Here is a 115343-nt window from a genome sequence, read left to right as displayed (position 1 = left end):
GTTGGAAACCATATTTCTCACAATTCTCTTTGAAGAGACTGATACTTTCTTCTGTTAGCGGTTTACTTACCCATTGACGTTGATTCTTGGTGAATAACGCAAAAGCATTTGCTCCTATTTCATGCGCATTAATGGGTGCGAACTCTACGCCACCAGAGGCGCTAACGTGTGCTCCGATATATTTCATTGTTCTTTCTTAATTTATTTTACTCTGCAAATATAACGTTTTTAAAGGAGTATATGTTTGTAGAGAGAACTCTTCTTGGTTGCAATTCATAGGATCATGTACTTTATACTCTGTTCTTTATCTTTTATTCTCTATAAAAAATATCCCGCTATTCAATTTATAGAAGATTGAATAACGGGACAGTTTTTGGGGGGGAGAGATTAAATCTCAAAATCCGGTAAATAGTCTGTCAGGACTTTATTAACCTGTTTCCCTTTTACCTGATCTGTTACCGTCGTTGCACCTTCCTTTTTACCGGCATCGTAGTTTAAGTAAACTTTCTCCACTTTATTACTAACGTGGATAGCAGCTTTTCCTTTTTCCGTAAGGTTGCAAGTGATAGTCCAGTCACCTACTTGAATGATATTGCCTTTGCGAACTACCTGCATATCCGGACGGTTGTCTCCATGTGTATCCATCACAGTCAGGAAACGGGCGGTTTTGCAAGGAACAGTTGTAGAAGAGAAATGCCAGTGATTAGGATATTTCACTGCTTTTCCTTGTGCATTCGTCACATTTTTCCAGTTGGTCGGAGCACAGAAGAAAGTATCTACCATTGCCTGTTCCGTTTTTGCCGAACTGAAAAGATGGGCAACAGAGATACCGCCAGCTTTATTCCTTCCGGTTACTTTCACCTCATCGGTCAGTTCCTGTATTTCCATCGGTAATTCTACAGTATGTAAAAGGTAACCCCATGTAACAGCCTCCTTTCCTTCCAGTTCATCATAAATCACGAAAACTCCGGTACTTCCCAGTTGGATGATATGACGGCGGAACATATTCAGTTTGTTCTCATCCCATCCTTTTTCAGGCGTATATTGCGTACCGGATAGTTCTCCACGTTTCAGCCATAGGGGAGAAGTCACTTTACCATAAGCATTGGAAGCATCTCCTACCATATAAGCGATTTTTTCTCCTTCATACCAACGCGGAATCCAGCCATATCCTTCCGTTCCAATCTTTTGAGTCATTCCATTTACCAAAATGCTGTTGTGTGCACGGGTGTTACGGTAAGAATACATACAATGATCGTCCGTAAAACCTGTACGATGTCCGCTGCTGTAAAAAATGGCTTTACCTCCATAGAATGTATTAAAAGCATTCTGATTGGCCAGTGCATGGGAAGTGGAACCATAAGAACTGGAGCGGAACGATAACATGGCATTCTTATCTATATCTCCCAAAGAGGTATTCATCGTACCGATTCCCGTTTCATTGAATACTTTCGCCATGGGTAGTTCGGCAAGAGTATGTCCTTCTTTGGGGAGAGCTTTTTTGGTTGTACAACGATACCAGGTCAAGTCTCCAGATTTTCCGAGGAAAGTTTTTTCCATGATATCCGGTTCCTTTTGCAGAATGGTACGTACATAAGCAGCCGCCCACGGATTATTACATTCACGTGCCAAGGCATCCGCATAACCTACTCGTGTACCGTTCGGCTTCATTTTGCTTTCATGTGAATTGCCTTGTCCGGCTGATTTTGAGAATGGAGGCTGCTGGTAGATGACGTAAAATGCATTGTTGTTATACCACGGATCAGCGAAGAAATCGAATCCGCTGATACGGGAGTAGAAAGCGGGAACTTCAATCAATGTGCGGAGATTGACCTGGAAATAAGAATCACCATTGTGCCATCCTCCATCCGCGTTGAGGCCCGGCAGACGGGATACCCATTCATTGTAGCAATAATCCACCCAGGTGGAAGCCATCGGGAGTTCGCCATACGTAGCAAATGCGGCCATATTCAAGATACGGAAAGTCATTTGCCAGACATGATTATCAGCAATGCGGTTTTCCAAGTGATTGACATATTCATGATAGAACTTCTTTCCATTGTCACGAATCGTTCTTAGGAGTAGTTTTCTCTCATTCGGAGTCAACAGATTGTACCATGCATCATACGCTGAAGTGCTCATGGACAGAATAGTAGAACGATTGAAATCTCCAGCAAAGTACTTACTTTTTTTCCAGGAAAGAATTTCGGAAAGACGCTTAATGCCTTCTTTGTAGTATACCTCATCTTTCGTTAGCAGGTAAGCGCGTACCATGGCTTCGATATTTGCTTCTTCACGGTCTACAATCTTACGACTTTCCCGAATCAGGGCAGAACGATATTGAACAATATTTGTCAACTTGACAACCTGGGTTGTATCAATTTCTTCTTCCAGATGTTTCAGCGGGTGGTTCAGGCATTTATCGGCTTTTCGGATATAAGCCTGTGCCTCCGGATTGTTTTTATTCCGTTCGATGATATTATCCCAATCTTCGGCATCAAGCAAGATGCGGGGATGAGTCTTGGGCAATTTGGTTAATACTTCCTGTAGAGAAGGAGGGTTGAATGTACGTATGTGTTCGTCTATATAAAAATGATAAACAGGTGACCATTCTTCTTTTCCTTCTTTGTTAACGTAGGCATGTTGCCAATACCATTTCCCTTTTTCAAAGAGTTTGAATGGGTTGAAAAATGCCCATTTTCTTTCGGCGGTAATCACTTCCGATTTAAATTCGGGGTCGCGTGCAATACGGATGCGGTAGGTTACTTCGGGTTTGTAGTCCTCTTCTTCAACTCCGTCCAATACAGCACCGAGGTGCGGGAACTTATCCGGCCACATAAAACGTGGGGGATTGACAGTAATATGCTGTCCGTCCAGAGGCGAAGGCGTTTCGCGGACTTCATGCATCAAGGTCTGTTGAGTCAGACGCATGATTCCTTTTTGTGCATATCCATTGGCGAATAGCAGAAGGGTGAACAAGAGAAAAATAGATATTCGTTGTTTCATCATATAACTTTGCTTTTATTATTCATCGCTTTGTTATTCAGCGTTGTTTGAACAAATCTTTCAGACGAACAGTCTTGTTATTAATCAGTGGACATGCCCAGAAACCGATAAAGGTGATATATCCTACAAAAACAAGGATAAAGAGCATACCCGTACGGAGTGATGTTGCATCTGCCAGTGTACTTACAATCATCGGACCACCGGCACCACCTACAATTGCCGAGCATAGTATACCTGCGAATGAACCGTGGTGCTGTGACGCAGAGTTCAGCGCCAATGAGAATACGATGGAATACATCATGGAGATGCTGAATCCAACAGCAGGGAAAGCAAGCATGGATACTTCCTTACTTCCGAATAATGCCGATAATAATAGGATGATCGTCAGAATTCCGGAAATTTGCAACAATCGTTTACTGTCAATTAACTTGAGCAGAATCATACCTACCAGACAACCGGCTGTCATCAATCCCCAGAAATAGCTTACGGCCTGTGCACCGTCTGTTTGTGGGTTAACTCCATGATATTGTTCCAAGAAGGTACTCATGAAGATTGAAGTTCCCTGTTCCGTACTTACATAGCAGAAAATTCCCAGGAAAAACAGCCATACATATTTCTGTTTGAATAAAGCCAGATATGAATCTTTAGACCCGCTTTTCTCGTCTTCTTTCAACTCGATCTTGGGAAAACGGGATACACCGACAGCTATCAGCATGACCAATAGCAGGATTGTAAATACCCAATAAAGAGATACCCACGGCATTTCCCGTGGAGTGACATCGGCCAACAGGTCGATAAAGAAACTCTTACCTGCTGTATATGTTGCCGGATCAAGTTCACGAATCAGATAAGTATATACCAGAGGACTTAGGAAAGAAGCAATGCCAAACATGAACTGTGCCAGTTCGGCGATAAATGCATAGTTTTCTTCTCCTCCTACGGTACGTTGGAGTGGATTCAATACCGTTTGTAACATGGCCATTCCCAGTCCGATGATGAAAGAAGAAGCCAATAACATCGGATACGTGTGCATGCAGGCAAATAGGATGGTGCCGATAAACGGCATCAGAAATCCACCGAATAATATCGGCTTTTCACCGAAACGGTCGATGAGCAATCCGGCAGGGATAGACATGATGGCATAGGCCAGGAAGAAAGAAGTCGGGATAAATCCCGCCATTGCCAGGTCACTTAGATTGAAGTTGTGGATAATATCCGGAATGAGTGGGCCTAGAATATTGGTGATAAACGAGATGGTAAACCAGAACGCCATAATCAGCGCCAGCATCCCTAAATTTTTTCTCATAATCTTAAATAGTTGATAGTTGATAAATGATAACTGATAGATGGAAGTTGATAATTAATTGATGATTGAGTATTTGTATGTTGGGATAACTTTCATTTACTAACTATCATTTATCAGCTATCAACTATCATTTATTTTTGTTTTCATTTGAAAAAGAGTGAAGCGGCTCCAATACTTCCGGCCTTGTTTCCAAGAGCGGCAGCTATGATTTGAGTATTCACGGCACAGTCGGGGATGGCGTAACTGCGGGCTTTTTCGCTTACTTTCTGAATATAAAAGTCTCCGGCTTCGGAAAGTCCTCCACCGATCACAATCTTTTGAGGGCTGAAGATATTAATGAATCCTGCAATTCCATGTCCCAGAAAATCACAGTGTTCTTCCAGCGATAGTTGTGCAATCTTATCTCCTTGTTTGTAAAGGCGGACGATCAGTTCTCCATTAATCTCCTCATTCGGGTAGGAGATACCTGCGTCTATTATCCGTTGACTGAAACGGTGTACCAAGGCGGAAGTGGAAGCATAATGTTCCAGACAGCCGACGGAACCACAGGCACAAGGTTCGCCATTGGCAATGAGAGGCACGTGCCCCAGTTCTGTCCCCCGGTTGGCATAACCGTTGAACAATTTGCCATCGATGACTACTGCACCGCCAATGCCTGTTCCTACTGTTAGGAAAACAACATGAGTGGCTCCCTGTCCGGCTCCATACATTGTTTCTCCTAATCCCATCAGATTGGCATCATTTCCTAATAAAGCCGGGAATCCGGTTTCCTTTTCAATGCGGTCCGCCAGATGTATGTTTTCCCAACCGTTGATGTTTTCCGCACCTCCCAGAACTATGCGGTTTGTAGAATCTACGATGCCCGGTGTACCGATTCCTATACCATTGATTTTGTAGCCTTGTTCCTGTGCAAAGGCTTTCACTTCATTGATAGCAGTAACCAACTGTCCGATGACAGCTTCTGCTGATACATCGGCTTTCGACGGTAACTTCCCTTGAAAGTAAAATACGCCTTCATTATCAATTAGGGCGTATTTTACAGAAGTTCCGCCAAGGTCAATTCCTATAGCGTATTCTTTTTCCATATCACCAAGTAATACTTAATACTTAAAAAAATCACACTCTTTCTGCCCAAATCGGTGAACTCCAAGCCCATTGTCCGTCACGTTGGCGAACGCGTACATAGTAGTAGTCCGTATCACGTTGCGGCTCTTTATCTTCCATGTAGTGTTCCAAAGTGAAACAGCTTTCCGGCATAGCACGATTGAAAAGGATCGCCTCGCTCAACCAACCGATCATGAAGTGTGAACGTGAACCTTTGAGCAACTCGCCCAACGTATGTTCAAACTTCTTGCCATTGAATTCGGCAATGATCTTACCGTCTTTGGGCATTTCCACATCCAGAATGACGGCTTGCATGGCTGCTGTAGTCGTATTCGGATTTTTGCTGCTATACATATCCAGTTCGGTTTCCTTGTTGCCAACGGATACGATACGGTTGACATGCGTGTGGAATTCAGTTTCACCTTCTTGCGGAGAAGTGAACGCTGCGCCACGGAAACAAGGAGTTACACTATGGATCTGTCCTTTGTCCACGGACAGTTTACCCTGCCAATGTACGTATTTCTCTTCACGATTCCAACCAAAATCAACTTTAACTTTGCAACGTACCGTATCACCTTCCGGGGCAATCGGAGTCAGCGGGCCATTCATGCGAGCTAAAATCTGTCCGTTCTTGACAATATCTACATAGTCGATACAGCTTTCACCTGTAACGTTCAGATAGATACGGCGGCTGTTACCGCGAACCACGTCACCCATGAAAGCGTCGTTGAGGCGGAAGTCGATAATAATTTTATCACCGGTTGCGGCACATACATGGCGGGTGCGGAGAGCTTCCCAAATAGCGTCGCGAGTCAATGACGGAGCCATGACACCGATACGACCGTCGCCATAGCTTCCCGGATAACCGGAATGTTGATCGGTAGAAGCCATGATACCGAATTTGTTGCCTAATTCAAGACCATATTGAATGGTTCCTTCCCATTGGCGCGGACCCATATCGTGTAGATAAGGATAATCTCCCTGATCGCTTTCTGCCAGACCATGACGGGAATACATTTCTACGAATGGGGTAATATCTCCTTCGGTAAAGCATTTCCAGTTGTAACCGCGATAGCCGCCCTGGTAACCCATGTGATGTGGAGTAATAAATACTTTGTGTCCTTTTGCCTTCTGTTTCCAGTCTTCGATAGAAGTACATTCCACAAGCGGTGCGTCGAGATCATAATTCAATGCAACATGGTCACCATGTTCCATGCTGTGGGCCTCGTATCCGACAAAAGTAAGGAATTCACCTTCTTTATTATATTCATTCGTCATTTTTACGTACTTCTCATAACCGCCTTCACGCAAACGTTTGAAAGCTCCTGTGTGATAATCAATCACCCATTTCAGGCGGGGATCATCTGCTCCGGGAATATCCGGCCACATAGCATGAGGAGTGACACTGACAAAATCCAATTGTCCTTTCGCTGCTTCAAAAGCGTCGCGCATGTCGCCGTGTCCGTATGTGATGTTGCAATGGTTATGTAAGTCGCCCCAGTACATTTTGAGGTTACTGGCTGACGGCATAATCTTTTTTGCTTCTTTGCTTCCAGCTGCGCAAGAACCCAGCAAACTGCCTGAAGCTGCCAATCCGAGGAAAGACCAGCCTGTGTTTTTTAAAAACTTTCTTCTATCCATGGTTTTATCTAATTTATTCGGTAAACTAATAATGAAGCATATTAATTCTTATTTATATGTCCTCCTCTTAGCGGTTTTGCATTTGTCGGCGATCACCTTTAAAGAGGACTTTTTCCTTTTCATCCGGGTCAGTATCTTTGTACTGTTTTTGAGTGTCCTGAAGTAGCTCCATCAGCTCTTTTTGTACTTTAGCATACTCCGGTTTGCCGAAGACGTTGTTCATCTCTCTCGGATCAGCTTTCATGTCATACATTTCCCATTCGTCAATATCGTTGTAGAAATGAATCAGTTTGAAATCTTGTGTACGGATACCATAGTGACGTTTTACAGAGTGTTCTGCAGGGTACTCGTAATAATGGTAATAAGCAGCTTTACGCCAGTCGGCCGGGGTTTTGCCTTCGTTGACCAATATCGGTTTCAAAGAAGCTCCTTGAATATCTGACGGGATATCTACTCCGGCAAAGTCGAGGAAGGTAGGAGCAAAGTCTACATTCATGCTGATTGCATTACTGGTACTTCCTGCTTTGATTGCTTTCGGGTAACGGATGATAAGAGGCATGCGCTGACATTCTTCATACATGAAGCGTTTGTCAAACCAGCCATGTTCTCCAAGGAAGAAACCCTGGTCGGAGGTGTAGACAATGATTGTATTGTCCAGTTCACCAATCTTTTCGAGATAATTCAGTAGTCGGCCGATATTTTCGTCTACTGCCAGAACCGTAGCCAGATAATCGCGCATATATTGTTGATATTTCCAGCTGATTAAAGATTTGCCTTTCAAGTCACCTTTGCGGTATTCGGCAATGCGCCCGGCGTATACAGAATCCCATTTATCCTGAACTTCAATAGGCATACGTTTATATACACTATAAAGACGGTTGGTTGTATCTTTCAGCATCTCTTCACGAGTCATCAATTTGAGATCCCAGTCGTTTGTCAACGTGTGCTCGATAGACATATCCTGCTCGCGAGCAGCTCTTCCACGACCTTCGTAGTCGTCGAACAGATTAGCCGGTTCCGGGAAAGTTGTATTATTGAATATGCCTAAATGACGGGGAGCGGGCATCCAGTTACGGTGTGGGGCTTTCTGGTGATACATCATGCAGAACGGTTTGTTCTTGTCCCGTCCTTCAAGGAATTTAATTGCTTTGTCGGTAATAATATCCGTAGCATATCCTTTTTCTACGATATGTTTTCCGTCTTCCCAGAAATCAGGATCGTAATAGTCACCTTGCTCATGTTGGCCGCTAAGGATACTCCAATGGTCGAAACCTTGCGGTTCGCTGATGAGGTGCCATTTGCCGATCATGGCAGTCTGGTATCCGGCTTGCTGAAGAAGTTTGGGGAATGTCTGTTGATCGCCGTTGAATGTACTTGCATTATCGGTAAAACCATTCTCGTGACTGAACTTGCCGGTGAGGATGCAAGCACGTGAAGGTCCCGAAAGAGCATTGACAGCGTAACAATTATCAAAGCGAATACCTTCATTGGCAATCCGATCCATATTAGGAGTTTGGATCAGATTGCCTCCATAACAGGACATTGCTTGAGTGGTGTGATCATCCGTCATCATGAAGATGATGTTCGGCTGTCTGACTTCTTCTTTCTTTTGGCTGTTGCAAGAAACGAGGCTTAGTGCTGCCAATGGGAAGAGTAGGGTAGAGGAGGTGTAATAGTTTTCCATAATGATAAGAAGCCTCTCCCAAGAAAAGGGGCAGGGAGAGGCTTTGAGGCTTTTTATAGTTTGTATTTTAATGACTGTTTCTTTCCGTTTACTTTCACTTCTACTTCCAGACCGTTTTCATCGAACGCTTTGTTCTTGAATTTAGCGTCAAATTTAGGGGCATCTGCGCTTTTCTTAACCGGGTAGATAACAGTGATGTAACGTACAGCTTCTTCGCCGTCTTTTCTCACGTTGAACGATACATTCATACGTTTGTAGCGTTTGCGATAAGCAGTTGAACACCATCCTAGTTCTTTCTTCATACTCATGCCAGCAGGGCCGAAGCATTGCAGTTTCATGTTGCTTCCATCCTCAAACTGTGTCAGGAACGTCATGTCTTCGCGGCTGTTGGCAATTTCTCCTTTCGGCATCTGATAGTGGAGATTGATAGAACCTTTACCGCTACCTGCCATTTCATCTACAATGACAAAGTAAGTGTTATCAACGAAGAAAACAGAACGACGGTGTTTCAGATTCTTGTAACTCGGATTTTCAGTCACTAAAGTCTGGATAGCACCTTCCGGTTGCCACAACTTAGTAACAGATTCTGTTGTATCGAGATTCTTGTTGTCCAGGGTTACTGTGTTGTGAACACAAGTCTGACGGTGCCAGTTGCGTTGTTCCATTACTTCGCCTTCACCGGCGTATACATACGAACCAGAATCCGGGAACAAATTCTTGCCGTTGAACCAAAGTTCAAATGTACCATTATCCGGCTGACAGTGCCAGAAAGCTTTCGGACCTGCCTTTACTACCATTTGGGTAGCATCCATTCCCCATGAATTACGGAATACAAAGAAGCCTGATTTCAGGAAACCTTTAGACATATAATCCGGCAATGCACCTTCTTTTCCTTCTGTAGCAAAGTATTTGATTGCCTGGTTCTTCGGGAACAGTTTACTCCATGACTTGTAGTTTTTCACCATTTCTTTCTTTGTTGTCAACTTGGCGTCGCTGAAACATGGATTGGTGTAATCAGGGAAAGAAATGTTTGCATAGAACATAATCATGTTTTCAATGGTATCCAAATAATCTTGAGGGAATTCCTTACGGAATCCGTTAGTATCTGCGATACCTAAGGCTTTACAGAAAATGTTAATAGCTGCCAGATGATAATGTGGGTCAAGTTCGAACTGTCCGCCATCTTCGTATACCTGTACGTGAATTTCACGGTTCAGAATGTCGATACCACTTTTTCTCCAAGCCGGAGCATCTTTGAATTCAGGGAAAAAGGCACCTGCATAAATCATGCGTTGAGCTTCAAACAGTAAGTGGTTGCCTTGATCCGAGTAATTAGCAAGGATATGTACAGCATGTTTGTAATAGTTCACTAGGAATTCTGTCAGGAAGTCCGGAGTGAAAGAAGGGGAGGGAAGGAATAACTGGAACTGTGAAGTCTGGTCTTGCAGACGATTACTCACTTCCAGAGGACGCCATGCAAAACGTACGTTTTCTACTTCACCTTTGATTTTTCCATCACTTACCAGCTCATATTCTTTCTTGTCCATCTTCACCAATGGATTCTTTTTAATCCAGTCGATATACTGGTGTGCCCATTCTTTAGCATATTTTTCATCACCGGATATACGGTAAGCTTTACCCATTGGAGTGAACCATTTGTGACGGTGCAACTGCCAGCGGAGCTCATTATCTTTCACCGGCCAGTATTGCCAGTTGATATCTTCTCCATAATTGTAAGAAGGTTGATAACCTTTATGTACGAAGAATGTATGTTTCAATCCGTCATCCGCCCATTGCTGTTCTTCTTTGCTGATAGTCACCTTGTTCAGATTGATATCCGGAGTTTTTACGTTGGTACGTGCACGGTAATAGTCCAGCAATGCTTTGGCAGCATCCTCATCTTTACCCTCCTGATGCAAAGCTTTTACTTTCTCCAGTCCCGGATAGTCTAGGTTAAGAAGAGAAAAGACTTCGCTTTTCAGTTCTTGGGCATAACCCTTGCTTACGAAACATGCGATTGCAAGCAGAACGATGTACTTTAAAGTTTTATTCATGATATAATAGGTGTTATAATTTTATGTATTAGATATCTTTGTAGTTGATACCTTTCAGATCCATGAATCTCTTCAATGCTTCCAGATAATAGTAGTCAGCATAGTTCAGTGGAGTGTCGATTTCAGAACCATTGGGCAGTGAACCTACGGAATGCATCAAAATGAATCCTTGATTGTCACCCACTTTTGCAAGATATGCATCACTTGACAGACTCTTCAGAATTTTTTCCGCATAATCCAGATATTTCTGTCCATCGGGAACCATTGTGCTTAGTTCGATCATTGCAGAAGCAGTGACAGAAGCAGCAGATACATCGCGTGGAGTTTCTTTGGTTACAGGAGCATCATAATCCCAATAAGGAATAGCGTCGTCTGTTTTTACGCGATCCATAATCATATCAGCTATATCCTTTGCAAAGTTCAGGAAGATACTATCATTTGTTTCGCGGAAACAAGCGGTATATCCGTACACAGCCCATGCCTGTCCGCGTGCCCATGAAGAATCATCGTTCTTGCCTTGGTGGGTTTGTTTTCGTTCTACTGTACCATCGCTGTTATAGCTTACTACATGCCAGCAAGTATAATCCGGGCGGAAGTGATTATGCATCGTTGTCATGGCATGTTTGATAGCGATGTCTTTATATCTATTGTCGCCTGTTGCTTTTGCTACATTGAACAGAAGATCAAGGTTCATCATATTGTCGATGATAACCGGGAAGTTCCATGTTCCGAAATCCCATGAACGGATAGCACCGATAGAATCATTGAAACGACCGCAAAGGTTATCGGCAGTTTCTCTCATCACAGCAGCGATGGTATCGTTAGGTGAAAGACGTTCTGCATTGCCGTAGCTACAGTTGACCATAAATCCCAAATCATGTGTACCTTTATAATAGCGTACCGGATTCAGAAGATTGGTATATTCGATTGCTTGAGTTTTCAGTGTATCGTTTCCTGTCAGTTCGTATGCATACCATAATGAACCGGGGAAGAAACCGCTCGTCCAGTCATAAACGTTGCAGAGGCGACGTTTGCCTAATTGCTCGGCAGTAGGTTGTGCACGTAGGGAATCTTTAAATGTTAATGAATCTCTTTCCAACTGACGGCAAAGGAAATCCATGTCATAGCCGGTACGGATGGAGCGTGGCAACATCCCTGTACCACTAACCTCTTCAGCAGAAAGTTGTAATTGGGCAGAAGCTACATCCAGTCCTTTTTTTATCCAACTGTAGTCTTCCTTTGGGGTTGTCTGGCACGACGCGAGTGCAATACTAACCGAAGCAAAGAGAACAAGTTTCTTTTTCATGTTATTCATTTTAAGTGATTGTTTTTAGAAGTTTTGTAACTGATGCAAAAGTAGGCGAAAGACCTAATTTTGTGTTACAGGATTGTCGAAAAGGCGTTTAAATAGAGCTTTTCAAGTTTTGATTTTGTTGAAAAAGGTTTTAAATATCTCCAATATGCCCTATTTAAGGCATATTGGAGAGAAGTTATAGAGATTTTGTTACCAACCAGGGTTTTGTTTGAACTGAATACACAAGTCCTTTTCACGTTGTGGAATAGGCAGTAATTCATGTTTGTTTTTCTCTGTATATTTATATAACAAATATCTGTAATTATCTGCAGAATCCCACCAGTTTGCTAAAGCAGCATTCGTTTTTTGTATAGTTTCATAATAGATGCCCCAGCGAACTAAATCCATACGACGATGACCTTCAAATGCTAATTCATACGCACGTTCTTTTCTGACTGCTTCACGGAAAGTTTCTTCATTTAAGTTTGAAAGGTCGCAGCTTCCTGTATTGCTAGGATATCCATATCCACGACGACGAACTTCGTTAATTGCAGCATAAGCTTCTGTGGTAGGACCATGTTTCCATTCATTCAGCGCTTCGGCATAGATGAGTAATACATCTGCATAACGTAAGAAATACCAGTTTGCGTTAGATTTATCGTTATTGATAACCCCACCTGTCTTTTGGTATTTTATAAGATCCCATTTGGCTGGTGTATAGTTTTGTTTTTCTTTTTGAGCTTGAGTGGGATCTTGGTCTTTTAATTTTGCAGATTCTTCCGTGTCACTTTTACCTTTAGCCCATAATACGTAATCGTCATCATACTTATAGTTTGCTACTGATAGATCGCGACGTTTGTCATTTGCATTTTTGCCGTCTCTCCAATCGAGCACGAATGTATGGACTACTTTCATATTTCCTGCACAACTACCTCGTACACCGGCGATAGCTGTTGTTTTTACTCCATTCCATTTGCCGATACGCCCTACAGGATCTCCAGAACCAGATACGGTAGGAGAATAGAATGAAATCTCGATTAAGCTTTCTGTTGGATCCCATACACTGCTACAAGTATTTTCCCATAACTTTTCATAATTGCGCAGTAATGAATGTTTGCCGGATTCGATGAGGATACGTGCTGTTTTGGCAGCATCTTCCCATTTTGCTGTATTTTGTACAGGATATCCTGCCCATGTAGCATACACTTTTGCCAAGAGCCCAAGTGCTGCCCCTTTACTAAAACGATATGATGTGTTCTCACGAAGCTGATCGTCGATTGCATATGGTAGGACTTCACTAGCATAAAGAAGATCGTCTTCAATAAATTCATATACTTTATCAGGAGTAGCCTGTGTAAAAGTAGTAGGAGCTTGATAAGACATCTCTGTACTGGTAATCAAAGGAATATTTCCATAACGACGAACTAACTCGAAATAGAACATGGCTCTTAACGCTCTGGCTTCGGCTATATAAAGAGTTGCGATTTTTTTATCAGTAGTATTATAAGTCTCTATTTTTCCACTAATACGTTCCAGGAAGTCGTTTGCTCTGTAGATACCTTTATAAAGAACTTGCCATGTTTGTTGAATTTCTACTTGGGTAGTAGGAAAAGCGTTATTGACAATGATACGATAATTCGTTATATCGGAACCTTCTCCTTGAGATATATCTGTTCCCATGTTGAACAAGAAAGATAGATGATACCCGTATGCAGCATCTTCAACAGTTGTACGATATACTCCTAATAGAACATCTTGTGCTTCTTTAGCATTAGTCATGTAATTCTTCTTTTCCATTTCGCTTCTTGCCTCTTCATCTAATGAGCATGAATAAGGTAAAATGCACAGAATGGACATTGCTATGTAATATATTAATTTCTTCATATTATTTTCTCATATTAGAACTGTAAATCAATACCAAATGTAAATACTCTACTCTTAGGATAAGCACCCCAATCCAGTCCGGGAGTCATAGGACTTTTGCTGGCTGTACTTACTTCCGGATCATATCCGCTATAGTTGTTAAGGCAGAAGAGATTTTGTCCGGTAGCATATACGCGAAGTTTGGATACATGGAAACTACGAGTCCATTTATGAGGCAGTGTATATCCTAGTGTTATATTCTTTAAACGTAGGAAAGAACCATCTTCTACAAATCGTGAATACACATCGTTTACTACGTATCCATTGTAGCGAGGTACCTTGTTTGAAGCGTTTGTCGGACTCCAACGGTCTGCTACTTCTGCTAATTGGTTTCTACGTTGTGTATTGGTTTGAGTTGCATACAAACGGGTTGCATTATAAATGTCATTGCCGTAATTGAATTGCAACATAAAGCTAAAATCAATACCTTTATAGTTGAATGTGTTAGTGATACCACCATACCATTTAGGCAAAGCATTACCGATAACAGTACGGTCTTTAGTTGTTATTACTCCATCACCATCTTGATCTTTATATTTAACTGCTCCCGGAGACAATCTGTTTCCAAGACTTGGATTGCTTGTTACGCCTTCCTTTAATATTAAAGTGCTGGAACCCGGAACTGAATAAAAATCTGAATATTGATAAATACCATCAAATTCATATCCGTAAATCAGACCAAGCGATTGTCCGACAATAGCCATATAATCATATGAAGTGAAATTGCTATCAAAGCCAGAACGTGCTTGCATGTAGTTTACTCCTGACGCCAGTGACTTCAATGTATTCCTGATGAATGATATATTAAAGTTGGTTTGCCAAGTAAAATTCCGAGTTTGAATATTGGTGCTGTTTAAACTTAATTCAATACCCTTATTTTGAATTTTTCCTACGTTTTGCATTTGTGAGTCAAATCCTGTAATATGTGCCAGTGATTGTGACAATAGCAAGTCTTTTGTATTCTTGATAAAGAATTCAGCGGTTAAATTTAGGCGGTTGTCAAAGAAACCTAAGTCAATACCTAAGTTAGTAGTGTTTGATCCTTCCCATTTCAAATTCTTATTTCTAAGTTGTTTAGGATTTAAAACAGTAACACTACTATTGCCTATGCCATATTTATTTGCTTCATATAGGTCCAGAGATAGATAGTTAGGTATATTGTCATTTCCTACTGTACCCCAACCTAAACGAATTTTGAAATTTGAAATCCATTTAATATCTTTCATGAATGCTTCTTCTGATACACGCCACGCTGCAGAGAAAGAAGGGAAGAATCCCCATTTCTTATTTGATGAGAATACCGTAGAACCATCGGCACGTACTGTTGCTGTAAATAGATAACGATTGTCGTAATTATAGTTAGCACGTGCATAAAATGATAATAACGTTTTATCATAGTAAGTACTTTCAACCTTACTTGGAGTTGCACCTAGCCCCATGTTGTCATTTTCCATTTGATCGAAAGGGAATCCCATTGCTTCACCTAACAAATATTCTGTACTTTTGTAGGATACTTCGTGTCCTAGCATGACATCATAATTATGTTTCTTTACCTTTTGTTTCCAGGTTAAAGTATTAAAGTTGGTCCAGCGTACATCGCGTTGCATGGTTGTACGTCCATAAGGTTGTTCACCATTACGATATGCTTCCTTAGAGCCATTTTTATAAAAAATGTCAGTGCGGCTATTGGTTGTATTATATGTCCCGGCACTCTTAAAAGTAAGTCCTTGTATGATCTGCCAGCTTACAGATGCATTTCCAGACCACATTTCGCCACGTTTATTGTTAGTTACAGATTGAGTTTGCATAACAGGATTAACCTGTGCTAGGCTTTCGCCTGTTTCTAGCATTTCCGGGTCAATGGCCGAATGCAATAATTCTTCGTCGGTTAGCTTATTTCCACCTGTGGGACGTGCGCTAAGTATCTGAGCTAACATATTGAAGCGTCCGGAATCAGCTGTTGTTCCTACACCTTTACGATTAGTTAAAGCATAGTTAATAGTTGCATTGAACGATATATTTTTATTAATCTTTTGATCTATACGAAACTTAGCTGTTGTTTTGTCAAAACCGCTGTTGTTGAAGATACCGTTTTCTACATAGCGAGAAAAAGCCGCATTATATTGTGTATCATTGCTACCACCTCTAAGAGAGAAATTATGATCTTGAGACCAAGTCGGGTTGAAAGTCTCTTCTTGCCAATCTACTCCTTTTACGCCTACATAATCTTCTAATGAATGGTATCTAATTGGTTTTCCGGCATCATCAAATTCTTTGTCAGAAATGTAACTGCTCAAGAGATCATTATTAACTTCACCCTGTAATTTCACAAATTCGTAGGGAGATAATACATCCAATGTTTTAGAGATTTTACGATAACTTGCAGAACCATTATAGCTAATTTGTGGTTTCCCGCTTTTTCCTGATTTTGTTGTAATCATCACAACACCATTTGCTGCACGTGCACCATAAATGGCAGAAGATGAAGCGTCTTTAAGTACTTCAATAGATTCAATATCTGAATTTGATAAATAATCAATGTCGTCTACCTGAAAACCGTCTACAATGTAGAGCGGGCTTGAATCACCTGTCAGACTTCCTACACCACGAATGTTGATGTTGAACCCTGCACCAGGAGTACCATCTGTAGATGTGATTTGCACTCCGGCTATTTGTCCACCTAATGCACCTGCTACAGAACTTGTTTGAAATCCTTCAATATCTTTGGCAGCAACAGAAGCAACAGAACCTGTCAAATCGCTACGTTTCATCGCGCCATATCCAACTACTACTACCTCATCTAGTGCCTGGTTATCTGGAACCATTTTTATATTAATGGATCTTTGACCATTGAATTTTAGTTCTTGTGTTTTATAACCAATGTAAGAGATAGAAATTGTAGCTCCTTTTTTTGCTTTTAGAGTAAATTTTCCATCAAAATCTGTGATAGCTCCTGTCGAGGTGCCTTTAGCTTGTATAGTTGCTCCAATAAGAGGTGTGTCTGTTTCGTCTACAATAACACCTTTTAAAGTTAATTCTTGAGCATATACGCTGATTGTGACTATCAGTGCTAAGAGGGTGAAATACCCTCTTATGCTTATTGATTTAATTAGATTGTTTATGTTATACATAATTTCTATTTTTAACGTATTAGTATTTAGAAGTTAGGATCGAACCAGATGATTAGCGGGAACACCTGACTACCTTTTTGAGGATCTGCTCCAGTTTTATCGAAAGTCATCTGACCTGTGAATATACCATTAGGATACTCTCCGTCTAAAACCCATTTATTAGGATTCAATTTGAGGGCAAGCCCGTTAGTAGGATCAACATATCCTATAGCATAACTTAAAGTGTTTTTATTTTTCTCTATATTGGCATAATAGGAAATAGCATTCCTGGAACCTGTGTTAACCCCTCTACCAGAGTCTTCTCCGAATTTAGTCCAGAGAGTGTTCAGGAAGTTAGAAGTTTTAGGATCGCCATTGGTAAATGTACCGCTAATTGCCGTATAGTTAAATGAACGTCTGTAGTCTAAAGTGAACAATGATAAAGCTTCCGCATCTATACCTTTAATAATTGGTTTTTCAGAATAAGTACTATTACCAATTGTTTTTGGATTAACTTGGAATACAAATGGATTATATAATACATGAACACCAGCTATAACCAAGTCATAATGTATAAAGACAGGTACTTCCAGTGAGAATTCAGAATCTTTGTCTTCACCAACAGTGGCTGTAACAAAGAAGAATCCTGAACCATTTGTGGCTACTGGATCTGTTGCATCTAATCCTGGCCATATAGCATTTGCAAATGAAATCTTACCATTTTCATCTATTTCCAACTTATCACAGTTCTTTCCGTTTCTGATACTCCATCGTACATTTTTTCCTGTGATATCTGTAGTAGGAGCTTCTATTGTGAATTTACTTAGAATCGTAGCAGCATCGGCTGCTTTATCTACTGTGATTCTAAATTGATTGGCATTGCTTATTGCATCTACCCCAATGTTATTTCCGTAGCGTATGAAGCTAAATTTATTCGGATTATTCTTAACCTTTAAGTTGAATGACGCTTCTTTTGAATTTTTAGTATTAGATGCAGTCACTGTAATGGTATAGTCTCCGTTTGGTATGGTGTGGCCTTTCTTTGCAGATACTACTCCATTTTTGTCAATAGACAACTGTTTATTTAGATCATCCTTTAATGTGAACGTAATCCCATCTCCTTCAAGTCCTTCATCAGGAGTTACTTTTAATGGTGATGATTCATATATTTCTACATTCACAGGATAGCTAAAGTTTGCTACAGGTACAATTCTGTTTACTACTTTAAGAGTATATACATTGTTAAATGATACTCCATCTGTAGCATATTTATTTGCTACTTTTACAGATATTACATATTCCTGACCTATTTCAAAGCCGTGATGTTTGTCGACAGAGAGTACACCTGTTGTCGGATCAATTTTAATTTTATCCGTTGATGGTTCGATGCTTTTAATAGAATAGGCTATATTTTCCAAAGAGCCTTTTAGCATTGGAGCTTCACTTTTGAAAGTGGTTTCGGGTCCTTCCGCTGTTTCAGCTTCTATCAATCCTTCGTTAGGTTCATAAGTTAATCCTAAAGGTTTAGATGTGACATTGATAGTCAATGCATTCTCAAAGATTCCTTCATCTTCAGACGATGCGCCGGTAGTGAGTTTTAATGAAAGAGTATGTATTCCAGGTGCAATATCGCTTCCTCTTACAATTGTAATTTCTCCTGTTTGGGAGATATTGAAGAATGAAGAAATGTCACTTTTTGCTATTTCATATTTGGTAATAGATACATGATTACCATCAGTCTTAACTTGTGCTGTAGGTAATTCTTCCGTGCTTTCTGCATCTGAAACAATGCTGTATTCTATTTGAATTTCATTAGGTTCTACAGTGATGCCATCCGGTACAGGTTTCATCATGTTTACTTCTACAATATCCTTGTACTCATGATACGAACCACCAGCCATACATGAAATGGAAATTTTATATAAGCCTATCGGTGTGTCTTTTGCACTATTGATTTCAATAGCACCGGTTTCTTTATTGATAATAAAATCACTACCCATATAAGGTTCACCGTTTAATGTGATGCTTGTGATTGTAAAATCGGAAGGAACGCTCCCTTTGTAAGAAGGCTCTGAAATGATCCCGCTCATAGATGGACCTATATCGGTCATGCCTAAATAATAAAGTGCGAAACCAGTAGTGTCAGTGGTATCCTCATCTGAACAAGATGTATAGGTCATGACTAATACAACTGCCATCAAGACACCTAAAAAATGAGAAATGTCTTTTAGTAATTTAGATTTCATATTATATGATTATTAGATTTATTTTGAAGAAAGATCGTACACTGTACCTTTGACTGTGACTTGAATAGATACCCCTTCTGAATGGAACGTTCCAGCCGTTCCATCTTCATTATCAGTAAATTTGGCATCAACTTTCAGCTCCTCCCGTTCTGTATCGTTTTCAAATGGGCAGAGAATTGTTATATAGCGGGTTGCGCTGATTTCAATAGGCGTAATTTTAGGCTGACGAAGAGTGATTTGGTAGCCTAGACGTATAGGACCATCTTCTTTGTCTGTGTTTGTAGATACTACATTGGTCACATCTGTTGTAGATAATGCTTTGGCTGTTAGATCTTGACTCGTTTCTGTAAATGTGCCAGCAAAAATATTATTACTAGCAAAATTAGTGTATGCCTGATAATACTTATTATTGTTTACAGATGTTTGCAGATTTTTGTCAAATACAGAAGGAGTATCTTTATCACTAAGCAGATGGAAATTTATATTTGTCTTAGTACCAAGCGTAGATGCGCCATAACCTTCGTCTACAATCACAAAGAATTTCTGATTAACAAAGAATACAGTTCTACGGTGGGTGATGTCATCTGATTGTTGGTTTTCCGTAACTAAAATGTCTACATTATTTTTAGTTTCTAATTTGATCATTTTTCCTTCCATTACGCCACCTTGGCCGGTTGGCTTAGCAACTCCAATGGTTTTACTCATAATAGTCATTGTATTATGATTAACAGTTGAAGCGTATTTAGTACGAGCAGCTCCAGTATTGTAGGTAAATACACCTGCATCAGGGAAGAAGTTACGATCTTTGCGGTATAAACCGAAGGTTCCATTGTCAGGTTGGCAGTGCCATTGATTGGTAGGATTGTAGTTGTTCTTTAGAATCATCATGGTTGCATCTTTATCCCAACCGCTGCGTAACATATAATAACCAGAGGTGCTATAAGCTTTAGTTGTGTATGAAGGTTTACTTCCGTTCTTTCCTTCTGTTGCTACCCATAATAGCTCATTATTGTCAGGATACATAGCAGAATATTCCTTTAGCCTATTCAACAAAGTGCTTTTAGAATATGAAGCTGAACGGGTATCATTGAAATTGTCTATAGTATAATTAGGGTAAATCATATCCATAACAAATTCTGTTGCTTTCTTTAGTTTGCTGATGTAGCTGGGAGACAATAAATTAGTTTTGTTGTTAGCTTGAGCTATAAGATATATTTCTCGGAAGTCACTAATGGCAGCAGTATGATAGCTAAAATCTAACTCATATTCCACTCCATCATCATTAAATTGTGTGTCTAATGATTCGTTTAATCCTTGTGTTCCTTCTGTAGCCCATGTTGATGCATTCTTAAATTCCGGCATTAGCATGCCAGCAGTGGCTACGGCTTGATATTGAGAAATTAAGATATTGCCACTTTGATAATAATTCAATCGAATACACTCTACCTCTTTTTCAAATGCAACCAAGAAAGTAGAAAGCCATTCCGGAGTGAAATTTGTGGAATGAATAAAATAGGGCATAATGTCTACTTGGGAAAGAACTCTTTCTGCTACTTGTAGGCCTTTCCATTGATAGTCTACATCATTTTCGGAACCGCCAGCTGGTGGGAATATGGTTCCGGGAGTATATGGGAATGTTTCGATCCAACTGCCATATGCTTCAATCCATGATTGGATATATTTTTCATCTTTACTAATACGGTATGCTTTTGCTTGGGGAAGCATCCATTGATGGCGATGAAGTTGGTATCTGAATTCTTGCTCTTTTTTCTGTTTATCTTCGTTGGCATTCCAATCTATTTTCTTTGCAGATGCATCATAGAAAGAATAATATGTTTCTAGTTTAGTTACTTCATCTACACTTTCGGCGAATCCTTTTACATAGAAACGATGTTCAAGTGCTTGATCGGCAATGCGTTGATCTTTCTCGGAAATTGTTGGGTTAATCAAGTTGACATTAGGGTTGTTTACGTCTACTCTTGTTCTATAATACTCTAGTAATTCGTTAGCTGCATAATAGTATTCTCCATTTTCATAGAATTTTTTCACTTTCTCTAATCCTGGGTAATCGAGGTTAATGATCTCAAATAACTTTGAGTCTACAACTTCATTAGGTTTGTTTTCAGGAAGTATTTCTACTCCTGGACTAACTTCACCTGTTAATAAGTCATCATCATCATCTACGCATCCGGTAAAAGCAACGGTTGCGAACATACAAATAAAGAAGATGTTCTTCATACTTTATTAGGTTTTAATTATTAAAAGTTATATTTTACTGTTTGCAAAATTAGCTTATTAAATTATAGACTACAGTCTGGCTTGTTCACACTTTGTTCAAAAATGATTTTTTTGATATTAAATTTGTTGAATCATATATTACTTCTGTCTAAAAAGCCTGTTACGGATCTGATAGCAGGCTTTTTATGTATCATAATGTAATCTAATCTACCAGTGTTTACAAGGTTGGTTTTGTACATTTTTACCTCCTCTGGTGAATGATTTTTAATCCATAATGATTTTTAGAAGTATGAGGAATCGGAGAAATGATAAAATCTGGCTTTTCTCCTTGGGGGGAAATGAAGACCTCTTCTCCTTTCTTTAAATCAATTTGGAAGGTGTTGTTTGGGAATGATTGTATAGTGAAGTTTCTTTTTCCTTCAAAAATAGGGTTAACTATATCAGTCGTTACAATGCAAGGCTCTCCTGCCAGACTTTTAATATGGATAAATTGTGTCTTTCCTTGCTTTCTACTGGCAGATACTTTAAATGCCCCTTCCGTGCGCAGACCTGAATAAGCAATGTCTTTCCATGTAGCGGGGATAGCTGGGAAAATGCGAATCTTTCCCCCCCAACTCTGTAATAACATATCGTGAATGCTTTGGGCGGCAGATAAAGGTGTCTCAATAACTGGCCCACTTTCTTTATACATAGTCGTCGAACTAAGAAATTTACCAAATAATTTATTTAGATAGGCTAGTGCATCGTCTCCCTTTCCGATAGCAGAGGAAATGGAAGATGCTCCTGTGCATGAGTAACCTAGGAGAGCTGTGGGCTTGCTTTGCCAAAAAGACAATGATTTCTCAATCATTTCAATATCATTCGGTTGTTCTTTATTAATTAAGTATAGAGGATAAATAGCAAGTAAATGTGAATAATGTCTGTGTGAGAAAGCATACGGCATATCTTTTCCGATAAGTAATCCATTCTCGTCTGTGGGGTAAGGAGTCAGTTTAAGAAGCACATTTTTCCATGTCTCAATCAATGAATCTTGGATATTCAGACGATGGGCTGATTCTAGTAGTGTTTGGCATCCCCAACGTAGCAGAGCGAGGTCGAAATTGCAATCTTCCACGGTGTCATATTCGGGGGAGTAAGTTGCTGGGAGATGAAGTTTTCCATCGTCTCCTTCTTTCAGGAAATGCAAATAGTAGTTGATTGATTCTTTTAATAAAGGAAATAATTTATTTCGTAAAATATCATCATCCATTTTATGTCGGTAGATAAGCCATAGGTTGTGACAGGCCCATGGAAGTAGTCCTACTTGAGCTTTGCCTTTTCCTGGAATTCCTACTTCTGTAGTCATACATTCCAAATTGGAAGCAACCCCTATTCCTAATGAGTTATGGCGGTAAGCTTTGGGAATGTTGAGGCGTAACTGATCTATATGATTGTAGAGGGCATTTTCTAAAGAAGCTGCCAGATCTAGATGGTCGGAAGTATTCAGTGCCCAATAGGTAAGTTGAACATTGAGATTCCACCAGACATTCGGCCATGGGGTTTCGGTTAGCCACGGGCCTGTGTTATCTATTAGAGCACGATCACCACGTGTTGCAGAGGCTAATTTATACATCTGTATCCAGTAGAAGTTTTCTTTTTGTGCTTCCGGCAGTGTTATGAAACTACTAGGATAGAAAGTATTCCACCATTTACGATGTGTTTTTTGCATGGGGTGATAACCTTTACGTATAGCTTTTCGGATTTCAGCTTTGCATATTTCACTCGAATTGTTTTGAGGATATGTATGTGTTAGGTTTATCCATAAGGTGCGTTCTGTTTCGGGGTTATGTGTTTCTTGCCATCCAATGCTCGTTTCTCCTCCTGCCAATAATTTCTGGACAGATAGATTGACTTCTTTCTCATTACTGATTTTTGCTGTCGGATTAAGTTCGTAATCTTTTGGTATTTTATTGGCTTTTCCTTGTCTTTTGAAAATCAAATAACGAGGACTATTAGCTTCAGCTGCTATCCATTCCCATTGGAAGTCATGTTCGTCTCCTTCTGTTGTTGCTTTTACTATTATCATCATTTCATCCGCATGGACAAAACTTCGCAAGTGGATGACTCCTTTAGTTGTCGTAATATCTGTTGAAACTTCAGCATTCCAAAGGTCAAGATGCATCGTTCCATTGATTATTTTGCCCTTAGGATGTAGGGCAAAATGTCCGGTAAGTAGTCTAGGGATTCCGAATACATCTCTTTTAGTGCGGTGATCATGTACATCGCAGTTGCCTGTTTCTAAGCGCAAGTAGTTCTTTCCAGGTTCTTTATAAATCATTAGCCCAAGCTTTCCGTTACCTAAAAAGGCGGAATCATACCAATATTCGGGTAACTTTTCCCATATCATATCTTGTTGACTCATAAATTGGGGCCAGTCAATATCTTGTTTTATAGTTGCCGGGTGAGCATTCACAAAAAGAATGCTGATTAATGATAAAAGTAGGTAAGAATACAGTTTGTTTAAATAATTCATAGTATGCTTTTTCATCTATTAATTAATAATGCTCTCTCTGCAAATATATAGAGTATGACAATTTTACGACTATTGGTATTGTTGAATAGTCTTTCATTTTTGTCTAATGTTTTTGTTTGTATGGGGTAAAGAATGTATTTCTTCTTTAAAGGTTGAAGATTTTCGGGAATTAGCTTTCAGTATTCGTTATGTAGAATATTACTCCTTTTAGATACAATAATGATCTTATTGGCTACTTTTAAGTAATAGCTTCCCTATTGATATTTATTTCATTGCCTAATGAGTTTTCGTTTGACTTAAGTCGAACGATAGTTTAACTAAAGTCAAGCTTTCGTTCAACAACTGTCAAACGAAAGCTCGCTTGGTAATAAGATAAATAATGCTAATAAGAGAATAAATTGAAAGCTGCATAGTAATGTATTATTATCAGTAATAGCATTTTATGTTCTTTTCCGAACCGAAATGAACATAAATCTCAAGCCGGCAGATTCATATTCGGAATTCACTGATTTATCCTTTTATTTTCTTAATATACTCCGTGGGTAAACATCCGAAATACTTCTTGAAACTCGTAGCAAAATAAGACGGTGTATTGAATCCTACCATTGTACTGACTTCTGCTATTGTATAGCGGCCATCCTTGAGTAACTTTGCTGCTTCGTTGAAACGGATCTTTCGTATAAAATCGATAGTCGATTCGCCTGTGATAGCTTTCAATTTAAGATGCAGGTTAGAACGACTCATATTCATTTCTCTGGCAAATTCGTCAGTAGAGAATTCAATATTATCCATGTTTTTTTCTACAATAGCTACGGCACGTTTCAGTAAAGCTTCATCCATGGCGTTAAACGTAATCTTTTCCGGTTCCACTTCCAGGGATTTGGAATACCGTTCAAGCATACGTCTACGGGTACGCATCATATTCTGTATCTTCGTAGTCAGGATAGCAAGTGAGAATGGTTTCGGGATGTAATCATCCGCACCCATTTGCAGACCTTCCATCTGGTCTTTGACTTCGCTTTTAGCAGACAGGATAATCACGGGAATATGACAGGTACGGATATTTTGCTTCACATTCTTACACAGTTTGATACCATCCATCACAGGCATCATGACATCAGTTACAATGATGTCAACTTCATTGTCTTTCAGTTTTTCCAAGGCTTCTTCACCATTCCCGGCTTCCAGCGTATTGAAGAGTTCTGCAAGTCCGCTGCTAAGATAATGGCGGATTTCATTATTGTCTTCTACAATAAGAATAGTGCCACGCTTCTTGTCACCGGCTTCGATCGTTTCGTTTTCGACCTTTTCCGTATCAATGAAATACATTTCTTTCGAGTTGGTGGAATATACCTGACCTTCCTCATTCAGAGTGTCATTAGAAGCCAACTCGGAGGATTTATAGGTATTTATGTCTTGTGGCAGATAGACAGAGAAAGTACTGCCTTTACCCTCTTCACTATCCAGTTCGATACGACCATGGTGCAATTCTACCAGACGTTGTACCAGTGAAAGACCGATACCACTTCCTACATGCTCACTCTCTATCTGATAAAAACGTTCGAATATTTTTCCCTGTTTGTTGATAGGAATGCCAATACCGGTATCACTAACTTGCAGTACCAGCCAATTATTTTCCTCTTTTAATGTCACAGTGATACTTTGACCACTTTCCGTATATTTGAAAGCATTTGAAAGCAGGTTATTAACAATCAGTTCCAGATAATTAGGATCAAAAAGTTCCTCTTTATCTTCCAATTCGGAATGGAGAGTATAAGTAATCTTTTTGTGGTGCGCCAGTTTATCATAGAACAAGAAATTATCTTGTATGAGTTGATGTGCATTCTCTTTCTTTACTTTTAACTCGAAAACTCCCAATTCGGCGCGGCGATAATCCATCAATTGATTGACAAGATGTAGTAGGCGATTAGCGTTGCGTTGGATATATTCCAGTTGATTACGAGTCCAGCGGTCACTGATCTTATTGATTATTTCTTGTAGAGGAGCTAAGATAAGAGTCAACGGCGTGCGAAGCTCATGGGAAATATTGATGAAGAAACGCATCTTCATCTGGTTGATTTCTTCTTGATGTTCCTTATCCCTGCGTTCAATCTCCAACTCTGCCTCCATGCTTTTACGCATCCAGAAGAAGCGGAAGACGAAAGTGATAAAGCCGATAAAAATAGCGAGGAAAAGCACGATTGCCCACCAGGTCTTGTACCATATAGGGAGAACAATGATTTCTAACATCGTAGGTACAGTGTTCCATTTCCCGTCACTATTAGCAGCTTTTACCAGAAAATGATAAGTGCCTTGCGGCAAGTTGGAATAGGAGACAGCACGTTTGTCTGTCAGATAATACCACTCTTTATCATATCCTTCCAATTTATAAGCGAAAGTATTGTGTTGACCTGAAATATAGTTGGATACCACAAATTCAAGTGTAAAAGCCGTTTGCCATGATTTTAGCGTGATACTTTCTGTTTCATTGATATTCTTAGTCAAGATACCGGTTTCATCATCCGGACGGACTGTTTTGTTAAACAGTTGAAGTTTAGTGATAACTACCGGAGGAGTGTAAGGGTTGTCCAGTAGGAGTTCCGGGCGGAAAGTTGTGATACCGTTGATACCTCCGAAGTACATTTGTCCGTTAGAGGTGCGGCAGAATGAAGAAGTATTAAACTGATTACTTTGCAACCCGTCGGATTCCGTAAAATTGCGGAACTTCTCTGTCTCCGGATTGAAACAGGAGATACCACGGTTGGTGCTTACCCAGAGACGCCCGAAAGTATCTTCCAGGATACCGTAGACCACATTATTGGGTAAACCGTTAGCTGTTGTATATCGTTTGATTTTCTTCTCTTTTTCATTAAAACAGTAGAAACCTTCACGCGTACCTACCCAAATGATGCCATTGGCAGCTTCATAAATGCAATTGGTAAACATCTTTGTTACAGAGGATTCCGGAAGGATAGGAGCTTTTTCTATTTCGATCCCTTCCTGCTGAAAGACTGATATACCTTCTTCACCACCGATCCAAAGACGTTTACGAGAATCTCTGAACAGGATTGTGATTCGTTGTGAAGTAAATGGCGTACCGTCTTTTTCTTTATCTATGGTGGTGAAGCTCCGTTTCTCCGGATTAAAACTAACCAGTGCACTTAAAGTTCCTAATAAGATACTACCTTCTTTGTCAGGAAGAATGGCATACACATTTTCATTGACCAACTGGCTATTCAGCTGATTGAAACTTTCCATTTGTCCACTGTTGCGGTGGAGAACAGTCAGACCACCGGCATGTGTTCCTATATATACAAGTGATTTTTGTTCGTCTACATATACGGCTTTGATATTGTTGGAACCAATACCGATTTCCCGTTCGTCTTCCTGCAGGATATAGTGTGTAAACTGTTGTGTCTTTGGATTATATAGATTCAATCCACCATCATTTGTTCCTATCCATAAGTTCTTATTCTTATCTTCGGTAATGCAACTGACTACATTGTCACTTAGAGAATTCTTATATGGAATACGTTGGATATTCTTGAATCTGTTGCGGATCGGATGATAATAGTTTAGTCCTCCGAAATAGGTTCCAAGCCACATTCCGCCCTGCGAATCCATAAAGATACTGCGGACCGAACGCTGTGACAGACTGCCGCTTTCTACCGGACTACTGCTGTAAGAAACGAAAGAATCGTTTCCTTCATGATAAATGTTTAGATCATTGAATGTTCCTATCCATAGGCGATTTTGCGAATCCAATGCCAGAGAACGGATATAATTGGAACTGATACTTTTAGGATTGGAAGAAGAATGATGATAAGCTTTGACTTCTTGTGTTTTCGGGTTAAATAGAAGTAGACCGGCTCCTTCGGTAGCTATCCAGATGCGGGTAGGAGATTGTTGCAAAATGGCTTGAATCTGTTTAGTGCCCGTTATCGGAGTAATTCTTTCCAGTTTCTTTTGAGGAATGGAGTAGCTGTAAAGCCCGTCAACCGGGGTGCCGATATAGATAATATCGCCTTGCCTGTAAAGAGCAGAAGCCACTATCTTATGCATAGCCGTACTAAAAGAATCATCAACGAATCGTGATTCTTTAATATCGAACATAGTCAGACCTTCCTGTGTACTTATGAGCAGTTGTTCCGGTGAGATCTCCGCAATACCGTTGATTTGCAGCTTCTTCCCCTTCTTTTCGTAGAAGAAATTTCTGAACTTATCCTTCTCCTCATCATAATATGACAAACCATCCCGCGTGCCGATCCAAACCCGTCCCTGACTGTCAGTCTTTACGATTCGCGAAATGTCATTAGCGATGCTGTTCGGATCATCTTCATTGTGCTGATAAACTGTAAATGAATACCCATCGTACTTGTTAACTCCGTCATAAGTTGCGAACCACATATTGCCTCGTTGGTCCTGATCGATAGAGAATACAGTACTTTGTGACAATCCTTCATTAATAGAGATATAGGAGAAGTTGATTTGCTCCGGAATATCAGAAAAAGCATAATTAACCCCTGCGCATAGAAAAAGTAGACAGATTGCTATTTTGTTAAGGCTGCTCATTATTAGTTCATAAGATTAATAATGGCATCAAAGATAGTGAAATCTTTGATATACCCCATGAATTGGCTGGAAAACTATACAATCTTTCCGCCCCGCGTCAAATGTCTTTTTTCATAATGAGGTGATTCTCATTGTCGATACGTTGGTAAGATATTTCGTTCATAATGCTTCGTATGAGGAATATTCCCAGACCTCCGATTGGACGTTCCTCCAAAGAAAGTGTAACATCTACTTCATCTACTTGTGTCGGATCAAAAGAGGCTCCCTTGTCCGTTAATAGGAAAACAAGTTGTTTTTCGCTGTAAGTTACTCTTAATAGGATGGTGTGTTGCTCTTGAGTTGGATAGGCGTACATAATAATATTGGCTACGGCCTCTTCCAATGCCAGATTGATATTCATTGTCGTTTCAAATGACAAAGAAAGTTCCTCTCCCAGTTCTTCGATGAAACTGGCTAAAACTGAAATTTCATTTAAATCGTTTGAGATCTTTATTTCTCTTTCCATAATGATATGTGCTTAATTGTTTGTTGTCCCGGGTTCATATTGAATAAGTAAAATAGTCAAGTCATCGCTGGCTTCGGCTTCCTTGACATGCTCTGCTATAGAGTCCACTATACCATTTACAGTGGTACGTACGTCAGACGTGGTATTATCAGACAATGTTTCCAATAATTTCTCGTCTCCATATAGCTCTTTCTCTGTATTTTCAGCTTCTGTCACTCCATCGGTGTAAAGGAACAGTTTACTTCCTTTTTCCAATGTCGTTTCATCTTCGGTATAGGCAAATTCTTCAATGACGCCAACAAATATCTGGGTCTTGAATTCCAAGAAAGAAACCTGTCCGTCCGGACGAATCAGTATGGGAGGATTATGTCCGGCATTACACAGTTTCAGTTTTCCCGTTTCCAAATCAAGGATGCCAACGATAAGCGTGACAAACATATTGGAATCGTTATTATCAGATATTGAATTGTTCATATCTGTCACAATCTTGGCCGGTGAAAGCACCTGCTGAGATAAAGTGCGGAACAGACTGCGGGTGATTGCCATAAACAGAGAAGCGGGTACGCCTTTTCCTGATACATCGCCGATTAGGAAGTAGAGGCGGTTACCATCCATATAGAAGTCATAAAGATCTCCGCCTACTTCTTTCGCAGGGTGAAGTATGGCGTGCAAATCTACATCACTGCGTTCGGGGTAGGGAGGGAATATCTTGGGAAGCATTCCCATTTGTATTTCCCGGGCTATAGAAAGCTCACTTTCAATCCGTTCTTTGCTGGCAGTCGTGTCTTTTAGTTCAACTACGTAAGTAGATAAAGAGTGCTGCATGAAGATAAGCGAATCATACAGATCCCTGATTTCATCGTTGGAATGCACTTCTGGTATGGTAACATCAAATCGTCCGGTCGCAATTTCGCGGGCTGACTCGGAGAATTTCTCCAGTGGGCGGACAAGGCGTCGGATGATGCTGTACACAATCAGGAATAAGGCTATCATCCCCACTATAAAAGTATAGATGATTGTTCGGGATGTACTGTCTAGTTCCTGAAGAATTATCTGGCTTGGACAAACGGTGCATACTGACCATCCAATCTGGGGAATAGTTGTATAAAATGCATACGAATCTACTCCTTTGTTATCGAAACGCATGGTTCCGGTATGTCCTGCCAGCATTTCATGTCCGATCTGTTCCTGTGCAAGATTCTCTTTGGCAAAAGCTTCAGAGAATATCGTTTCGTTCATGATCTTATTCCTGTCCATGTGGGTCAGGAAACTTCCGTTGCGACTGATTAAATAGGTGTAGCTGGAAGGATATGGCTTCAGCAAGCTAATTGTATCAGTGAATTGCGTCAGAGATATATTGGCTGTAAAGACTGCGACTAATTTCCCATCACTGTCAAACAGCGGTTTGGCATAAGTACTCATGATGAAATTTCCCCCTCCGTCATCATAATAAGGTTCGCTCCAGTAAGGTTGTTTAAGCAGTTGGGGAATGAGATACCAGTCCATGCATGGATAGTCATAATTCTGGCTACCCAATACCTGGTAAGTGATTTCGCCGTTTATTTCATCTTTGAAGGAAGCATAAGGCATGAAATATTTCCCTTTTTCTTTGTAATAATCGGGAACGAAAGCGATGCCACTTCCTACAATGAACTGATTGTTTCTAACAACAGATTCAATAATATTATGTAAAGAATCCGGGTGGTCTATGTTTTTTTCCAATACCCAAACGGACTGCTCTATGGTAGTCTCTACCGACAATAGCTGACCGCTGATTTCAGTTGCAATGTTACTTAATAGTCCATGAGTACGTTCAATGGCAAAGTCCGTTACTTTCTGGTGACTATAATAATAAAATAGCGCCATAATAGTAGCAAAGATAATCAACGTAAAGGAAAGTACGTAGATACTTAGCCGGGTTGCAAAGGAACGGGAAAAAGTGTGTTTCATGAATGAATGTGATTATTTTACGAAATTTTCATAACGAATGTCGCTGGTGTTTTTGATTTGATCTGGCAACAAAATACTAGTTGCCAGATCAAATACTTCTCGGCTTAGCCGATAGGGACGTTGCCCGCTCTTCTTGTTTGTTTGTAGCCGTAAGATCTCATCCAACATTTTACGCTGGTGATATCTGTTGGTTCCTATGTTGTGTTGATGCACTTGTTCCATTATAATGTCCAATGTTTGTTCGCGGTGTTCGTTTGCCCATTCCCACCCACGTATGCTGGCACGGGCCAATTTCTGTACAGCTTGGGGATATTTCTGATAGAATTCTCTGCTAACATAAAGTCCGTCCTCCGGCAGGTTATATCCATAATCCGAGAAATGCATGATATGAATTGAATCAGTCTTTACACCGGCTTCAATCAGTTGTAGAAACTCATTGTAACTTCCTACGAGACAAATATCCACAGCTTTCGATAGGAAAATGTTGACTCCTCCATTGAAACGTATCCATTCCACCTGGAGTTGATATTTGTTGGCTATTTGATCCAGTAGTTCTTGACTAAGATGATTCCATACCCCTATTTTCTTATGTTGCAAAGATGAAATACCCTTAAGTGGCGAACGACTGACAAGCATCAGACTGTTTTCCTGTGAGGTTTGCAAGATATTGACTACCTGTGCACCTGCAAAATATTCAGTCAAGGCATACGATAGGTTCATAACTACCGCTTGCGAATACCCTTTCTGCAGAAAAGAAAAAGAGCTTGCCGAAAGCGAAGGATGTACCACATGTACGTCAAGTCCCTCTTCCTTGTAGAATCCCAGTTTGTCGGCTACGTAATAGCCTGCAAATTGTGCTTGTGCCGTCCATTTGGGTGTGAGATTAATGGATTGTGCATTCACCGGTTCTGTCAGAAAGAACAGAGATAGCAAGATACTGCAAATAATAGATGCTTTTCTCATTATAAATGGAATTAACGAATGATAAAAAGGCCGGAACAGCCTGTCATATCGAATATTTTCCGTATTTCCGCACGCATAGCTTCCAAAACAAGTTGTCCATTATGTTGTTTTACGCTTTTCTGGAGTGTAATTAGACTTCTCAGACCGGAACTACTAATATATAACAATCCTTCACAATTGATTATAATATTAGGATTTTGAACGTTTAATAGAGGTAGGATGAGAGCGTTGAATTCATTAGTATTGGCAGTATCCAGTCGTCCTTCAACAGTGAGTATGATTACTTCCTCTATTTTACATAAATTCGTTTTAAGAGTTGCTTCCGGTTTGAAATCCATTTCTATTTTTTTAGTCAGGATTAGTTCGTTTTGGCTGTCCGTCGAATGATATTCTACTTTATCCATTGTTCGGCGAATCAAGAAGAGTCCCAAACCTTGTGTCAGTTGCTGTTCCAGAGATAGTGCATTTCCTGATGCTTCATTTTCAGATTTTGTGGGATCGAATGAAATACCATCGTCAATAATCTGGGCAATCAGTAGGCCGGGGGCCACGGAAGTTTTCAATGTAATTTCACCTTTTTGATTTTGAGGATAACCGTGATGGATAATATTGCTTATTGCTTCTTCAATAGCCAGATTGAGACTCATTGTTATGCCGGAAGGTAAATGTAATGACATGCCTAATTCTTCGATGAATTGGGCAATTATTGAGATTTCTTCTACCTGATTTTCGATGGTGATTTCTTTTTCCATATTCTTTAAGTAGCGCGTCATATTATAATTGTTCTTGTTAGGGGTAAATGCTGGTACAAAAGTATTAGTAAAGGTGAAAAGTCTGAAATATATTACCCCCAAATGGTTCCCATTTTAGCAAATCTCCCTATATTGGGACGCTTTTTGCGAGTGGGATGCTCTCGTTCTTTTCGCGAAAAGACTACTTTTGTCGCTCAAAACAAAAAAAACATGGTAAACGTAATTGTTCTCTGCATTGAATTATTGTTGGATATTGTGGGCTTGGTATTGGGAATACTTGTTTATTCACGTTCTTCAGATAATAATGGACTTACAAAAGCATGGGGAGTATTGGCTATCACTCTGTCCTTTCTTCTTTTGTGTGATAATCTGGAATGGATGTGGATTTTCAGTAGAGGAGGTGAGGAGACGATTCCGCGTTTTACTGAAGTTCCGATGAATCATCTTTCGATATGGCATATTGTCCGGGTGATTGTCTTTTTTCAGTTCTTTTCTATTTTTCCTATAGCTTCATTGAAGCCGGGATGGATGACTTTTTCAAGAGTCGTCAGTTTATGTATCCCTATTTTGCTGATTACATGTATAGCTTGTTGCTATGAGTTTTTCAACGGTCACTATACTACTCTAAAATCTTTTGCCTCCATTCGGGAGAATATTGGTGAACAGGATGTACGGGTAAGGCTGATGCTGTTTGTAATCAGTGTAATTACTCCTTCCGTAAATTTCCTTTTTCCATATATGAGACGATGGATTCCCGTCCGGCGTAAACAGAGCCAGGCAATGTCGATTTATATGATGTGTTTTGCTATCATCATGTCCGGCTATATTTGGCTGATGCTGGGCACTAGTGGATTATGTTTTAACGTATTCGGCTATATTGTAATCCTTCCCGTCCTTTTTTTGAATATACTATATTTGCGTAATGAGAATCCGCTTTCTTTACCTCCCCAGCCTGTAGAAGAGCTGGAGATGGAAGAAATAGAAGCCATCCGGGAAATTGCGGTTTCGCCTGTCGTTCTTGAACTATCCAACCAGATGCAAAGTCTCATGAAACATAGTAAATCGTTTACTAATCCTCAATATTCCTTGCAGGAATTTCTGAATGATTTGAATACGAATGAAAACAGGCTCAATAAGGCTCTTCATTATGATGGCTTTTCCGGTTTTAGAGATTATACTAATTTCCATCGTCTGCAATACTTTAAAGAACAGGCACGTTTGCAAAAGAATCTCACTGTAAAAGAATTAATGTTTTTGAGCGGCTTTACCTCCCGCTCCAGTTTTTACCGTTATTTTGCGAGTGTGGAAAAAATGTCTCCCAGTGAATATATGGAGATGCTCAATAGAGAAAATTAATAAGGGGTGTGGGAAAAGAATCACCACAGATCATAAAATTAGCACGGATTTGATTGTAATTCAAAGATTATCAATGCAGAATCGATGTTTCTTTTATGTAATCTGTGGTGAAACTTGAAACTAACAGGTTATTTATTTAGCTAAATCTCCTATTTCGTCTAAATTCTTCTGAATATCATCATCAGTCAATGAATAGTTTACCAAGTCACCGGCCAAATACTTATCATAAGAAGTCATATCAATCAGTCCATGTCCGGAAAGGTTGAACAGAATCACTTTTTCTTCTCCTGTCTCCTTGCATTTGTTAGCTTCGCGGATAGCTGCTGCAATAGCGTGGCTGGATTCAGGAGCCGGAATAATGCCTTCAGACTGTGCAAACAGACAACCTGCTTCGAAAGATTCCAATTGCTGTATATCTACTGCTTCCATCAGATTATCCTTGAGCAACTGTGAAACGATGACACCTGCACCATGATAGCGAAGACCGCCGGCATGGATATGGGCCGGAGCAAAATTGTGTCCTAAAGTAAACATCGGTAGCAACGGAGTATATCCAGCTTCATCACCGAAGTCATACTGGAACTTACCACGTGTCAGTTTCGGACAAGATGCAGGTTCGGCAGCAACGAAACGAGTCTTTTTTCCTTCCTGTATCGTGTGACGCATGAATGGGAAAGAGATACCTCCGAAGTTGGAACCACCTCCAAAACAACCGATTACGATATCCGGGTATTCGCCTGCCATTTCCATCTGTTTTTCGGCTTCCAGTCCGATAATAGTCTGGTGAAGAGTAACATGGCTAAGTACAGAACCAAGCGTATATTTACAGTTGGGAGTCATTTGTGCCAGTTCAATAGCTTCAGAAATGGCTGTTCCCAATGAACCCTGGTAAGTAGGGTGTTTAGTCAGAATATCCTTACCGGCACGGGTAGACATGGATGGAGAAGGGGTTACCTGTGCTCCAAAAGTCTGCATGATGCTGCGGCGGTATGGCTTTTGTTCATAACTGATTTTTACCTGATAAACAGCAGCTTCCAAACCGAAAACCTTAGCTGCATAAGAAAGAGCGGCTCCCCATTGTCCAGCACCGGTTTCAGTGGTGATGTTGGTAACTCCTTCTTCTTTGCAATAATAAGCCTGTGCCAATGCAGAGTTCAACTTATGTGAACCGATAGGACTGACACTTTCATTCTTAAAATAGATATGAGCCGGAGTACCGAGTGCTTTTTCCAATCCATAAGCACGAACCAGCGGAGTACTGCGATAGTACTTATACATTTCGCGCACTTCTTCCGGTATTTCGATCCATGCATCGGTCTGATTCAGTTCCTGATGACACAGTTCCTTAGCGAAAATCGGATACAAGTCTTCCGCTTTCAGTGGTTGTTTGGTTCCCGGATGTAACGGAGGCATAGGTTTGTTTACCATATCAGCCTGAATGTTGTACCAGTAGTGTGGAATTTCTTCTTCGGGTAAAATATACCGTTTTCTTTTTTCACTCATAATATTGTAGTTTTTTAGTTTCTTGTTGCCAAAAGTACTCAATTTTTTAATATTCAGAAAATTTTGTCAACAAAGAATCGGTTCTAATTGTTATTTTACTTAAGTTTGCACGACCCTGTTAAAAAAGATGATATGAAGATTTATCATAAGTTTTTATTGTATCAAAATAAACTGCTAAAACCCTATGTACGTATCCTGTTAGGACTGGTAGAAGCACTCACCTATCTGGCATCTCTGTTGTTGATTGTCGGAGTAGTATATGAACACGGTTTTCCCTTATCCATAGATGAAGTGGCTAATTTGCAGACATTGTATAAAACAGTCTGGATTATCTTTCTGATTGATGTTACTTTACATATTTCACTGGAATACCGGAATACTAAAAAACAATACCGGCGATTAGCCTGGATATTAAGCGGGTTATTATATCTTACTCTAGTACCCGTCATTTTTCACCGTCCGGAAGAAGAAGGAGCTATTTTGCAGATTTGGGAATTCCTGCATGGGAAGTTTTATCATCTCCTGTTATTACTAGTCCTTTCTTTCCTCAACTTGTCCAATGGGCTGGTGCGCCTGTTGGGACGGCGTACCAATCCTTCTTTGATATTGGCAGTCAGTTTTATGGCTATTATCCTGATTGGAGCAGGTTTGCTGATGCTTCCGCGCTGCACGGTGAATGGTATTACCTGGGTAGACTCTTTATTTACGGCTACCAGTGCCGTATGCGTTACAGGTTTGGTTCCGGTAGATGTATCCACTACATTCACCACTTCCGGATTAGTTGTCATTATTCTATTGATTCAGATTGGAGGATTAGGAGTGATGACATTAACCAGTTTCTTTGCCATGTTCTTCATGGGAAACACCTCCATTTACAATCAGCTTGTTGTACGTGATATGGTTAGTTCCAATTCGTTAGGTTCATTACTGTCCACCTTATTATATATATTGGGCTTTACCTTAGTCATTGAAGGGATTGGCATGGTTTCGATTTGGTTTAGTATTCACGGTACGCTGGGAATGACTTTGGAAGGCGAGTTAGGTTTTGCTGCTTTCCATGCTATATCAGCTTTTTGTAATGCGGGTTTTTCTACACTTTCCGGTAATTTAGGGAATCCGATGGTGATGACCAATCATAATGGACTGTTTATTTCTGTTTCTTTGCTGATAATCTTCGGTGGTATCGGCTTCCCCATTCTTGTCAATTTCAAGGATATTGTATTATATCACCTGCGTCGTTTCTGGAAATTGGTCCGTACACGCAAACTGGATCGTCACAAAATGCAGCATCTTTATAACCTGAATACGAAGATTGTGTTAATCATGACTTTCCTGCTTTTATTAATCGGTACATTAGCTATTGCTGCTTTTGAGTGGAATGCTTCTTTTGCCGGTATGCCTTTGGCAGACAAATGGACTCAAGCCTTCTTTAACGCCACTTGTCCGCGAACAGCCGGTTTCAGTAGTGTTGATCTGGCATCGTTGAGCGTGCAGACTTTATTGGTTTATCTATTCTTGATGTGGATTGGTGGTGGTTCACAGTCTACGGCAGGTGGTGTGAAAGTGAATGCTTTTGCGGTCGTGGTTCTGAATCTTGTAGCCGTATTGCGTGGTACTGAACGGGTAGAAGTGTTCGGCAGAGAATTGTCTTACGATTCAATCCGGCGTTCCAATGCAACAGTAGTCATGTCATTGGGAGTGCTATTCATTTTTATTTTCACATTGAGCATACTCGAACCGGGTGTTTCCATCATGGCATTGACTTTCGAATGTGTCTCTGCACTTAGTACTGTGGGATCCAGTTTGAATCTGACTCCTCATTTGTGTGATGCCAGTAAGTTGTTGGTATCCTTGTTGATGTTTATCGGACGTGTGGGATTGATAACATTGATGTTGGGAATTGTCAAACAGAAAAAGAATACAAAATACCGTTATCCGAGTGATAACATTATAATAAACTAAAGATATGAAGTATATTATTATCGGTTTAGGAAATTACGGTCATGTGCTGGCCGAGGAATTGTCTGCGTTAGGACACGAGATTATTGGTGCGGATATTAGTGAAAGTCGTGTAGATTCAATCAAAGATAAGGTTGCTACGGCTTTTATCATTGATGCCACTGACGAACAATCATTATCAGTGTTGCCATTAAATAGTGTGGATATAGTAATTGTAGCGATTGGTGAGAATTTTGGTGCATCGATACGTGTTGTTGCTTTGTTGAAGCAGAAAAAGGTTCCCCGCATCTTTGCCCGTGCTATTGATGCCGTGCATAAAGCGGTGCTTGAGGCCTTTGATCTTGAAAGAATCCTGACTCCGGAAGAAGACGCAGCCCGTAGCCTGGTGCAACTGCTCGACTTCGGCACAAACATGGAAGGGTTCCGCATCGATCAGGATTATTATGTTGTGAAGTTCACGGTTCCGAAGAAATTTGTAGGGTATTTTGTGAATGAGTTAAATCTGGATGAAGAGTTTCATTTAAAAATGATAGGCTTGAAACGGGCAAATAAGATAACCAATTGCCTGGGTATTTCTCTAACTGAACTTCATGTGAAGAATGAATTACCGGGGAATGAGAAAGTGGAAGAAGGAGATGAACTGGTTTGTTACGGCAGATACCGAGATTTCCAAACTTTCTGGAAAGCTATTTAAAATGTAACAGTTGAATTTAAAACTAAATAAAATGCGATTAACCAAATTACTATTGATAACACTTTTACTACTGGTCTCTGTTTGTGCAAGAAGCCAGAAAGGCAATGAATTTACAGTATTGCAATGGAATGTATGGCAGGAGGGAACAATGATACCGGGAGGCTATGATGCCATTGTCAATGAGATTATTCGTTTGAAACCAGATTTTGTAACTTTCAGTGAAGTGAGAAATTATAATCACACTAACTTCACTGCCCGTGTCTGTGCTTCACTTCAGGAAAAGGGACTTCAATATTACTCTTTTTACAGCTATGATACCGGTTTGCTAAGTAAATATCCTATCACAGATTCTTTGACAGTTTTCCCGGAAAATGGGGACCATGGAAGTATCTACCGATTAACTAGCTCTGTGAATGGACGTAAAGTAGCAGTTTATACAGCGCATCTGGATTATCTGGATTGTGCATATTACAATGCTCGTGGATATGATGGCTCCACTTGGAAAGAAATCCCTTTGCCCACTTCAGTGGAAGAAATTCTCAAAATCAATGTCGCTTCTCAACGGGACGACGCAATTCGTCTGTTTATCATCCAGGCAGAGAAAGACCTGGCTAATGGTTATGCAGTAATTGTTGGCGGAGATTTTAATGAACCCTCTCATCGTGACTGGATAGAAAAAAATAAGAACTTATATGACCATAACGGCTTTGTCGTACCTTGGACGGTGACAACCTTGCTCGAAGAAGCAGGATTTGTAGATAGTTATCGTAAGATTTATCCCAACCCTTTGACGCATCCCGGTTTTACTTATCCATCGGATAATCCGGCAAAAACTCCGGAGAAAATAACATGGGCTCCAAAAGCCGACGAGCGTGACCGGATTGATTTTGTTTTCTATAAAGGAGATGGTCTGGATGCAAAGAAGGCAATCATATTCGGTCCGAAAGGGTCTATCGTACGCGCGCAGCGTGTGCAGGAAACATCTAAGGATAAGTTCTTGTTACCGCTTGATGTATGGCCTACGGATCATAAAGGATTGTTGGTGACTTTTGGAAGTAAATAATCCGATTTCAGCAGAAGAATGCATACCGGATTTATTGCATTTCCGGTTTGCATTGATGGATCGTTACAGGATGCACTTTAACTTTGCATGTCGTAGATGTGAAATCAAGCTGCACAATCTGGCTTTGTGATGTTTCCGGTTTTCGTTGGTCGAATACAAAGTTGCCCAGACTATAAAAGATGGGCTTACCATTGAAATATTCCTCTTTCTGAATGACGTGCGGATGATGTCCGATGATAGCATCCGCACCTGCACGAACGAGTCGGTGTGCTCCCTTTCTTTGGTTTAGAGTAGGAGAGGATTGGTACTCGATTCCCCAATGGAGAATAACGACCACATAACTTTCGGGATTCTCTTGCTTGAAGTCCTTGATTTCCTCTTCTATTTCTTCCGTGGTTTGCTGGCAAATACCGGGATCATTTTCTAAATATACCCAATTCTCCAAAGGAAGTGTAACTGAATTGAAGAGTGCTACTTTAATTTTTCCTTTCTTTATCACTACGGGTTGGCAACTCTCGGAAGAAGTATTACCATATCCTATCGGAGTGATTCCTGCCGATAAGAGATGCTGATAAGTATCTGTCAATCCGCTTCGTCCCTGATCCATAGTATGATTATTCGCTAAAGCCGCATGACTGATGCCGGCTTTAACCAATTCTTCCATCCATCTCGGTTCCGCGCGAAAGATATATTTCTTGTGTAGCGGCGAACGAACCGAAGTGACGGGACATTCCAGGTTGATTACCGTAGCGTCCATTTGATGAAAGAGAGGAGCTACCGACGCAAATAAATCTTCGACACCTCCCCGTTGAATCTGTTGGCGTACCCCTCTGTCCAGAAGAACATCTCCGGTGAAAGCGATAGAGAGACATTCTTCTGACGGGTGCTGGCAGGCAGTAAGCAATAACAGACCTATACTACCTATAATCCGGTTAATTTGGGAAAAGGATATTAGCATCCTGAACTATAAAAAACTCTGTCATCTACTTTAGGTTCTTTCTCCAGTAGGATATTTTTCATCCATTCCGGGACGGCAGGTGCTTTCTTTTCTTCCAGCATTTTCTGCCACTCTTCGTCCGTGAGCCGGGTATCCAGTGGCTGGACAAACTCGTAGTAACTAAATGTGGCACCACGGGTAAGATAGAGATTACCCTCTATTTCTACTACCACATAGATATTGTTGGCATTTCCTGTTGCCACATGCAGTACTCCATTTTTATCACATCCCCTCACGTTGCGGGTATAAATATCAGCCACTACAGCTATCGACTTGTCCGGACCTTGCACTAATGACCAGTTATCCAGATGTAAATCAGGATCGAGCACAGACAGAGTGAAATATTCTATACTACTTCCCATATACTCAAGAGTGCGATATTCCTGTTCGGTCAGTTTTTCTCCCCGCAGTTCCTTTTCTGTTACTTGAATCAGAAAGCTGACATAGTCCTGCAACTGCTCTGTTTTTCCTTTCAAGTCATCCGTCAGGCAATTGCTTTGTTGCAGAACCAGTTGGGTGGCTTGCAGAATCCCTGACATTTTCTTCCAGAAAGGAAGATTCGGTTCTACATATCCCACTACGATCGGATCAGGAGGTCCGGCACCTCCACATTCTGCAGCCATGGGCTGTTCTCCGTAAAGGATCGCGTCATGCTTCAATTCAGCCCAAGATGCCAGAGCTGTATTCAGGTTCTTGTATCCCCATTCGGGTGTTTGCATAAATCCCGGCTGGTTCTTATCCGTTTTCTGCATGGTGAACAGACTTTTCATCCATAATTCGTAGACAGATACTTGTGCAGGCTGGGAAGCTTTGAATTTATCTTTCAGTTTTTGTAATTCTCCGGTATACTGGTTCCAGTTGCCCGCTTCTTTGTAAAAATCAGTCAGTAAAGTCTCGGCGGAGTTTACTCCGAAAGCGGCAAAGACATCCAATCCTTTCGGATAAGCACGTTTGCTGTTTGGGGTGACATCTACCAATTCCTGAAGTACTTCATTATCTGCCAGATATCTTTGTGGCATAAAGTTGATTTTGTCCCGGCAGGAGATTTCTATTTTAGGTTTGATCCTGTTCTTGCTTTTTGCCAGTTCAATGAGCGCTTGATTCACCTTTTCTATTTGAACCGGAGTCAATGCATCTTCAGTATATTCTGCTTTATTTTTCTTCAGAATCTGTGCAATATCGAGAAGAGAAAGATTATCAGTCTCACCCATCAGGAAAGTAAGTGGTGTATAGACGCGTTGGTATAGTTCCATTAGTGGTGTCCTGGTCATATCCTTATAAGTAGATAGTACGGTAGCCTGAAAGATTGCTTGTTTGAGTTGTTCTTGTTGTTCTCTGCAAAAACAGGCAGTTTGAAGCCACATCATAGCCTGAAAGTATGCCTGTAATTGGGGTTCACGGGTATAATGTCCGCGTGGTTTGAAAAGACTGTATGGGAAGTATGCATCTTTGTATGAAAGAAACTCCGAGAAATCATCTTCTTGTGCATTAATATGTTCTATTTCCTGTTGATATGCTTTTTGATACTTAGCAGGGAGATTGGGTGTTTCCTTTGTCAGCAAATAATAAGGGATAGCATAAAAAGTAGCGGCATATTCTGCTATATCTTTCAGAGATTCGTCTTCTGTCTGGCGGGAGATGCTTATGCAAGTTGCGTTGAGTGATAGACATAGTCTTTCCAAAGTAGGAATGATGTGTTGTTTCTCCAGACTTTTCAGTACATAAGAGAAATACATGTGAAATGCCTGTAAATATAAGTCAGTGGTGATGAAATTGGGCACTTGGCGATAATCATTTTCTTCGTAAGCATGAAACAACTGTAAGTTACTTCCTTCTGTAATGGCAAAGTTGTTCTGTTGCAACTTGGCTAGTAATGCCTCGTCTATATCTTTGAATTGGAACAGGTTGACTATATTATTTGCATTTCCTAAATAATAAGAGTCTCGTTGAGTAAACTGTTGCTGACGCATTTCTGCCATGCGAGCATCGATGCGTTCTACGAATGCCTTCTCTTCAGCCGTCAGTTTGACTTCATCATAGTTTTCCGGAAATTTATTCTCTCCGTCTGCCTCCGATTCATCCCATAACTTCCAGACAAGATCATTATACCATTTCGTATTGGCCGAGAAGAAAGCATTGATGTCCGCTTCCATAAAATGATAACCATGTATAGCGTATGGATAACTACGTAATAAACGTAACTCCTGAAAAGAGAAACGACTGATATCCTGCTTCAAATCAATAGATTGAGGTAGAACAGTATCGGTCAATAATGAGGTGGTAGTCATAACAGTATCTTGTGCCGATGCCGTTGAGGTGTTTTTGTTCTTGTTCTTGCATCCGCAGAGAATAAGAATTAGTGTACAGGACAGTAATAATAGTCGTCTCATGTTTTTCATTATTCTATAAATTACTATATATAAATGATAGTATCTAACGTTAACGTTCAAGAATGCGTTTGGCCTCCTTTTCTTCTATCTCGCGTTTCAGATATCCCTTAAAATCCAGACCAAAACCTCTCCATGCATATTCCGTTATCAGAAATTTTCCACTTCGTTCCCGTTCCATGGTGCGTATCAATACAGGAGTATGTTCACGAATCACTCTAAAATCTTCCAAAGGTTGTGCTACCCTCGAACCTAACCAAAGTGGGCGGATATACGCTTCATCTGCAATCCGGTAAATGAATAACCGCTTATCAGGTTTGGGATCGAATCGGGTAGGCTTGATAACCCCCACAATAATTTCCGGCATCCCGTCTCCTGTAACATCTCCATAATCAAATTGATAGACAGGGTAAGGCAATTTCCAAACAGAGTGGGAGGGTTGGTCTGTATTCAAATGAATGACATAGAGCGAATCAGATTCTTTGTTCAGAGATACTTCCATGTGTCTTTGATTTACTTGCCATTCAAACCTGTTTTCTTTCCGGCATGAACAGAACATCAGTAAAAGACCTGTAAAAATAAGGAAGTGAATCCTGTGCGACATATCTGTAACGTTTTCTTTGGCAAAGATAGATATTAACCTGTATTTACCTGCTTCTTTTCTCGTAAAAGTGAAAAGTCCAGTATATTATATATGAAAACCACCGGACTTCTCTTTAGTTAAGAAATCCGGTGGCTTATCAGATTTTATAAAGCGTATGCCTTATTTCGTTTGAATACGAATATTTCCGGCTTTCACTCCATTTGCTTTGGCTGTAAATACAATTTCTCCGGCAGTTTCACCAGCTTGTATGATAGCTGTCAACATTCCGTTGAAAGCATGCATCTTTGGAAGATGGAATTGTTCCAGGTTCGTCGGATCGCCATTGGCAGCAGCACGATATTTACCGGCTCCCTTTGCAGAGAAGTTTATCTGACGATTATCAGTAGGGCATAGGTTACCATCTTTGTCTACAACTTTCACAGTCACATACGCTAAGTCTTTTCCGTCTGCAGTCAATTCGTTACGGTTGCTGACCAATTCGATGTGATGAGGTTTTCCGGCAGTGCGAACCACTTTTTCCGCTACAGCTTTTCCATCTTTGTTATAGGCTACTACTTTTACTTCTCCCGGTTCATATACAGCATCCATCCACATCAGACGATAGCGGTTCTTCAACGAACTATTATTCTTGCTTTGTTTACCATAACTTTTACCGTTGATAAACAGTTCGGCTGTAGGATAGTTGGTATATACAAATATAGGAGTCACTTCGCCTTCACGTTCCGGCCATGTCCAGTGAGGCAGAATATGCAAGGTTTCCGCATCCTTGTTCCATACACTGCGATACAAGTAATAGCGGTCTTTAGGCAGACTGGCAAGGTCGATAATACCAAACATGGAACTGTGATTGGGCCATGCATCCGTATCATAAGGTGATGGTTCACCCAGATAGTCAAATCCTGTCCATACAAATTGTCCGATTGTCCAATGGTTATCGTCGGCCAGTGCAAAGTCCTCATCCGGAATATTTGACCATGAACAGGCTTCTACATCATAAGAGGAACATTGATGGTCTTCATATTTGGTACTTTTCTTATCCTCTACCGGGAATTTGTATACCCCACGTGAACTGACAGTAGAAGCAGTCTCACTACCCAGAATCAGATTCTGCGGGAGTTGGTCATAAGATTCTTTATAGCGTTGGGTACGGTAATTAAGTCCCGGAATGTCAATCATGGCTGCAAATCCGTTCGCAAGTACACAAGTAACCTGATCCATTCCGCAGGTGACAGGACGTGTCGGATCTTCTCGGTGGCAAATGTCTTGTAGGAATTTAGCCACTTTATAGCCGACAGGGCTACATTGGGTTGGCACTTCATTACCGATACTCCACATAATCACACACGGGTTATTCCGATAATTATGGAGCATATTTACCATATCACGTTCCGCCCATTCATTGAAATAACGGTGATAACCGTTTTCACACTTGGCAATGTCCCATTCATCGAACGGTTCAATCATCATCATAAATCCCATTTCGTCACACAACGCTACGAGTTCGGGAGTCGGCATATTATGAGAAGTACGGATAGCGTCACATCCCATATCTTTCAGCAATGTAAGTTGATGGCGAAGCGCTGCCACATTAATAGCGGCACCCAGCGGACCTAAATCATGGTGATTACATACCCCTTGGAATTTGCGATGTTTTCCGTTCAGATAGAAACCCTTATCAGCGATATATTCAATGCTGCGGATACCGAAACGTGTCGTGTAAGTATCCACCAGTTTATCATCTGCGTAAATTTTGGAAACAGCCTTGTAGAGTGACGGACTTTCCGGTGACCAGAGTTCGGGCGCATTTACAATAAAGTTTTGTTCGAATGGTTGTCCGTGATTAATGCGGCTCGTATTCTCTTTGCTGGTAACCACTTTTCCGTCCGGAGAAAGAATCTCTGTCTCTATACGGATTTGTGTTTTCTCACCGGCATTATCAATCTTCGTTTGAAGACGTACGGCTGCAAAGTCCTTGCTGACATGAGGAGTTGTGATTTGTGTTCCCCATACAGGCACGTGCACTTTATCAGTCACGATCAGATGCACATTACGATACAAACCTGCTCCCGGATACCAACGCGAGGACTGCGGACGATTTTCCAAACGTACGGCCAGCGTATTATTCTTTCCGTCTTTGTTTAATAAAGACGTCACGTTACAGTGGAAAGAGTTGTAGCCGAAAGGCCAGAAACAAGCTTCTTTTCCATTTACATAGACACGTGCTTCGCTCATAGCGCCATCAAAGAGCAGCGTCACCTCCTTATCGGCAGGAGCATCAAAACTGGTTCGATACCATCCGGTGCCTACATAAGGGAGCCCACCGGTACGTCCTGTTTTCAAGGAAGCCTTTTTCTCGAAGTTCTGTGTTACAGCTACATTCTGCAGGTCATTATTCATATCGAATGGACCGAAAATCGCCCAATCGTGCGGAATAACGACCGACTCCCATTTAGTGTCATTAAACTCCGGCTGGCTAGCCTCTTTAAAATCTCCTTTACTGAATTTCCAGTTTTTCTCGAGCAGCGTCTCACTGCGTTGCGCTTGCAATGTGCAAGCGGCACCCATCAAAAGTACAGCTAATAACTGTTTTTGGTGTTTCATGTTAATTTTTGCTTTTCAGGTATAAAATATTTTGGATTCGGGGTAAAGTTATAAAAAATGATTCAATAATCTTATCTCTTGAAAGCATTAAATGCGTTAGTCGGTTTACCACTATCGTCAAACATGCCCTTTCCATAGTTCTTCCAACCACCATAACTCTGCGGTTCCCAGGAGAATACACCAAGACATTGTTCCACTTGTTTGGCTTTCGTCATAAAGTCTGTGAAAAAGTCTTCAGCTTCGGAATAGTCCCAGGGAATACCAATTTCGCACATCATCACCGGAGTGTTGTATTTGGCAATCAGATTTTTCATATTGGCAATACATTTGTTGTTCATATCTTCCCAATCATCGGCTACTCCCTCTGTCGGGTACATATCCGGATAAAGAGACATGCCGATGACGTCCCATTTGGCATTGTTGTCATGCAAATAACCGAAAATCCGGTTGTATAGATTGGCATCATTTCCCTGGTCGAGGTGTACAATCACTTTCGCATTCGGATAAATCTCTTTAACAGCATTGTAGCCGGAGTTAATGAATTTCGCAAAGTTTTTAATACCGTCACTACTCGTTGTTTGTCCAGTGGGGAATAGCATGCCCTGATGAGTTTCATTGCCCACTTGCACCCATTCCACATCAATACCCATCTCTTTGATTGCACCGAGTACATCTTTGGTATGGTCGGCAATCGCCTGCTCCAGTTCTTCTACCGTATAATTTTCCCAGGCTTTGGGTTTGGCTTGTTGAACAGGATCGGCCCATCTGTCACTGTAATGGAAGTCGATCATCAGGCGATAGCCCAAATTATGCGCTCTCCATGCTTTGAGCAATACGTCACCCTTATTGCACCAGCCTTTTACATCTTCCGTGTCATTTTCTGGGTTCACCCATACACGTAGACGAATTGCATTTATACCCAGGTCACGAAGCAGAGACATACATTCCTGTTCTTTTCCATCGGAGGTATAGAATTTATATCCGGAACTTTCCATTTCCGACAGCCAACTGACATCAGCTCCCCGGGCGAAGCCGGACATATCATAAGTGGTTTCCGTCTTTTCCGGGAAATTCGGAGTATCATTATCATCATCACAAGCGGTGAAGATGCTTCCGCAAAGTAGTGCGGAAGCTATCATTATATATTTTCGTATCATAGTGATTCTGTTGAAATTAATAATCATGTTGTTGAACTTAGAATGTTATTCAGTGATTTCAGTCATTGTAAACTCCATCTTGTTGAGATCCAGCGTAATGCGATATTTACCCTCCTTGGCGGGTTTAATGTTATCACCATTCTGATCACTTAGATAGAGCCCACTTTCAGAAGTATAGTACAATCTCCAGTCCCAGTTAATCTGATCGGGATCCGTATTCATGAGGAAGTAGAATCCGTCACCGATGGTGGTGATATCGCATTCTGCGCTCCATATTCCGGTTTCCTCATCATATATCATCAGGTCTTTAGCTGTTGACCAGCCATTGAAAGTTCCATATACATTGATTTGTTTGATTTCAGTAGGCTTCCAGGTCAAGTTGACGTAATCTACTTCGATTGTATAACTTTTCTTGCCGGAACCATCGAACCAGATGTTGTAATGCTCTCCTGTTGTAAGAGCAAGGCTATAAAGATTGTTGGGATCAGAGCCATACCATGTGTCTGTTGATGGGTCTACTATCTGGAAGTTTTCATTGCTGACGGTTTGGAATACAGTGCGATAAGTTCCCGCAGTTTTACCGGGTTCAAGTTTGCGGTATAACTTTCCCCACCATGAGTCGGCACCTTGCATTTCCAGATAAGAGGGATAAGTCGGTTCCACACTTCCTCCTTCCGTCACTTCCACTTTCCATGCTTGCGGGTCGTTCAGGTCAATAATCAATGTACATTCTCCGGCTGCTGGTACGTTTACTGTAATATTTCCGGCAGAAACATTTGTTCCGGTATTGAATGTCAATTCATTAGCAGAACCATTAAAGGCGAAAGGAGTATCTTTGGCTTTCGTATCATCAATGCTGTTATCAGCTCCACTGACACTGGTGTTATCATATAGTTTACCTGTTCCATTCATCTGAATATTGATAGTGCCGGCTCCTGTAGCAGTAAATATACCCTGCCATTGATTCTTGTCACGTTTGTATTCCATTGTAATACCTCCGTCGATGCCACTTACATTGAGTGTTGGCATCCATAAAGCAGTCCATAGTTTTTTGGTGGTATTGACATTCGTATAGTAACAGCCTGATTGACCGGGGAACCACAAATCCCACGTTCCTTCAGCAGCATCAGTTGTCAGGAAGAACGGAGTAGCCGTACTGCCTGATTTGGCTGTGTGCCAAACAGTACCATCGGCTTCCTGTAGATAGAAACCCTCCCAAGAAGTGGCTCCCATAAAGCCGATATAGTTGCCATCCGCATTGGCTGCATACAGATCTTTTCCTGAATCCTTGCCGTCTCCCTTATTGATAATATTGGCAAATCGCATATCAATTTCATAAGGAGTAACCATGACTTTTACCACATTACTGTATACAGGAGCGATGTTACTTCCGTTTCTTCCGGCAAGCCGGAAATAGAGCGGTGCTTCTTCTTCGGGAGTAGCTTTCAACTGATAAGCGACGATATTTAAGGCGGAGACAGAGTACGTCTTTGATACTCCACTTTCGGTCGTTTCCAGAATCTGCCCGGAGAAATCTTCCGTGCGTGAAACCTGTACGGAAGTTTGTACACCGCTGGTAGGCTGGTATCTTGAATCGCTCACTTGCAGCGTCTGGTCAGTCCAGGCAAGCGACAAAGCATAAAACTTAGCTGTCTCCTTTGTCAGTACGACAGAACTGGCAGAAGCTATCAATTCGTTCTCTTCCGGGCTGGAGAGAAAATAGGTATCCCCATCTTTCTCGCAAGCACCTAGTAATAGGAGAGCGGAAAGTAAAGTGAATAGATTATTTAGTTTTTTCATATCGTTGTTCCGTATTAATATGATTAATAGTTTTCATTGTATAAGTTTGGATTGGCCGTCAGTTCGGTAGCAGGTATCGGATAGATATTGTATTTGCTCTCTACTGCCTTACCGTCTTTTACGCCACCTTTCCATTGCCATACATAGCTGTTGGTTGTAAATTGATTGAAGCGGATCAAGTCCGTGCGGCGATACCCCTCCCAATACAGTTCACGGGCACGTTCGTTGATGATAAACAGTTCGTTGATTTCAGACTCGCTTTTGTTATGAGTGTTGTCGCCGAAAGCACGTTCCTGTAGCTCATTGATATAAGGCAGTACATTTGCCAGAGTTGCTTCCGTTCCTCCACGTACCACAGCTTCTGCCATCATTAAATATACATCGGCCAGACGGAATAGGGGATAATCAGTATTTACACCACCGTCTGCGGTGTTGGAAGCAGTCTGTCCGGCATCAGTCAGGTTAGTCCATTTTTCTACGAAATAGCCATTGCTTTGGTCATCTATCTTTTCCAGGTCCCGGGTTTGTCCGTCGGTAAAGAACATATATCGCTGGTCGGCTTCTTCGTTACCTGAGAAAAGTTGAGGAATTTCTCCGCGTACACGGAACATACCCCATCCTGATTTTACACCGTAATCTTCCGGTATCTGTTTTTCGGACGTGTTGCTCACTGCGCCACAAACAATGTAAGTGGATGATCCCCATGACACGAGATTGGTTGCGTCTACCGGGAGGGTGAAGATTATTTCGTTCGTACGTTTGTCATTGTCGGCATTAAACAGCTTGTAATAATCGCTTTCCAGTTGATAACCTTGTTCGATAACCTTTTTACAGGCTTTGATACATTCGTTGTATTTGGAAGTCTGGGTATAAACTTCCGCATTCAGATATAATTTGGCAAGTAATGTATATGCAGCTCCTTGGGAAGCGCGTCCGTAAGGACAGTTCGCTTTATTTAGCATTTCATCTTTAATGGCATTCAGTTCACTTTCAATATAATCGAAAATCTGCTGGGCTGTATAGCGGGGAGGCAGATATCCGACTAGCGGGTCATTTTCCGTCACAAACGGGATATTGCGGAACAGATCGAGTGCGTGATAGTAGAATAAGGCACGCATGAAACGGGCTTCGGCACGATAAATGCGAATTTCAGTCTGCTCCTGGTCCGTGAACTGTGCTATCTTTTCATCGGTGGCATTGCGGAGAAACTCATTACATAAAGCAATGTTGTAATAGATACGGTAATACATATCCGATACCCAAGGGTCGTTAGCGTCCCAACTCAAATACGTCAGTCCCGTCACGTTGTCACCGGACAGCCAGGTAGAAGCCACTTCATCCGTTCCACATTCCTGCAAGTTGAAGAAACAGCGCATATAATCCTGTCCGCTGTTACTACTCAAATCGTTGTCACCATTCTTTTCCTGTCCGGTGGTCACCATGGTTGCATAGATTTTTCCCAGAACGGCTTTATAGTTTGCAGCACTGGTATATATGGTAGAAGATGTTTCTTCTTCGTGTGGATATTGGTCCAAGTCGCCTATGCAGGAACTCATCAGGAGTGCGCTGCAAAAATAAAGGGCTGTATAAAATATCTTTTTCATAATCGATGCTTTTAGTAATTAGAAGTTAATACCTATGTTGAGAGAGAAAGTACGTGGGCGTGGATAAAACGAATTGTCCACACCGTTGGGAACTTCCGGGTCAACGCCGCTGTATTTGGTGATACAGAATACATTTTGCACCATGGCACTCACATTCAGACTGCATCCTTTATAAATAGTGCCGAAGTTGTAACCCAATGAGAGATTATCCATTTTCAGGAAAGAAGCATTCTCTACATAGTAGTCAGAGAGGTATTGACGTGTCTGGAATCCTGTTTTCAGGTAGGTTGATGACAGGTTGTTCAGCTGGTAAGAGTTGTAGCTGACAGTTTCCCAGGCACCGCTGTTCATAGCCATCGCGTTATAGACATAGTTTCCGATATTGGCACGCAGGCTGGTGCTCAATGTCCACTTCTTGTAACGCAATGAGGTACTGAAACCGAGGATATAGTCGGGAGCTGGAGAGTGGTAGCGGTACAAGTCGTTCGAGTTGATTTGTCCGTCCCCGTCGAGGTCTACGTAAGCTCCCTCTACCGGTTTGCCGGTTTTTTCATCATACAGTTGGTGGTAAACGTAGAACATATAAGGAGCATATCCCTCGCTCAATGTCTGTACCTGATAACTGTCGATATATGGACCTACGGAAGTATTGGTGGCAGGCGTACCGGCTGTCAGTGATAAGTTTTTCACTTTCATCTTCTGCCATGTCATGTTGAAACTCAAATCCCAGTTCCAGTCCTTGGTCTGTATGGGCGTTGCGTTCAGACTGAATTCCACACCCTGACTGTCTACATTTCCGACATTGGTCGTGATGTTACGATCGAATGTAGTACCGGCAGCAGCAGGTACGGTGGCAATCAGGTCTTTGGTCTGACGGGTGTAGTAGTCGAAACTACCGGTGATGCGGTCTTTGAGAAAACCGAAGTCAAAACCCACATTCCATGAAGTGGTTGTTTCCCATTTCAGGTTGGGTACATACGCTTTGGGGCGGTAAGTAGGAGTCGGAGTACCACCGATAAGAGAGCCTGCACCACTTTGACTGATCGTATAGATAGGGAGGTAGTTGTAGTTACCTATACCGTCTTGCTGCCCGGTGACACCATAACTGGCACGCACTTTCAGCGTACTGATGACTTTATTGTCTTTCAGGAATGATTCTTCTGTTACTCTCCATCCTAATGCTACTGACGGGAACGTACCCCAACGTACATTTTTAGCGAAGCGCGAAGTGGCATCGCGACGTACAGTAGTAGTCAGCATATAGCGGGAGTTGAACGAGTAGTTCAAACGGCCATAATAAGAGAGTAATACATGGCGTTCGTCAGAGGCTTTCGATGTTTTCTGTATTTCTCCCAACGTGTTCATTTCGCTGTAAAGCGGAGTCGTGGATTTCCAGTACTGATAATCGTAACCGGCTGTAACATCAAAACTACTTTTAATGGATTCCACCAATTTGTTGTAGTTGGCATACAGAGTCAACAAACGGTTTTCTTTTTTCTGTGGGCCATAGCTGTAATCCAAACCGGAAGTGGTGTAATTCTGTGCAGCTTCTGCCGGAACATATACACTTCCTTTACCTTGTGCATAGTCATAACCTAACGTAGCATGCAATTTCAAATCGGGGAAAAAGTGAAGACGATAGTCTGCATCAATGTTTCCGATAAAACGTTTTACTGTACTTTGTGAGTCATTCATATTGAGAAGTCCCACCGGATTCATGACTGCTCCGTTCACGGGAGCACCGGTGTTGTCAATCGCTTCCGTATATCCGCCGAATGTGTCTAGACCCGAATATACTGGAATGGTAGGATTCATGGTCGAAGCAGCCCAAATGGCACTTGTATTGGCAAATGTGTTCTTATTGATAGAACCTTTAGCATTGATATTCAGTTTTAAGTGGTCTTTAAAGAAAGACAGATTCAGTGTGATGCTTCCGGTGTAACGCTCCGCGTTGTCAGTACGTAATAAACCACTCTGGTTGTAGTAACCGATAGATGCACGGAAAGGTAAGTTTTTGGTAATCTTTCCAGCAACACTTAGATTATTGTCCGTACCGAATGCATTCTGATAGATTTCATCGTTCCAATCCGTGTGTGCCGTGCCGAGTAACGCCCGTTGCGCATCGGTTCCTTTGCTTTGGATGGTATTGACAAATTCATCGTAGTTCAACATATCTGCCAATTTGGTGCGGGTTTGTACAGAGTTGGTCGTACTGAAAGTAAATTTCAGTTTATCCGAACTTCCTTTCTTGGTAGTAATCAGAATAACCCCGTTGGATGCACGCGAACCGTAAATGGCAGTCGAAGAAGCATCTTTCAGAATGGTCATACTTTCAATATCGTTCGGGTTGATGAGGCTAAGGAAGTTTCCGTCATTACCACTGATGCCTCCCTGTTCCAAAGGAACACCGTCCAGTACGATCAAAGGGTCATTACTAGCGTTCAGTGAAGCACCACCACGCACACGGATCGTGCTTCCCGCAGTGGGAGAACCACTGTTGGACATGATTTGCACACCGGAAATCTTACCATTAATCAGTTGCTCGGGAGAGCTGACCAATCCCATGTTGAAGTCCTTGCTGCTGACGTTAGTTACCGAACCTGTCAGGTCACTTTTACGCTGCGTACCATAGCCGATTACTACAACGTCGCTCAATACCTGTGAATCACTTTTCAACTGAACATTCAAAGTAGTACTGTTGGCAGGAACAGGTACTACCTTTGTTTCATATCCTACATAAGAGAATTGCAACTCTTTGCTGCCCTGTGGCACATTGAGTGTATAATTACCGTCGAAATCGGTCACTGTTCCGGTAGAAGTACCGACAATGAGGATACTTACTCCGATCATCGGTTCCTTGTTCTCGTCAATCACTTGTCCGATGATTTTCTTGCCTCCTTGTTGGGCGAAGGCAGGAATGATGCCTCCTAAAAAGGCTGTACACAACATAAGTAGTACAGTCAGATGGCGTAGATTTAAGATATTCCTGTTCATAATTACTGTGTTATTGATAATAGATTTATTTTTACTTTTTATTTAAAAATCAGCGGCTTTTCTCTTTCTGTCCCTTCCGTTTGCTACCCCCTTTCAGAAGGCTTCAGACGTGGTTCAGACGAAAGATTTGTTCCTCACCGAGGAAGACCTTGTTCCTCACCGATGAACGACCCTTTCCTCACCGAGGAACAAAGGCTTCGACAACGGGGAACTTTAAGAACGATTATTCCAGCCAGATATTTCCTAGTTCAATTTCAACTAACTCTTTCTTGTTTCCTGACATTGACAGCTCCAGCTTCTCAATCTTTTCCGGTAGAAAAGCGATTTCCGTTTCCGGATGGAAATACTGTTTCAAGAATGTCGGATAAGCTATCGGCAGCAGTACCGTGTCTGTCTGGCGTAAATCTTTCAACGGTATCCGTATGATTCCCTCCGATGATGGAGCAGGACAAGGGCTTTTATAAGTATATCCGTCTGACGTTACGAAACCGGCACTGAGTCCTTCCGGAAGTGCTTTCGTGCGATTTACCCGGATACAGAGAACGCTACAATCCTTTACTCTTTCTTTTCTTTCTTCAATCAGGTTCTTTACGAACGTGCGGAGGAAATAGTGCGGATTTTCTCCTTTAGGAGTAAACCGGAACCGGAGCAAAGGTTTTTCCACCGGAGAAGAATCAACCAAAGTACGTTGGAGATCATTCCATTCGGGAAGCGTGTATGCTTCTATCCGGCTATCTGCGTCCGTAATAGTCAATAGTGGTATCGCACTATCTGGGGCAACAACACGAGTAGTCCAATAGGCTCCGGAAGTATAATTCCAGTCCAGTGGATTTTCCTTTATTCCCGATGATGAATTCCTGTAACCGGAATTTCCTGTGGGATAAGTGCGAGTGCTGTTGCCCCGGCATACGATGATGTTATACCTGAAACAATCATCCTTTATTTCTGTAGCGGGTATCGTTGCCTGATAGGTATATCCGCCTGTATGTTTCATCTTGATATATGGATTGTGCTCATTCCAAAAAGATATCTTATCGGTGTAGATAATCACAGAATCCGGGAATTCGGTTCCTACCACCTGTGCACTAATCGTCAAATCTTTATTTGCTTCAGTGGTTGCCGATGGAGTATGAACGACTTTATAATCCGTCACACGTGGAGCAGGAGCCACATATTCTCCGATGCGGATGGAATTCCATTGAGAGTCTGCCTGCCAGTTCTGTTTGGGCGTACAGTTTTTACGTTTCAGCAGATAGGTACCCGGACAAAGTCCGCGGATAATCCCGTCTGTCACATCTCCTTTCTGCTGATTTCCTTGATTGAGGGCCGTAAAGGTAAATTCCATCCCTAAATCAGGTATTTGAAGAGCCATGTCCCAAGCACCATAAGCAATGGTAACCACTTCTTTATCGAGTGACGGTTTGGCAAACGGATCGTTCACCACTACCGCGTCCGGCATCACTTCCAGTCTCCAGACTCCCGGTTCGAGGCAATCCATGAAATAAGTACCTGTTCCCTCATAACGAATAATCGGAGAACTGCCACAACCGGCAATGGAAACAAGTTGTGACGCATCTTTGGGCTGGGTGTTGGTATAATTGGAATAATAGAATTTCTTTCCATTATTTAATTCGCTCAAGTCCTCTGTATAACTGACACGAAAACCGTCACCAAATAAAGTGTCCTGTGGATAACTGCCGTATGATTCACCTCTTTTCAGACTGCGTGCAGCTTCGGCGGCTATCTTCATACTGATGGCTTTATGAGGCGTATAGGCAAGATTCAAGAAATGAGTCTGATATTCCGTATTGGCATAAGCGATATCCATCGGATCATACGCAAACTGGGTAATCCATTGAAAACCTGCTGTACGGAAAGTGCGTACCATGGCCGGATACATATAAGAATACATGATATCTGCCGGATCGAACTCATATACCATCCGTGTTTTCTTATCGAATCCTTTCACTTTATCGGAAAAGGGAATATCATAGCGGTCTATATAGGGAAGGAAATTTCCCTGCTGTGTCTGTCCAGATACCAGTCCGATGGGATACCATTGATAAGTAGTTCCCTGAATGGCAGTTTCGTAATAAGCCTCTACTACATATCCGTTGTGGCTTACATTATAGAATACAGGTTTGCGGTTTCCTGTTTTATTGATCGCTTTCAGCATCCGGTTGATATAGGCTTTTACCTCTTTCTTCGTACCGGAATGACAAGGTTCATTATTGATTTCGAACCCAACAATGGAGGGATCGTCTTTATAAGCTAACCCCGTATATGGATTGACGTGCTTCACCAAACCATGAAGATAGGTTTCTTGTGCAGCGATAGCTTCCGGGTGGGAGTGCATATCGCATTTATCATATTTATAGGAGAAGCCGCCCGTCTGTATGTTTCGTTCGGGATATCCGTTCCCGAAGTTGGTCTGCGCGGTAATCACAATATGAATATTGCGTTCTTTGAGTTTGGCAATCAGGTAGTCCATCAAGTCGAGATGCTCGTTTTCGAGGAGATTTCCCTGTCCGTCTGTCAGTTCCACATCCCATAAATGAATACGGTAAGCATTCAGTCCCAGACGGGAGATATGATATACATCTTTGTCTATAGCAGCTTTGCGGTCCAGTTCCAAATATCCAATGGCACGGTAAGCATGGGCGAAAGGCAGCGTATAATTAACACCGAAAAAGGAAGCCTCCCGGCGGGTGTCACTCCAACGCATCACCCCATTTCCATCTATATATATAATAGGTGTAGAGGATGATTTGCCTTGCACTTTGACAAAGGCAGATATCAAACAAATAAAGGTAAGGATCAACAGTCTTTTCATGCTATCAAATTTATCGGTTTATTGACAGCAACAAAAGTAATTTATTGGTCATTTCAATAAAAGCACAGATTGGACATATAAGGATAAAAATAGGACGAAATGCCCCAAAATGCCTCTACAGGTCTTCATTAAGGTACTGGCGTGGCGTTTTTCCGAATTCTGCCTGAAAACATTTGGAGAAGTAAGAGTGATTGGAAAAGCCTACCATGTACATCACTTCGGCAATGGTAAATTTCTTTTGTTGCAACAACATGGCCGCCTTTTTCATCCGGATCGATTTGATGTATTCCACTGGAGACATTCCGGTCAGCTGTTTGATTTTCCGGTAAATCTGCTTATTGCTGATACCGGATAATTCACAAAGTGCATTTACATTCAATTCCGATTCAGAAAGATGGTCCTCAATCAGGCGGATAATGTTCGACAGAAATTTCTCATCTTGAGATTCTGCTTCGATTGGTTTAAGAACAGGCAACGATTCCAACTGCTTTTTCACCTGTGTCGCCGGAATCTCTTCTTTCTCTACGGCGATGACAGGGATATTCAGGCCAATGGAAGTTCCTTTTCCTTCGTTCGAGGTGACTCCGTTGATGTGACCGCCATGAAGTTCCGTATAAGTCTTGACCAGATAAAGTCCGATACCTGTACCTTCCTTATTGCCGGAATGTGGAGACTGGAAAAAGCGCTGGAAGATATATGGAATATCTTGTTGCGGGATTCCGCTTCCTGTATCTGAAACACAGATATCCAACAATCCCGTTTCTTCACGATAGAAAAGAGACAGACGGACGCTTCCGCCATCCGGGGTGAATTTGACGGCATTTGAAAGCAGATTATCTAAAATCACTCCAAGTTTGATGGCATCCATATCAGCATAAATCTTGGCTTTATTCGTCTCGAAATGGAATGTGATCTGTTTGTTTTCCTCATAGACAGAAAACAGGCTACGGCTGAATGACACAAGTTCGATGCGCGACAAAATCAGCAGCGAATCTTTATTATCCTCTATCCGGTTGAAGTTTAATACCTGATGAATCAATGAGTTTATTTTCATTGCATTACGCTGTACCTCCTCCAGTGTCTGTTTCTCATGCACTTCTTCTGCAACGGGGAGCAATTGACTGACAGGAGCGATAATCCGGCTAAGCGGTGTCTTTAATTCATTAGACAAATTGGTAAAGAAAGCCATTTTCTGGCGTGATTGTTCCAGAATCTTCTCTTTTTCCATCCGTTCCATTTTTAGACGGTTCTTGACACGGAAAAAGTTGATAACCCAGGCAATGAGGCTCAAGAATAAAAGAATGTAGATTATCTTTGCCCAAAGTGTGTAATACCATGGAGGGAGAATTTTAATATTCAGGATATATGGATGCTCGGAAGGAGAACCGCTCTTTTCTACTTTGCTGATTACCAGCAGATAATCCCCATAACCCAGATTACTGTACGTAATGCGATTCGTGTTGGATTGCAGGAAATTCCATTCTTTGTCCATACCTTCCAGCCGGTAGACGAATTCATGTTTTTCTTCCAGCGAGTAGGGGAGGTCTGAAAGTTCGAAAGCCAGGTTGTTCTGGTCGTATTTTAGTTCGATAGCATCGGTATAACGGATGTTGGGAATATTCTCTCCAGTATGCGGAGACATCAGTTGATTGTTGATATATAAGGCAGTCAGTAAAATGGAGTGTTCCGGCTGACTCATGGCTTGTATTTCGGGACGGGATATGCCGAACCCGTCTGCACCTCCCAGATAGATATTTCCATCTTCCGGATCAAACATTAGACTGGTGAAACGTTTATCCGTCAGGCTTTGCTGGCGGGCATCCATTGTTCTCCGGTCGATGATCCAAAGTCCGTTAGTGGTGGAAACCCAGATATGTTCTTTTACAGAGGTCATAGACAGAATCTCGTTATTGCTGAAATTGCCGAAAGAGATACTTTGCTGACTCGAGTCTTTGGGATTGATACGCATCACCCCTCCGTGAAATCCTACCCAAAGCATGCCGTCTTCATCCCGTAAAAGGTAGTTCGGGCTCTTCTCGCCACTTAATTCATCGGCAAACAGCTTTGTCACTTGTCGCGTACGGGCATTGATTTTGTCTATTCCTTTGCTGTTGTATAACAATACCCATACATTACCTTCCGCATCAGGGACAATCTGATTAATGAACATCCCCGACAGCCCATTATGAATGGAATAATTTTGATCGGCCACATACGATTTTCCGGCAGATTGTATCAGTTTATGTTTGTCCACAACAAAGATACCTCCGAGACAGGTGGCGATCCAAAGCTTCCCGTCAGTATCTTCAAACAGGTAATAAGCCCAGTTGGTATTATAAGTTCCTGTACTGTCTACGATGTTGTAGTGTACAAATTGATGGGTATTATAGTCATAGCGGTTGATACTTCCGTCTGTGGCTATCCATAACTGCTGTTCTCTATCCTCGTAGATGTGTCGTATCCGGTTGTGGGATAACGGATGGTTTTTATCCCCCATTCTATACCAGATAGCATCGTGTTTATTGCCTGCAGGATGGGTGAACCGGATCACTCCGTTTGTACCTCCGAACCAATAGAATCCTTTGGAATCCCGGAACAGGGAATAGAACTGATTTCCGTCTCCTGTGCCTGTGATTTGAGAAATCGGTACAAATTGCAGCGCACTGTTATAGCGTGATAGGGAAATGCCATAATCTGTTCCCAGCCAGATATTATGTTCCTGATCCGAGAATATGTTCCAGATAATATTGTTGGTTAGTGACTGGATATTGCGTGAATCGTGAATGATATGCTGCAAAGGTTCTTTGTCATTCTGGTACACATAAAGCCCGTTGTCTGTACCTGCCAGCAAATTTTCATCTCCGTCCAGTGCCAGTGATTTGATGGAGTTGTTATGAAATACCTCTATCGCCTTCATCTCTCCTATAGTGGGATTGTATTGGAAGAGATAACCTTCCATCCCGATCCAGATACATTGTCGGGTGGTGTCTTCCAACAGAGAATTGACAAACAAATTGCTGCCTCCCCGGTTAACGGGCAAAAGGATGTTTTCAAATTTTCCACTTGCCTGCACATAGCGGCATAATCCGTTGTAAGTACCTATATAAATTTGATTATCTTTTGTATGAATGATGGAATAGATGGTGTTATGAGGCAATCCGGTCTGTTTGCTGTCGAAATGATTCAGTTGACGGCTTTTTAACTGATAAGTATATAATCCGTTCAACGAACCTATCCACAATGTATCTCCCTGGAGTACCATGGTACGGACATCCGTTGGAAAATCAGTATCCGGTTGCTCATATTTGTCTGTTCGATAGTTATAAACAAGAATCCCGTTATCTGTTCCCAGATATAAATAAGTGTTATCTGCTATAATACCGCAGTAGATACGTGTGTTAGTACGTTCTCCATACGTGAAATGCTGTTGTGTGGAATAACCGTCATAACTGAATAACCCCTTGTTGGAACCCACCCATATCAGTCCCTCGCTATCTTGCAGGAAGCAACTAATCACCGAAGCTTCGGCCCCGAGATAGATGTTGTCGAATTGCTGATAATTTACTTTTTGCCCATACACATTGCCACTGCTACAGTAGGCAAGGATGAGAAAAAGAATTGTTGTAATTCGTTCGCGCATGGTGTTAGGTTTGCAGGTTTTTAAATCTGTAATTGTTGTAAAAGTATTCCTTCTTTCCTGCAAATGTAGGAAAAATGTCGGTTACACTTGTAAATATCCCGCTCTTTTTGTTCCTTTGCTATCTATTTATAAACAGAAAACTTACGTATGAGAAAACTAATTTATTGGCTTTTATTGCCGTTGGCAGTGGCTGTGAGTGCATGTGGCGGTAAAAAAGGATCTTCAGATAATACGTCGACATTGGCGATGATAGACAGTGTGGATGCTCACGGATTGCAGCGTATGCAGACGTCTAAGAGCGAAACCGACTTTAAATTTAAGGGGAAAGATTATCATTCCCTCGTTTCGCGTACTCCGGATGAAAATCTGCCCCATGTGACAAACGAGCTGGGAGATACCTATGTCGACAATAAAATAGTGTTGCACCTGACTCGTGGTAATGAAACCGTGTTGAACAAGACCTTTACCAAGAATGATTTTTCATCGGTAGTCGATGCGAACTTCCTATCTAAGTCTATATTGGAAGGTATTGTATATGACAAGACTACTCCGCAGGGAATTGTGTATGCAGCGAGTGTTTGTTATCCGCAGACAGATTTGTATATGCCGCTTTCCATAACGATTACCGCTGATGGAAAAATGAGTATACAGAAAGTGGATATGCTTGAAGAAGATTATGACGATGAAGCACCTAATTAAGCTTGTAGGCGGGTGTTGACAGTAAAATTACACAAATGTGAAAACATTTGAGACAAAAGAAAGGCAGCCGATGAGGTTGCCTTTCGTATTTTTGCACCGTCAACGAACTTAATACCAAATAGAATGAAGAAAAACATTTTTGCTATCTGTGTGGTAGCAGTAGGATGTACGGCACTGACCGCTCAAACCCAAGATACACAAACGTTGGTTCCGCTTACGGAACGGGTAAACGTGCAGGCGGATTCGGCACGCGTCAATCAAATTATAGACGATTGCTGGGTAGCAGTAGGGACTAAAAAGCCTCATGCAATTCAACGCGACTTCACACGTATGTTCAACGGTAAGCCTTCCTATCGTTTTGAATTGAAGGAAGATGATAACACCCTGTCAGGATATGCCAAAGGGGAAACAAAAGGGCGTGCGGAATTTTCTTATTGTTATGCAACTTCCGATGATTTCAAAGGCCTGCCTGCCGATGTTTATCAGAAAGCACAGATTACCAAAACTGTATATCATCATGGGAAAGGTATTTGTCCGCAAGGAGCTTCCCGCGACTATGAGTTTGCCGTATATATTCCTTCTTCATTGGGTAGCGATGTCTCGACAATTTTTGCCCAATGGCATGGGATGCCGGATCGTACATTGGTACAAACTCCACAGGGAGAAGTGAAGAAACTTACGATTGACGAGTTCGTTGAACTGGAAAAGACTACAATCTTTAAAAAGAATGAAGGGCACGAGAAAGTAGCCAAGCTGGATAAACAAGGTAATCCGGTGAAAGACAAACAAGGAAATCCTGTATATCAGGCCGGAAAGGCCAACGGATGGCTCGTGGAACAAGGAGGCTATCCTCCATTGGCGTTCGGGTTCTCCGGCGGATGGTTCTATATCAAAGCAAATTCCGACCGTAAGTGGCTGACGGATAAAGACGACCGTTGCAACGCAAATCCCGAAAAAACACCGATCATGAAACCTGTAACATCAGACTATAAAGCATCGACCATTGCTTACAAAATGCCTTATGCCGATTTTCCGAAAGACTGCTGGATTACATTCCGCATTCATATTGACTGGACAGTCTATGGCAAAGAGGCGGAAACGATTGTAAAACCGGGTATGCTCGATGTGCAGATGGACTATCAGGAAAAGGGGAAAAAGGTTAGTAAACACATTGTAGACAATGAAAAAATCATGATTGGACGTAACGACGATGATGGTTATTACTTCAAGTTCGGTATTTACCGTGTAGGTAATAGCACTAAGCCGGTATGTTACAATTTGGCAAACTATTCAGAAAGGTAATTAGTCAGAAGGTAAAAAGAGAGTGATATCCGGATGTTCTTTTTGTGAGCATCCGGATATTTTTTTAGTTCTTTTACCGTTTATTTGTCAGCGCAGCAATGATAGTGATACCATTTTTACTGTCATAATTTGCTGATTGTAATAAAGTTAAAAATGATAAAAAATAGGACTGCATCTAGTAAGTACGTGTCAGGTATGCAAAAAGATTTGTTTTTTTGCCGCTTGCCAAATGGCATATATAAAATAACTAGTGATGCAAATGATGAACAAAAATGGGTTTAGCCGATGTGCAGAGTTCTACATCGGTCGTTTGCGAAAGGAAGGAAGGCATTCTACAGCGCATGTCTATAAGAATGCTATCTTCTCTTTTAGCAAATTTTGTGGCACGTCCAATGTGTCGTTCAGACAGGTCACCCGCGAGCGTTTACGACGTTACGGGCAGTATCTTTATGAGTGTGGCTTGAAGCCTAATACGATTTCTACGTATATGCGTATGCTTCGTTGTATTTATAATCGAGGAGTGGAAGCAGGTAGTGCACCTTACGTACCCCGATTGTTTCATGATGTTTATACGGGAGTGGATGTTCGCCAAAAGAAAGCTTTGCCTATCGGTGAATTACGTAGACTTCTGTATGAGGATCCCAAATCGGAGCGTTTGCGTCGAACACAGGCTATTGCTGCCCTGATGTTTCAATTCTGTGGAATGTCATTCGCGGATTTAGCTCATCTGGAGAAATCAGCTTTAGATCAGAATGTGTTACGGTATAACCGTATCAAGACTAAAACTCCGATGAGTGTGGAAATACTTGATACTGCAAAGGAAATGATCAACCGGCTTCGTAGTAACCAGGATTCTCATCCGGATTCTCCAGATTATCTGTTTGATATTCTTAGCAGTGATAAGAAACGGACGGATGAAAGGGCTTATCGGGAATACCAGTCTGCCCTCCGTCGATTCAACAACCGTTTAAAGGACTTAGCGAGAGCTTTACGTTTGAAGTCTCCTGTTACTTCTTACACACTTCGCCATTCTTGGGCAACGACAGCGAAGTATCGGGGAGTATCGATTGAAATGATTAGTGAATCATTGGGACACAAATCTATAAAAACCACACAAATCTATTTGAAAGGCTTCGGACTTAAAGAACGTACGGAGGTAAATAAAGGGAATTTATCTTACGTGAGAAACTGTTGTGTAGACAGATGGTAGATATATAAAATATTGATAATCAGAAGTAAAATATGTGTGTTACTTCTTAGGTAACAGAACTTAAATTTGACGCAAAGATAGACAAAAACACGAATAGTAAGCAAATATTCTTCCACTTTTTTTCGTTTTATCTGAAACATAGAGCAAAAAACTATCTGAACATGAAATAATCTTATTTCCATGCTCTATACTTTTTCATTGCCTAATTCAATAGTTTTCTTATTGAATATTAGGCTTTTCCATTTTCTACGCCTTTGTCATGTATGTGATTTCTATTTTCACTGTAGTATGCGTTTCGTGTATGTATTGTCTGTTACCTAAGAAGTAACGGATGAACATGGGGTAAAAAAATATGATTTTAACGAAACCGAAATCAGTAAATGCCGGGCCTAGTAGTGGGACAGGGGAAGGCGTAGCACACTCAAAACGCTGGTATGTAGCACTCGTTCGAATGCATCACGAGAAGAAAGTTGCCGAGCGTTTATCTAAGATGGGAATTGATTCTTTTGTTCCTGTTCAGCAGGAAATTCATCAATGGAGTGACCGTCGTAAGATGGTTGAATCTGTTCTTCTTCCAATGATGGTATTTGTTCATGCTGATCCATCTGAACGTAAAGAAGTTCTAAGCTTTTCTACAGTGAGCCGTTATATGGTGATGCGTGGAGAAAGTACTCCAGCAGTGATTCCTGATGAACAGATGGCTCGTTTCCGTTTTATGCTTGATTATTCAGAAGAAGCTATTTGTATGAATAGTTCTCCATTGGCACGTGGTGAAAAAGTTCGTGTCGTGAAAGGACCTTTGACTGGACTGGTTGGTGAATTGGTCAGTGTTGATGGTAAAAGTAAAATAGCAGTTCGGTTAAATATGCTTGGCTGTGCCTGTGTAGATATGCCTATTGGTTATGTTGAATCTGCAGACATTCATGTGGGCTAATTTTTCTAATTTGAATTGATCGATGAAAATACAAACGCTTTTTCGGACTCTTCTTCTATTTTTGATACTGGGAGTTTTTTCTCCCTTAATGGCTCAAAATATGAGCGACTCTCAAGTTCTTGAATATGTAAAGGACGGCATCCGTCAAGGTAAAGAACAGAAACAACTAGCCTCTGAACTGGCACGTAGAGGTGTGACCAAAGAACAGGCAACTCGTGTGAAGCAACTATATGAACAACAAAACAATGTTAATGCTTCCAATGCAACGGGTACCGATGTCAATGAATCACGTCTTCGTGAGGAAATGAAAGAAAACACTTCCGATATGCTGGAAGACCACCCGAGCACTCAAGACCTCGCACGTGGCAATCAGGTTTTCGGACGAAATATCTTCAACACCCGTAACCTGACTTTTGAACCCAGCGTCAACATCGCCACTCCCTTGAACTATCGTCTGGGTCCCGGTGATGAAGTGATTATCGATATCTGGGGAGCCAGCCAGAACACTATCCGCCAACAGATTTCTCCTGACGGCACGATCAATATTCAGAAAATAGGTCCTGTCAACCTGAACGGACTAACTATTGCTGAAGCCAATGATTATCTCAAAAAGACATTAAACAAGATATATAATGGTCTTAATAATGCGAATGATCCCACCTCTGACATCCGTCTGACTTTGGGCAGCATACGTACTATCCAGATCAATGTAATGGGTGAGGTTGTCCAACCGGGCACTTACTCCCTCTCTTCTTTTGCCACAGTCTTTCATGCACTTTACCGTGCGGGTGGAGTCAGTGACATAGGAAGCCTTCGCAATGTACAGTTGGTACGTAACGGCAAAAATATCGCCACAATCGATGTCTACCAATTTATCATGAAAGGAAACATTCAGGATGACATTCGTCTTCAGGAAGGGGATGTAGTAATAGTCCCCGCCTATGATGTATTGGTTAAGATCGACGGAAAAGTGAAACGCCCCATGCGTTTCGAAATGAAAAAGAATGAGAGTCTATCCACTCTTATCAGCTATGCCGGTGGCTTTGAAGCCGACGCCTACACTCGTTCCTTGCGTGTCGTACGCCAGAATGGACAGGAATATGAAGTAAACACAGTCAAAGACCTTGACTATAGTGTCTATAAAATGCGAAACGGTGATGTTGTGACCGCCGAAGCCATCCTTAACCGCTTCATCAACAAACTTGAAATCCGTGGAGCCGTTTATCGTCCCGGCATCTACCAGTTGAATGGAAAACTGAATACTGTCCGTGAACTGGTAAACGAAGCCCAAGGCCTGACCGGTGATGCTTTCTTGAACCGTGCCGTTCTCTACCGCCAGCGTGAGGACTTGACTACCGAAGTTGTTCCAGTAGACATTAAAGCTATCATGGACGGTACTTCCCAAAACATCATCCTGATGAAAAACGATATCCTTTATATTCCTAGTATTCATGACCTGGAAGACAGGGGCAACGTCGTAATCCACGGTGAAGTAGCCAAACCTGATTCTTATCCTTATGCGGATAACATGACCCTTGAAGACTTGATTATTCAGGCGGGTGGCTTGCGTGAAGCCGCTTCTGTAGTCCGTGTAGATGTATCCCGTAGAATTAAGAATCCTCGTAGTACAGTAGATAACGATACTATCGGCCAGATATATACATTCTCCCTAAAAGAAGGTTTTATTGTAGATGGAACTCCCGGCTTTGTCCTTCAACCTTATGATGAAGTTTATGTACGTCGTAGTCCGGGTTATCAGGCTCAACAGAATGTGGTTGTTGAAGGTGAAATACTGTTCGGAGGCTCTTATGCAATGACCAGTCGTGAAGAACGTCTTTCGGACTTGATCAATAAAGCTGGAGGTGCAACGAATTATGCCTACTTACGTGGTGCCAAATTGACTCGTGTGGCCAATGCAAGTGAAAAGAAACGCATGAGTGATGTGATCCGTTTGATGAGCAGACAGTTGGGTGAGGCTATGATGGACTCTTTAGGTGTTCGTGTGGAAGATACCTTTAGTGTTGGTATTGACTTGGAAAAGGCATTGGCTAATCCTGGAAGTACAGCAGATATTGTCTTGCGTGAAGGTGATGTGATTTCTATTCCGAAAAACAATAATACGGTTACAATTAATGGTGCCGTAATGGTTCCGAATACAGTTTCATATATAGAGGGTGAGAATATAGATTATTATCTGAATCAAGCCGGTGGTTATTCTGAAAATGCAAAGAAGAGTAAGAAATTTATAGTTTATATGAACGGCCAGGTAACTAAAGTGAAAGGTAGTGGCAAGAAACAGATTGAGCCTGGGTGTGAGATAATTGTGCCTAGTAAAGCTAAGAAGAAAACTAATATGGGTAATATTCTAGGTTATGCTACTACCTTCAGTACTTTGGGAATGATGGTTGCTTCTATTGCTAACTTAATAAAGAAATAACGAATACCTCTTATGGCTACTCTGATAGAACAAGAATCTGAAAAGGAAACAAAACGGAAGCAAGCGACTCCTGACAATGAAGAGATTGAAATCGACTTGATGGACTTTCTTCGTAAGATTATAGCTATCCGTAAGAAAATCTATAAAGCTGCCGGCATTGGTCTGCTAATTGGTATTATCGTTACAATCAGCATTCCCAAACAGTATACGGTTGAAGTAACTCTTTCTCCGGAAATGGGTAATAATAAAGGTGGTGGCTTATCTGGTTTGGCTGCTTCTTTTTTGGGAAGCGGGATGACTGTGGGTGATGGCACTGATGCCTTGAATGCTTCTTTATCTGCTGACATTGTATCTTCTACTCCTTTCTTATTGGAACTTTCTACCATGGAAATATCGGTAGCAAAAAATGAAGTTATGACATTGAATACTTATTTAGATGAAGAGTCTTCTCCCTGTTGGAGTTATGTAATAGGATTTCCGGGTATGGTAATTGGTGAGGTAAAGCTTTTGTTTGCCGAAAAGGATGAGTCCATATCTTCTGGTAAAACAAATCAGGGCGCAATTGAACTTTCAAAGAAGGAATCGAAGAAAATAGAAACTTTGAAGAAAATGATAACTGCTACTGTGGATAAGAAAACCTCGATGACTTCCGTTACTGCAACTTTTCAAAATCCTAAGGTAGCTGCAATCATAGCCGATTCTGTAGTGAAGAAATTACAGGAATATATTATAGACTATCGTACTTTCAAGGCAAAAGAGGATTGCCTTTATTTGGAGAAGCTTTTCAAGGAACGCCGGCAGGAATATTATGCCGCTCAGAAGAAATATGCCGATTATCTGGATTCTCATGATAATATAATTTTGCAGAGTGTCCGTGCCGAACAGGAACGTTTGCAGAATGATATGAATCTTGCTTATCAGGTATACAGCCAAGTGGCGAGTCAGCTTCAGGTTGCCAGAGCCAAAGTTCAGGAAGAAAAACCTGTATTTGCAGTGGTGGAACCAGCTGTGGTACCATTGGAACCTTCGGGGACCAGTAGAAAAATATATGTTCTGGCATTTGTCTTCTTGTCTGTTTGTATTGTTATATTCTGGAACTTATTCGGAAAAGATTTCCTGAATAAGTTTAAAGAAATCCGTGCTTAATATATACAATTAGTGAAGTGTTATGGCGTCAGCTAACCAGATAAATAAAGTTGTGGAGTTTATTGCAGTATTGGGAGATCTGATCATTTTGAACTTGTGCCTGTTTGGCCTCCTTCTCTTCTGGAAAAGTGCGTTTATGTATTTGCCTTTTTCCTGTACTGCTTCTTTGATGATGACTTCGCTTAGTCTCTGTTACATAGCCTGTTCGGCATCTCGTGGAAGAGCCTGGAATAGCAGAGAAATTCGTGCCGACCAGCTTGTGTTACGTGTTTTGAAGAATATCATAACCTTTTCGGTCTTTTGGGTTTGTATCATGGCTTTTAGTGGAATATCCATAATCTCTCCACTCTTTTTTTTTGTTTATTTTTTCATACTCTTTGTTATTCTAAGCATCTATCGTATCATAATTCGTCATTTGCTGATTAGTTATTGTGCGAAGGGTAAACACAAACGCTATGCTGTTTTTATAGGCGGAGGTAATAATATGCAGATGTTATATGAGGAAATGGAGAGTTCTTTGGCATCTATTTATGAAGTCGTAGGTTATTTTGATATTAAACCTAATGATGTTTTTTCCTCCCAATGTTCTTATTGTGGTAGTCCTGATGGTTTCTCTGAATTTATGTCCGGACACACAGGAATCAAGCATGTTTTTTGTTCTTTGTCAATGGAGGAGGGACGCTATAATTTTTCTATAATGAATTATTGTGAGAACCATTTGCTTTATTTTCATGGCGTTCCTAATATATGTAAGGGGTTTCCTAGACGTATTTGGCATAGCGTAGTGGGTAATATGCCAATTTTGAATTTGCGGTATGAACCGCTTAGCAAAATGGAGAATCGTTTATTAAAACGGATTTTCGATATAGTATTATCAGGGCTTTTTTTAGTTACTATTTTCCCGTTTATTTATCTTATTGTGGGAATTATCATAAAGTTGACTTCTCCCGGTCCTATATTCTTTACACAAATGCGAACCGGTTTGAATGGCAGGGAATTCAAATGCTATAAATTTCGTTCCATGCTGGTGAATGAAGAGGCGGATTGCAAGCAGGCAACAGCAGATGATCCTCGAAAGACCCGATTTGGAGATTTTCTTCGCCGTTCTAATATTGATGAGCTTCCACAATTTATTAATGTATTCAAAGGTGAAATGTCGTTAGTAGGTCCTCGTCCCCACATGTTGGCTCATACAGAGGTCTACACACAATTGATTGATAAGTATATGGTACGCCATTTTATTAAACCCGGGATAACGGGTTGGGCACAAACGAACGGATTCCGTGGTGAAACTAAAGAACTGTCACAAATGGAAGGTCGTGTGAAGGCTGACATATGGTATATGGAGCATTGGACAATATTACTTGATTTATATATCATTTATAAGACTATAGCTAATGTACTTGTAGGAGAAAAAAATGCATATTGAGTACATCGTTTATTGTTAGATATAGTCTGTTTACTGTTTTTTTGAATGAGTGTTTTAAATATCTAGATATAAAAAATAAAAAAATGTATAAGGATGAAGGCAGTCATATTAGCAGGTGGTTTCGGTACTCGTTTGAGTGAAGCTACCAATCTTATTCCTAAACCTATGGTTGAGATAGGAGGAAAGCCAATTCTTTGGCATATAATGAAAACATATAGTCATTACGGTATCAATGAGTTTATAATATGTTGTGGATATAAACAATATGTGATTAAAGAATACTTTGCTAATTATTTTCGACACAACAGTGATATGACTGTTGATTTATCGAATAATACAACTACTATTCTTGACAATCATTCGGAGAATTGGAAAGTAACGATGGTGGATACTGGTCTGAATACCCAAACAGGTGGGCGTATCAAACGTATTCAGAAATATGTAGGCAATGAACGTTTCCTGCTGACTTATGGTGATGGAGTCGCTGATCTGAATATCACCAATACGATTGATTCGCATTGTCAGTCCGGTTGTATATTGTCGCTGACTGCTTATAAACCAGGTGGTAAGTTTGGTGCTCTCCAGATCGATTTGGATACGAATAAAGTTCTTTCTTTTCAGGAGAAGCCTGATGGTGATCGCAACTGGATCAATGCCGGTTATTTCATTTGTGAACCGGAGGTATTCGATTATATTCCCGACAATGATGATACCGTCATATTTGAACGCTCTCCTTTAGAGAGTATTGCACAGGCAGGCAAAATGCATGCATTTCGCCATATTGGTTTTTGGAAGCCTATGGATACACTACGCGATAATGTAGAATTAAATGAAATGTGGAATAATGGAGAAGCTCCATGGAAAGTTTGGTAACAAAGAACAAAAAGAATAATTTTTAATATTAATATTTTTATGTCTAAACAAGAAGAACTAAAGAAGCAGATTTTAGAGTTAACTGCACAATATTATGCAGAAGTGCATGATCCGGCAAAGAAAGAGTTTGTCCCCGGTGAAAGTTTCGTTCATTATGGAGGACGTGTTTTTGATGAACAAGAAATGAAAAATTTGATAGATTCATCATTAGATTTTTGGTTGACTACAGGACCTTGGACACTAGAGTTTGAAAATCGTTTTGCTAAATGGATTGGTTCAAAATATTGTTCATTGACAAACTCTGGTTCATCAGCCAATTTATTGGCATTCTTTGCTTTAACATCTCCCTTGTTAGGTGACCGTCGTATAAAACGAGGTGATGAAGTCATTACAGTTGCGTGTGCTTTTCCTACTACTGTCACGCCGATTATGCAATATGGTGCCATTCCTGTATTTGTAGATATTACTATACCTGAATATAATATAGATTGTTCGCAGTTGGAACAGGCTCTTTCGTCTAAGACAAAGGCTGTGATGGTAGCCCATTCGTTGGGTAATCCTTTCAATTTGCAAGTAGTATCGGAATTTTGTAAAAAATATAATCTTTGGTTAATTGAGGACAACTGCGATGCGTTGGGTACAGAGATTGAGATAGATGGCATTGTCAGGAAGTCCGGGACAGTGGGAGATATTGGAACTAGTTCTTTCTTTCCTGCTCATCAAATGACAATGGGTGAAGGAGGCGCCGTTTATACAGATAATCCTTTATTGAATAAGATAATTCGTTCGTTTCGAAATTGGGGACGTGATTGTTGGTGTATAGGTGGTGTTGACAATACCTGTAATAACCGTTTTACCAAACAATATGGCGAGCTTCCTTTAGGCTATGATCATAAATATGTTTATAGCCATCTGGGATTTAATCTAAAAGTAACTGATATGCAGGCGGCAATAGGCTGTGCTCAACTGGATAAGATTGATGGTTTTGTAGAGTCTCGCCGAAAAAATTTTAAAAAGTTGTATGACGGTTTATTGGGAACAAAGGGTATTATTCTTCCTGAAGCAGAGAGAAACTCTAATCCCAGTTGGTTCGGTTTTCCTTTTACAGTCAGTGAAGATGCAGGTTTTACTAGAAATGAATTAACACAATATCTGGAAAACAAAAAAATACAGACTCGTACGTTATTTGCCGGCAATATAATCAAGCATCCTGCTTTTGATGAAATGAGAGAAACTGGGGAGGGGTACAGAATTGTCGGTGAGCTTCCTGTTACGGATTATGTGATGAACAATACTTTGTGGATCGGTGTATTTCCCGGTATGACAGATAGTATGCTTGACTATATGATTGCAACAATAAAAGAATTTTGTAATCGGTAACTGATATGGTGACAAATACATTGGCAAAAGACTTTGAACATACATTTGCCGGACTAACAATAGAAGAAAGGGGAAAACTAAAAGGTGCCACTATTCTTGTTACAGGGTGTGGAGGTTTTCTCGGATATTATTTTATGCGATTCTTTCAATCTAAGGCCGACGACTTGGAATTAAAAAAGGTGATAGGGCTTGATAATTTTATGCTCGGCTATCCACAATGGATAGAAGAACTTTCAAAGGATTCTCTGTTTGATATACAAAAGTTCGATATTATTAAAGATAAGATTGAAAAAGTAAACGGCGCTGCAGAGGCGGATTATATTATTCATATGGCTTCTATTGCTTCACCTGTCTTTTATCGTCAGTATCCGATAGAAACATTAGATGCTAATATTTGGGGACTTCGTTCTCTCCTTGATTTCTACAAAGAAAGAACAATTAAAGGTTTCTTGTTTTATTCTTCGAGTGAATTGTATGGAAATCCGGATTCGGAACATGTACCTACTTCTGAAGAATATTATGGTTATGTATGTGCCACAGGACCGCGTGCATGTTATGATGAATCCAAACGTTTTGGTGAAACGATGTGTATGCTGTTTGCTCAGAAATATAATATGCCGATTGGGGTGGCAAGACCTTTCAATAACTATGGTCCCGGGATGCGCATCAATGATAAGCGTGTGCCTGCAGATTTTGCGTTGGCAATCAAAGAAAATAGGAATATAGAGATTTTATCCAATGGGTCTCCGACACGTACGTTCTGCTATATTGCTGATTCTATAAACGGTTACCTGAAAATACTGCTTTATGGAAAATATGACTATTTTAATATTGGCATTGAAAAACCGGAAATTAGTATTTCTCAGCTGGCAGAGATTTATGTAAGTGCCGGTAAAGATATTTTTGGTTACACAGGTAAAGTGGTTTATGCCATTTCGGATGATAGTGAGTATTTAACGAACAACCCTCAAAGGCGTTGCCCGAAAATAGAGAAAGCTCAAAGAATTCTGGGTTATAATCCGTCTATTTCTGTTGAAGAGGGCGTGAAAAGGTTTTTAAAATTTATAAAAGAAAGTGAGGAGGGCGAATATAAATGGTAATTACAGTTTTCGGATTAGGATTTGTCGGGCTTACTACAGCATTGGGCTTTTCCGAGTATGGACATACGGTTTATGGTGTTGAGATTGATATGAGGAGATTATCTGTTATTCAATCCGGCAAACTTCCTTTCCTGGAACCGGGATTAGACACCGCTTTGGAACGTCATTTAAATCATAACTTCCATCCTGTCTCTACGGATTCATTAAAGGAAGCCATACTGCAGAGTGATTGTGTTTATTATTGTGTCGGTACTCCTTATGGGAAGGATGGTCAGGCTGATTTGACATATTTATTGGAAGCGATAGACCAGACATTAAATGTTGTTGACGATACCCGTTTTCGTGTATTAGTCACTAAGTCCACTATACCTCCTTCTACTTCTATAGGTAAGATTATTCCTTTTTTGGAAGAAAAAGGAATAACAGTTGGAGATAATTACGGGGTGGCTAATAACCCGGAATTCTTGCGCGAAGGTCATTGTTGGACTGACTTTATGAATGCCGACCGTATTGTATTGGGAGTAAGTGATGATAAATCGGAAAATATACTTCGTAATATCTATGATGGGCAAACTGTTCCTGTTTATTGTGTATCATTGAATACAGGTGAATTCATCAAATATCTGTCTAATACCTTGCTGGCAACATTGATTAGTTATTCAAATGAAATGTCTGTTATAGCTGATGCGATTGGTGATATTGATATTGCTACGGCATTCCGTATTCTTCATTTAGACAAACGTTGGGGAGGATGCTCTATGTCTTCCTATGCCTATCCTGGATGTGGTTATGGTGGTTATTGTTTGCCTAAAGATACAAATGCACTTTATGCAGTGGCTAAGACTGCCGGCTTTGACGCGAAAATATTGAAGAACGTGATTATTACAAATGACAGGATGCCGGAATTTATAACAAACCGGATAATGAAGGTCATTGGTGATAAAAAAAATATCAGAATTGCAATTTTAGGTTTATCGTTTAAACCGGAATCTGATGATGTTCGGGACACTCCGAGTGCAAAGATTATAGCGCAGTTGCTTAAAGAGGGCTATCATAATATATATGCTTATGATCCTGTAGCTAATGAGGAATTTTCTTCTCATTATGATTTGGATATTATCTATTATTCAGAATACGAAAAGATAGTGACCGCTTCGGATGTATTTGTAATAGCGACTGCATGGGATGAATTTAGAGATATTCGGATACGTACTGAAAAGCCGATAATAGATTGTCGTTTTATGTTATAATAGTTTTATGAATATATTGGTAACAGGTGCAACGGGATTTATTGGAAAACATTTAATTTCCTATCTGTCAAAAAGACATAATTTGTACATTTTAGTACGTTCAGGTTCAAATTGTACATTTCTTAATGTAAATAATGTTTTTGTGTTTTCAGAAAATATTGATGAATTGGCTGCTTATTTGCGTAAGGAAAAAATTGATGGTATTATCCATCTAGCTTCTTTTTATATAGCCGAACATAAGAGTGAACAGATTAAAGATTTAGTTCTTTCCAATATCTATTTAGGAACAGCTTTGTTGGAAGCATGTAAGAAAGCGGAGACTAAGTGGTTTTTAAATACAGGAACAATTTGGCAAAATTATAATGTTTCTGATAAATCGGATGAATATAATCCTGTAGACTTGTATGCGGCAAGCAAACAAGCTTTTATAACAATGGCCAAGTATTATACAGAAACGAGTAAACTCCGCTTCTGTACATTGAAATTGTGTGATACTTATGGTCCGGGAGATACTCGTAAAAAGGTTTTAGCCTTATTTGACCGTATCGCTTTTACCGGTGAAACTTTAGCTATGTCTCCTGGTGGTCAGAAATTGGATTTGCTTCATATTGATGATGTCGTAAATGGATTTGAACAGTTGGCTAATATGCTGAACGATGAGACAGTTTCTGTTTTATCTGAATATGTTCTTTCTTCTGGTAAACAAATATCATTGCGAGAATTAGCTGATATTTATGAAAACTTATATGATGTGAGGTTGAATATAAATTGGGGTGGGAGAGCTTATCGAAAAAGAGAAGTTATGCGTCCTTATCAGGGAAATATTTTGCCCGGTTGGAAAGCTTTGGTATTGTTAAATAATATTAACGGGGGGGGGGAGGTAGATGATACTCTCTATATTCCATTTGCACCTATGCGTAATTATAAAAAGGTTGCGTGATGAATATTTTAATATCAGGTGCGACAGGATTTGTTGGCCGTCATTTAGTTCCAGTATTGCAGCAGGGAGGTAATAAATTGATTTGCATAGTTCGAGATAAAAAGAAAGCTGTAGAATTATTTGGTGATGTTGATATATCTTATGTTCATATAGAGCATTTGGATGAAATAGAAAAATACGCTCCGGAATGTGTTATCCATTTAGCTGCATACCTTTCCAGTAAGGATGATCTTGGTACTTTAGAAAGATTGCTAGATGCCAATATACGGTTTGGTACTTTGTTGCTTGATAGCTTGAAACGGTGCAAGAGTTTAAAGTTATTTGTGAATTTTGGAACTTTTGCAGAGTACAGATATGGGCCGATGGAAATAAACAATGCCTATCTTTATTCGGCAACTAAGACTGCATTTAAACAACTCTTGAAATATTATTCAGATTTGAATCATTATAAATATATAAATATCATACCTTATACTATTTATGGTGAAAAAGACTCTCAAAAGAAACTGATAGATTATGTGAAAGATTCTTTAGAGAGTCAAGAGCCGATAAAAATGTCACCAGGTGAGCAAGTCTTAGATTTTATACATATAGATGATGTTATATCTTTCATCAATTATGTAATATGTCATCTGCCATTGATTATACAACAACCTTTTGCTGATTATCATTTAGGTACCGGTAAAGGACTGTCAATTCGTGGGTTGGCAAAGATGATGGAAAAGAAGTATAAAAAGAAATGTAATATAGCATGGGGAGCATTACCTTATCGGGTAAATGATGTAATGTACGCGGTAGCACCTATTGGCAGATTAATAGATGTAGGTTGGCAGCCTGTGTGCGAATTAGAGAAAGAATTGTAGTGAAAGAGCAGATTGTTATATCTAGAAAAGATATTATTTGGGGGTATGTTACATTGTTTTTTCAGATGGCTTCTGGATTAATAACATTGCCTTTGATATTGAAGATGTTGTCGGCGGAGGAAATTGGCATGAACTATTTGATGCTTACAGTAGGGTCTTTGGTTTCTTTATTCGATTTTGGTTTTGCACCTCAGTTTGGCCGAAATATTACTTATGTTTTTGCAGGTGCTCAAGCACTAAAGAAAGAAGGGGTGGACATTGGTGGAGGTAGTGTGAATTATCGGTTATTGTCCACTATGATTTCGGTGGCAAAATCCGTCTATTGTATTTTAGCTGTAGTCGTTTTATTGATTATGCTTACTTTGGGCACAGCTTATATTTATAAAGTGACACATGGCTTTAAAGATGTGCATAATTCTCTCCTAATATGGATAGTCTATTCTATATCTGTTTTTTTTAAAGTGTATTACACCTATTATAGTTCATTGTTGATAGGTAAAGGATTGATAATGGAATCTAAAAAAGCAATTTTAGCTTCAAATTTACTATATATTATTTTGGCTTTTGTAACTTTGATAATGGGATTTGGATTGTTAGGTATTTCCATAGCTAATTTAATAGCTCCGTTTATTGGCCGTTATCTTTCGTATAAATTCTTTTTTACACCTCGTTTTTGTTATGAATTATCTCAATATCATGTAGCAGCAAATGAAAAGTGGGCGTTATTTAAAATTATTTGGTATAATGCTCAAAAGCTCGGGTTGGTCTTTATTGGTTCTTATGCAATAAATAAATGTAGTATGTTTCTTGCTGGATTATATTTGTCATTAGAAGAGATAGCTTCTTATGGTCTTATGATACAGTTAATGACTGTTGTGACAATAGTTTCTACAACATTTTTCACTGTATCTGAACCCGAATTTGCTGCATTAAGGGTTGATAATAAAAGAGAGGCACTGATACAGAAATTTGCATTTACTATGAATATATATTATATTTTATTTTTGATTGGATGTATATGTTTCGTTCTATTGGCTCCTTTTATTTTGAATTTAATAGACTCAAATACGACGCTTCCACCGTTTTATATTTTATTGCTTTATTCAATAGTGACTTTACTAGAAAATAATCATTCTTGTTTTGCAACATTTATTATATCTGAAAATAAAGTTCCTTTTGTAGCAGCCTCTTTGCTGGCTGGAACTGCTATTTGTGTTGGTAGTTTTTTATCTTTAAAATATACTTTATGGGGCGTTGGGGGACTAGTTTTAGTTCAAGGAGGATGCCAGTTATTATATGCTAATTGGAAATGGCCTTATGTGGTATGTCATGATTTTAAACTGTCTTTTTTTGATTTTATTAAAATGGGTATTAATCAATCTCTAAACAGACTGAAATATTATGGAAAATAAATATGTTAATTCATTTGAATATGTAGATAATTTTGCGAAAGATGAAGGTGTACATTCTATACCCATATTTGAAGCTAATTTAAGTCAACATCCTAAAGTAACCATTGCTATTCCAACATATAAACGTGCTGCTTTATTGAAGGAAGCTGTTGATAGTGCGTTGAATCAAATAGGATTCGATGAATATGATGTTATAGTGGTAGACAATGATCCTGATCGTGATGATGAAACGGAAAAATTGATGCTTAATTATAACAATCCAAAGTTGAGTTATTATAAAAATATGAAGAATATTGGAATGATTGGAAATTGGAATAGACTTTATACTTTAGCTAGAGGTGAGTGGGTAGTGATGTTGCATGATGACGATCTATTATATAATGACTATTTGAGTATTCTTTTTAATAAATATATTGATGTTCATTGTAAAATAGATGCTTTTTTTCCAAAAGCTATTTCTAATGAAAAAAAACGTGTTCAAAGAAAAAGAATAAGTAGTTGGTATTTAACAGTAAATGATTTTTTAAGAGATAACATTGTAGAGGCTCCCTTGGGGTTTTGTATAAAAAAGAAAAGCGTTATTGATTTAGGAGGATTTAGTACTGTTTACCATCCTTCATCTGATTATGAATTTTATGTCAGAATGCTTGCAAATAATTATAAAGCACTTCGACTTGAAGGACATTCTTTTTGCTTTTATAGAATATCTGTTAATTATTCTTTGAATCCAGAAGTCGTTTTAGAATTTTTGAGGTGTGATGATTTGATTAGACAAAATATACTCAATAATAAATCTCTAATATTATGTAAATTGTGGCATTATTATAATAAATCACATCGTGTACGAGCTTTAAAAGATGCTTGTCTGAAAATTACTGATAATGCAATGTTACTAAATAGATTGGAAATAGCCAAAAAAGAAGAAAAAATTAGTTCTAAAATTGTTTTTGTTATAATTGAATCATATAAAAGACTTGAAATAAAGGTGCGTGCTTTTAAGTACTTATTATATGATTCATGTTCTTTGCTTTGTAGATATTGAAGATATGGGATGTCTGTGTTGAACGAACTCATAGGAAAGTGATCGGAAATTTGAAGTTATATAAAATTGAATAATAAATAATGAAACATCTTCTTCTAACAACAGATGACTATTATCCAAGAACTGGGGGAGTGCCAGCTGTAAGTCGATATCTTTGTGAAGGATTAGCACAAAAAGGATATAAAGTAACAGTGGTAACTATTAAATATGATTCATTACCTGCTAAAGAATCCTTTAATGGTGTTGATATTGTGAGATTTGAAATACATACTACTAGACTGAAATTTATATCAGGGGAAATTACAGAGTTTAAAAATTATATTCAACAGGCTAATGTAGATATACTTATAAATGAATGTCCGGAGGCATTGACCTCTCGATGTCTATATCCTATTTTAGTAGATTTGAAAGATGTTATTAAAATACTGCACGTTCATGGTTTTGGCGGCCTTTTCCAATACCCACTAAAGATAAATTTCTCAGGTCGTATGTTGAAAGCTTTTAAATATCGCTTATTTTATTTTGTATATTTGAGGAAATATCTGTCTCTGTATGATTTATGCCTTTGTTTATCAGAAGTTGATAGTAGTAAAACGACTTTGGAAAAATATGCTCAAAGGGTGAAAATTTTAAGGAATGCAGTAGATGATATTTTTTTTGAGACTTCTAATCGTGAGAATCCGCTTTTAAAATATGCCCAGCCAACTAATAAACGTTATTGTCTGAGTATTGCAAATTATTTTCCTTATAAAAACCAAAAAGGAATTTTACTAGAATTCTATAAATCTGTAAATGATGATATCTCAATTATATTTATAGGAAAAGGGTCTTCACGATATTTTGCAGAACTGATAGCTTACAATTTAGAATTAGAAAAGACCTATGGTAAAAAAGATGTGTTCTTTTTATCAGGAGTTGCTCGAGAAGATATTCCAGATATATTGTCAAATGCAACTTTATATTTAGTCGGAAGTTTTTTTGAGGAATTCTCTATATCTATTATTGAAGCAATGGCAAAGGGAGTTCCATTTGTAAGCACTAATGTTGGGAATACAAGGTTGTTGCCAGGAGGTGTTGTTGTTGAATCAATATCTCAGATGCATAAAAGTATAGATTTATTATTGAATAATGCAGAACTGTATAAAGAATGCTCGTACCGAGGTAGAGCTTATGCTATGCAAAATTGTCGAACGGAATATGCTGTGGATCAATTGGAAAAGTATATTCAAGATTTAATGTAAGATGAAGAAAATTGTAGTTATTGGGGCTGGAGTCTCGGGTTTATCTATTGCACGTCTATTAGTTGATGGTGGAAATAAAGTAACTGTTATTGAAAAAGAGAATAAACCTGGTGGTTTGATCAAGTGTGATAATATTAATGGATGTTTGTATCATAAAGTGGGGGGACATGTATTTAATACCAAGCGGAAAGATGTATTGGAATGGTTTGAGAGTATCTTTGATAAAGAAAAGGATTTTTCAAAAGCAGATCGGAATTCTGTTGTTTCTATGCCGGATCGTAGATTAATTAATTATCCAGTAGAAAATCATGCTTATCAATTTACACCAGTTTTGTTAGATGAATTTATTGATAATTTGCAGGAGATGATTAAAAATGGGGATACAAAAGGTGAACCTACCAATTTTGAAGAATTCTTATATTTTCGTTTTGGAGTAATGCTTTATAGAGAGTATTTTCAACCCTATAATGAGAAAATATGGAAAAGAGACTTAACAACGGTTCCTTTGTCTTGGTTGGAAGGTAAACTCCCCATGCCAACTTTAAAAGAAATATTATATAATAATTTTATTCATTTAGAAGAGAAGAATTTTGTCCATAGTACTTTTTTCTATCCTCGATATGGCGGATCCCAATTTTTTGCTAATAAGTTGGCAGAAGAATTGGATATACGATATAATACACAAGTGGTTAGTCTGGAAAAAGGAAATGGATGTTGGTTGGTTAATAATGATTGTTTTGATCAGGTCATATTTTGTGGTAATATAAAAGATTTACCTGTACTTCTTAATAATGTAGTGGATATTTCAAGTTTTGAATCTATGATTGAGAAGTTGGAATATCATGGGACAACATCAGTTTTCTGTGAAATAGAGAAAAATCCATATAGCTGGATTTATTTACCATCAAGAGAGTATCAGGCACATCGTATTATATGTACAGGTAACTTTTCAGAAGCAAATAATATACCTGGGGTATTGACAGGTGTTGTAGAATTTACAGATCATATTTCTAAAGAAGATATTTTAAAAAATCTAGAAAAAATTCCTTTTTCTCCACGGTATCTTACTCATACTTATACAAAATATACTTATCCTATTCAAGATGCTTTAACAAGAGAGATGATACTAAACTTGAAGAATGTTTTAGAGAAGCAAGGACTTTATTTGTTAGGACGGTTTGCTGAATGGGAGTATTATAATATGGATGCTGCAATGGGGGCGGCAATAGATATGTTTAATTCAAAATTGAAATAATATGATAGTTGTATATTCAAATGCGGGATTGGCAAATAGAATGTTTCATTATGCTTTATATAAAGCAATAGAAGCAAAAGGCATTGATGTTTATTTTGATGAAAAGTCATATTTGCCAGAATGGAACTTTGAGCAGACAACATTGATTGATGTTTTTCCTAGAGTTAGATATAGAGAATGCCAATATTTTAAAAGAGTAGCGAAGAAAGATGTATTTTCTAGGATAATAAGAAAACTCTCATGGAAATATTATATAAATTATAGCTTTAAGTATGATATTAATTTGTGGGATAAATTGGAAGGTGATAAGTGCCTAATGGGAATATGGCAATCTGAAAAATATTTTCATGACATTAAAAATGATATTCGTGAAGATTTTTGTTTTTTACAATTTGAACAAGAAAGGAATAGAGAAGCAGAATGCATAATGAATTCGCAAAATTCAGTTGCTATCCATATAAGGAAAGGTGTCGATTATTTAAGAAACCCAATTTTTTCGGGAATTTGTCCTATAGAATATTATCATGAAGCTATAAAATATGTTAGGGAACATGTTGATAACCCTATTTTTTATGTTTTTACAGATAATAAGGAATGGGTCTTGAATAATTTGACGGATTTAAATTATACTCTTTGTGACTGGAATCCGACTTCTGGTAAGATGAATTATTTAGATATGCAATTAATGTCATGTGCTAAACATAATATAATTTCCAATAGTTCGTATAGTTGGTGGGCAGCATGGCTTAACAAAAATCCTGATAAAATAGTTGTTGCTCCTCAAAAATGGTCGAATAGAGGGGGGGGGAGTGATATTATTCCTGATAGTTGGATACAATTATAGCATGATATGACTATTCTATTTATAAATACCTTATATAGCCCTCATATAGGTGGAGGAGCTGAAGTTATATGTCAAGAGCAAGTGGAAGGATTTCAGCGTAGAGGTTATACTGTTTCTGTCTTAACTACTAGCCCTAATTTGGGCTTATGCCAAGAAGATGTGAATGGTATAACAGTTTATAGAGCTGGAATTAAAAACTTTTATTGGCATTTTAGCAATTCAAAGCCAAATAAATATGTTAGAATGCTTTGGCATATTAGAGATATTTACAATGTTGGGATGCGAAAGTATGTGAGAGAAGTTATGCAAAAAGAAAAACCTGATGTCGTAATATGTCACAATTTAGCGGGTTTTTCAATTTCGGTATGGGATGTGATTAAAGAGAGGAAAGTTCCTATTATTCAGGTATTACATGACTTATATTTACTTTGTCCAGGTAGCAATATGTTTAAATATGAGAGAGCGTGTGAAAAACAATGTAGAATTTGTAGTTTGATGCGTTTTTGTCATAAGGGAAAGTCTAAGGATATAAATGTTGTGGTAGGCGTAAGTAATTATGTATTGGAACGTTTAAAGAGAAGCGGATATTTTAGTAATGCAAAAGCACGCGTAATTTACAATGCACGCAATATGCCAGAGTCTAATGAACATAGGAGTAGGAATATTGAATTCCCTTTTCGAATTGGATATATTGGAACTTTATCGAAGGTTAAAGGAGTAGAATGGTTGATTCGAACATTTATGCGATTGGATATTAATGCAACTTTATTTATTGCCGGGCGTGGAGAGTCAATTGAGTATGAAGAATATTTAAAGAAGATTACTTCTGTTGATAAAAGAATATCTTTTTTAGGTTATATAAAGCCTGCGGATTTTTTTTCACAAATACACTTGTCTATTGTGCCATCTATATGGCCCGATACATTTCCGACTGTTGCTATCGAATCATGTGCCTATAGTGTTCCAGTGATTGCAACAAGAGTAGGTGGATTGCCTGAAATAATACATGATGGGATAAATGGGCTTTTAATTGAACCTTTGGATGATATTAGTTTATCGGATGCTATTATGAACCTTTATGAAGATAAGACATTGTTACATTCTTTATCAGAGAATTCAAGAGAAATAATTTTGCCTTTGTTAGATTCAGACAGAATGATAGATGAACTTATAGAAGTTATAAATGAAGTTTCTTCTTCGAAAAAATGTTTGCTAAGCAATTGATCGTACTTGATAATTATGTGTATTTAATAAATGTTGACTACTGTAACAAATTTGTATAGTGCGAAATAAATCATTTTATTATTTGACTTCTGCTTTGATAATACTAGCTATTCAATTTACTGATTTGAAAATTGGCCCCGTGAAATTATCAGAGATTATATTTTTGTTATATGCTCTTTTATGCCTAAAAAAAATACATAAAGTAACTTATTCTTATTTTATTTTGTTTACATTTTTTTTACTTGCGACTTTTGTTAAGAATCCATTTATGAGTTTTGACAATAGTGTTGCTCCTTCTTTTCTGAAAACATCGTATTGGATATCTATTAGTCGTTATCTTGAATTAATAGCTTGTTTAGGATTTACAGAGTATATTTGTAATATATCAAAAAAAATAGGTGTAGAAGGATTAGTGCGATTGATTTTAAATTCAAGTTATTACTTTTCTTTTTTACTTATATTTTTATATTTATTGAATTATTTAGGTACTGATTGGATATCTGTTTCGCATGAAGGATCCTTTTTTCTTAGACTTAAAGGATTTTATGTAGAAGGGGGGCCGTTAGGGTTAATGTATTCCATGTTAATAGTCCTAAATATTTTATTCGTGGGTAAGAAAAAATATACATTAATCTTTTTAGTCATTTTAATTCTATCTCAATCGAAAGCTGGTGTATCTTGTTTATGTGCTTATCTCGCAATTTATTGGATTTCTTCTTTTCGCCAAAGTCGATATTATTCACGATTTAAATATATTCTTCTTCCTATTTCGGTGGTGTTTTTCTTGATAGTTTTCGTGTTTATTTCAAATATATACATTCAAAGAATTGTTGATACGCAAATGTTGCAAGTATATGTGAATAATAATCCGGAAGATTATTCTGTTACAGCTGGACGTATATCTGCTACATTTATATTACATGAAATGTTTATTAAGAATCCGATAATAGGTATTGGTATGGGTAACTATCCCCTTCTGCGGAATTTGGATGAATACAGATCTTTTTTTCCTGTTATATCTATTTTTGATGCTTCTGGTTATGGAGGAATAATAGATGTAATAAATCAATTTGGTTTATTAGGATTGATCTTGTGGGGAATGATTCTGAAAAAAATCTACCATTTGACTTCTAATTGGAAAATAGTATTTTTATCTCAGTTTCCTTTCTTTTTTGGTGTACAAATGACGTTTCTCTATCCTTGGTTACTGATAGGTATCATGTTGGATGGTACTCAAATACAGAATGAAAAATGTGATAGATTGATTACGTATGGACGAAAAGATATACAATAGAAAATATAATTATGAAAATTGCAATAGATGCTCGACTTATAGGTAATAGTGGTATTGGTACGCATATTGAGAATATTGTATCTATGTTAATCTATAAGTATACGAAACATCACTATCTTTTGATTGGCAGTGAAAAGCAAATAGGTCTATACCAAGGTATACCCAATGTCGATTTATTGATTACAAACATTCCTCAATTTTCTTTGAAAGAGCTGTGGGCATTTCCTGTGAAAGAAATAAATAGGTGTGACATTTATTATTGTCCATATATAAATATACCAGGCAGAATTAAGGTCCCTATTTATTCTACAATTCATGATGTTTTATTTTTTGATGTTAAAGGGCTTTCTTCTCGTTGGGGAACGTTATTAAGATGGGCATTTTATAAACGTGCGGTTTGTCTGTCTAAGGCTTTATTTACAGTTTCTGAATTTTCGGCTACCAGAATAAAAAAACATTTCCATACAAATAAAGATATTCATGTCATTCTGAATGGTATTTCTAAGCAAATTAAGGAATATAATCCCATAAAAGAACGCATATATGATTTTCCATATTATGTATATGTGGGAAATATAAAAAAACACAAAGGTATTGATGTATTAATTAAAGCCATTAATGAAGTTAACAAGCGTGGATTTTATATAAGGTTGGTATTGATTGGTGACTATGAGAGAATTAAAACTAAAGATAGGTATGTAATGGATTTGCTGAAAAGTGCTGGTGATAATATACTATTTACGGGAGTTCTCTCTAATAATAAATTATATGATATTGTATCTCAGGCATTAGCTTTAGTCTTACCAACTCATTATGAGGGGTTTGGTATACCACCATTGGAGTCTTTGTATCTTGGGGGAAATGCTATTATTACAGATTTACCAGTATTACGGGAGGTGTATTCGGAACTTCCGGTGGTTTTCTTTAAAGATGGTGATATAAAAGCATTGGCAGATTGGCTTGTGGTAAGACCCCAGCTTAATACAGATATTATGCAAACACGACAATATATCGAGTCTCATTATAGTTTTGATTTAGTTGTGGAAAAAATTATCCGAGTTATTGAGAATGGGTATTAGGAAAGATATTCTACCCAGACTTTGAATTAATGAGTTCTCTTTAAATGAAAAATAATATGAAGATTGCCATCATTCAAGAATGGTTAGTAACTGTTGGCGGTTCTGATAAAGTAGTCAAAGCTATTGCGGATGTATTTCCTGCCGCAGATATTTACACCTTAGTTGCTAAAAAACAAGTTTGTGACGAATTAGGGATTGACTGGAATAAAGTCCATACATCATTCATTCAGAAGTTGCCTTTAGGGGTAAAGAAGCATAGGATGTATTTGCCTATATTTCCGTTTGCAATAGAACAGTTTGATTTACGGGGATATGATGTGATTATATCATCTTCTCATGCTGTTGCCAAAGGAGTTATAACCAAAGCGGATCAACTGCATATTTGTTATTGTCATTCTCCTATTCGTTATGTATGGGATATGTATCATGAATATTTGGAAGAATCGGGGTTGACAAAAGGCTTGAAAGGATATCTGGCTAAATATATGCTTCACCGTATTCGTAAATGGGATTTGATATCCAGCTTTCGGGTTGACTATTTTATAAGTAATTCCGATTATGTGGGACGTCGAATTCAGGAGACATATAGGCGGGATGCTGTAACAATTCACCCTAATATTGATATTTCTAACTTTGATTTGTGCGTAGAGAAAGAAGATTTCTATTTAACTAGTAGTCGTTTGGTGGGATATAAGAAAATAGATCTTATTGTTGAAGCTTTCAGTCGTATGTCTAATAAAAAGCTGGTTGTGATTGGTGGAGGTCCTAATTTGGAAAAGATACGCAAGATTGCTGAGCATAATATAACTGTCATGGGATATCAGTCATTTGCCGTACTAAAAGAAAAGATGCAGAAAGCTAAAGCCTTTGTTTTTGCAGCAGATGAGGATTTTGGTATGATTCCGATTGAAGCGCAATCATGTGGGACTCCTGTTATTGCTTATGGCAGGGGAGGTTCTTTGGAAACAGTGAAAGACGGAGTAACAGGTATTTTCTTTTATGAGCAAACTGTTGATTCGATTATTGATGCAGTAGAAAGATTTGAAAAACTAGAAACACCGTTTGATCCTAAAATGATACGTAACCATGCGGAGACTTTTTCGGAAGAACGTTTTAAGAAGGAAATAAAGGAGTTTGTAGAGTTAAAATATAATGAATTTAATCATCTAGTGAAATGAGTTATTTTATATTTGGCGGTTCCGGTTTTATCGGTACGCACCTTATTGCTCTAATTGATAATTTATATCCGGGTACGAAAATATACAATCTGGATATTGTGGAGAATAACCATGAAGGTAAATCTACATATATCAATTGTGATGTTCGTTCTGAAATAAATATTGATATTCCCGTTACTTCCGAAGACATCATCTTTAACTTTGCAGCCGTTCATCGTACTCCGGGGCATCCGGATCAGGCTTATTTTGAGACGAATATTCGTGGTGCAGAGAATGTATGCGCTTTTGCCGAGAAGTTCGGGATAAAGAAAATAGTTTTTACCAGTTCCATTGCTCCTTATGGTGCAGCAGAAGATTTGAAAACAGAAGAGATGCTTCCCACACCGAACACGCCTTATGGAATTTCTAAGTTAGTGGCTGAAAAAACACATGCGATTTGGCAGGCAAAAAAAACGAACGAACGGCAACTTACTATTGTTCGTCCGGGTGTGGTATTCGGTAAAGGGGAAAATGGTAACTTTACCCGTTTGTATTGGGGGATCCGTGGTGGTAAGTTCTTCTATCCGGGTCGTAAAGATACGATTAAAGCTTGCATTTATGTGAAAGAATTGGTTCGCTTTATGCTTTACCGGTTGGAGAATCATAGCGAAGGAGTAGAGTTATATAACTGTACATTTGAACCGGCTTTTACTATCGAGCAAATAGTAGAAACGATGAAAAAGGCTACGGGATTACAACGTACCATTGTCAAGGTGCCGGGAAGTCTTCTAATGACAGTTGCAAGTATTGTCGGTCCGTTAGGGGGAAAGGCACTAGGTATTTGTCCGGCTCGTGTGAAGAAGTTAATGATCTCTACTAATATATGTGGAAAGAAACTGGCTGATTCGGGGTATAAGTTTCATTATACATTTGAAGAAGCTATTAAGGATTGGTATAGAGATAATGATGGTCAGTGTTTGAGATGATTTTTCTTAAACAATTTGGGTATATATAATAAATGTTGAAAATGTTGAGATGTAATAAACACGTGAGTGTTTCGTATGTGAGATGAAGAAAAATGTAGGTCCCTAGCTTCATGCTGTTTACAGCATGAAGCTCCTACATTGTGGATTAGAAATAGCGCGACGGCGCATTTCTAATCTACGCCCTGACATCGGAGGTTAAAGCCGATGTGAATTTCCCACTATATCAACTGTCTGTGAAGATCGTTGATATTTCCTGATTTTACGTATAGTGATGTATTTAGATACACAAATATAAAGAAAAAACATTGGGAGATTTGTATCGAAATATCCCAATGTTTGATTTCAATTATTGAGATGTTTTTTTCAAATCTCCCGATGTTTTTCCAGTTCTCCAAAAGGACAAAAGGACAAAAAGGACATATATGACTGTTATTATTCATCTTAGTATAAGAATCATGAGGTATATTGCTGATTTTTATTATGTTAAGTGATTTTGTAGACGTGTAACCTTACGAATATTGAAATCGTGTATTGCGCCAACCTGAATCGTTTTGTCTGTCATGAAGTGATTGGGCAACTCTTGAACGAAATTACCTATATTGTCAGGATTATTTAGTGAAAGGGCTGTGCTTGGAAAGAAGAGCGACATCTTGTTCGCGTTTGCTTCCGTCTTCAGTAACACAATCATTCGACAATAAGGTAAGATTATTGTACGAATTTCGGGGAAATAAAGGAGCTCCTTTCTGGAATTCCTCTCCCAACTAATAGGCTTCGTCGTTGGCATTGGAATTTTTATAGTACCATAGGGGATTTTTGTCCTTATGTCCTTTTGGCCTTTTGAAAGGAGGGCACGTTGGTGGGGGAAAGAAGAGGTGTATGAGATTTATAACTTGCTTGTATCCAGTCGATAAACTCTTGTTGTTTTTTTAGGGACGAAAAATTATATGCTCGAAAAAATGCAGGAAGCTCACGCAATATGCTTTTTTGCGAATAGTGTCAGTGACAGTTGATTTTAGCAGTGAATCGCTGATTGTTTCCCTATGTGGACAATGTTTGATAAAGTAATAAAAACTGAAATATTATAAATTATTAATCATAGAATGACATGGCAAAAGAAAAACAGAAACCATACGAGTTTTTAAGCAATTTGGTATTGGCTTTAATGGGAACGGATCGTATTTTCAGTAACAGTTTCTTTTCCAGCGAATTTGCTATCTCTCCCAGTACACTGAGTGAGATAAGACGGGGAGAGGATATGTGCATTTATCAGTATGTACGGGTGATACGGTGTATGATGAAGTATCTTCATTTAATTGTTCGGATGGATATGTTATTGAAGGAATTAAGAGCCGTATTAGCTTCTAATTGTGATTTGGTGGTTGCTACGATTCCGCACCGTTTTCACGGAACTTACCAACCGAAAGAGTGGGTGGTAGTAATGCATTGGGATGGTATAAGATAAATGTTGAAATGAAGAAATATGTAGGTCCCTAGATTCATGATAAACTCATGAAATCCCTGCATTTTGCAGGTTAGAAATCGTACAGCGGTATATTTTTAACTTGGCCCTCATATCGGTGTAAAAACTGATATGTATCTATATGTGAAATATGCCAGCTGTCTGTGAGGATCGTTGGCATATTGTTTTTAGGGGAGATGTTGGTTAACGCTATCTTTTTGTCTGTTTAAGAAAAAATAATAATGTCTTGTATAATACCTGTTTTCGGATTTACTTGTTATCTTTGTGATATATATATAATGTATATATGATTGATATGGAAAATTTGCAAAGATTATATCCTATCGGGATACAGACATTCTCGAAGATACGGGAGGGAAATTACCTCTATATTGATAAAACAGAATATGTTTACCGGATGACACATTCGGCTTCTGACTATATGTTTTTAAGTCGCCCACGGCGTTTTGGAAAGTCATTGCTCACTTCTACGTTACACAGTTATTTTTCCGGTCATAAAGAACTGTTCAGAGGGTTGGCTATTGAGAAGCTGGAGAAAGAATGGATGGAGTACCCTGTACTACATTTCGATATGAGTACCGCCAAACATGTAGATGAGGAACAGTTATTTCAAGAATTGAATTTGAAATTGTTCAATTACGAAGAAATTTATGGAAAGTTAGAGGAGGAGATTAATCCCAATCAACGTTTGATGGGGTTGATAAAGCGTGCTTATCAACAAACAGGTAAGAAAGTGGTCGTACTTATCGACGAATATGATGCTCCTTTGCTGGATGTGGCGCATGAACGGGAAAATCTTGATGTATTGCGCAACATCATGCGCAACTTCTACAGTCCATTGAAAGCGTGTGATCCTTATTTGCGATATGTGTTTCTGACTGGTATTACCAAATTCTCCCAACTCAGTATATTCAGCGAACTTAATAATATTGAGAATATTAGTATGGATGAACCTTATGCTGCTATCTGTGGTATTAGTGAAGATGAAATACGTTCTCAAATGAAAGAAGATGTGGAGGGATTGGCGAAGAAGTTGGAGATTACTCCAGAAGAAGTTTTGATGAAACTGAAAGAAAATTATGACGGGTATCACTTTACTTACCCGTCGCCTGACATATACAATCCATTCAGTCTGCTTACAGCTATGGAAAAAGGTAAGATTGGTTCTTATTGGTTTGGCAGTGGTACGCCTACATATCTGATAAAGATGCTGGATAAGTTTGGCGTAGTACCTTCCGAAATCGGGAAGAAAAAGGCCGCTGTAGAGGATTTTGATGCACCAACAGAAAGGATGACAAGCATTATCCCGTTGTTATATCAAAGTGGTTATATTACGATAAAGGACTATGATGAGGAATTAGACTTATATACATTGGATATCCCCAATAAGGAAGTAAGAATAGGCTTAATGAAAAGTCTTCTCCCATATTATGTTGTTAGTAAAGCACCGGAAACCAATACTATGGTGGCGTATCTTTCTCGAGATATCCGTAATGGGGATATAGATGCTGCATTGCGTCGTTTGCAAATGTTCTTGTCCACCATACCTCAGTGCGATAATACGAAATATGAGGGACATTATCAGCAAATATTTTATATCATATTCAGTTTATTGGGGTATTATGTGGATGTAGAAGTTCGTACTCCCCGTGGCCGGGTGGATATGGTACTTCGTACAGAAACCACATTGTATGTGATGGAATTGAAGTTGGATAAAGGAGCGGATAGGGCGATGGAACAGATTAACTTGAAGAATTATCCCGAACGTTTTGCTTTGTGTGGGCTCCCGATTATAAAGATAGCTGTCAGTTTTGATAGTGAACGATGCACAATTGGGGAATGGAAGATTATGGAAGGATGATTATGTTTTTTAGGATGGTTAAAGAATACAAAAAAAGAGCAAACTCATAATATTCCTAAATCTTTCCAGAATCTGTATCGTTATTTGTAGCATAGAATAAAGTATAGTATTAACGCTAAAAGAATAACGATTATGAAGAAAATTCTATCTTTACTTGTGTTGGCTATTGTAGCCGTACAGTTTTCATTTGCAAAAGATGTAATTACCAAAGACATGAATCAGTTACCGCTTCCGGCACGTAATTTTATCAATAGTCATTTTACGAAACCAGAGGTGGCTCATATCAAAATTGATAAAGATATGATGGAGTCTACCAAGTATGAAGTAGTATTGATGGATGGTACAGAAATTGATTTTGATAGCAAGGGCAACTGGGAAGAGGTAAGTGCAAAAAAAGGACAGGTTGTTCCTGTTAGTATTATTCCGGGATTTGCTGTCAATTATTTGAAGTCTCATAATTTTGTGAACGAAGGAGTGACCAAAGTTGAACGTGACCGCAAAGGGTATGAAATAGAATTGTCTACCGGACTTTCTTTCAAATTTGATAAGAAGGGAAAGTTTATCAAGGCTGATGATTAACTGAAGATTTGTGATAAATAGACCTAAACAAGAAGATAGCTATGTGGAGATTTAAGTTTAGCGCTTGGGCAGTGGTATTGATGATGACTGCTCTTTCGTTTGGCGCATGTGATAATGATGATGATGATACTTTTGTTCCGCCCAGTAATATTACAGAAGCTTTAAAACAGGTATATCCGGCTGCCCAGAATGTAGAATGGGAGATGAAAGGTGCCTATTATGTAGCTGACTGTTGGGTAAGTAATGACGAACTAGAGGTTTGGTTTGATGCCAATGCCAATTGGGTGATGACGGAAAATGAACTGAATAGCATAGACCAGCTGGTACCGGCAGTTTATACGGCTTTCATGGATTCCAAGTATAATACATGGGTAGTGACGGATGTGTATGTGTTGACTTTTCCACAAAATCCGATGGAGTCTGTGATTCAAGTGAAGCAAGGTAGCCAACGCTATGCGCTTTATTTCTTACAGGAAGGCGGATTGCTACATGAAAAAGATATTAGCAATGGAGACGATACAAATTGGCCGCCGACTGAATAGTTTTTAATCATAAAAATCAAAACGGGCTATTTCTATAAAAGGAATAGCCCGTTGTTTTTTATAATTACATTTGTTTATAATCCTTAGCTAACCCTCCTTCACTTGTTTCTTTGTAAAGTGATGGAAGGTCGTGTCCGGTTTGTTTCATTACTTGCACAACTTTGTCGAAAGAGACACGGTGCATACCATCGGTGAAAGCTGAATAAAGATTAGCATCCAGCGCACGTGCAGCGGCGTATGCATTTCGTTCGATGCAGGGAATTTGTACCAATCCGCATACCGGGTCGCAAGTCATTCCCAGATGGTGTTCCAATCCCATTTCTGCTGCATACTCAATCTGTGCCGGGCTACCTCCGAATAATTGATTAGCGGCAGCCGAAGCCATTGCGCAGGCAACGCCTACTTCTCCCTGGCAACCTACTTCTGCTCCGGAAATAGATGCATTGAATTTGACAATGTTGCCAAACAATCCGGCAGTGGCTAACGCGCGTAGAATACGCATATCACTGAAATCACGGCTTTTCTGGAGATGATATAGTACGGCAGGCATCACTCCGCAGGAACCACAGGTAGGAGCAGTCACAATTTTTCCACCGGAAGCATTTTCTTCACTTACTGCCAAAGCATAAGAAAAAACAAGTCCTCTTGATTGGAGGGATTGTTTATATCCGGTAGCACGTATATAATAGGTGGAAGCTTTTCGTCTAAGGTTTAGTGGGCCGGGAAGTACTCCTTCCGCTTCCAGTCCACGGTGAATGGCATCTTTCATGGTGGCCCACACTTCAGCCAGATAATCCCATATATCTTCTTCCTCACATTCCTTCACGTATTCCCAATAACTTTTTCCGGTATCTTCACACCATTGAAGTATTTCGGTCATGTTTTCCATGTCATATACATCCGGACTTTCGATGGTCGGATTATCATTATTTTCTGCCAGTGCACCGCCGCCAATACTGTAAACAGTCCAGTTTTCCTGCACTTTATCATTACTGTCCAGAGCTGCAAATGTCATTCCGTTGGGATGGAACGGTAGGAAGACTTTGGGCTGCCATACAATTTCTACCGGAGCGATGGGTTGTAAAGTGTCTATAATAGCTATATCCGTCATGTGCCCTTTGCCTGTAGCTGCTAAACTGCCGTAAAGGGTTACTTTAAAAGATGTGGCATCCGGATGACGTTCCAGAAACATTTCGGCAGCTTTGCGTGGTCCCATTGTGTGGCTACTGGAAGGTCCTGTACCTATTCTATATAGCTCTTTAATTGATTTCATGACTAATGATGTGTTTTTGTTAATACCATTTCTTTTTTCTGAAGTACAAATATACAATAATACCGATAATTGCCATTATAATCCAGGCAAATAAATACCCGTACTGCCATTCCAGTTCCGGCATCCATTTGTAATTCATTCCCCATACTCCAACCAGAAATGTCAAAGGGATGAAAATAGTGGATACGATGGTCAGCCTCTTCATGATATCGTTCATACGCAAATCATTATTGGAGATATAAAGATCGACTAATGAAGAAAGCGTTTCCCGGCAGATTTCGATGGTTTGTAATACAAATTGCAAGTGGTCGTTTACATCATTGAAAAAAGCACGGTTCACTTTATGGATGAGCAGGTTTTCTGCCCTCAGTAGCTTTATATATTGTTCTTTTAAGGGGAGAATTGCTTTTTTCATTAGCATATATTGGCGTCGTAATGCCTGAATCTGGATACCGATGTCGTCTCCGCTGGTGATGGTTAGCAATTCTTCTTCCAAATCTTCGAGTGCGTCATCGATGGAAGAGATGGTTGAAATGTAGTTTCCCATCACGCTGTTGAGCAGTACGCTAAGTAGATAATCTGTTTGACGGCTGCGTATCTTCAGAACATCATTACGCAAGGCAGAACTGACATCATCAAAGAAATCAGTTTCTTTTTCGAGGAAAGTCAGTACATAATTATTTCCTATGATAAGGCAGACTTGCTGTTGGAGCAGTTCGTCCAGTTCATTTTCTTCTTTATGTTCGTTCGGATAGAATATCTTTAAGATCAGGACAATGTATTTATCATGTTCTTCTATCTTGGTCGGATGATCCGCATTCAATATATCTTGTAAGACAAGGAAGTCTATTTCGAAATGACTGCAAATTTCCCGGATAGTTTCTGTGTTTTTCATTCCATGTATCTGCAGCCAGTTGATTTGATCGTTGTTCAGCGTACCTTTGATGGCTTGAAAAGTATCACTAGAACTTTCCTGCATCTCGGTAGCATTGTAAGTACAAAGATGTAAATGGGTAGGAGTAAGACTTTCTCCTGTATAAATAAGCTTTTCGCTTAACAGATTATTCTTCATGCTTTATTCTCGTTTTAGAAAACCACTGTAACAAAGGTAGTGGTTTTCTAAATGAGAACAAGTTCTTTGAACGTTTTGTTTACGTGTTAGTCAAAATCGACTACTGTGATTCCGGCACCGCCAAACTGTACATGTTCGTCGGTATAGTGGCTGACTCCCGGTACGGTGGCCAGATATTGGCGGATAAGTGTACGAAGTATTCCCGTTCCTGTGCCGTGAAGGATACGTACACGATCCATGCCGACTAATATGGCGTCATCGATAAAATAGGTGACTGCCTGTAAGGCTTCATCCCCACGCATTCCGCGTACATCAATGTCCTGTTTGAAGCTAAGCTTCTTTTCATACATCTGATCGTGTGTCTGGCTGCTGACAAAGGTGCTTTTTGCAATCCCTTCCGTCTTGGGCGTATGATTGGCACGTTCCAGACGGTCTATTTTTACGGTCGTTTTTATGCTTCCAAAAGCAACAGTCGCATTTTTACCACTGATTTCCATCACTTGGCCGACGCTTGTCTGTCCTTTGATTTTTACATTTTCTCCTACTGCAATCGGCACTATTTTAGGGGCACTTGAGGCAGAAGAGACTGCAGCTTTCGGTTCGCTCTTCTTGTTTTTCTTCCGCTCTTGCTTCTCCTTTAGTTTCTCCATTTTTTGTGCAATCTTCTCTTCATGCTCTTTAGATGCCAGTGCATCCAAAGAAGTACGGAAGTCTGTCAGTTCCTGACGTGCCTGGCGTGTCTTTTCCTTTTCGGCTTGCGCTTCCTTTATCGTACGAATCGTATTTTCAATGCGGGCATTGGATTCCTGAAGCATGCGTTCCGCTTCTTCTTTTGCTTGCCGGATAATCTCTTTCCGGGATTTTTGCAATTCTTCCATCTCTGTCTGGTAACGGGCAATGGTTTCTTCCATGTGCTTTTCCCGTTGACGGATGGTTTGACGTTTCCCTTCCCAGTAACGCTTGTCGCGTACAATGTCCTGAAGGTATTTGTCTGCATTGATATATTCGCTTCCTACGATTTCCGAAGCATCTGCGATGACATCTTCCGGTAGTCCGATTTTTCGTGCAATTTCTACGGCGAACGAACTTCCCGGATTACCGATTTGTAATTGGAAAAGTGCTTGCATGAGATGACGGTCGTAAAGCATGGCTCCGTTCACTACTCCTTCATGATCTTCGGCAAAATGTTTCAGATTCTGGTAGTGGGTAGTGATGACTCCAAATGTTCCTTTCTGGTTGAAACGTTTCAGTACAGCTTCGGCAATAGCACCTCCGATTTGCGGCTCCGTACCTCCACCGAATTCGTCAATCAGGATGAGGCTCCGTTCGTTACAGCTCTTCATCATGATTTTCATATTGGTCAAGTGAGAAGAGTAGGTACTCAAATCATCTTCAATAGATTGCTCATCACCAATATCGATAAAGATGCTACTGAATATACCGGCATGACTACGTTCGTGCAAGGGAATCAGCATGCCGCATTGCAGCATATATTGCAGTAAGCCGACTGTTTTCAAACAGACGGACTTACCTCCGGCATTCGGTCCGGATATAATAAGGATACGTTGTTTTTGATCGAGCTCTATATCCAGTGGTACGACTTTCTTTCCATGTTTGGCTAATGAAAGTTGTAATAAAGGATGCACTGCCATTGTCCAATCTAGTAGTTGCTCATTCTCTACGGCGGGTTTCAGACTATTGGTCTGTATGGCGAAGTAACTTTTCGCACGGATAAAATCTATCTCTGCCAGAAATTCGTATGATTGAAGAATTTCCGGAATAGATGGACGAAGGATATTCGAGAACTCGGTAAGGATGCGAATGATCTCACGTCGTTCATCACCTTCGAGTTCACGGATGCGGTTGTTGGCTTCTACCACTTCCGCCGGTTCTATAAACACAGTTTTTCCGCTGGCGGATTCATCGTGTACGATACCTTTGATTTTTCGCTTGAGTCCGGGGGCAACTGGAATCACCAGACGTCCGTCACGCATGGTGGGAGCTACATCTTTGTCCACGTATCCTTCGGACTGCGCGCTACGCAGGATGCTGTTTAATGAACGGGAAATATTTCCCATCGTACTGGCAAGTTCTCGACGTATGCGGGCTAATTCGGTAGAGGCATTATCCTTGATCTTTCCATATTTGTTAAGAATGCCGTCTATTTTCCCTATCAGTTGCGGGAACACGGCAATATCTCCTGCCAGTCGTTTCAGGCTGGGGTAGGGGGTATTGTTTTCTTCTTCATCTTCATTCCGATGCAGAAAGCGTACAATGTCACGGATGGTTTCTAATGAACGGCGTAGGTCAAATAATTCTTGTTCGTCCAAATACATTCCTTCTATTCGCACACGTTTTAGCGAAGGACGGACATCAAAGAAAAATTGATCGGGAAATCCGTCCTCTTCCTGGATGATGCGGACAAACTCTGTTACTTGGTTTAATTTCTCCTCAACCTCTTCATGTTGCTCGGAAAAGTTCATGTCTGTAACTCTTTCTTCACCTAAAGTACTGAGGCACTTATCTTTTAGTAACTGTCTTATCTGGTCGAATCCTATCTTTTGCTCAAAGTTTTGAGGGTATATCATATTTCTGTTCTTACTAATGAACTGCAAAAATACGATTAATTCGCGAAAAAAATATCAGAATGTTTGCAGATTTAAAAATGATTCGTACCTTTGCACCGCTTTCAACGGAAAGCACTTCTGATAAAGGAGTTTTGGAGAGGTGGCAGAGTGGTCGATTGCGGCGGTCTTGAAAACCGTTGTACTGCGAGGTACCCGGGGTTCGAATCCCTGTCTCTCCGCTTCAATTAATAGATAAATCCCTGTAAAGTAGTGCTTTACGGGGATTTTTTATTTTGTGTATGTGAATAAGATAAGCATAAAAAGGGGCGGTTTCTGTTGAAATAGAAAATAACACTATTTGAACTGTTTATTTTAGAATAAACACTCTTTTTTTAGATTGAATTTATCGGTTTAAAGAATATTATTCCAAAATGCTTATTATCAGTTAAATATCTGTTTTTATCTACTGTCAGATTTCAGTTTTTATATCTACCTTTGTTCTTATTGTACGAGATTTGATAGTTATAATATTAATGAATAGAATGATGAAAAAACAGACCCAAGCGATTCATACGCAGTTCCAAAGAAGAGATGCTTACAATTCTCTCAGTATGCCGGTTTACCATACAGCGGCTTATGAATTTGACAATGCCGATGACATGGCTGATGCTTTTTGCGGGCGGACAGATGCTCCGGATTACTCCAGAGTGATGAATCCCACAGTGACTTTTTTTGAGAATAAGGTGAAGGAACTTACGGGGGCAGCAGAAGTCATAGCCCTCAATTCCGGTATGGCGGCTATTAGTAATACATTATTTTCAATTGCAGCTGCAGGAAAGAATATAGTTACATCGCGTCATTTGTTTGGTAATACTTATTCGTTTATTGCTGGTACATTGTCCCGCTTCGGGGTGGAACCTAGATTGTGTGATTTGACAGACATTGGAGCAGTAGAGAAAGCAGTAGACAGTAATACCTGCTGCATTTATATGGAGATTATCACCAATCCGCAGATGGAAGTGGCGGATTTACAGGCGCTCTCACGGATAGTTCATGAAAGGGGAATTCCTCTCATCGTTGATACTACGCTTATTCCTTTCACAGAATTCGATTCACATAGCTTAGGGGTAGATATTGAAGTGGTTTCCAGTACCAAATATTTATCAGGGGGAGCCACTTCCATTGGTGGTTTAGTAATTGATTATGGTACATGTCCGGGATTCGGTAAACGTATGCGTACAGAGATGTTACTCAATCTGGGAGCTTATATGACTCCTCATGTGGCCTATATGCATACTATCGGATTGGAAACATTGGACGCGCGATATCGGATACAGTCTGCCAATGCCGCTATGTTGGCTGGTAAGCTTCGCATATTATCTGCTGTCAAACGTGTGAATTATGTGGGGCTGAAGGATAATCCATACTATGCTTTGGCACAAAGACAGTTTGGTCCGACTGCCGGTGCTATGATTACGATAGACCTGGAAAGTAAAGAGGCATGCTTTGCTTTCATCAACCGACTGAAATTGATACGTCGCGCTACTAACTTGTTTGACAATAAGACGCTTGCTATTCATCCTGCAAGTACTATTTTTGGACCGTTTACTGATAAACAGCGACAGGACATGGATGTGTTGGATACGACTATCCGTTTCTCAATTGGTTTGGAGGATGTGGATGATCTGTTTGACGATGTCAGACAGGCTTTGGATAATAAAAAGGATTAGAAGCAAAAATCCAAAAGTCATATACGAAACTGTAAATATACCGCAAATATGGTATATAAAATGCCATTCATACGGGATTTATCAGTTTGTATATATCTAATACCTTTGCCCCATCATTTTAACAGTAAACAATAATGGGTAAAAGGATTCATTTATTTTTGCTTGCTCTTGCAATAGGAGTGATACAAGGGGCAGCACAGGTGACAACAGTGCGGGGCATCGTCACCACAGAAGAAGATGGGGAGCCGGTTATCGGTGCCTCAGTTATAGTAAAAGGAACTGCATTGGGTACCGTAACTGATGTCAACGGGAGATTTGAACTGAGTGGACTCCCGCCATCAGCCACCCGGCTGCTAATCTCTTACATTAGTCTGATGGCAAAAGAGGTAGCTATTGCACCACAGGTATCGGTAACACTGAAGAGTGATACGCATCTGCTGGATGAGGTAGTAGTAACGGCTTTGGGTATTTCACGCGAGAAAAAGGCATTGGGCTATACGGCACAGGAAGTAAAACAGAATGCTTTGGTGCAAGGGAAAGATAATAATCTGTTAAATTCGTTGAGTGGTAAGATAGCCGGTGTGCGTATTACCAATACACAAGGAGATGTTGGTTCCAGTCGCATTGTTATTCGTGGTGAAACTTCTATTGCAGGTGAGAATCAACCGCTTTTTATTGTGGATGGAATCCCAGTGGATAATTCGCAGCTTAATGCACGTTCCAGCGGACGCGATTTTAAAAATGCAATAGCAGACCTGAATCCGGAAGACATAAAAACACTTACTGTATTGAAAGGTCCGAATGCCGCTGCCCTTTATGGTGCGCGTGCTGCTCACGGTGCTATTGTCATCACTACTAAGGGAGGAGACAAAAGGCAGAAAGGGATAGGGATTACATTACATTCTTCCACGCAAGTCTCTTTTGTTGCTACCTTGCCGGAGTTTCAAAATCTTTTTGGACAAGGGGCAGGGGGACGGTTCAGCTATGTAGATGGCAAGGGTGCAGGTGTGAATGACGGGGTAGACGAAAGCTGGGGGCCACGTCTTGATATTGGTTTGTTGATTCCTCAGTTCGATAGCCCATTGGACGCTGACGGTAATCGTGTGGCTACTCCTTGGGTATCCCATCCCAACAATGTACGCGATTATTTTCGCATGGGTATTTCTACAAACAACGGTATTTCTATTGCCCGTGGAGACGACAAATACCAGTTCCGTGTAGGATATAACTACGAAAAACAAGTCAGTATCGTTCCTGATGCTGGAACTAATAAGACGAATATCAGCTTAAATACGGATTACCATCTGGCAAAATGGATTGTGGTGGGAGCTACGGCCAATTACATCGTTTATACAGCTCCCAGTTTACCGGGGTCAGCTACCCCCTCGGGCAGTAACGTACGTTCTAACAGTCCTATGCTTCAGTTCTTGTGGTTCGGACGTCAAGTGGATACGAACTCATTGAAGGCGGACTATACTCGCAACTGGAATTCAAGCTATTACGACAATCCTTTTTGGAGTGCTTCTTATAATACACAGAGTCAGGAACGTCATCGTCTGATAGGTGATCTGCATGCCGAATTCCGTCTGACAGATGGGTTGAATGTGCGTTTCCGTACTAGTACCGACTGGTATAATGACCGGAGGAAATCCAAAGTAAAATGGGGGAGTGCAGGTGCCGGTTCGCCTTACGGCAGTTATGCTGAAGATGCCTATACGGTGAAAGAGAATAACACAGAAGTATTGGCGACTTATATCAAACAGTTGAATAAAAATTGGGGAATTGACGCTCTTCTGGGTTTTAATGTACGTAACAAACAATATGAGAATAATTATCAGGCTGCTCCCCGTTTGGCGGTTGCTGATCTTTATACATTGACTAACTCGCGTGATCCGCTCACTTCGTCCAATGATTTCTACCGTTTACGGCAATATGGTCTTTACGGTTCCATACAACTGGATTACCGTCGTTGGGCTTTCTTGAATATAACAGGACGGAACGATTGGTCGTCTACACTACCTGTGGACAACAATTCTTATTTCTATCCTTCGGTGACGGCTAGTGTGTTGCTTTCTGAAGCTTTCGGGTGGAGAAGTAAAGCTGTTAACTACCTAAAAATACGTGGAGGATGGTCTCAAGTGGGAGCAGATGCCAATCCTTATCAATTGGCAACGGTCTTTACTTCAGAAACAGCTTTCAATGGGAATCCACTTCAAAGTTCTTCTACCATTGGTATGAATTCGAATCTAAAACCGGAGAATACGTCATCTATAGAAGCTGGTTTCGAGGCGGCTTTTTGGGACAATCGCCTATACTTGGATTTCACTTACTATAAGACCGATAGTCGTAATCAAATATTGAAACTAGCTACTACTGCTGCCAGTGGGTACACGTCGCAGGTGCGTAATGCCGGACATATCCGTAATCGTGGCTATGAAATACAATTGGGCGCTGTTCCTATACAAACATCGAAAGGGTTTCGTTGGAATCTGGATTTGAATTATGGTGCCAACAGCAGCAAGGTTGTCAAATTGGATGATGAAGGTTTGATTACGAGTTACCAGCTCTACTCGTCTGGTATTCAGATACTGGCTTCAGTGGGCGAAGCTTATGGAACCCTGTTCGGCACTTCATACGTGCGTGATGCTAATGGAAACGTTGTGGTGGATGCTAACGGTCTGCCTAAGATTTCGACCACTAATAAAACGTTGGGGAAGTTTACGCCCGACTGGACAGGCGGTATCAGTAACACTTTCAGTTATCGTTCGTTAAGTCTTTCTTTTCTGATAGATGCAAGTGTAGGTGGTTCTATTTTTTCCAACACTAATAAAACTGGAAAATATACCGGTGTATTAGCTAACACATTATCGGGCCGGGATGCCGAGCACGGTGGCTTGTGGTATTATACTGACGCCATGGGTAACAATGTACGATTATCAGAATCTCCTTCTTATTCCGTATCCTCCGATGGACTTTACTATGCCCAGGTCAATGGGCAATCCACCCGTGTGTATCAGGATGGCATTATGGTAGAAGGAGTGACGGAAAGTGGTTCTAAGAACGAAGAGGTTGTATCTGCTGAGAAATACTACCATCGTATTTATAGTATTGCTGAAGCTAATGTATATGATGCTTCTTACGTGAAACTGCGAGAAGTCGCTTTGAGTTACCGTCTACCTCGCTTGTGGACGCAGAAACTGCATTTGCAAGAAGCTTCCGTTACACTGACGGGACGTAACTTGTGGACTATTTATAAGAGCGTCCCTAATATAGATCCTGAATCGGCTTTGACTACTGGAAATGCACAAGGAGTAGAAGCCTATTCATTGCCTACAACACGTTCCTTTGGTGTGAACCTTTCCGTGAAATTCTAAATGTGAACCTTTAAATAATAGGATAAGATGAAAAGAAGAATATATTTTTTATATATAATATGGGTACAAGTGGTTGCCATTTCCCTATCATCGTGTGATGATGAATTGACTGATATCAACCGCAACCCCAATGCCACTGAAAATCCACAGCCGGCTTATTTACTTGCCGCTGCACAGTATCATGCCGCCAATCTTTATTGGGGAAGTAGTACGAACTATAATTCGACTCTGTTGTGGGTGCAACATTGGGCTAAAATACAATATACAGAGCCAGATTGCTATAATGTGGATAATGGTAGCTTTACCACTACGTGGGACACCGGCTATGCAACGCTAATAACTGATTTGAATGCTATTATCAGTTCGGAACTCGGAAATGATAATTATCGAGGGATAGCTACAGTGTGGCGTTCGTGGGTTTACCTGTTGCTGACCAATCTGTATGGAAATATACCATACAGTGAATATGCACAAAGTGTAACACCCTCTTATGATTCGCAAGAGACTGTTTTGCGCGGGCTTTTGGAGGAGTTGATTGCTGCTGACCAGTTGCTTTCTACCACAGGAGGAACGGTAGAAGGGGATTTGATTTACGGAAATGATATTACCCGCTGGAAACAATTGGCCCACTCCCTACGGCTACGTATCGCCCTTGAATTAGCTGACCGGGATGAGGATACAGCGCGTCGGGTTATTGCTTCCCTTTGGGATAATCGTAACAGTGTAATAGATAGCAATGATGCTATAGCCCGTTTTGTTTTTACTTCTTCACCACAATGGAATCCATGGGCATCTGCTTTCAATTCACGTGATGATCAGCGGGTATCAAAAACGTTGATTGATAAACTGAATGAATGGAATGATCCGAGAATTGGAATTTTAGCCCAGCTACCTCAAGACGAAAGTGTGAAAAACTATGTAGGAGCTGCCAATTCCTTATCTGCTTATGCCGCTAATAATCAGGGATTTAATAAAGTTTCCCGTCCCGGTACTTATTTTTTGAAAGATAGCTCTCCGGCTGTATTTTATACGTATGCCGAGGTCTTGTTTATCTTTGCAGAATCCGCTGCACGCGGCTGGATAACGGCTGATGCGGAAACGCTCTACCGCGAAGCTATTACTGCTTCATTGAATCAGTTTGGCATTATAGACAATCGTATAATCGATTCCTATTTACAGCAGGAGGCAATTCGGTTCGACGCCGCACATTGGTATGAATCTATCGGCTGGCAGAAGTGGATCGCTTATTATGGACAGGGACCCGATGCTTTCACTGACTGGCGCAGGCTCGGTTATCCCCAGCTTATCCCTGGTCCCGATTCCGTTTTGGGTTCCGGAGAGTTACCTCGTCGCTTTTTTTATCCCGTAACGGAACAATCACTGAATGGTAAGCAGTATCAGATTGCCATATCCCATCAGGGAGCAGATGAGATTACTACCCGTTTGTGGTTTGATGTAGCTAATAAAGAACGATGATACCTCCGTGTCTCCGGGCTGCAATATGCGTTTGAAAAATATCCGTTGAATTTAAAAATCAGAATAACAATGAACACTGACATTACATTTATCATAGCAGATAATCAGGATATAACCAGAATGGGAATGCATGGATATATTTCCGCTATATTCAGTGGATGTCGCATGATAGATGTGACAGACAAGAAAGAGCTCATGCTTGCATTGGTAGAATGTAATGACAGTGTCGTTATACTTGACTATACACTGTTTGACATCAATGGTATAGAAGAGTTTCTTATTATAGAAAAACGTTTTCCGAGAGTTCGTTGGATATTGTTTTCCAATGAATTGAGCGAAGACTTTATTCGTAGGATGAGTATAGAAAGGAATATTGGTATGATTTTGAAAGAGAACTCCGGTGAGGAAATTCATTCTGCATTGATGTGTACAGCACACGGGGAACGATTTCTTTGTCATCAGATAACCAATTTATTGATAATCGGTTCCGACAAACCGGAAATTCATTCTGTTTTGACTGTTACAGAGATTGACATTCTTAAATTGATAGCACATGGGAAATCCGTGAAAGAAATAGCATTGGAAAGAACCTCAAGCATTCATACTATTATCACCCACAAAAAGAATATTTTCCGGAAGTTGGGTGTGAATAATGTATATGAAGCAACTAAGTATACTTTACGCGCCGGGCTGATTGAAATGGTAGAATATTATATATGATATTCAGAAGAGTGTTAGGATAAGAGTTAAGAAGAATTTGTAGGCAGGAAAATTCTCTGTATCTTTGCCCGCATGGCAAAAAAAGGTGAGTTACATATAAGAAATAAGCACAATGGTCAGTATGATTTTCCATTGTTGATGGAAAATTATCCTCCATTAAAGAGATTCGTATCGCTCAATCCCCTCGGAATACAAACTATAAACTTTTTTAATCCGCAAGCGGTGAAGGCTTTGAACAAAGCATTATTGGTAACTTATTATGGCATCCGGTATTGGGACATACCGAAGCAATATTTGTGTCCGCCTATTCCCGGAAGGGCGGATTACATTCATTATATTGCCGATCTTATCCAGCCGAACGGAACAACACCGGATTTACCGGCAGGAGATGCTAATGGACAGAAGTCTAAATGTAGATGTCTGGATATTGGGGTAGGTGCAAATTGCATTTATCCGATCATAGGACACACTGAATATGGATGGACCTTCGTTGGTACTGATATTGATCCGGTTTCGATAGAAAATGCACGAAAGATAGTGACTTGCAACCCTGTGTTGGCTCATAAGATTGACTTGCGACTTCAGAAAGATAGTAAGAAGATTTTCGATGGAATTATTATGCCTGACGAGTATTTTGATGTGACAATATGCAATCCTCCGTTTCATAGTTCGCGTGAAGAGGCGGAAGACGGAACGTTACGCAAATTAAGCAGTCTGAAAGGTACGAAGATAAATAAAGTGCAGCTAAATTTCGGCGGGAGTGCGAATGAACTTTGGTGCGAGGGCGGAGAAGTTCGTTTCTTATTGAATATGATTTCCGAGAGCCAAAAATATCAGAAGAACTGCGGATGGTTTACGAGTTTGGTTTCTAAAGAAAAAAATCTGGAAAAGTTATATACCAAATTAAAATCGGTGAATGTGTCCGAATATAAAGTTATTCGAATGCAGCAGGGAACTAAAAGTAGCAGGATATTAGCTTGGCGATTTGCTACTAACTCATAACAATGAGTGAATATCGAACTGTTATTTGTTTAACCTATTAATTAAATAGAATATTATGGAAACCAATTACATCACTTTGACAAAGGAGAATATTGCAAACGAACATATATGCTGTGCTTTCTCAGATAAGAAATGCAAGGATAGTTATGAACTCAAAAAAGAATGGCTGAAGAAAGAGTTCGATAACGGCTATGTGTTCAGACGTATTGATGAACGGGCAAAAGTGTTTATCGAATACGGTCCTGCTGAAAAAGCATGGGTTCCGGTGAATGCTCCCAATTATCTGATGATAAACTGTTTCTGGGTGTCAGGTAAATATAAAGGTTGCGGACATGGTAAGGCATTATTGCAGTCTGCCATTGATGATGCAAAATTGCAGGGGAAAGATGGGCTTGTCACAGTGGTGGGCACTTCTAAATTTCATTTTATGAGTGACACGAAATGGCTGTTGCGACAAGGTTTCCAAACAATAGAAAAACTCCCTTACGGATTCAGCCTTTTAAGTTTGAAACTAAACCCGGCTGCTCCTGATCCTTCTTTTAATGATTGCGTGTTGAGCGGTGAGTGTCCGGATAAGGATGGAATAGTCGTTTATTATACCCATCGCTGCCCGTTTACGGAGTTTCACGTTCGCGGTTCTTTGGTCAGTGCTGCTAAGAGCAAAGACATTCCATTGAGAATAATTGAATTGGAAAGTATGGAACAGGCGCAAAATGCACCTACTCCGGCTACCATATTTACTCTTTTTTATAATGGCAAGTTTGTAACGACTGACTTAAGTGTATGCCTTGAAGGGCGATTGAGCAAAGCATTGGGCTGTGATTCAGGAGAATAGCTGACTTGGAACCATGTTACGTCTCTGATATGTTTAGCTAATGTTTCTTATTTTTATTTTGCAAATTTAAATTGTGTCTGCACATTTTTTGGAAAATACATACCTTTGGATAATTAATGATTAAACACGATTAAGAGTTTTATGCGTTTTTGGGTATGTATTTTTGTGCTTCTATTTGTACACAATCAATTTTCAAGGGCTGATAAAATTATAAATAATGACTCTTTGTATACAGAAAAATATATCAGAGATATTTATATTTCCAACCCCAAACGTGCTTTACAGTTGTTGGATGAGGCCGAAACCAGAAAAGCCTTCCCTCTGCGTCTGATTAATGAATTGCGCAGTTTGTCATATCGTAATATGTATATGAATAAACTAGCTTTTATGTATGCAAGGAAGTCGTACTTGCTTGATTCCATCTCTCAAAGAGAACCTAAGCACATGTTGAAGATGACGGTTTATTTAGCTGAACTTTCATCCATAATGAGTAAATATAATGAGAGCATGCATTATGCTCTTAGTGGAATTATGCAGGCTCAAAAACTGAAGGACAGAGAGGCGGAAGCTAGATTGCTTTTTTGCATAGGAGAGAATAATTGGAGGCTGTCATTGAAAGATGAGGCGTATAATTATTTTGGTCGTACGATTGAATTACTGCGTGGGTCAAAGGATATGAGAGAAATGATGCTGCTTTCCTATTATTATGGAGCAGAGATGGGATTTTTAATGACAGATTCCCGTATTGATGAAGCTTTGGCTCTTGCTTATGAACGTGAAAAACTTCTTAAAAAATTAGAGAAAGTACCGGAGGTTCCCGAAGGCTACATTGATGGTCAATATAGCTATTTATATGCAAATTTGGCCTATATTTCTTATTTAGAAAAGAAATATGCGCAAGCAGAAGGATATTATCAAAAATATCTGGCAATAAAAGAATCTCATACTCCGGATGGCAAGATGTATTCGATTCCTTATTTGATTCTTTCCAAACAATATGAGACAGTAATAGACAACTGTAAGGACTTTAAAGAATTGTTGAGAACACAGCGGGATACCTTGAACGCTCAATATTTAACTATACTTAATAAGGAAGTCCAGGCATATCTGGGGCTGAATCGTTATAAAGAAGCCGCAGAAATACGTGAAACCATCATTGCAATAACGGATAGCATTAACAGTACCGACAGGAAAAATGCTGCATTAGAATTGAACGCGATGTACGGTGCTTCCGAAAAAGAAGAATACATCGCCGAGCAAGCCTCACAGCTAAAAATAAGGAATGTTTCACTCTGCTTTTTGGCGTGTATTGTAGTGCTGACCCTGTTTATACTTTGGCGTTTGTGGCGTTTCAACCATATAATCGAGTATAAAAACAGGATGCTTGCCAAACTGATAAACGAGAAATTTGCCAATAAAAAAGATGGTAATCAGTTATTGGAAGTGTACGAGGAACAGGAGGTTTCATCAGAATTGGAACCGGAATTGATTTCTCCTGAAGAACAGGATGAACTTTTGGACGAAACAGACAAAGAAAGTGGGGAAGAAGAGGAGAACAAGAAAATATTCCAGGAATTAAATCATACAGTCGTTCAAAAACAGCTATATCTTTCTCCAGAGCTCTCAAGAGAAGATTTGGCGCAGATTGTACATCTGAATAATGCACGCTTTGCCCGGATGATAAGAGAATGCACCGGAACTAATTTCAATGGGTACATCAACGGACTGCGCATTAATTATGCGATCAAGCTAATGAAAAAATATCCTAACTATACCATACGTGCCATCGCTGATGAATCCGGATTTAATAGTGCCCCGATATTATATAACCTTTTTAAGAAAAAGACGGGAATGACTCCTTATGAATTTAAAAAAGCGCAGGACACATTGAGGAATTAAATAGTTCTACTAAACAATTTTCGTTTTTCCCGGTTTATCTATTGATAACTAAATATTAATGGAAATGATACAGGTAAGGATAAAGAGGGTTTACGAAGATTTTTCAGAAACAGATGGATACCGGGTGTTGGTAGATAAATTATGGCCACGCGGAATGAAGAAAGAATGGTTGAAATACGATTATTGGGCAAAAGACATAACACCATCCCCTACATTACGTAAATGGTTTCATGAAGATATTCCCGGACATTGGGGAGATTTTGTCACGCAGTATCAAAAAGAGCTGGATGCTTCTCCATCAATGGCTGATTTTCTGACTCTTATCAAACCACATCCGGTGATAACACTACTTTATGCTTCAAAAGAACCGGTGTATAATCACGCCCGAATTCTTCGCGATTATCTGGAAATGCGTTTGAGAGAGTGAAATTAAAGTAATTTTATCTGTTTACGCTTTCTGTCGTTCACTCAATTTCCTACCTTTGTAATCTAAATCAAAATCGTGTAATCATGAAGTATAAATTATTGGTTCTTGATGTAGACGGAACACTCCTCAATGATGCGAAAGAAATTAGTAAACGTACATTGGCTGCCCTGTTGAAGGTTCAGCAAATGGGAGTACGTATCGTATTGGCATCCGGCAGACCGACTTATGGCTTAATGCCACTAGCTAAGATGCTCGAACTTGGAAACTATGGAGGTTTTATCCTTTCCTATAATGGCTGTCAGATTATCAATGCACAAAACGGAGAAATTCTGTTTGAACGTCGGATTAATCCCGAAATGTTGCCGTATCTGGAAAAGAAAGCCCGTAAAAACGGTTTTGCTTTATTCACTTATCATGATGATACGATCATAACGGATTCTCCTGAAAATGAACATATCCAAAATGAAGCCCGGTTGAATGACCTGCAAATAATCAAAGAAGAAGAATTTTCTGCTGCCGTTGATTTTGCTCCTTGTAAGTGTATGCTGGTGAGCGATGACGAAGAAGCATTGCTTGGTTTGGAAGATCACTGGAAGAGACGACTGAATGGGGCGTTGGACGTATTCCGTTCGGAGCCCTATTTTCTGGAAGTAGTTCCCTGCGCCATCGACAAAGCCAATTCTTTGGGTGCTTTGCTGGAGGTGCTAGGTATGAAGCGTGAGGAAGTGATTGCTGTGGGCGACGGTGTGTGTGACGTAACAATGATTCAATTGGCGGGGCTGGGCATAGCTATGGGACATTCACAAGACTCGGTGAAAGCCTGTGCCGATTATGTGACTGCTTCGAATGAGGAAGACGGAGTGGCCGTTGCAGTGGAGAAGGCTATCATATCCGAAGTGCGTGCAGCCGAAATTCCCCTTGACCAACTGAATGCGCAGGCACGCCACGCATTGATGGGAAACTTGGGAATTCAATATACCTATGCCGACGAAGACCGTGTGGAAGCAACAATGCCGGTAGACCATCGTACCCGTCAGCCTTTTGGCATTTTGCATGGCGGGGCTACTCTTGCATTGGCGGAAACAGTTGCCGGACTCGGTTCAATGATTCTTTGCCAGCCGGACGAGATTGTAGTAGGAATGCAGGTCAGTGGAAACCACATATCTTCTGCACATGAAGGAGATACAGTGCGTGCAGTAGGAACAGTTGTACATAAGGGACGTTCCTCCCATGTATGGAATGTAGACGTGTTTACTTCAACAAACAAACTAGTGTCTTCCATACGGGTAGTCAACAGTGTGATGAAAAAGAGATGACCGACGAAGAAATAAGTAATTTGACAACTATTGATGCATTTATTCAGCGGAAGCAGCCGTTTGCTGTTTACCGTATTCCCGGGGAGAAAGTTCCCCGTCTGTTGACACAGGCGGAAGGAGTGGTACGTCTGATATACGATCTGAAAGAACTGAATGGACAGAGAGGATTTGTCATCGCTCCGTTTCAGGTGAGTGAGACGTGTCCTGTCGTATTGATTCAACCCGATCAGTGGGGGCAACCTTTGCCGATTGACAATGATACGGCAGAAGAACGGGAAGTCGCTTTGCGGATGCAAGGACAAGAATCGTTCCTGACTTCTTCTACGGAGGAATATGCCTCCTGCTTTCATACCTTTATAAATGCTTTGCGTGATAATACTTTTGATAAATTAGTACTTTCACGTCATCTTACTATTGATAAAGTATCCGGTTTTTCTCCTTTATCCATATTTCGTGCAGCGTGCAGGCGTTATATTCATTCATATATATACTTGTGCTACACTCCGCAGACAGGTATCTGGCTGGGAAGCACTCCTGAAATCATTTTATCAGGTGAAAAAGATGAATGGAATACGGTAGCGTTGGCCGGGACACAGCCTTTGCAAGATGGTAAACTGCCCCAAATATGGGATGAAAAGAATCGGAAAGAGCAGGATTATGTTGCTTCTTACATTCGTCGCCAACTCCTTTCGTTGGGCATTCATTCTACGGAGAACGGGCCTTATCCGGCTTATGCAGGTGCTTTGTCACATTTGAAAACAGATTTCCGTTTTTCTTTGAAAGATAACAAAGGTTTGGGAGATCTCTTGAAAGTGTTGCACCCGACACCTGCCGTATGCGGTTTACCGAAAGAAGAAGCCTATCGGTTTATATTGCAGAACGAAGGTTACGACCGCCGTTATTATTCCGGTTTTATCGGTTGGCTGGACCCGGAAGGGCGAACTGACATCTATGTGAATCTGCGCTGTATGCATATTGAAGATGAACAACTGACTCTTTATGCCGGCGGTGGACTACTGGCTTCTTCGGAATTGAATGACGAATGGCTGGAAACGGAAAAGAAGTTGCAAACCATCAAACGGCTGATTGCAACGCCTCCTTTAAAATCATAAACTACTAATAATTATCATCATGTATACAGACAAGAAGAACATACTCCAGTTGGTTGCGTTGCTCGAGGCGCACGGGATTACTAAGGTTGTGTTGTGTCCGGGTAGTCGTAATACGCCCATCGTACATACTTTGTCTAATCATCCGAACTTCACCTGTTATGCAGTGACGGATGAACGGAGTGCCGGTTATTTTGCCATTGGTCTTGCGTTGAATGGTGGTAAGCCTGCTGCTGTGTGCTGCACTTCCGGTACTGCATTATTAAATCTTCATCCGGCTGTAGCCGAAGCATTTTATCAGAATGTTCCTTTAGTTGTCATTTCAGCAGACCGTCCCGCTGCCTGGATCGGACAGATGGATGGACAGACAGTGCCGCAACCGGGTGTGTTTCAAACGCTGGTAAAGAAGTCGGTCAATCTTCCGGAGATTCATACGGAAGAAGATGAATGGTATTGTAATCGCCTGGTGAATGAAGCCTTGCTGGAGACGAATCATCATGGAAAAGGGCCGGTGCATATCAATGTTCCTGTTTCCGAACCGCTGTTTCAATTCACGGTAGATGCACTTCCTGAAGTACGTGTGATAACCCGTTATCAGGGATTGAACGTCTATGACCGTGATTATAATGATCTGGTCGACCGGATGAATAAATATCAGAAGCGCATGATTATCATCGGCCAGATGAACCTTATCTACCTGTTTGAAAAAAGATATATCAAGTTATTATATAAACATTTTGCCTGGTTGACGGAACATATCGGCAATCAGACAGTTCCCGGTATTCCGGTAAAGAATTTCGATGCGGCACTTTATGCCATGCCCGAAGAGAAGATAGGCCAGATGGTGCCCGAATTGCTGATTACTTACGGAGGACATGTGGTTTCCAAACGATTGAAGAAGTTTCTCCGTCAGCATCCGCCTAAAGAACATTGGCACGTATCGCCGGATGGTGAGGTGGTCGATTTGTACGGCTCATTGACTACAGTGATCGAGATGGACCCGTTTGAATTTCTGGAGAAGATCGCCAGCCTGCTGGATAACCGGACTCCTGACTATCCCCGTGTATGGGAGAATTATTGTAAGATTATTCCCGAACCGGATTTTGCCTATTCGGAGATGTTGGCTGTCGGTACATTATTGAAAGCTTTGCCGGAGTCCTGTGCATTGCATCTGGCAAACAGTTCGGTAGTTCGTTATGCACAACTATATTCGATTCCTCCTACAATTGAAGTTTGTTGCAATCGGGGAACAAGTGGTATTGAAGGATCGTTGTCTACCGCTGTCGGTTATGCGGCAGCTTCCGACAAACTGAATTTCATAGCTATCGGAGATCTAAGTTTCTTCTATGATATGAATGCGTTGTGGAATATCAACGTCCGTTCCAACCTGCGTATCCTTTTATTAAATAACGGAGGAGGAGAGATTTTCCATACTTTACCGGGATTGGATATGTCGGGCACCTCACATAAATTTATTGCAGCAGTTCATAAAACGTCAGCCAAAGGCTGGGCGGAGGAACGTGGTTTCCTTTATCTGCAGGCACAAAATGATGAAGAGCTGACTGAAGCAATGAAAACTTTCACCCAGCCGGAAACTATGGAACAACCTGTGCTCCTGGAAGTGTTTACCAACAAAAACAAGGATGCACGTATGTTGAAGAATTATTATCATCAATTAAAACAAAAATAAATTATGCCAACACAAAGAGAGTGGACAACCATCAGAGAATACGACGATATTCTTTTTGATTATTATAATGGAATTGCCCGTATCACAATCAACCGTGAACGTTATCGGAATGCATTTACCCCGACTACTACTGCCGAAATGAGTGATGCATTGCGCATTTGCCGTGAAGAAGCGGATATTGATGTGATTGTAATTACCGGAGCCGGTGATAAGGCATTCTGTTCGGGAGGCGACCAGAATGTGAAAGGACGTGGCGGATATATCGGGAAAGACGGTGTGCCTCGTTTGAGCGTATTGGATGTACAAAAGCAAATTCGTAGTATTCCGAAACCTGTGATTGCTGCCGTGAACGGCTTTGCCATTGGTGGCGGACATGTGCTCCATGTAGTATGTGATTTATCCATTGCTTCGGAAAATGCCATTTTCGGTCAGACAGGTCCTCGCGTGGGTAGCTTTGATGCCGGATTCGGTGCATCTTATCTGGCACGCGTGGTAGGGCAGAAGAAAGCACGTGAAATTTGGTTCCTTTGCCGGAAGTATAATGCACAGGAAGCATTGGATATGGGATTGGTGAATAAGGTAGTACCTTTGGAACAACTGGAAGATGAATACGTGCAGTGGGCGGAAGAAATGATGTTGCTTAGTCCGTTGGCTTTGCGCATGATTAAAGCGGGATTGAATGCCGAACTGGATGGTCAGGCAGGTATTCAGGAGTTGGCAGGTGACGCAACATTACTTTATTACCTGACGGATGAAGCACAGGAAGGCAAGAATGCGTTCTTGGAGAAACGTAAACCGAACTTCAAACAATATCCGAAATTCCCTTAAAAATGATAGGCTAATGAAAGACTGATTGTGCAGTAATTAACAGATTGAAAAGATATTCATTATGGATTGTAAGATAGATATTATTCCCCGGTTGCTTCATTTCAAGCAACCCGCGGGAACTTCCCGGGGAATATATACTACCCGAAAAGTCTGGTATCTTCACTTTACTTCTCCTGACTTTCCGGGTAGAGTGGGAATTGGAGAGTGCGCGCCTTTGCCCGCTTTAAGTTGTGATGATCTCCCTGATTATGAAGATATATTAAAAAGAATTTGTCGGCAAGTAGAGAAAGAACAAGGAATGTGGGATAAGGATGTTTTATGCCAATATCCTTCCATCTTATTTGGTTTGGAAACGGCTATCTGGCATTTCTTTGCAGGGAGTTGGGCTTTGTCCGATACGGCTTTTTCACGTGGAGAGGTAGGGATTCCAATCAACGGCCTGATCTGGATGGGAGATTTTGATCACATGTTATCCCAGATCGAGAAAAAGATGGAAGCCGGATTCCGTTGTGTCAAACTAAAGATTGGTGCTATCGATTTTGAAAAAGAATTGGCGTTGTTACGTCATATTCGTACCCATTTCTCTTCTAAAGAAATAGAGTTGCGTGTAGATGCAAACGGTGCTTTCTCTCCGGGTGATGCAATGGAAAAACTGAAACGTCTGTCAGAATTTGATTTACATTCTATCGAACAGCCGATCCGTGCCGGACAATGGGAGGAAATGGCCCGGCTCACTTCTGAATCTCCGTTGCCGATTGCATTGGATGAAGAGCTGATAGGATGCAACACGCTGGAAGAAAAAAAGAAACTGCTGGCAACCATCCGTCCGCAATATATCATCATTAAACCATCTCTCCACGGAGGAATATGCGGAGGGGATGAATGGATTATGGAAGCGGAAAAGCAACATATCGGCTGGTGGATCACTTCCGCTTTAGAGTCCAACATTGGTTTGAACGCTATCGCCCATTGGTGTGCAACATTCAATAATCCGTTACCACAAGGATTGGGAACGGGTATGCTCTTTACTGACAATATAGAAGTGCCTCTTGAAATCAGAAAAGATTGCCTGTGGTTTTGTAAATGATGGTATTTAGTGGTATTTAAAGGATATTCTGATGATATTCGATCGACAACAACAGCGCTTGCTACTGGAAGGAAAAGAATACACTTTTGAAGATATAAGCCAACTGATAGCAGGAGGAGCAGAAGCTCATTCTCCTGCTTATTGGGATTTATATCTTTTCCTGAACGAATGGTTTAATGGCTCTCCTGTCATCACGGTTCATACATCGGGCTCTACGGGTATACCTAAAGAACTGATGGTACGCAAGGATCAAATGATGCAAAGTGCGCGTCTGACTTGTGAATTTCTGAATTTGAAGAAAGGTGAGTCGGCATTATTATGTATGAATCTTCGTTATATCGGTGCAATGATGGTGGTCGTACGTTCATTGGTTGCAGGTTTGAACCTGATTGTTCGTCCTGCTTCCGGTCATCCGTTGGCGGATATAAAAGAATCTTTGAGATTTGTGGCAATGGTCCCATTGCAAGTTTATAACACGTTGCAGGTTCCCGAAGAAAAAGAGCGATTAAAACAAACGGATATTCTGATTATAGGAGGCGGAGCCGTTGATGAGGCTCTGGAAACGGAGATAAACCATCTTCCGACTGCCGTTTACTCCACTTATGGCATGACTGAAACTTTGTCGCATATTGCCCTTCGTCGTCTGAACGGAGCATCGGCTTCAGAACATTATTATCCATTTCCTTCAGTAAAATTGTCTTTATCCGCAGAGAATACATTAATCATTGATGCCCCTTTGGTATGTGACGAAACATTGCAGACCAATGACATTGCACGTATCTATCCCGATGGAAGTTTTATGATTCTAGGCCGGAAAGACAATGTGATTAACAGTGGAGGAATTAAGATTCAAGCAGAGGAGATGGAGAAGTTGCTCCGCCCGTTTATTCCTGTGTCCTTTGTCATTACTTCAGTTCCGGATCAGCGCTTAGGGCAGGCTGTCACTTTATTGATAGTGGGACAATTGGATACGAGAGAGCTAGAAAATAAGTTGCAGACAACATTGGAACCATACTATCGTCCCAAACATATTTTTATTACAGAATCTATCCCACAGACGGAAAACGGCAAAATAGACCGGGTCGGCTGCCGCACTTTGGCAGCATCATACCTTTCCCATTCGCATCAGTTCCCATCCATAGAACTACATGATGATGCAATGTAGTTGAGGTTTCCGGTAAAACTAGTGAACTTGTAAATTGAGGAGGGGTCGCATTTACAACTTGAATTCAGCCCCCCAGAGTGATTTGGGGTTCTTCGTCAAATTTGGTGGTACTTCTTCTATTGTGAATAAATAATCTTCGCTCTCAGTAGTTTAATTCCTGCC

The 115343-nt window shown here is 40.1% G+C and carries 77 protein-coding genes and 1 tRNA gene (1 of these 78 running past the window's edge); 46 read left to right on the top strand and 32 right to left on the bottom strand.

Annotated features, from left to right (window positions below; translation table 11 throughout):
• The 18 genes from nfo to AB5217_RS10375 all read right to left on the bottom strand — a co-directional run.
• Positions 1-187 carry the start of a deoxyribonuclease IV gene (gene nfo / locus AB5217_RS10460; protein WP_032843202.1) on the bottom strand. The gene continues 647 nt to the left of window position 1, outside the view, so only the first 187 of its 834 coding nucleotides appear in the window; it begins with the start codon at positions 185-187; its stop codon lies off the left edge, out of view.
• Positions 188-387: 200 nt separating this feature from the next.
• On the bottom strand, positions 388-3009 hold the full coding sequence (locus AB5217_RS10455; RefSeq protein WP_171035795.1) for a DUF4962 domain-containing protein: 2622 nt from the start codon (positions 3007-3009) through the stop codon (positions 388-390).
• A gap of 34 nt (positions 3010-3043) precedes the next feature.
• Positions 3044-4312 (bottom strand): sugar MFS transporter, encoded by a 1269-nt coding sequence (locus AB5217_RS10450; RefSeq protein WP_032843203.1) that lies wholly within the window; start codon positions 4310-4312, stop codon positions 3044-3046.
• 143 nt (positions 4313-4455) lie between these two features.
• A complete protein-coding gene (locus AB5217_RS10445; protein WP_004325343.1) occupies positions 4456-5397 on the bottom strand; it encodes an ROK family protein in 942 nt (313 codons plus the stop codon).
• 31 nt (positions 5398-5428) lie between these two features.
• Positions 5429-7057, bottom strand: coding sequence for a Tat pathway signal sequence (locus AB5217_RS10440; RefSeq protein ID WP_032843204.1), 1629 nt, complete (start codon positions 7055-7057; stop codon positions 5429-5431).
• A gap of 67 nt (positions 7058-7124) precedes the next feature.
• Positions 7125-8741, bottom strand: a complete 1617-nt coding sequence (locus AB5217_RS10435; RefSeq protein WP_004325345.1) for a sulfatase — start codon at positions 8739-8741, stop codon at positions 7125-7127.
• Between the two features lie 53 nt (positions 8742-8794).
• Positions 8795-10795 carry a heparin-sulfate lyase HepC gene (gene hepC / locus AB5217_RS10430; protein WP_368112832.1) on the bottom strand — a complete coding sequence of 667 codons (2001 nt, stop codon included), beginning with the start codon at positions 10793-10795 and terminating at the stop codon, positions 8795-8797.
• A 28-nt stretch (positions 10796-10823) separates the two neighbouring features.
• On the bottom strand, positions 10824-12110 hold the full coding sequence (locus AB5217_RS10425; protein WP_004325347.1) for a DUF4995 domain-containing protein: 1287 nt from the start codon (positions 12108-12110) through the stop codon (positions 10824-10826).
• A 189-nt stretch (positions 12111-12299) separates the two neighbouring features.
• A complete protein-coding gene (locus AB5217_RS10420) occupies positions 12300-13973 on the bottom strand; it encodes a RagB/SusD family nutrient uptake outer membrane protein (RefSeq protein ID WP_032854629.1) in 1674 nt (557 codons plus the stop codon).
• Positions 13974-13987: 14 nt separating this feature from the next.
• On the bottom strand, positions 13988-17143 hold the full coding sequence (locus AB5217_RS10415) for a SusC/RagA family TonB-linked outer membrane protein (protein ID WP_004325349.1): 3156 nt from the start codon (positions 17141-17143) through the stop codon (positions 13988-13990).
• 26 nt (positions 17144-17169) lie between these two features.
• The gene (locus AB5217_RS10410; protein ID WP_032846263.1) at positions 17170-19368 is read right to left on the bottom strand and encodes a surface glycan-binding family protein; all 2199 of its coding nucleotides are present in this window, start codon (positions 19366-19368) and stop codon (positions 17170-17172) included.
• 18 nt (positions 19369-19386) lie between these two features.
• Complete coding sequence (gene hepC, locus AB5217_RS10405) at positions 19387-21606, bottom strand: heparin-sulfate lyase HepC (RefSeq protein ID WP_032846261.1); 2220 nt, start codon at positions 21604-21606, stop codon at positions 19387-19389.
• A 241-nt stretch (positions 21607-21847) separates the two neighbouring features.
• Positions 21848-24118: a glycosyl hydrolase family 95 catalytic domain-containing protein gene (locus AB5217_RS10400; protein ID WP_004325352.1), complete on the bottom strand. Its 2271-nt coding sequence runs from the start codon at positions 24116-24118 to the stop codon at positions 21848-21850.
• Positions 24119-24628: 510 nt separating this feature from the next.
• Complete coding sequence (locus AB5217_RS10395) at positions 24629-28690, bottom strand: two-component regulator propeller domain-containing protein (RefSeq protein ID WP_004325353.1); 4062 nt, start codon at positions 28688-28690, stop codon at positions 24629-24631.
• Positions 28691-28787: 97 nt separating this feature from the next.
• A complete protein-coding gene (locus AB5217_RS10390; protein ID WP_004325354.1) occupies positions 28788-29195 on the bottom strand; it encodes an ATP-binding protein in 408 nt (135 codons plus the stop codon).
• Between the two features lie 12 nt (positions 29196-29207).
• Positions 29208-31145 (bottom strand): SpoIIE family protein phosphatase, encoded by a 1938-nt coding sequence (locus AB5217_RS10385; protein WP_032846218.1) that lies wholly within the window; start codon positions 31143-31145, stop codon positions 29208-29210.
• A gap of 12 nt (positions 31146-31157) precedes the next feature.
• On the bottom strand, positions 31158-32108 hold the full coding sequence (locus AB5217_RS10380; RefSeq protein WP_009000747.1) for an ABC transporter substrate-binding protein: 951 nt from the start codon (positions 32106-32108) through the stop codon (positions 31158-31160).
• A gap of 11 nt (positions 32109-32119) precedes the next feature.
• Positions 32120-32860: an anti-sigma factor antagonist gene (locus AB5217_RS10375; RefSeq protein WP_032846221.1), complete on the bottom strand. Its 741-nt coding sequence runs from the start codon at positions 32858-32860 to the stop codon at positions 32120-32122.
• Positions 32861-33070: 210 nt separating this feature from the next.
• Between AB5217_RS10375 and AB5217_RS10370 the strand changes: the two genes are divergently transcribed.
• Positions 33071-34216 carry an AraC family transcriptional regulator gene (locus tag AB5217_RS10370; protein ID WP_032846247.1) on the top strand — a complete coding sequence of 382 codons (1146 nt, stop codon included), beginning with the start codon at positions 33071-33073 and terminating at the stop codon, positions 34214-34216.
• 132 nt (positions 34217-34348) lie between these two features.
• On the opposite strand, the gene AB5217_RS10365 is transcribed toward AB5217_RS10370, so the two are convergent.
• On the bottom strand, positions 34349-35719 hold the full coding sequence (locus AB5217_RS10365) for a TrpB-like pyridoxal phosphate-dependent enzyme (protein WP_004325359.1): 1371 nt from the start codon (positions 35717-35719) through the stop codon (positions 34349-34351).
• A 132-nt stretch (positions 35720-35851) separates the two neighbouring features.
• Here AB5217_RS10365 and AB5217_RS10360 point away from each other — a divergent pair, with 132 nt between their 5' ends.
• From AB5217_RS10360 to AB5217_RS10350, 3 genes are read left to right on the top strand one after another with little or no spacing between them, the layout of a single operon-like run.
• Complete coding sequence (locus AB5217_RS10360) at positions 35852-37681, top strand: TrkH family potassium uptake protein (protein ID WP_009000750.1); 1830 nt, start codon at positions 35852-35854, stop codon at positions 37679-37681.
• Positions 37682-37685: 4 nt separating this feature from the next.
• A complete protein-coding gene (locus AB5217_RS10355) occupies positions 37686-38372 on the top strand; it encodes a potassium channel family protein (RefSeq protein ID WP_032846223.1) in 687 nt (228 codons plus the stop codon).
• 31 nt (positions 38373-38403) lie between these two features.
• Positions 38404-39435: an endonuclease/exonuclease/phosphatase family protein gene (locus AB5217_RS10350; protein WP_032846224.1), complete on the top strand. Its 1032-nt coding sequence runs from the start codon at positions 38404-38406 to the stop codon at positions 39433-39435.
• Positions 39436-39466: 31 nt separating this feature from the next.
• Here AB5217_RS10350 and AB5217_RS10345 read toward each other — a convergent pair whose 3' ends face one another.
• The 10 genes from AB5217_RS10345 to AB5217_RS10300 form a co-directional block, all read right to left on the bottom strand.
• Positions 39467-40393: a CapA family protein gene (locus AB5217_RS10345; RefSeq protein ID WP_050486441.1), complete on the bottom strand. Its 927-nt coding sequence runs from the start codon at positions 40391-40393 to the stop codon at positions 39467-39469.
• Positions 40387-42822, bottom strand: coding sequence for a DUF3160 domain-containing protein (locus AB5217_RS10340; RefSeq protein WP_032846227.1), 2436 nt, complete (start codon positions 42820-42822; stop codon positions 40387-40389). Before AB5217_RS10340 ends, AB5217_RS10345 begins: the two co-directional genes overlap by 7 nt.
• A gap of 49 nt (positions 42823-42871) precedes the next feature.
• Positions 42872-43321, bottom strand: a complete 450-nt coding sequence (locus AB5217_RS10335; protein ID WP_032846229.1) for a hypothetical protein — start codon at positions 43319-43321, stop codon at positions 42872-42874.
• 261 nt (positions 43322-43582) lie between these two features.
• Entirely contained in the window at positions 43583-46024 is a 2442-nt protein-coding gene (gene galB, locus AB5217_RS10330; protein WP_032846231.1) for a beta-galactosidase GalB, read from the bottom strand.
• Positions 46025-46095: 71 nt separating this feature from the next.
• Positions 46096-47181 (bottom strand): arabinogalactan endo-beta-1,4-galactanase, encoded by a 1086-nt coding sequence (locus tag AB5217_RS10325; RefSeq protein ID WP_032846251.1) that lies wholly within the window; start codon positions 47179-47181, stop codon positions 46096-46098.
• A 45-nt stretch (positions 47182-47226) separates the two neighbouring features.
• The gene (locus tag AB5217_RS10320; RefSeq protein WP_032846234.1) at positions 47227-48981 is read right to left on the bottom strand and encodes a DUF5114 domain-containing protein; all 1755 of its coding nucleotides are present in this window, start codon (positions 48979-48981) and stop codon (positions 47227-47229) included.
• A 23-nt stretch (positions 48982-49004) separates the two neighbouring features.
• Entirely contained in the window at positions 49005-50585 is a 1581-nt protein-coding gene (locus AB5217_RS10315) for a RagB/SusD family nutrient uptake outer membrane protein (RefSeq protein ID WP_032846236.1), read from the bottom strand.
• Between the two features lie 18 nt (positions 50586-50603).
• The gene (locus tag AB5217_RS10310) at positions 50604-53579 is read right to left on the bottom strand and encodes a SusC/RagA family TonB-linked outer membrane protein (RefSeq protein ID WP_368112780.1); all 2976 of its coding nucleotides are present in this window, start codon (positions 53577-53579) and stop codon (positions 50604-50606) included.
• Between the two features lie 223 nt (positions 53580-53802).
• Positions 53803-56412: a cellulase family glycosylhydrolase gene (locus tag AB5217_RS10305; RefSeq protein WP_032846240.1), complete on the bottom strand. Its 2610-nt coding sequence runs from the start codon at positions 56410-56412 to the stop codon at positions 53803-53805.
• Between the two features lie 115 nt (positions 56413-56527).
• On the bottom strand, positions 56528-60052 hold the full coding sequence (locus AB5217_RS10300; RefSeq protein ID WP_032846242.1) for a two-component regulator propeller domain-containing protein: 3525 nt from the start codon (positions 60050-60052) through the stop codon (positions 56528-56530).
• A gap of 147 nt (positions 60053-60199) precedes the next feature.
• On the opposite strand from AB5217_RS10300, the gene AB5217_RS10295 reads away from it, so the two are divergent.
• From AB5217_RS10295 to AB5217_RS10165, 27 genes are all read left to right on the top strand, one after another.
• Positions 60200-60751 (top strand): DUF4738 domain-containing protein, encoded by a 552-nt coding sequence (locus AB5217_RS10295; protein WP_008651438.1) that lies wholly within the window; start codon positions 60200-60202, stop codon positions 60749-60751.
• 123 nt (positions 60752-60874) lie between these two features.
• On the top strand, positions 60875-62053 hold the full coding sequence (locus AB5217_RS10290; RefSeq protein ID WP_032846243.1) for a heparin lyase I family protein: 1179 nt from the start codon (positions 60875-60877) through the stop codon (positions 62051-62053).
• 259 nt (positions 62054-62312) lie between these two features.
• Positions 62313-63263: a tyrosine-type DNA invertase cluster 3b gene (locus AB5217_RS10285; protein WP_004325372.1), complete on the top strand. Its 951-nt coding sequence runs from the start codon at positions 62313-62315 to the stop codon at positions 63261-63263.
• Between the two features lie 352 nt (positions 63264-63615).
• Positions 63616-64197, top strand: coding sequence for a UpxY family transcription antiterminator (locus AB5217_RS10280; protein WP_032846245.1), 582 nt, complete (start codon positions 63616-63618; stop codon positions 64195-64197).
• Positions 64198-64219: 22 nt separating this feature from the next.
• On the top strand, positions 64220-66634 hold the full coding sequence (locus AB5217_RS10275; RefSeq protein WP_185968691.1) for an SLBB domain-containing protein: 2415 nt from the start codon (positions 64220-64222) through the stop codon (positions 66632-66634).
• A 12-nt stretch (positions 66635-66646) separates the two neighbouring features.
• Positions 66647-67780, top strand: coding sequence for a chain-length determining protein (locus AB5217_RS10270; RefSeq protein WP_032847409.1), 1134 nt, complete (start codon positions 66647-66649; stop codon positions 67778-67780).
• A gap of 22 nt (positions 67781-67802) precedes the next feature.
• Positions 67803-69209, top strand: coding sequence for an undecaprenyl-phosphate glucose phosphotransferase (locus tag AB5217_RS10265; RefSeq protein ID WP_032854240.1), 1407 nt, complete (start codon positions 67803-67805; stop codon positions 69207-69209).
• Positions 69210-69302: 93 nt separating this feature from the next.
• Entirely contained in the window at positions 69303-70082 is a 780-nt protein-coding gene (rfbF, locus tag AB5217_RS10260; RefSeq protein ID WP_032845382.1) for a glucose-1-phosphate cytidylyltransferase, read from the top strand.
• Between the two features lie 39 nt (positions 70083-70121).
• Positions 70122-71462, top strand: a complete 1341-nt coding sequence (gene rfbH / locus AB5217_RS10255; RefSeq protein ID WP_032845384.1) for a lipopolysaccharide biosynthesis protein RfbH — start codon at positions 70122-70124, stop codon at positions 71460-71462.
• Between the two features lie 5 nt (positions 71463-71467).
• Positions 71468-72562, top strand: coding sequence for an NAD-dependent epimerase/dehydratase family protein (locus tag AB5217_RS10250; RefSeq protein WP_032845385.1), 1095 nt, complete (start codon positions 71468-71470; stop codon positions 72560-72562).
• Complete coding sequence (locus AB5217_RS10245; RefSeq protein WP_032845386.1) at positions 72556-73812, top strand: UDP-glucose dehydrogenase family protein; 1257 nt, start codon at positions 72556-72558, stop codon at positions 73810-73812. The genes AB5217_RS10250 and AB5217_RS10245 overlap by 7 nt, the downstream gene beginning before the upstream one ends.
• A 7-nt stretch (positions 73813-73819) precedes the next feature.
• The gene (locus tag AB5217_RS10240) at positions 73820-74752 is read left to right on the top strand and encodes an NAD-dependent epimerase/dehydratase family protein (protein ID WP_368112781.1); all 933 of its coding nucleotides are present in this window, start codon (positions 73820-73822) and stop codon (positions 74750-74752) included.
• Positions 74752-75615, top strand: coding sequence for an NAD-dependent epimerase/dehydratase family protein (locus AB5217_RS10235; RefSeq protein ID WP_032845388.1), 864 nt, complete (start codon positions 74752-74754; stop codon positions 75613-75615). Before AB5217_RS10240 ends, AB5217_RS10235 begins: the two co-directional genes overlap by 1 nt.
• Complete coding sequence (wzx, locus tag AB5217_RS10230; RefSeq protein ID WP_205470361.1) at positions 75615-77027, top strand: O-unit flippase-like protein; 1413 nt, start codon at positions 75615-75617, stop codon at positions 77025-77027. The genes AB5217_RS10235 and wzx overlap by 1 nt, the downstream gene beginning before the upstream one ends.
• Positions 77017-78069 (top strand): glycosyltransferase family 2 protein, encoded by a 1053-nt coding sequence (locus AB5217_RS10225; protein WP_051671261.1) that lies wholly within the window; start codon positions 77017-77019, stop codon positions 78067-78069. The genes wzx and AB5217_RS10225 overlap by 11 nt, the downstream gene beginning before the upstream one ends.
• Positions 78070-78149: 80 nt before the next feature.
• A complete protein-coding gene (locus tag AB5217_RS10220) occupies positions 78150-79310 on the top strand; it encodes a glycosyltransferase family 4 protein (protein WP_032854638.1) in 1161 nt (386 codons plus the stop codon).
• Between the two features lies 1 nt (position 79311).
• Positions 79312-80565, top strand: a complete 1254-nt coding sequence (locus tag AB5217_RS10215) for a protoporphyrinogen/coproporphyrinogen oxidase (RefSeq protein WP_032854639.1) — start codon at positions 79312-79314, stop codon at positions 80563-80565.
• A 1-nt stretch (position 80566) separates the two neighbouring features.
• A complete protein-coding gene (locus tag AB5217_RS10210) occupies positions 80567-81409 on the top strand; it encodes an alpha-1,2-fucosyltransferase (RefSeq protein ID WP_032854640.1) in 843 nt (280 codons plus the stop codon).
• Between the two features lie 6 nt (positions 81410-81415).
• Positions 81416-82633, top strand: coding sequence for a glycosyltransferase family 4 protein (locus AB5217_RS10205; RefSeq protein ID WP_032854641.1), 1218 nt, complete (start codon positions 81416-81418; stop codon positions 82631-82633).
• Positions 82634-82901: 268 nt separating this feature from the next.
• A complete protein-coding gene (locus AB5217_RS10200) occupies positions 82902-83927 on the top strand; it encodes a hypothetical protein (RefSeq protein WP_139147503.1) in 1026 nt (341 codons plus the stop codon).
• Between the two features lie 11 nt (positions 83928-83938).
• A complete protein-coding gene (locus tag AB5217_RS10195) occupies positions 83939-85006 on the top strand; it encodes a glycosyltransferase family 4 protein (RefSeq protein ID WP_050486444.1) in 1068 nt (355 codons plus the stop codon).
• A 56-nt stretch (positions 85007-85062) separates the two neighbouring features.
• Complete coding sequence (locus AB5217_RS10190; RefSeq protein WP_032843208.1) at positions 85063-86184, top strand: glycosyltransferase family 4 protein; 1122 nt, start codon at positions 85063-85065, stop codon at positions 86182-86184.
• The gene (locus AB5217_RS10185; protein ID WP_032843209.1) at positions 86181-87149 is read left to right on the top strand and encodes an NAD-dependent epimerase/dehydratase family protein; all 969 of its coding nucleotides are present in this window, start codon (positions 86181-86183) and stop codon (positions 87147-87149) included. Before AB5217_RS10190 ends, AB5217_RS10185 begins: the two co-directional genes overlap by 4 nt.
• Positions 87150-88254: 1105 nt before the next feature.
• Positions 88255-88611, top strand: a complete 357-nt coding sequence (locus AB5217_RS10180; protein ID WP_004302245.1) for a hypothetical protein — start codon at positions 88255-88257, stop codon at positions 88609-88611.
• A 304-nt stretch (positions 88612-88915) separates the two neighbouring features.
• Positions 88916-90490, top strand: a complete 1575-nt coding sequence (locus AB5217_RS10175) for an ATP-binding protein (protein ID WP_009000786.1) — start codon at positions 88916-88918, stop codon at positions 90488-90490.
• A 132-nt stretch (positions 90491-90622) separates the two neighbouring features.
• Positions 90623-91069 carry a PepSY-like domain-containing protein gene (locus AB5217_RS10170; protein WP_032843210.1) on the top strand — a complete coding sequence of 149 codons (447 nt, stop codon included), beginning with the start codon at positions 90623-90625 and terminating at the stop codon, positions 91067-91069.
• A gap of 41 nt (positions 91070-91110) precedes the next feature.
• Positions 91111-91611, top strand: coding sequence for a PepSY-like domain-containing protein (locus AB5217_RS10165; RefSeq protein ID WP_009000788.1), 501 nt, complete (start codon positions 91111-91113; stop codon positions 91609-91611).
• A 64-nt stretch (positions 91612-91675) separates the two neighbouring features.
• On the opposite strand, the gene AB5217_RS10160 is transcribed toward AB5217_RS10165, so the two are convergent.
• From AB5217_RS10160 to AB5217_RS10150, 3 genes are all read right to left on the bottom strand, one after another.
• Positions 91676-92884, bottom strand: a complete 1209-nt coding sequence (locus AB5217_RS10160) for an L-serine ammonia-lyase (protein ID WP_032843211.1) — start codon at positions 92882-92884, stop codon at positions 91676-91678.
• Positions 92885-92903: 19 nt separating this feature from the next.
• Entirely contained in the window at positions 92904-93956 is a 1053-nt protein-coding gene (gene corA / locus AB5217_RS10155; RefSeq protein WP_004302250.1) for a magnesium/cobalt transporter CorA, read from the bottom strand.
• Between the two features lie 86 nt (positions 93957-94042).
• Entirely contained in the window at positions 94043-96544 is a 2502-nt protein-coding gene (locus AB5217_RS10150) for an endonuclease MutS2 (protein ID WP_032843212.1), read from the bottom strand.
• 133 nt (positions 96545-96677) lie between these two features.
• Here AB5217_RS10150 and AB5217_RS10145 point away from each other — a divergent pair.
• From AB5217_RS10145 to AB5217_RS10075, 15 genes are all read left to right on the top strand, one after another.
• A tRNA-Ser gene (locus AB5217_RS10145) sits at positions 96678-96762 on the top strand.
• Between the two features lie 306 nt (positions 96763-97068).
• Positions 97069-98253 (top strand): PLP-dependent transferase, encoded by a 1185-nt coding sequence (locus AB5217_RS10140; RefSeq protein ID WP_032844818.1) that lies wholly within the window; start codon positions 97069-97071, stop codon positions 98251-98253.
• Between the two features lie 134 nt (positions 98254-98387).
• Positions 98388-101627: a SusC/RagA family TonB-linked outer membrane protein gene (locus tag AB5217_RS10135; RefSeq protein ID WP_032844816.1), complete on the top strand. Its 3240-nt coding sequence runs from the start codon at positions 98388-98390 to the stop codon at positions 101625-101627.
• A 27-nt stretch (positions 101628-101654) separates the two neighbouring features.
• Positions 101655-103103, top strand: coding sequence for a SusD/RagB family nutrient-binding outer membrane lipoprotein (locus tag AB5217_RS10130; RefSeq protein ID WP_032844815.1), 1449 nt, complete (start codon positions 101655-101657; stop codon positions 103101-103103).
• Positions 103104-103172: 69 nt separating this feature from the next.
• Positions 103173-103823 carry a response regulator transcription factor gene (locus AB5217_RS10125; protein WP_004302256.1) on the top strand — a complete coding sequence of 217 codons (651 nt, stop codon included), beginning with the start codon at positions 103173-103175 and terminating at the stop codon, positions 103821-103823.
• 72 nt (positions 103824-103895) lie between these two features.
• The gene (rlmF, locus tag AB5217_RS10120; protein ID WP_004305783.1) at positions 103896-104825 is read left to right on the top strand and encodes a 23S rRNA (adenine(1618)-N(6))-methyltransferase RlmF; all 930 of its coding nucleotides are present in this window, start codon (positions 103896-103898) and stop codon (positions 104823-104825) included.
• A 55-nt stretch (positions 104826-104880) separates the two neighbouring features.
• Entirely contained in the window at positions 104881-105660 is a 780-nt protein-coding gene (locus tag AB5217_RS10115) for an N-acetyltransferase (RefSeq protein ID WP_004302258.1), read from the top strand.
• A 141-nt stretch (positions 105661-105801) separates the two neighbouring features.
• A complete protein-coding gene (locus tag AB5217_RS10110; RefSeq protein WP_004302259.1) occupies positions 105802-107559 on the top strand; it encodes a helix-turn-helix domain-containing protein in 1758 nt (585 codons plus the stop codon).
• Positions 107560-107623: 64 nt separating this feature from the next.
• Entirely contained in the window at positions 107624-107986 is a 363-nt protein-coding gene (locus tag AB5217_RS10105) for a DUF488 domain-containing protein (protein ID WP_004305785.1), read from the top strand.
• 83 nt (positions 107987-108069) lie between these two features.
• Positions 108070-109302 (top strand): Cof-type HAD-IIB family hydrolase, encoded by a 1233-nt coding sequence (locus AB5217_RS10100; protein ID WP_004305786.1) that lies wholly within the window; start codon positions 108070-108072, stop codon positions 109300-109302.
• Positions 109299-110414, top strand: coding sequence for an isochorismate synthase (locus AB5217_RS10095; RefSeq protein ID WP_032844814.1), 1116 nt, complete (start codon positions 109299-109301; stop codon positions 110412-110414). Before AB5217_RS10100 ends, AB5217_RS10095 begins: the two co-directional genes overlap by 4 nt.
• Positions 110415-110433: 19 nt before the next feature.
• Positions 110434-112101: a 2-succinyl-5-enolpyruvyl-6-hydroxy-3-cyclohexene-1-carboxylic-acid synthase gene (menD, locus tag AB5217_RS10090; RefSeq protein WP_032844813.1), complete on the top strand. Its 1668-nt coding sequence runs from the start codon at positions 110434-110436 to the stop codon at positions 112099-112101.
• 3 nt (positions 112102-112104) lie between these two features.
• Positions 112105-112929 carry a 1,4-dihydroxy-2-naphthoyl-CoA synthase gene (gene menB / locus AB5217_RS10085; protein ID WP_004302264.1) on the top strand — a complete coding sequence of 275 codons (825 nt, stop codon included), beginning with the start codon at positions 112105-112107 and terminating at the stop codon, positions 112927-112929.
• 61 nt (positions 112930-112990) lie between these two features.
• Entirely contained in the window at positions 112991-114016 is a 1026-nt protein-coding gene (locus AB5217_RS10080; RefSeq protein ID WP_004325411.1) for an o-succinylbenzoate synthase, read from the top strand.
• A 31-nt stretch (positions 114017-114047) separates the two neighbouring features.
• Positions 114048-115181, top strand: coding sequence for an AMP-binding protein (locus tag AB5217_RS10075; protein WP_032844810.1), 1134 nt, complete (start codon positions 114048-114050; stop codon positions 115179-115181).
• The last annotated feature ends 162 nt before the right edge of the window (positions 115182-115343 follow it).

The sequence above is a fragment of the Bacteroides sp. MSSM.1001136sp1_RTP21357st2_D2_RTP21359_211015 genome (assembly GCF_040913205.1).
Taxonomy (GTDB): Bacteria; Bacteroidota; Bacteroidia; order Bacteroidales; family Bacteroidaceae; genus Bacteroides; species Bacteroides ovatus.
This window is presented reverse-complemented; position numbering and strand designations above follow the sequence as displayed.

Excerpts from the sequence above, each read along its gene's own strand:
- AB5217_RS10240 (WP_368112781.1), top strand. The coding sequence starts at position 73,820 with ATGAATATATTGGTAACAGGTGCAACGGGATTTATTGGAAAACATTTA.
- galB (WP_032846231.1), bottom strand. The coding sequence starts at position 46,024 with ATGAAACACCAAAAACAGTTATTAGCTGTACTTTTGATGGGTGCCGCT.
- AB5217_RS10355 (WP_032846223.1), top strand. The coding sequence starts at position 37,686 with ATGAAGTATATTATTATCGGTTTAGGAAATTACGGTCATGTGCTGGCC.
- AB5217_RS10210 (WP_032854640.1), top strand. The coding sequence starts at position 80,567 with ATGATAGTTGTATATTCAAATGCGGGATTGGCAAATAGAATGTTTCAT.
- AB5217_RS10235 (WP_032845388.1), top strand. The coding sequence starts at position 74,752 with ATGAATATTTTAATATCAGGTGCGACAGGATTTGTTGGCCGTCATTTA.
- AB5217_RS10160 (WP_032843211.1), bottom strand. The coding sequence starts at position 92,884 with ATGAAATCAATTAAAGAGCTATATAGAATAGGTACAGGACCTTCCAGT.
- AB5217_RS10190 (WP_032843208.1), top strand. The coding sequence starts at position 85,063 with ATGAAGATTGCCATCATTCAAGAATGGTTAGTAACTGTTGGCGGTTCT.
- AB5217_RS10205 (WP_032854641.1), top strand. The coding sequence starts at position 81,416 with ATGACTATTCTATTTATAAATACCTTATATAGCCCTCATATAGGTGGA.
- AB5217_RS10320 (WP_032846234.1), bottom strand. The coding sequence starts at position 48,981 with ATGAAAAAACTAAATAATCTATTCACTTTACTTTCCGCTCTCCTATTA.
- AB5217_RS10455 (WP_171035795.1), bottom strand. The coding sequence starts at position 3,009 with ATGATGAAACAACGAATATCTATTTTTCTCTTGTTCACCCTTCTGCTA.
- AB5217_RS10445 (WP_004325343.1), bottom strand. The coding sequence starts at position 5,397 with ATGGAAAAAGAATACGCTATAGGAATTGACCTTGGCGGAACTTCTGTA.
- AB5217_RS10315 (WP_032846236.1), bottom strand. The coding sequence starts at position 50,585 with ATGAAAAAGATATTTTATACAGCCCTTTATTTTTGCAGCGCACTCCTG.
- AB5217_RS10140 (WP_032844818.1), top strand. The coding sequence starts at position 97,069 with ATGAAAAAACAGACCCAAGCGATTCATACGCAGTTCCAAAGAAGAGAT.
- AB5217_RS10380 (WP_009000747.1), bottom strand. The coding sequence starts at position 32,108 with ATGAGAAAAGCATCTATTATTTGCAGTATCTTGCTATCTCTGTTCTTT.
- AB5217_RS10080 (WP_004325411.1), top strand. The coding sequence starts at position 112,991 with ATGGATTGTAAGATAGATATTATTCCCCGGTTGCTTCATTTCAAGCAA.
- AB5217_RS10175 (WP_009000786.1), top strand. The coding sequence starts at position 88,916 with ATGATTGATATGGAAAATTTGCAAAGATTATATCCTATCGGGATACAG.
- AB5217_RS10295 (WP_008651438.1), top strand. The coding sequence starts at position 60,200 with ATGAGAAAACTAATTTATTGGCTTTTATTGCCGTTGGCAGTGGCTGTG.
- rfbF (WP_032845382.1), top strand. The coding sequence starts at position 69,303 with ATGAAGGCAGTCATATTAGCAGGTGGTTTCGGTACTCGTTTGAGTGAA.
- AB5217_RS10225 (WP_051671261.1), top strand. The coding sequence starts at position 77,017 with ATGGAAAATAAATATGTTAATTCATTTGAATATGTAGATAATTTTGCG.
- AB5217_RS10360 (WP_009000750.1), top strand. The coding sequence starts at position 35,852 with ATGAAGATTTATCATAAGTTTTTATTGTATCAAAATAAACTGCTAAAA.
- rlmF (WP_004305783.1), top strand. The coding sequence starts at position 103,896 with ATGGCAAAAAAAGGTGAGTTACATATAAGAAATAAGCACAATGGTCAG.
- AB5217_RS10180 (WP_004302245.1), top strand. The coding sequence starts at position 88,255 with ATGGCAAAAGAAAAACAGAAACCATACGAGTTTTTAAGCAATTTGGTA.
- AB5217_RS10095 (WP_032844814.1), top strand. The coding sequence starts at position 109,299 with ATGACCGACGAAGAAATAAGTAATTTGACAACTATTGATGCATTTATT.
- corA (WP_004302250.1), bottom strand. The coding sequence starts at position 93,956 with ATGAAGAATAATCTGTTAAGCGAAAAGCTTATTTATACAGGAGAAAGT.
- AB5217_RS10370 (WP_032846247.1), top strand. The coding sequence starts at position 33,071 with ATGGTAAACGTAATTGTTCTCTGCATTGAATTATTGTTGGATATTGTG.
- AB5217_RS10390 (WP_004325354.1), bottom strand. The coding sequence starts at position 29,195 with ATGGAAAGAGAAATAAAGATCTCAAACGATTTAAATGAAATTTCAGTT.
- AB5217_RS10450 (WP_032843203.1), bottom strand. The coding sequence starts at position 4,312 with ATGAGAAAAAATTTAGGGATGCTGGCGCTGATTATGGCGTTCTGGTTT.
- AB5217_RS10250 (WP_032845385.1), top strand. The coding sequence starts at position 71,468 with ATGGTGACAAATACATTGGCAAAAGACTTTGAACATACATTTGCCGGA.
- AB5217_RS10290 (WP_032846243.1), top strand. The coding sequence starts at position 60,875 with ATGAAGAAAAACATTTTTGCTATCTGTGTGGTAGCAGTAGGATGTACG.
- AB5217_RS10215 (WP_032854639.1), top strand. The coding sequence starts at position 79,312 with ATGAAGAAAATTGTAGTTATTGGGGCTGGAGTCTCGGGTTTATCTATT.
- AB5217_RS10425 (WP_004325347.1), bottom strand. The coding sequence starts at position 12,110 with ATGAATAACATGAAAAAGAAACTTGTTCTCTTTGCTTCGGTTAGTATT.
- AB5217_RS10100 (WP_004305786.1), top strand. The coding sequence starts at position 108,070 with ATGAAGTATAAATTATTGGTTCTTGATGTAGACGGAACACTCCTCAAT.
- AB5217_RS10420 (WP_032854629.1), bottom strand. The coding sequence starts at position 13,973 with ATGAAGAAATTAATATATTACATAGCAATGTCCATTCTGTGCATTTTA.
- AB5217_RS10300 (WP_032846242.1), bottom strand. The coding sequence starts at position 60,052 with ATGCGCGAACGAATTACAACAATTCTTTTTCTCATCCTTGCCTACTGT.
- AB5217_RS10415 (WP_004325349.1), bottom strand. The coding sequence starts at position 17,143 with ATGTATAACATAAACAATCTAATTAAATCAATAAGCATAAGAGGGTAT.
- AB5217_RS10115 (WP_004302258.1), top strand. The coding sequence starts at position 104,881 with ATGGAAACCAATTACATCACTTTGACAAAGGAGAATATTGCAAACGAA.
- menD (WP_032844813.1), top strand. The coding sequence starts at position 110,434 with ATGTATACAGACAAGAAGAACATACTCCAGTTGGTTGCGTTGCTCGAG.
- AB5217_RS10385 (WP_032846218.1), bottom strand. The coding sequence starts at position 31,145 with ATGAAACACACTTTTTCCCGTTCCTTTGCAACCCGGCTAAGTATCTAC.
- AB5217_RS10345 (WP_050486441.1), bottom strand. The coding sequence starts at position 40,393 with ATGCTAATATCCTTTTCCCAAATTAACCGGATTATAGGTAGTATAGGT.
- AB5217_RS10310 (WP_368112780.1), bottom strand. The coding sequence starts at position 53,579 with ATGAACAGGAATATCTTAAATCTACGCCATCTGACTGTACTACTTATG.
- AB5217_RS10220 (WP_032854638.1), top strand. The coding sequence starts at position 78,150 with ATGAAACATCTTCTTCTAACAACAGATGACTATTATCCAAGAACTGGG.
- AB5217_RS10270 (WP_032847409.1), top strand. The coding sequence starts at position 66,647 with ATGGCTACTCTGATAGAACAAGAATCTGAAAAGGAAACAAAACGGAAG.
- AB5217_RS10435 (WP_004325345.1), bottom strand. The coding sequence starts at position 8,741 with ATGGAAAACTATTACACCTCCTCTACCCTACTCTTCCCATTGGCAGCA.
- AB5217_RS10350 (WP_032846224.1), top strand. The coding sequence starts at position 38,404 with ATGCGATTAACCAAATTACTATTGATAACACTTTTACTACTGGTCTCT.
- AB5217_RS10395 (WP_004325353.1), bottom strand. The coding sequence starts at position 28,690 with ATGAGCAGCCTTAACAAAATAGCAATCTGTCTACTTTTTCTATGCGCA.
- AB5217_RS10305 (WP_032846240.1), bottom strand. The coding sequence starts at position 56,412 with ATGAAAAGACTGTTGATCCTTACCTTTATTTGTTTGATATCTGCCTTT.
- AB5217_RS10400 (WP_004325352.1), bottom strand. The coding sequence starts at position 24,118 with ATGAATTATTTAAACAAACTGTATTCTTACCTACTTTTATCATTAATC.
- AB5217_RS10275 (WP_185968691.1), top strand. The coding sequence starts at position 64,220 with ATGAAAATACAAACGCTTTTTCGGACTCTTCTTCTATTTTTGATACTG.
- AB5217_RS10340 (WP_032846227.1), bottom strand. The coding sequence starts at position 42,822 with ATGAGACGACTATTATTACTGTCCTGTACACTAATTCTTATTCTCTGC.
- AB5217_RS10365 (WP_004325359.1), bottom strand. The coding sequence starts at position 35,719 with ATGAGTGAAAAAAGAAAACGGTATATTTTACCCGAAGAAGAAATTCCA.
- hepC (WP_368112832.1), bottom strand. The coding sequence starts at position 10,795 with ATGAATAAAACTTTAAAGTACATCGTTCTGCTTGCAATCGCATGTTTC.
- AB5217_RS10195 (WP_050486444.1), top strand. The coding sequence starts at position 83,939 with ATGAAAATTGCAATAGATGCTCGACTTATAGGTAATAGTGGTATTGGT.
- AB5217_RS10185 (WP_032843209.1), top strand. The coding sequence starts at position 86,181 with ATGAGTTATTTTATATTTGGCGGTTCCGGTTTTATCGGTACGCACCTT.
- AB5217_RS10135 (WP_032844816.1), top strand. The coding sequence starts at position 98,388 with ATGGGTAAAAGGATTCATTTATTTTTGCTTGCTCTTGCAATAGGAGTG.
- AB5217_RS10170 (WP_032843210.1), top strand. The coding sequence starts at position 90,623 with ATGAAGAAAATTCTATCTTTACTTGTGTTGGCTATTGTAGCCGTACAG.
- AB5217_RS10165 (WP_009000788.1), top strand. The coding sequence starts at position 91,111 with ATGTGGAGATTTAAGTTTAGCGCTTGGGCAGTGGTATTGATGATGACT.
- AB5217_RS10150 (WP_032843212.1), bottom strand. The coding sequence starts at position 96,544 with ATGATATACCCTCAAAACTTTGAGCAAAAGATAGGATTCGACCAGATA.
- hepC (WP_032846261.1), bottom strand. The coding sequence starts at position 21,606 with ATGAAGAACATCTTCTTTATTTGTATGTTCGCAACCGTTGCTTTTACC.
- rfbH (WP_032845384.1), top strand. The coding sequence starts at position 70,122 with ATGTCTAAACAAGAAGAACTAAAGAAGCAGATTTTAGAGTTAACTGCA.
- AB5217_RS10325 (WP_032846251.1), bottom strand. The coding sequence starts at position 47,181 with ATGATACGAAAATATATAATGATAGCTTCCGCACTACTTTGCGGAAGC.
- AB5217_RS10130 (WP_032844815.1), top strand. The coding sequence starts at position 101,655 with ATGAAAAGAAGAATATATTTTTTATATATAATATGGGTACAAGTGGTT.
- AB5217_RS10110 (WP_004302259.1), top strand. The coding sequence starts at position 105,802 with ATGCGTTTTTGGGTATGTATTTTTGTGCTTCTATTTGTACACAATCAA.
- AB5217_RS10265 (WP_032854240.1), top strand. The coding sequence starts at position 67,803 with ATGGCGTCAGCTAACCAGATAAATAAAGTTGTGGAGTTTATTGCAGTA.
- AB5217_RS10440 (WP_032843204.1), bottom strand. The coding sequence starts at position 7,057 with ATGGATAGAAGAAAGTTTTTAAAAAACACAGGCTGGTCTTTCCTCGGA.
- AB5217_RS10125 (WP_004302256.1), top strand. The coding sequence starts at position 103,173 with ATGAACACTGACATTACATTTATCATAGCAGATAATCAGGATATAACC.
- AB5217_RS10375 (WP_032846221.1), bottom strand. The coding sequence starts at position 32,860 with ATGGAAAAAGAAATCACCATCGAAAATCAGGTAGAAGAAATCTCAATA.
- menB (WP_004302264.1), top strand. The coding sequence starts at position 112,105 with ATGCCAACACAAAGAGAGTGGACAACCATCAGAGAATACGACGATATT.
- AB5217_RS10285 (WP_004325372.1), top strand. The coding sequence starts at position 62,313 with ATGATGAACAAAAATGGGTTTAGCCGATGTGCAGAGTTCTACATCGGT.
- AB5217_RS10335 (WP_032846229.1), bottom strand. The coding sequence starts at position 43,321 with ATGGAAGTATCTCTGAACAAAGAATCTGATTCGCTCTATGTCATTCAT.
- AB5217_RS10245 (WP_032845386.1), top strand. The coding sequence starts at position 72,556 with ATGGTAATTACAGTTTTCGGATTAGGATTTGTCGGGCTTACTACAGCA.
- AB5217_RS10105 (WP_004305785.1), top strand. The coding sequence starts at position 107,624 with ATGATACAGGTAAGGATAAAGAGGGTTTACGAAGATTTTTCAGAAACA.
- AB5217_RS10280 (WP_032846245.1), top strand. The coding sequence starts at position 63,616 with ATGATTTTAACGAAACCGAAATCAGTAAATGCCGGGCCTAGTAGTGGG.
- AB5217_RS10200 (WP_139147503.1), top strand. The coding sequence starts at position 82,902 with ATGAGTTTTGACAATAGTGTTGCTCCTTCTTTTCTGAAAACATCGTAT.
- AB5217_RS10410 (WP_032846263.1), bottom strand. The coding sequence starts at position 19,368 with ATGAAATCTAAATTACTAAAAGACATTTCTCATTTTTTAGGTGTCTTG.
- AB5217_RS10075 (WP_032844810.1), top strand. The coding sequence starts at position 114,048 with ATGATATTCGATCGACAACAACAGCGCTTGCTACTGGAAGGAAAAGAA.